Below are 112485 nucleotides of genomic sequence, written 5' to 3' on the forward strand. Positions count from 1 at the left end.
CAAGATCCTGGCCCTGCGCTACTTCGGCGACATGACCCAGACGCAGATCGCCCACGAGGTCGGCATCTCGCAGATGCACGTCTCCCGACTGCTGAGCCGCACCCTCGGCGGACTCAGAGAGGAACTCGCCGAGACCATGGAGACCTGACGGCGACAGGGACCGCCGACCGCATCGCGACGCTTGCCCCGGAGTGCCCGAAGCCATAGCATGAGGTCGGCGATATCCCTTCTGCCGTAAGGAGATCCATGACCCTCCACAGAGTAATCGGAGCGAGGCGACGGGGCCGGTTCGCGATGCTCGGCCTGGCCGCGGCGAGCCTCCTGGCGGTCGCCGCGGTCACCGTCCCGGCCCATGCCGAGAACGCGGACGCCGCGTTCCAGGTCGGCGTCACCCACGAGCGCCTCAGCGCCGACTGGTGGGGCGAGGAGCAGGCCGTGGAGGACGCGCGGGAGATCCTGAGCAGCGTCGGCCCCCTGCAGAACCAGCACCTCATGGGCTTCGGCGCCGAGAACCCCTGGCCCGACCCGGATTCGAGCGCCCGCGAGTGGGGCAGCCTCGACGAGCGCATGGACCTCATCGAAGCGACCGAGGGCGTCCCGGTCATGACCCTCTGCTGCGCGCCCGGCTGGATGACCCCCTCCGGCGAGGACTGGCCCGAGCACTACGAGGCGCCGCAGCCGGAGTTCTACGACGAGTACGCGCAGCTGTCGGCCGAGGCCGCCGCGAAGTACCCGCAGGTCAAGTACTTCCAGGTGTGGAACGAGTTCAAGGGCTTCTGGAACGACGACCTCAACCGGTGGGACTACGAGGGCTACACCGAGCTGTACAACCTGGTGTACGCCGCCGTCAAGGAGGTGCGGCCCGACGCCCTGATCGGCGGGCCGTACGTGTCGCTCAACAGCTTCCAGGACTGCGCCCACGACTGCTCGGACCTCCAGGGCGCCTGGGGCACCGCGGACCAGCGCGACCTCGACGCGATGGAGTACTGGCTCGCGAACGCCGACGGCGCCGAGTTCTTCACCGTCGACGCGTGGTCGTCCACGAACGACGGCTACCACCCGGGGACGGCGGGCACGTACGAGAAGTTCCGCGACGTCACCGAGTGGATCACCGCGCGCACCGACCTGCCGGTGTGGTGGTCGGAGTTCTACGCGCCCGCGTCGGCCGCCGACGAGTCGAGCTCGGTGGCGCTCATGCGCGCCGCGATCGAGGGCATGCGCGACGGCGGCGCCGCGGTGGCGCTGCTGTGGAGTCCCGAGTGCCAGTCGGAGCTGCCGTGCCTGTGGACGCCCACGAGCGAGGAGGGCGGCGGGCAGCCCACCGAGTACGTGCCGCTCATCCAGGAGTTCTCAGCGCGCTAATCGAACACGGACCGGCCCCGCGCTTCCCGGCGCGGGGCCGTTTTCCTTACGGCGCTTCGGCAGCCGCGACGGCGACGGCCACGCCGTCGAGGAGGAGATCGAGGCCGAATGCGAAGTCCTGCTCGCCGGTGTCCTCCCCCGTGTCCTCCAGGAGCCCGCCGCTGAAGAGCGCGGCGGCGTCGGGAAAGCGCTCGGGGTCGACCAGGCGGGCCATCGCGTGCCCGTACTCGCGCTCGGCGGCGGCCTGGTCCAGGCCGGTGCCCTCGCGTCCGCGCGCGAGGGACTGGGCGAGCTGCGCGGCGCTGAGGACGTAGCCGCTGACGATCATGATCGCGCCGACTTTCGCGCCCCAGTCGAGGCGGGTCGGGCGCATCGTGCGGAGCCCGGCGTCGAACCAGTCGATCCCGTTGGGGCCGTTCGGCGGTCCCGAGGGCTGGACCTCCGTGAGCCAGGGATGGGCGTCGAGGACGGCCAGCTGCTCGACCGCCCACAGCCGCAACCGCTCGCGCCACGGGCCGGTGCCCGCGAGGGACGCGGGGACGGGGCCCTGGGCGGCGTCTCGCATGAGGTCGAGGAGCTCGTCCTTGGAGCCGACGTGGCGGTAGAGCGACATCTTGGTCACGTCGAGGGCCTCGGCCACGCGCGGGAGGGTCACGGCCGCAATGCCTTCGCGGTCGGCCAGGGCCACGGCGGCGTCGACGACCGTGCCGACGTCGAGCCGGGCCGGGCGGCCCCGCTTCGCATCAGGTGTGATGCGCCACAGCCGCGCCAGCTCCTGCGGCACGCGCTCCTGGTCCATGGCCTGGCCGACCTCCGTTCTGCTCGCGGGGATGCGGGGGGCCATCATCGCACACCCTATTAGTGTCCCTCATATAGTATCCTTCAGACACTAACTCGATCCACCGAACGAAGGAATCGACATGACCACCCCGACCGCCACCGCCCCGCCCGCGCGGCCCGGCACCGCCCGCGGCCCCGTCCGCCAGGGCGAGCGGGCCCTCGCGCCCGACCTCGCCCGCGGCGCCATGCTCCTGCTCATCGCCCTCGCCAACAGCGCCGGGTACTTCCTCGCCAGCGCCCCCGGCGTCGAGCTGCACCCGCAGGGCTTCGAGCGCGTCTACAACCTCCTCATGGTCGAGCTCGTGCACGCCCGCGCGTTCCCGCTGTTCGCCCTCCTCTTCGGCTACGGCCTGGTGCAGCTCTCGCGCCGCCAGGAGCAGTCCGGGGCTTCGCCGCGGCAGGTGCGGAACGTGCTGCTGCGCCGCGGCGCGGCGCTGTTCCTCTTCGGCGCCGTGCACGGCGTGCTGCTCTACTCCGGGGACTTCCTCGGCGCGTACGGCCTCATCTGCATCCTCTTCACGCTCCTGCTGCTCCAGCGCTCGGAGCGCGTGCACCGCTTCGCGCCCTGGTACCTCGCGGTCGGCGGCGCGTACACGCTCGTCCTCGCGGCGCTGGCCCTCGCGGGCCTGGCGGGCGGCGGCAGCGGCGCGGCGATCCCGGTGTCCCCGTTCCCGTCCGCGACGGCGGCCACGTACCTCTCCTCGCTCGCCGAGCGGGCGGCCGAGTGGCCGGTGCACACGCTGACGGTGCTGCCGATGATCCTCATGGTGTGGGTGGGCGCGTGGGCCGCGCGCCACCGCATCCTCGAAGCGCCGCAGGAGCACCTGGCGCTGCTGCGCACCGTCGCGGTCGGCGGCCTCGCGGCGGCGCTGGCGGGCGGCCTGCCGATGGCGCTGCTGACGGCGGGCGCGATCGACATGGACGAGGCGACGGCCGGGTCGGCGAAGATGCTGTACGAGACGACCGGGTTCTTCGGCGGCCTCGGGTACGCGGCGATCTTCGGGCTGATCGCGTACGCGCTGCGCCGCAAGGAGAAGCAGGGGGTCATCGTCACGGCGGTGTCGTCGCTCGGGCAGCGGTCGCTGACGGGGTACCTGTTCCAGTCGGTGGCGTGGCTGGCGCTGGCGGCGCCGTTCGGGCTGGCGCTCGCGGAGCGCTCCGGGAGTCCGCTGCTGGTGTCGGGGCTGTGCGCGGTCCTGGTGTGGGCGTTGACGGTGGTCGCGGCCGACGTGATGCGAAGGCTGCGGTACCGGGGTCCGGCGGAGATGCTACTGCGGCGGATGGTCTACGCCCGCAAGGCGGGCGAGCGCTGATCGCCCGCCCCTGACGAAGGTCGGGGCCCGCCGGTCGGCAGGCCCCGACCTTCGTCAGGGGCGGCTTCGGTCGTTCGACAGATGCGGGGCCAGTCGCGCCCTCCGTAGCCTCGACCGCGGAGACACCACACGCATCGGAGGCGAGCATGAACACCACGGAATGGATCCGCGGCCACGCCGGGCCCCTCGGGGACCCGGGGCCGATCGTCGCGGCGGCGAAGGCGGCCTCGGTGGTCGGCATCGGCGAGAACACCCGCGAGGCGGCCGAGATCGACCGGTGCCGGGTCGGCATTATTAAAGCGCTGGTCGAGGAGGCGGGGTACCGGATCATCGTGATCCCCGACAGCGCGAACGTCGCCGAGCGGATGGACGCGTACGTGCTCGGGCGGCGCTCGGACCTGGACGAGGTGGTGCGGTCGGGCTGGCTGCCGAACCGCACCGAGTCGACGGCGGAGCTGCTGTCGTGGGTGCGGGCGTTCAACGGGCGCCGGGACGTGTCGCCGGTGCGGTTCGCGGGCAACGGTCCCGCGCAGGCCGAGCCGGAGGACTACGACCGGGTGGTCGCGGCGGTCGACGCCGGGACGGCGGCGGCGCTGCGGGAGCGGTACGAGGTCATCAGGACCGCGCACGACTTCAACGAGCACCTCCAGATCCATCAGGGGGTGCATCCGGGCCGCCCGTTCGCGGAGCTCGCGGGCGAGGCGCTGGAGCTGGTGCGGGCGGCGGCGCCCGGGCAGGGCACCGTGGACCTGGCCGAGCGGATCGTCTCGTTCCATGCGAACTCGGTGGCGGCGAAGCACGACTTCGCGGCGACGTCGAGGGGCATCGCCGAGCGGATCGCGAAGGCGCACGAGGAGTCCGGGCGGAAGGTCGTCTACTTCGACGGCTTCGCACTGACCGGGGTGGTGCCCGATGCGGAGGTCGCGCTGAAGGCGGGCACCCGGTTCGCGACGGCCGGGAGCCTGCTGCGGGAGCGGTTCGGCGACGGGTACGTGTCGGTCCTTCTGGCGTTCGGGCACGGGGTGATCCGCGGCGGCATGCGCATCCCCGAACCGCGAGAGGGCCTGGTGGAGCGGGCGCTGTTCGACAGCGGCGTCGACGGGGCGCTGCTGCCGCTGCGGGAGGACGGCTGGCCGGGCGGCCCGGTGCGGCTGCGGATCATCGCGGGGGTCTACGACCCGGCCGCGGACGGCGATCACTCGATGGAGATCCCGGACCTGGCCGGGGCGGTGGACTATCTGGGGTTCGTCCGGACGATCACGCAGACGCGGCCGCTGCCGGGCGTGGTGGACGGTGTGACCGCCGGAGAAGGGAGGTCGTGACCACTGGGAATGGACTGTCGGATCTGGGAGACCGGAAGGGAGGGAAAGGGTTCGGCCCCGGGATGACAGGGGTCTTGTCCCCCGTGCGAGCTACGCGGAATTGTCAACTTCGCGGGGATTCGGGCGGGCGTGCCGGTCCGTAGCGTTCAGGGCAGCCGCGGCGCCCCCGCCGCGGATCTGCGAAGGAGTGCTCATGAGACTGGTATGGCAGCTCTTGGCGGTCGCGCTGATCGCCTTCCTCGGCGGGCAGGGGCTGAACGCCACCGACGGGAGTCCGTGGCTGCAACTGGCGATCGGCCTGGCGACCGCGGTGGTCGCGGTGGTCGTGTACCGGTGGGTGGTCGCGAAGACCGAGCGGCGCACGGTCGTCGAACTCGGGCGGCCGCGCGCGGTCGGCGGGACGGCGCTGGGGACGCTGCTGGGTGTGGCGATGTTCGGGTTCGTCATCGCGAACATCGCGTTCCTCGGGCACTACACGGTGGACGGCCTCGGGTCGCCCGAGGGCGCGATCGGGCTGGTCGGGTTCATGGCCGCGGCGGCCGTCACTGAGGAGCTGCTGTACCGCGGGGTGCTGCTGCGGATCGTCGAGGGCTGGTTCGGGACGTGGATCGCGCTCGGCTCCACGAGCGTCCTGTTCGGCCTGTCGCACCTGCTCAACCCGAACGCGACCCTGTGGGGCGCCATCGCGATCGCGATCGAGGCGGGCGGGATGCTCGGCGCGGCCTACATCGCCACGCGGCGCCTGTGGCTGCCGATCGGTCTCCACTTCGGATGGAATATCGCGGCCTCGGCGATCTTCAGCACCGAGGTCTCGGGGAACGGGACCCCGCAGGGGCTCCTGGACGCCGCGACCTCCGGCCCGATCGCGATCAGCGGGGGCGACTTCGGCCCCGAGGGCAGCGGGTACGCGGTGTTCGCGGGCACGGTGCTCACCATCGTGTTCCTGTGGATCGCGAAGCGCCGCGGCACCATCGTGCCGACGCGCCGCCGCGACCGCGCCCAGGCCGCCGCCGCTACACTGCCCCGGTGATGCGTTCCCTCCCGGACCGGTGGCGCCGCCTCGACGTCGCGGTCCGGGACCTCCCCCTCGGGCTGCTGCTGGCGGCCCTGTCGTTCCTCCCGGTGCTCCGCGGCCACGAGACGCAGGTCGGCGACCTGCCGGGCCGGCCGCTCGACACGCTCGGGTTCGCGATCCTCGCGCTCGAATGCCTGCCCCTCGCTCTGCGCAGGCGCCTGCCGGGCGTGAGCCTCGGGCTGGTCGCGCTCGGGTTCGTCCTCGCGTCGCTCGGGAGCTACCACACGGTCGCGGGCACGGCCCTGGCGATCGCGCTGCTGAGCGCGGGCGCGCATCTAGAGCGGTTCCGGCGCACCGCGATCGGCGTCCTCACGGTCGTCTACGTGGCCCTGGCGTTCGCGCTCGCGGGGCTCGGGTCGACCGAGGGCGTCGGCGGGTTCGCGACGTTCTACGTGATGCTGGCGGTGACGTGGGGCGTCGGGGCGTGGCTGCGGTCGACGCGGGCGGCCGAGGCCGAGCGGCGCCGCCATGTCGCGGCGGAGACGCGGGCCGCGGAGCGGACGCGGATCGCGCGGGAGCTCCACGACGTGGTCACGCACCACGTGACCGCGATGGTCGTGCAGGCGGAGGCGGCCCGGTACCTCACGGCCGCACCGGAACGCCTCGACCAGGCGCTCGAAGCGGTCGGCGAGACCGGCCGACGCGCCGTCACCGACCTGCGGCACCTCCTCGACCTCCTCGAACCGGGCCGCGGGGCCGAGCCGCGCACGCCGCCCGTGGGCAGGCTCCTCACGCTCGTGGAGCAGACGCGGCAGGCCGGGCAGCCGGTCGAGTTCACCGAGGAGGGCACGCCCGCGGCGTCCACCGGCAGCGCCGACCTCGTCGCGTACCGGATCGTCCAAGAGGGATTGACGAACGCGCTCAAGCACGCCCGCAGCAGCCCGACGCGGGTCCTGGTGCGCCACCGGGACAGCGACATCACGGTGGAGGTGGCGACGGGCCGGTCCGGTTCGGGCCCGGCCGCGCAAGGCTCCGGGCGGGGCCTGGCGGGGCTGCGGGAGCGGGTGGACCTGCTCGGCGGGGACTTCGACGCGGGCGAGACCGAGGGCGGGTTCGCGATCCGGGCGCGCATCCCGGCAAGGGGGGCTTCGTGACCGCGCCGATCCGGGTCCTCGTGTGCGACGACCAGATGCTCATCCGCACCGGCCTGGTCACGATCATCGACGCGCAGCTGGACCTGGCGGTCGCGGGCGAGTGCGGCGACGGGCAGTCCGCTGTGGACCTGGCGCGGCGGCTGCGGCCCGACGTGGTCCTCATGGACGTGCGCATGCCCGTGCTCGACGGCATCGAGGCGACCAGGCTCCTCGCGGGCGCGGCGGTCGAGGACCCGGTCAAGGTCCTCGTGGTGACCACGTTCAACCTCGACGAGTACGTGTACGAGGCCCTGCGTGCGGGCGCGAGCGGATTCCTCCTCAAGGACGCCCCGCCCGCCCAACTGCTGCAAGGCATCCGGACCGTCGCCACTGGCGCGGCCCTCCTCGACCCGGAGGTGACCCGCGCGCTCGTCGGCAGGTACGCGGCCCGCATCCGCCCCGCAGGCGGGCCCGCGGACCTCCCGCTGACTCCGCGCGAGCTGGAGGTGCTGCGGCTCATCGCCGACGGCCGCTCCAACAGCGAGATCGCCGCGGCCCTGGTCATCAGCCCCGAGACGGTGAAGACGTTCGTCTCCCGCATCCTCGCCAAGCTCGGCCTGCGCGACCGCGTGCAGGCCGTGGTCTACGCCTACCGGCACGGCCTCGCCGCCTGAGGCGGCTACCAGCGGATGTGGATCGGGGTCAGCGGCGGCCCTTCGGCGAGGAGGCGGCGCACCAGGTCGGCGAGGCCGCGCGGGAGGATGCGCGCCGGGGCGGCGTCCATGGCGTCGGGGTCGAGCCACGCGTGCGGCGTGGCCGCCGGGGTGCGGGCGGCGTCGGTGCGCAGCAGGAAGAACACGTCGTCGGCGGCGACGAACTCGCCCGTGGCGATCCGCTGCTGGAGGCTGTAGCAGGTGGCGACCGGAGTGCCGAGTTCGCTTGGAGCCGTCTGGAAATCGAGTTCCTCGGCGAGTTCGCGGGCGGCGGCCTCGGCGGGGGTCTCGCCGGGTTCGATCGCGCCGCCGGGAGTGTGGAAGTAGCGGTCGCCGACGTCGCGGATCTTCGCGGGCCGGTCCAGGAGCAGCACGCGGCCGTGGTGGTCGAGGAGCACGGCGCGGGCGGTCTTGCGGCGGATCGTCCTGCGCGCGGTCTCGACGGCCGCGCTGTCGTCCAGGGCGCCGTCTTCCAAGGCGCGGTCCGGTGCGGGTTCGGCCGCGGTCGGTCGCGGCACTTCTGCGATGGTCATGGGACTCAGCGTAAACGCGGTGTCCGACATGCGCTTGTTCGAACCGCGGCGTCCGATTGCGCGGGGTCCGCGACACGCGGCGCGCGGCGGCCCTCGATGGACCGTCCGGCGTAGCCTGTGCTGTCGAGCACCGTCCCGTCCGGAAAGGCCGATCCATGAGCGAGTTCCTGCTGTCGGTGTTCGGCGTCGCGTTCAACACCGCGGCGGTCGCATACGTCGCGACCCGGCTGCTCGACGTGCGGTACACGCTGTGGCGCCTGGTCGTGGTCTCGGTGTGCGGCTACGGCGTCATGCAGTACGGGCTCCTCCCGTCCCTCCTGGCGCCCTTCCGGTTCCGCGAGCCCACCGCGGAGGAGATGCCCGGGACGTTCGCGGTGTGGGTCCTCGCGCTCGTCACCGCGCCCGTGATCGCGATGATCCTGCTGGTGATCTGGGAGGCCGTGATCCCCACGGGCGCGGTGCCGCCCGCGCGCACCTGGTTCAAGGGCCTGCGCACCCGGACGCGGCGCACCCGCCGGTACCTCCAGATCCTCGCCATCGCGGCCCGCCACGGCCTCATCGGACTGCTGCGCGGGCGGCGCCTCTCGGCCCAGGACGCCGAGATGGCGCGGGCGCTGCGGCGCGCGCTCGACGACGCCGGCGTCACGTTCGTGAAGCTCGGGCAGATCCTCTCGACCCGCCGCGACCTCCTTCCGGCCGTGTACATCGCGGAGCTGTCGAAGCTCCAGGACCAGGCCGCGCCGGTCCCCGGGACGAGCGCCGTGCGCCTGGTCGAGGCCGCCGCGGGGGCGCCGATCGGCGAGGTGTTCGCGGAGTTCGACCCCGAACCCGTTGCGGCGGCGTCGATCGCGCAGGTCCACACCGCGGTCCTCCACGGCGGCGAGGCCGTCGTGGTGAAGGTGCGGCGGCCCGGCGCTGACGTCACCGTGGAGCGCGACCTCGACATCATCCGGCGCCTCGCGCGCAGTCTCGACCGCCACACTTCCTGGGGCCGTTCGATGGACGTGCTCGGGCTGGCCGCCGGGTTCGCCGAGGCGCTCCGCGAGGAGGTCGACTTCACCGTGGAGGCCCGCAACCTCGCGCAGGTCGCCGCCGCGCACGACCGGCGGCAGGCGGAGGTGCGGGTGCCGCGGCCCCACGCGGACCTGTCGGACGAGCAGGTGCTCGTCATGGAGCGCCTGCCGGGCGTCCCGCTCGCTTCTGCGTCGCTCGCGGACCGGGGCCTCGACGGGCGCGTGCTGGCCGCCGCGCTGCTGCGGGAGCTGCTCGACGAGATCATGGTCGACGGGATCTTCCACGCCGACCCGCACCCGGGGAACCTCATGCTCCTGGACGACGACCGGATCGGCCTCATCGACTACGGGTCGGTCGGGCGCCTCGACCGGGAGCTGCGCTCCTCGTTCGAGGCGATCCTCCAGGCCGTCGACCGCCAGGACGGGCCCGCGCTCGCCGACGCCCTCGTCGGCGTCTCCAGCCGCCCCGACGAGCTCGACCAGACCGGGTTCGAGCGGGCCCTCGGCTCGTTCATGGCCCGCCACCTCGTGCCCGGCGCGGCCCCCGGCATCCGCATGTTCACCGAGCTGTTCCGCATCATCGCCAAGTACCGCATCGTGATCCCGCCCGAGCTCGCCGCCGTCTTCCGCACGCTCGCCACCCTCGAAGGGTGCCTCACCGCGATCGATCCGGGCTTCGACCTCATCGCCGAGGCCCGCGACGTCGGCCAGCGCTACGCCGAGCGGCGCCTGCGGCCCGCCGCGGTGCAGGACCTCGTCATCGAGGAGGTCCACGACCTGCTCCCGGTGCTGCGGAAGCTCCCCCGCCGGTTCGACCGGCTCCTGGCGTCCGTCGAGTCGGGGCAGCTGTCGGTGAACTTCCGGCTCTTCGCGAAGTCGGAGGACCGCCGCACGGTGACCGCGTGGCTGCACCAGGTGCTCCTGACCGTCCTCGCGGCGGCGTCGGGGGTCATGGCGGTCATGCTGCTGGGCAACGAGTCCGGGCCGATGCTGACCGCGACGTTCACCCTGTTCCAGTTCTTCGGGCTCTCGCTGCTGCTCATCGCGTCGGTGATGGCGCTGCGGGTGCTGGCGGACATCTTCACGAAGCGCTCGGGGCGCGAGTAGGGCGCCGTCGCGGCCGCGCCCGCCGCCACCGGTCGGACCGCGTGCGGCTCAACGCCCTTCGACGTCGAGGATGCCGCGCCGGAAGCCCGCCGCCACCGCCGCGGCCCGGTCGTTCACGCCGAGCTTCGCGTAGAGGTGCAGCAGGTGGGTCTTCACCGTCGCCTCGCTGAGGAACAGCCGCTTCGCGGCCTCCCGGTTCGTGGCGCCGTCGGCGACGAGTTTGAGGATCTCGATCTCCCTGTCGCTCAACGCTTCCTGGGGCGCGCGGACCTGGCTCATCAGCCGCGTCGCCACCGCCGGGGCCAGCACCGCCTCGCCCCGGGCCGCGGCGCGGACGGCCCGCACCAGGTCGTCGCGGCCGGTGTCCTTGAGCAGGTAGCCCGTCGCCCCCGCCTCGATCGCCGGCCGCACGTCCCCCTCGGTGTCGTACGTCGTCAGGACCAGCACCCGGGCGGGCACGCCGGCCTTCGCCAGCTCCCGGATCGCCTCGACCCCGCCCATGACCGGCATCCGCAGGTCCATGAGGATCACGTCCGGTGCCAGGGCCTTCGCCATCGCCACGGCCTCGGCGCCGTTCGCGGCCTCGCCGAGCACGTCGAAGCCCGGTTCGGAGGCGAACACGCCTCGGAAGCCGTCGCGGACGATAGGGTGGTCGTCGGCGATGAGGAGTCGGATGGCGCCGCTCATGCGGTGGTCCCTTCGCGTGCGGTGGCGGGCAGGGTCGCCGAGACGGCCGTCCCCTCGCCCGGGGCCGATTCGATCACGAACTCGCCGCCGAGGCGCTCCACCCGGCGGCGCATCGAGGTGAGGCCGAACCCGCCGGCCTCGGCGACCCGCGCGGGGTCGAACCCGGCGCCGTCGTCGAGCACGTCGAGCGCCACCACTTCGTCTATATAGGACAGCGTGACCGCGGCGCGGCTCGCGTCCGAGTACTTCGCGGCGTTCGCCAGCGCCTCCTGCGCCACCCGCAGCAGCGCGGCCTCGACCTCGGGGTGCAGCGGGCGCACCGTGCCGGTGGCCGCGCACTCGGCCGGGACGCCGTGCAGCTCCGACCACGCCTGGACGACGGCCTCCAGAGCGTCGGGCAGGGCCGCGGCCTCCAACTGCGCGGGCACGACCGCGTGGACGGTCCGGCGCGCCTCGGCCAGGCCCTCGCGGGCCAGCCGCATGGCCTTGCCCGACCGCTCCTCCCAGTCCGCGGGGCGTTTCACCGCTTCCAGCTGCGCGATGATCCCGGTGAAGCCCTGCGCGAGCGTGTCGTGGATCTCCGCGGCGATGCGCTGGCGCTCGTCCATGATCCCGGCCTCGCGGGCCTGGACGAGAAGCTGCGCGTGGAGCCCGGCGTTCTCGGCGAGCGCGGCTTCGAGCCGGTCGACGGTGCGCTTGCGCTCGGCGCTGCGCTCGGCCGTGACGTCCCCGACGAAGCTGAACAGGCCGACCAGGGCCGTGATCGCCGCCGTGAACAGCAGGCAGACCAGGAGCTCGGCAGCGGTGCCGGGCAGCCCGAGGTAGGCCGGGACGCTGACGGCGGCGGTGAGCGCGACTCCGGCGAACCGCTGGTGTCCCTTGAGGAACCGCCACGAGTGCAGGTAGCCGGTGAACCCGAAGAACGCCGTGAACCAGATCGCGCAGGCGCCGAGCGCGGCGATGAAGCCGACCAGGACCGCGATGTAGACCCGGCCGGGGAGGCGGCCCGCGGCGAACCGCACCCAGGCCGCCGCGGCGGCGGCGAGGCCGAGGACGGCGGCCCGGTCGCCGGGCGCCGCGTCCTCGGCGGACCAGTACAGGACCGCGGCGATCACGAGGAGCACGTAGGGCGCCAGGCGCACCTGCGCCTCAAGCCGCCGTTCCCAGCGGTCGAGGCGTCCGGCGTCCGTCATGACTACTCCCAGCGGAAGGCGCGCGCCGCGACGGCGCTGATGACCACGGTGTAGGCGGCGAGCAGGAGGAGGGGCAGGGGGTCGGGGGCCTGGCCCGTCCACGCCAGGCCGAGGCCGGTGCGGAACGCGCCGAGCGGGGTGTACTCGCCGATCCGCGCCAGGCTAGCAGGCATCTGGCCGGCCGGCTGGATGAGTCCGGCCAGATAAGCCATGGGGAAGTAGAGCAGGACGCCGATCCCGTTGGCAGCCCTGCCGGTCGGGGCGAGGGCGGCGATGAGCAGGCCGACGGCGAACATCGCGGCGGTGCCGAGGGCGAACACGAGCGCGACGGGCGCGAACCCGGTCGGCAGCGCCAGGCCGAGCACGCCGCCGGCGACGGCGAGCTGGAGCGCGGTCGCGGCCGCGAGGAGGACCACTTGGAGGAGCATCTGCACGGTGAGAAGGTTCCCGGGCCGCACGGGCGTGGTCGACATGCGGCGCAGGATGCCGCGCTCGCGGTAGGAGGCGAGGGTGGTGGGCAGCAGGTAGAGGCCGATGAGGGCGACGGCGATGGCCATGCCCATGGGCAGCAGGACCGTGTCGGTCGCGTCGGCGGAGGCGCCGAAGACGACGAGGAAGAACAGGGGGATGAGGACGCTGACGAGGGAGCCGGGTTCGCGCACGAGGAGTTTGGTCTCGACGGCGGCGAGTTTCGCGAAGGCGGTCATGGCACTGGTTCCTTTGGGGAGGTTAGCGGTCGAGGGGGCGGCCGGTGAGGGCGATGAAGGCGTCTTCGAGGGAGCGCCGGTCGATGCGCAGGTCGGTGACGAGCACGTGGTTGCGGGCGAGGGCGCCGGTGACTGCGGTGGCGAAGTCGCCGGTGCCGGTCACGGTGAAGCGGTCGCCGTCGCGTTCGGCGCCGGTGACGCCGGGGACGGCGGCGACGATCGCGGCCGGGTCCTCGGCCCCGCTGTGGAGCGTGAACCGCATCTGCTGCGGCCCGCCGGCGCGGTCGACGAGCCCGGCGGGGGTGTCGAGGGCGACCACGGTGCCGCGGTCGATGACGGCGACGCGGTCGCACAGCTCCTCGACCTCGTCCATGTAGTGGCTCACCAGGACCGTGGTGACGCCGCTGTCGCGGACGCGCTTGACGAGTTCCCAGGTGGAGCGCCGCGCCTGCGGGTCGAGGCCCGTGGTGAGCTCGTCGAGGAACGCGACCTCGGGGTTCCCGACGAGGGCGAGCGCGATGAACAGGCGCTGCTTCTGGCCGCCCGAGAGCTTGCCGAACCTGGCGTTCCGCAGCTCGGCGAGGCCCCACTCCTCCATGAGGGCGCGCCAGTCCCTGGGCCGCGTGTAGAAGGAGGCGTAGAGGTCGAGGGCCTCCCAGACCTTGAGGTTGTCGGGGAGCTGGGTCTGCTGGAGCTGGACGCCGATCGCCTCGCGGACGGCCCTGGCGTCGCGGCGGGGGTCGAGGCCGAGGACGCTGACGGTGCCGGCGTCGAAGCGGCGCAGGCCCTCGACGCATTCGACGGTGGTGGTCTTGCCGGCGCCGTTGGGGCCGAGGATGCCGAACACCTCGCCGGGCTCGACGCTGAACGAGATCCCGTCGAGGACGGTGCGTCCGCCGTAGGACTTCCGGAGGCCGGTGACTTCGATGATTGCCATGCCTCAAGCCTCATCGAGGGCGGGCCTCGCGGCATCGACTCGCGGGCCGCTTCCGGCGCGCCGACCTCCGTACCCGGGAATACCCGATCGGTTGATGACGGCGGCCCCTCCCGCGGACGGGAGCGGCCGGCCGGGCGGGGCGTCACCAGTTGTCGTTCTTGACGTCGTGCGGGGCGGGGTCGCCCTTGCCTTGTTCCACGAGCGCCTTGAGGCTCAGGAGGAACACGGCCCACTTGGTGGAGCAGTGGTGCATGAACTCGACGGGCTCGGCCCAGCCCTCGTGCTTGAACAGGAGGACCGCCCAGCCGTCCTCGTCGCGCAGGTCCCAGTGGACGCGGGTGCCGATCCACTCGGGGGTCCCGCCGACCACCTCCCAGATGACCCGCTTGCCGGGCTCGGATTCGATGACGCGCATGTCGAAGCCGCCGTCGGGGAAGCGGAAGGCGATCACGCCCCCGGGCGCGGTGTCGCCGGTGGTGTCCTCGGTCCACCAGCCGCGCAGGCCGTCGATCGTGGCGAGGGCCTCGTAGACGTCGTCGGCGGTGCGGCCTTCGGCGGCGATGCGGTGCAGGATGTCGACCATGGTGTTACTCCTTTTCGGTGCGTTCGGTCTCGGTGTCGGGTTCGCCGGTGCGCTGGATGGTCTCGGCGATGCGCTTGATGCGGTCGAGTCGCGAGTCCCATGCGGAGCCCACGGCGTTGAGCTGGGCGACGGCGCGCGCAAGCTGCGCTTCGTCGACGCGGTAGCGGCGTTCGCGGCCCGCGGCGGCGCCGTGCACCAGGCCGGCCTTGTCGAGGACGGCGAGGTGCTTGGCGACGGCCTGGCGGGTCACCGGGAGCTGCTCGCTGAGGCTGGTGGCGGTGCCGGAGCCCTCGGCGAGGAGCCGGTCGATCATGCGGCGGCGGGTCGGGTCGCCGACCGCCGACCACAGGTCGTCGTCGACGCGGGTGCTCATCGGGCGGCCTTCGCGGCGGCCGCGGGCAGCCGCGGGACGAAGAAGTCCCAGCCCCGGACGTGGGCCGCGTACTCCTCGGCGATGACGGCCTCGGTCCAGCCGCGCTCGCGGAACCCGGTCTCGGTCATGCGCAGGAGCGTCCCGGCGCCGACGGGTTCGAGCTCGAACGTGACGAGGAACGAGTTCCCCTTCGCGGCCTCCTCCCCTTCGGCGTGCGTCCACCGGAACGCGAACATCCGCGGCGGGTCGGCGTCGACCACGGTGAACTGCTCCCACTGGACCGTCCCGTCCGCCTCCCGGAACCCGATCCGCCCGGCCTTGCCGGGGACGGGCTCGTACTGGGCCTCGTCGGGCCACCAGTCCTTCACGTGCTCGGGGTCGCTCACCACCTGGAAGACGACCTCCGGCGCCGCGTCGATCCGGATCTCGCGCTCGATCGTCCCGAATTCCTCGTTCATGTCCCTCTCCTAACGCGCAACCTTTGGTTGCTTTTAAAGTTAGCAGGGATCCGCGCAACGCGCAACGTTTTGTTGCATGTTTTCGGGCGGGATTACTTCCGCGGGTGGTCCGCAGTGCACCAGACCTCGGCGTCGGCGATGAACGCGCTGGACATCGGTCCGTCCTCGTCCACCCGCGGCCCGCCGGGCAGCGGCTCGCCGCCGACGGCGATCACCGCCTCGCGGCACGGGATCCAGACCGTCGAGAGGATATGCGGGACCCCGCCCAGGTCGTAGTCGTCCTTGCGGGTCAGGTACCGCTCGATCGGCCCGGAGATCGCGACCGACACGTCGTCGGCCGCGGCCGTCAGACCCGTGGCGAGGTCGAGGTCGAAGGACACCTCGGCCGTCGTGAACTCCGGCTCCGACCAGGCGATGTCCCCGGTCAACTTGATGTACCGGTTGAACTCCGTCCCCAGCCAGCGCCCCAGCTCCGGGTCGGGCCCGATGATCCGAACCCGGCCGGGCACGGCGAGCACCAGCGCGCGCCCGGGGCCGCGCACCGACCAGTCCACCCGCCACACCGAGGCGTACGCGACCGCCCGCCCGCCCGCCGTCGAACACCGTCGCGCACGGGTTGGCGCCCATGAGAAGCAGGGTCATGGGGCCACGATAGACCGGGCGACCGGCCAGCACGCGCCCGCTTCAGTAGGGTGGCCGTTGTGGCGAATGAATCGATGCGGCAGAACTGGACCGACGGGGCCGCCTGGTGGGTGAAGAACGAGGCGGTGTTCGACGCGGTGTTCGCGCCGGTGACCGCCGCGATCATGGAGCGGGCGCGGCCGGAGGCCTGGCAGCGGGTGCTCGACGTGGGCTGCGGGAGCGGGACGCTGCTGGAGCGGAGCGTCGCGGCCGGGGCTTCGGCTGCGGGCGTTGACATCTCGGAGGGGATGGCCGCGGCGGCGAGGCGGCGCGTGCCCGAAGCGGCCGTGGTCGTCGCCGACGCGCAGACCGCCGACCTCCTCGCCGAACTCCCCGGCGACCCGTTCGACCTGGTCGTCTCCCGGTTCGGGGTCATGTTCTTCGACGACCCCGAGGCCGCGTTCGCGAACATGCGCAAGGCGACCGCGCCCGGCGCGCGGCTCGTGTTCGCGTGCTGGCGGAGCGCGGCCGAGAACCCGATGTTCGGCATGGGGTCGAGCGTCCTCACCGCGCGGCTCGACCCGCCGCCCGGGCCCGAGGAGCCCGGCGCGCCCGGGCCGACCGCGTTCGCCGACCGCGAGCGGCTCGCCGCGATCCTCGAAGACGCCGGATGGGCGCCGCGGATCGAGGCGTTCGACTTCACGGTCGACTACGGCTACAACGGGACCGACGGCGTCGAGGAGCGGCTCACGAGCGTCGAGAGCGGCGGCGTCGGGCGCATGGCCCGCGAGCAGCTGCTCCCCCGCCTCGGCGAGGACGGCTGGGCCGCGCTCCTCGACGAGGTCCGCGCCGAGCTGCGGCGCCACCTCGTGGACGGCGTGCTGCGCTTCCCCGGCGCCGTCTGGCTGGTCGACGCCGCCGACCCCGACTGAACCCGCGATGAGAGCCGAACCCCTTGAGCACCGATAGATCCACGTGGCTCGCCGTCGCGGCCCTCGTCGGCGCGGCCCTGTTCTGGGCCGGGAACTACGTGATCGGCCAGCGCGCCGTCGAGGCGATCGACCCGCTCAGCCTGGTGCTGCTGCGCTGGGCGCTCGCGTTCGCGCCGCTGCTGGTGATCGCGCAGCTCGTGGAGCGGCCGCGCTGGCGGGAGGTCGCGCGGGCGTGGCCGTGGCTGCTCGCGCTGAGCGCCTTCGGGATCGTGGGCTACAACCTGCCGCTGTACGCGGCGCTGGAGCACACCGACGCGTTCAGCGCGTCGCTGGTGAACGCGTTCAATCCGGCGCTCATCACGCTCGCGGCGGCGGTGTTCCTGCGCGAGCGGCTGACGCCGCTGTCGGTGGGCGGGGTGATCATCGCGCTCGCGGGGGTGCTCGTGGTGCTCTCCGACGGGGACCTGGGGTCGCTGTTCCACGGTGGGTTCGGGACCGGCGAGCTGCTCATGCTGGTGGCGATCACGGCGTGGACGGCGTACACGATCCTGGGGCGGCGGGCGCCGCGGCTGCCGCCGGTGACGTCGACGGCCGTGCAGTCGGGGGTCGCGGTGGTCGTGCTGGCGCCGTTCAGCCTCGCGTCGGGCGGGCCGGCATGGCCGGAGACGGGGGCGGCGCTGGGGTCGCTCGTGTTCATCGTGGTGTTCCCGTCGGTGCTGTCGTACCTGCTGTGGAACCATGCGCTGACGGTGGTCCCGCCGGGCCGGGCGGGCGTGTTCCTCAACCTGATCACGGTGTTCACGGCGGTGTTCACGATCCTCGCGGGCGAGCCGTGGACGGCGGCGCAGGTGGTGGGCGGCGCGGTCGTCATCGGCGGCGTGGTGCTCACCAACTGGAAGGCGTTCCGCGGGACCGGGGCGGACCCCGGTCCCGCCGCGGGTCGCTACTCGGGCTCGCCGGGCATCGCGGAGGGGTCGAAGGCGAGGAGCTCCCACGAGTGACCGTCGGGGTCGTCGACGGCGCGGTTGTAGAGCCAGCCCATGTCCTGGGCGGGGCGCGGCTCGGCGCCGCCCGCGGCGAGCGCGGCCTCGACGAGCCGGTCGACCTCCGCTTTGGACTCGACGCTGAGGGCGTTGATGACCTCGACCGGGCCGGAGGCGATCTCGCGCTTGGTGAACCCGGAGAACTGCTCGTGGGTCATGAGCTGCAAGGCGATCGCGTCGCTGAGGACGACCTGCGCGGAGGTCTCGTCGGTGAACTGCGGGTTGAGGGTGCCGCCGAGGGCGAGGTAGAACGCCTTGGACGCTTCGAGGTCGGCGGCGGGGAGGTTGAGGTAGATCTGGGTGAACGCCATGACGGCCTCCTTGACTCGTTTCTGCCGGTCGTTCCGGCCTGATACGAATCTAAGGCCGCACCTGGGCGCCCGTCTTGTACAGAAGCGACAGCATCTCGTCGGGGTCGGGCTTCTGGAGCTGGGTGGCCTTGCGGCCGACGAAGCGGGCCATGGACCGGGCGAGGTGGGGCTGGTCGTGGTAGCCGACGAGGTGGACGACGTCGGATGCGGCAGTGCCCGCCTGGAGGAGCATCGCGGCCTGGCGGGCGCGCTCGATCTGGCGGATCGCGCCCTGGGTGAGGCCGGTGGCGGCGGCGACGCGGCGCTGCACGGACCGGGGCGTGACCAGCAGGGGCGTGTCCCCGGCGAGGACGTCGGCGACGAGCGGGTCGCGCACGAGGAGCCCGGCGCGGACGAGCCGTTCGGCGAAGGTCTCGGCGTTCCCGTAGGCGGGGATCTCCCATTCGGCGCCTTCGAGGACGAACGTGCGGTCGGTGGCGTGCGGGCTGTCGACGCTGGTGTCGACGAGGGCGCCGACGGGGAGGTTTCGCAGGTGGGCGCCGTGGCTGAAGATCATGCCGATGGCGCCGTCCATGCCGCCGCCCATGGGGACGACGGTGGGGCGGGTCTCGGGGCCGCGCACGGACACGCTGGTGACGCCCTCGGCGGTCCACGCGATGAGCTCCCAGTTGGAGTTCGCGACGGACACCATGCGGGCGGGCGCGGGCGCGCCGGGTTCCACCCGGTAGACGCGCTCGACGTACGGGGAGTCCGAGGGCCGGTGTTCGAGCCCGGGGATCGGCGGGTCCTGAGCCACGCCCCCGATGCTACCGGCGTTCGTCAGCTCCCGTTGATGCGCGAGGCGGCGGTCAGGTCGAGGAGCCACTGCGGGACCTCGGAGTCCGGGAAGCCGCCCGCGAGCGCCTCCAGCTCGTCGTGCTCGACGGACCCGCCGCCGCGCTTGAGGAAGCGGGTGCGCACGTACGCCTGGGCGTAGAGGGTGTCGCCGGAGCGGAACGTCTGCTCGATGTAGCCCCAGCGGTCGTCGAAGCCGAGCACGCGGGTGTGGACCTCGAACCGCTGCCACGGCTGGAGGGACTTGCGGTACGTGATCGTCTGCCCGGCGACGACCGGGTACCAGCCCGCGTCCCGCATCTTCTTGAGGAACCCGGCGCGGTGCATGAGGTCGAGGCGGCCCACGTCCATGATCGTCAGGTACCGGCCGTTGGTCATGTGCCCCAAGGGGTCGAGGTCGGTGGGAACGACGCGGAACGGCGTCACGGCGGTGTCCCACAGCCCGATCGGCCCCCGGCGGCGGGCGCGCAGCCACAGGTTCAGCAGCCGGAAGTACAGGTTCACGAGCGCACCGCCGTCGAGAGGAGGACCGATAAGTTACCCGAGGGTAGCAAAGCTAGATCGCACGGTCGCCCCAGGCGGCGGACTCGCCCGCCGGGGCGACGGCCTGCGGGACCTGCCACGGGTTGTCGTCGCGCAGGGCCGGCGGCAGGGCCTCGGCGGGGGCGTTCTGGTAGGCGACGGCGCGCACGAAGCGCTTGATCGCGGCGGTGCCGACGCTGGTGCCGCCGGAGGTGGTGGCGGGCCAGGGGCCGCCGTGCTGCATCGCGGGGGTGACGGCGACGCCGGTGGGCCAGCCGTCGAACAGGACGCGGCCCGCGCGGCGGGCGGCGGTGCGGACGAGGGCGGTGACGTCGTCGCCGTCGGCCCGGTGGACCGCGACGGTGAGCTCCCCTTCGAAGAGGGTGTCGAGCAGTTCGGCGTAGTCGGTGCCTTCCGGGGACTCGACGAGGATCGTCAGGGGGCCGAAGCACTCCCCCAGGAGCGCGTCCGGGTGGGGCCGGAAGTCCGCGAGCGGGACGGCCGCGATCGTGGGCGTGACCCAGCCCTGGCCGTCCTCGTCGACGCGGACCGAGCCGGGGGCGACGAGGCGCACGCCCGCGGCCGAGAGGATCGCCTCGCGGCGGTGGAGGTAGCCGTCGGCGATGCGCGGGTCGAGCATCCGCTGCTCCTCGGCCGCGACGGCGGCCGTGATCTCCTTGTCGAGGCCGTGGTCGGCGGGGAGGAACACCAGGCCGGGCTTGGTGCACAGCTGCCCGGCGGAGCCGCCGACGCTCGCGGCGAGGCCCGCGGCGAACTCGGGGCCGCGCTCGGCGATGGCCGCGGGGGTCGCGAAGACCGGGTTGACGGAGCCGAGCTCGCCGTAGAACGGGATCGGCGCGGGGCGCGCGGCGGCGATGTCGGCGAGGAGGCGGCCCGCGCGCAGCGACCCGGTGAAGGACGCGGCCTTCACCAAGGGGTGCTTCAGCATCGCAGTGCCCTCGTCCTGGCCTTCGATGAGCTGCAAGGTGCCCGCGGGCAGCCCGGCGGCGTCGAGGGCCGCGGCGCCGACCTCGGCGGTGCGGCGCGACAGGCGCGGGTGGCCGGGGTGGGCCTTGACGATGACGGGGTTGCCCGCGGCGAGCGCCGAGGCGGTGTCGCCCCCGGCGACGGAGAACGCGAACGGGAAGTTCCCGGCCGCGAAGTTGAGGACCGGGCCGATCGGCTCGTTGCCGCTGCGCACGTCGGGGCGCGGCCCGAGCGCGAACTCCGGGTCGGCGCGGTCGATCCGCACGTCCAGATACGCGCCGTCCAGGATCGTGTCGGCGAACAGCCGCAGCTGCACGGCGGTGCGCTTGAGCTCGCCGCGCAGGCGGGCCTCGGCGAGCCCGGTCTCCTCCATCGCCAGCGCGATGAGCTCCTCGGCGTTCGCGGTGAGCGCGTCGGCGAAGACCACCAGGGCCTTGGCGCGCACGGCAGGCGGGACGTCGGCGAGCGCGCGGGCGGCCGCGTCGGCGGTCTGGGCGACAGTGTCGATGCTGGTCGTCATCTGCTCTCCTAGAACTGGAATCCGGTCGGGAACGGGTCGGTCGGGTCGAGCATGTACTGGGCCGTGCCGGTGATCCAGGCGCGGCCGGTGACCGTGGGGACCACGGCGGGCCGGTCCCCCACGGTGGTCTCGCGGACGAGCCGCCCGATGAAGCGCGAGCCGATGAACGACTCGTTCACGAAGTCGGTGTCGAGGTCGAGTGCCCCGCGGGCCCACAGTTCAGCCATCCGCGCGGACGTGCCGGTGCCGCAAGGGGACCGGTCGAACCAGCCGGGGTGGATCGCCATGGCGTGGCGCGAGTGCTTCGCGTCGGAGCCGGGGGCGATGAACTCGACGTGGTGGCAGTGGTCGAGGCCCGCGATCTCGGGGTGGAGCGGCGGGGCGGTCGTGTTGATCGCGTCCATGATCGCGAGCCCGGCCTTGAGGATGTCCTGCTGGCGGGCGCGGTCGAAGGGCAGGCCGACGGCGTCGAGGTCGACCATGGCGTAGAAGTTGCCGCCGAAGGCCATCGAGTAGGGGACGGTGCCGTACCCGGGGACCTCGACGGAGGTGTCGAGGGCGTCGACGTAGCTGGGGACGTTCTCGATGGTGACCGAGGCGGCGCGGCCGTCCTCGACGGCGACGCGGGCGGTGACGGGCCCTGCGGGGGTGTCGAGGCGGATCTCCGTGACCGGTTCGGTCACCGCGACCATGCCGGTCTCGACGAGGACGGTGGCGACGCCGATGGTGCCGTGCCCGCACATGGGCAGGCACCCGGAGACCTCGATGTAGACGACGCCCCAGTCGCAGTCGGGGCGGGTGGAGGGCTGGAGGATCGCGCCGCTCATCGCAGCGTGGCCCCGCGGCTCGTTCATGAGGAACAGCCGCAGGTCGTCGAGGTGCTCGATGAAGTGGAGGCGCTTGTCGTTCATGGTGGCGCCGGGGATGACGCCGACGCCGCCGGTGACGACCCTGGTGGGCATGCCCTCGGTGTGGGAGTCGACGGCGCTGATGACGCGGTTCGTTCGCATGTTCGTCCTTCCGCTGGGGCGCCCTGTACGGCAGTCTGCACCGTACAGGGCGCGGGGCGTCACCGCGAGGCGGCGAAGTCCAGGGCGCGGCGGGTGTCGCGCACGACCTGGTCGTGCTGGGCCTTGGAGAGGGGGCCGCGCGGCGGGCGGGTGGCGCCGCCGTACGAGTGCCCGGCGATGTCCATCGACAGCTTGATGGCCTGCACGAACTCGGTCTTGGAGTCCCAGCGGAACACCGGGACGAGGCCCGAGTAGAGGTGGCGGGCCTCCTCGATGCGGCCTTCCTGCACGAGCGTGTAGATCTCGACGGCCTCGGCGGGGAACGCGTTGGGGTACCCGGCGAACCAGCCGGTGGCCCCGACGACGAGGGACTCGAAGAGGAGGTCGTCGGCCCCGGCGATGACGTCGATGCCGCAGCGCTCCTTGATTTCGAGGACGCGGCGCACGTCGGTGGAGAACTCCTTGACCGCGACGACGTTCTCCAGCTCGTAGAGCTCGGCGACGAGGTCGGGGACCAGGTCGACCTTGGTGTCGATCGGGTTGTTGTACATCATGATCGGCAGGCCGACCTCGTTCACCTTGGCGTAGTGCTCCAGGACCTCGCCGCGGTTGGCGCGGTAGATCGTGGGCGGCAGGAGGAGCACGCCGTCGGCGCCGTCCTCCTTCGCGTACTCGGCCCACTGGACGGCCTGGTGCCAGCCGACGCCGTGGACGCCCGCGACGACGAGGCCGCGGTCCCCGACGGTCTCGACGGCAACCTGGACGACCTTGCGCCGCTCCTCGTCGGTGAGCGAGGAGTACTCGCCGAGGGACCCGTTCGGGCCGACGCCGCGGCAGCCGTTGCGCATGAGGAAGTCGCAGTGCTCGGCGAACTTGTCGTAGTCGACGGCGAGGCCGCCCGGCGCCTTCGGGTCCTCCTTGAAGGCGAGGGTGGTGGCGACGATGACGCCCCCGAGGTCGAAGTTCTTGCTAGACATGGGTGTCCTTCCCACAGGTGGTGGCCGGCGCGGCGAGGTCGCCGAGCCTGATGGGCGCGGCCAGGGGCCGCCGGTCGGTGGTGTCCTCGGCGCGGGCGGGGTCTGCGCCGGTGAGCTCCTCCACGGTGCGTCCGCACATGCGTGCCTGGCAGATGCCCAGTCCCGCACGGGAGGTGAGCTTCAGGGAGCGCAGTGAGGCCTGGTCCGTCGCAGCCGCCGCGTCGCGGAGGGGCCCGTAGGCGACCTCTTCGCAGCGGCAGACGACGGTGTCGTCGCGAAGCCACGACGTCCACCCGCGGCGGATGCCGTGGGCGGCGTCGATGCGACGCGCGAAATCGGTGGTGGCGGTGCGCCGCTTCAGGTCCGCGGCGGCGGCGGGGGCTCCGGCGGCGCGGGCCCCGGCGATGCGGCCTTCGACGAGCGCCGCGTCGACGCCGCCGATGCCGGTGATCTCCCCTGCGGCGTAGACGGATTCGACGCTGGTGCGCTGGTCGGCGTCGACGGCGACGAAGCGGTCGGGGCCGATGCGGCACCCGGCGGCGATCGGCAGTTCGAGGCGGGGCGTGAACCCGTGGGAGACGCACACGGCGTCGGCCGCGACAGTCCGTTCCGTACCCGGAATCGGCGACCAGTCGGCGTTCAGGCGGGCGGTGACGACCGCTTCGACGCGGCCGTCGCCGCGGGCCTCGATGACGGCGCGGCCGAGCCGGTACGGGACGCGGCGGCCGAGGTGGTGCGCGGCGTACCCGGCGAGCTCGCCGCCTTTGCGGGCGGCGCCGAGGAGCCGCCAGGGCCGCGGGAGCCAGCCTCTGGCGAGCGCGGCGGGCCGGGCGGCCTCGTAGACGCCGACCACGTGTGCGCCTGCGGCCGTGAGGGACTGGGCGACGGGGAGCAGGAACGGCCCGGCCCCGGCGACGACGGCGCGGCGGCCGACGGCGACGCGCTCGCCTTTCGCGAGGGCCTGGGCGGCCCCGGCGGAGAACACGCCGGGGAGATTCCAGCCGGGGAACGGGAGCGTGCGGTCGTGGGCGCCCGTGGCGAGCACGAGCGCGTCGGGGGCGAACGTGCGGGCCGCGCGGCCGCCCGCGTCGGCGGGGCCGATGAGGACGTGGACGGCGATGCCGTCGACGGTTTCGATGGCCCACACCTGGGCCTCGGTCACCACTTCGACGCCCACGAGGCTGCCGCGGAGGCGGTCGAAGGCGGCCCAGCCGTGGTGGAGGCGGGCCTCGCGCTGCGCGGGCCGCTGCGGAGGCAGATGGCGCCAGTACTGGCCGCCGAGGCCGTCCCCTGAGTCGAGGAGCGTGACGCGGGCGCCCGCGTCGCCCGCGGCGACCGCGGCCGAGAGCCCGGCCGGGCCCGCGCCGATGACGAGGACGTGGGTCATTGCGCCTCCCTTGTGTCGTCTTGTGTCGCAACGGTGTCGCCGTCGTTGGCGCGGCGCAGGCACAGCCGCACGTCGGATTCGCCGTTGACGGTGGCGATGCAGTCGAAGCACACGCCGATCCCGCAGAACACGCCGCGGCGGCGGCCCGCGGTCGTGGTGCGCCACTCGGTGATGCCGTGCGCGAGGAGCACGCCCGCGATCGATTGGCCTTGCAGCCCTTCGATGCTCGTGCCGTCGACGGTGATGCGCAGCGGTTTCGGCTCGTCGGGGCGGATCGGGTCGGTCTCCCAGGGGACGATCGCGCTCATGCGGCGCCTCCCGTCAGGTGGGCGGCCAGCGACGGCCGGGACGGCTGGAACGGGGCCGGGTCGATCGCGGGATCGGCCCCGGTGAGCTGGGCGCACAGGAGGTCGCCGGTGACGCCCGCGAGGCCGATCCCGGCGCCCTCGTGGCCGGTGGCGTACCAGAGCCCGGGGTGGCGGGGGTCCTCGCCGACGACGGGGAGGTGGTCGGGCACGTAGGGGCGGAAGCCGCCGTACGCGCGGATCACGGGCGTGCCCGCGAGGAACGGGAACAGCCGCAGCGCGCGCCCCGCGACCTCGGCGAGCACGTTGACGCGCAGCCGGTCGTCGAAGCCGATCTGCTGGCGGCTCGATCCGATGAGGACGGTCCCGCCGGGGGTGGACTCGACGACGCTGGAGGTCTGGAGGTCGGCGTCCGCCGACTGGGTGGCGCCGAAGTAGTCGCCGTCGTAGACCTTGTGGAACACGCGCTGCGCCATGCGGGCGGTCACCAGGACCATGCCGCGGCGGGGGCGCACCGGCAGGTCCGCGCCGAGGACCGCGGCGACCTCGCCGGACCAGGGCCCGGCCGCGACCACGACCGCCGACGTGCCGATGGTCTCAGACGCGGTGCGCACGCCGGTGATCCGCTCGCCGTCGCGGACGAGGCCCACGACCTCCTGGTGCGCGAGGACCCGGACGCCGGCGCGGCGCGCGGAGGCGAGGAGCGCCTCGGTGGCGACGACGGGCTGGAGCTGCGCGTCCTGCGGGTAGTGGACGGCGGCGGTGATCGCGGGGTTCAGGTGGGGCTCAAGGGAGCGCGCTTCGCCGGGCGTCAGGTGCGCGACCTCGACGCCCGCGGCGGCCTGGCCGTTCGCGAAGGCCCGCAGCGGTTCGGCGCCCTCCTCGGTCGTGGCGACCACGACGCCGCCCTTGCGGTCGTACTCGATGTCGGGGAACCCGGGACCGAGTTCGTCGGCGAGGGAGGCGGCGAGGTGCGGCCAGTGGTCGGCGGCGAGCATCGCGAGGTCGAGCTCCGGGCCGGGGGCCTTGTCGGAGACGAGGAGGTTGCCCTCGCCGCGCGCGCTGGTGGCGCTGGCGGGGGCGCCGCGGTCGACGACGACCACGCTCAGACCGGTGCGCGCCAGCGCGCGTGCGCACGCGGCGCCGACGATGCCGGCGCCGATGACGACGACGTCTGCGTTCACGTTCCCTCCTTGTAATATGTCACATATTTCAACAGTGCCGGGCCGTCCTCTGTACACGACCCTGCACCGGAGTGCCGCCGCCGACAGGCGAACGGCCTAATCCGCCGCGGGTTCCTCCGCCTTGCCCGCCCACCAGCCGACGGCGTGGCCGATGTGCTGGCGCATGAGCTCCGCGCACGCGTCGGCGTCGCCCGCCACGAGGTGGTCGAGGAGCCGGTGGTGCTCGGCCGCGGACACGTCGAGCATGCTCGTCTCCACGAGCGAGACCAGGCCGACCAGGCGGGTGCGGGCCCGCAGCTCGGCGATGGTCTCCACGAGCACCGGGTTGCCGAGGATCGCGGTCAGCTCCAGGTGGAACTTCTGGTCGGCGAGCAGGTACGCGGTGAGGTCGCCCGAGCGGGCGCCCGCGACGATCTCGTCGGCCTGCGTGCGCAGCTCGGCGAGCCGCTCGGTCGGGAACGCGGCGGCCAGGCGCGCCATCGCGGGCGGCTCCAGCAGCAGCCGGATCTCCACGATGTCGTGCAGCAGGTCGTCGCTCACGGCCGTGACCCGGAAGCCCTTGTTGCGCACCGGCTCCACGAACCCGCGCTTCTCCAGGTCGAGGATCGCCTCCCGGACCGGCGTCGCCGACACGGCGAACTGCTCGGCCAGGCGCGGCACCGTCAGGAGCGCCCCGGGCGCGAGCTCGCCGGAGATGATCGCCGTCGACAGGGTCCGCTCCACGCGCGCGCGCAGGCTTTCACCCGGTTCAAGGCGATTGTCAGAGGTCAACATGATGGTTCCGCTCCCCACATGGCGCACTGGCCGCGCCGCCGTGCAGTGTACGCGATGCCGGCGACGATTCCGCTGGTCATGGCCGATCACACTTTCCGGGGATCACGAGGCGCCGCCGCGGCTCCTCGTTCCCGGCGCGGTCGGTCGCGGCGTACTCGATCACCTGCGGCTCGTCGTCGATCGCGCGCGTGAACGCCTCCTGGAACGTGCCCCAGAAGGTGCCGGGACCCTCCCACTGTATGCGCTCCACACCGGACACGCCGTCGTCGGCGTGGAGTGTGATCTCCACGCTCGCACCGAGGTCCTTCACGACGGCCCGCGAGACGGGCGGCGCGGTGTCGACGCTCAGTTCGCGGCTCACGGCGCCGGTGCAGCCTTCGGCGTCGGTCACGCGGGCCTCGACGAGGTGCACGCCTTCCTCCGTGATCGCGACGGGCCCGGTGTACGGGGCCCAGTCGCCGCCGCTGAGGCGCAGTTCGAGCCGGAGGTCGCCGTCGGCGCCGTCGATGTCGAAGCCGCGCAGGCGGATTCGCGGCGCGGTGGTGTACCAGCCGGAGGGCCCGGGCTCGTCCAGGACCTCGATGGCGACCGCGGGCGGGACCGTCCCCGGATCACGGACGACCGGGATGTCGGCGCGGTCGACGGCGCGGGGCGTGCCGGTGGCGCCGTCGAACGCGGCCGCGGCGGCGAGCACGGTCGCGAGTTCGTCGCGGCCCAGGAGCCCTTCGGCGCGGACCCGGGCGGCCGTGTCGGCGGCGCGAGCGAGGAACGCGGCGCGGTCGGCGAAGGACCCTGGGGCCCACAGCTCGTCGAGGAAGGTGGACCCGTCGGCGCGCTGGCGGTTCGGGACGCCGGTCCCGTTGCCGCCGAAGGCGATCTCGGCGTCGGCGGACCGCAGGTACATGTGGTACCTGCCGTCCTCGCCGGACCAGCACGGCTCGAAGGCGATGCCGTCCAGTTCGATCGCGCCGTCGCGGCCGAGTGCGGCGAGGAGTTCGGCGCCGGTGCGGCCGGTGATGAGGCTCCCGTCGAAGGCGCGGCGGCCGTTGAGGGGGAACGCGAGGCCGGTCGTGGCGTCTGACTTGGCGAGCAGGAGCGTCGCGCCGAGGAACAGCGCGCACTGGCGCGGGTCGTCCACAGCGGCTTCGGCGCGCAGCGATACGGGGGTGGTCAAGGCGAGTTCGTCGCCGTCGCGCCAGGCGCGGGTGACGGCGGCGTACTCCCCCGCGGGCGGGGCGTCGAGGCGGTCGCCGTTCAATCGGAGTTCCGGTTCGCCTGCGGCCCAAGCGGGGACGCGGAAGTGCACCGTGCGCTCGGTGCCGTCGCCGGAGCCGGAGAAGCGGAGCGACACGGACTCCCCCAGCGGGAAGCCGGAGCGCTGCGAGACGTGCAGGCCCGCGTCGGCCCAGTCGAGGTCGGCGTCCAGCGCGAGGTTCGCGTAGAGGCCGTCGGGGGCGGCGAGGAAGACCGTGTCCTGGTACTTGACGTGGTTCTCCAGGCCGGTGCCGCCGCAGCAGGTGCCGACGTTGTCGTACTCGCGCAGCGCGCCCGGGTGGACCGGGAACATGTACGTGACCTCGGGGCTCGTGTCGGAGCGGACCGCGCGGCGCGAGCCGAGGATGTGGTTGAGGACTGTGCGCTCGTAGTAGGCCATATAGCGGGGGTCGCGGGTGTGCGCGAAGAGGCGGCGGGCGAGCTTCAGCAGGTTGTAGCTGGCGCAGGTCTCGGCGTTGCGGTGGCCGACGTCGCCCGCGACGGTCTCGGGCGGGCCCCACAGCTCGCTCTCGCCGGTGCCGCCGTGGGCGTATATGCGGCCGGGCACGACCTGGTCCCAGATGCCAAGGGCCGCATCGAGGTAGCGGCGCTCACCGGTCTGCTCGTACTCGTCGACGTAGCCGATGAGCTGCGGCAGGTGCTGGTTGGCGTGCATGTCGGTGAGCACGTCGGTGCGCGAGGCGCCCGCGTCGAGCAGGCGGTCCTGGTCGAAGAACGCCGCGGTCTCCAGGAAGCGCGGCTCCTCGGCGGCGGCGCTGAGCCGGGCCATGGCCTCGTTCATGCCGCCGAACTCGCCCGCGATGTAGAGCGACCACATGCGCTGGCGCCGTTCGGGGTCGAGCCGCGAGAGGCGGCCGTGGACCCAGCGGCCCATTCCGACGGCGAGGCCGAGGGCCTGCCGGTTGCCGACGAGTTCGTAAGTGTCGAGCAGCCCGGCCATGATCTTGTGGCAGGTGTAGTAGGGCGCCCAGATCTCCCCGTACGGCGCGAAGTCCTCCAAGCGGGAGAACTGCCACTCCCCGTAGGCGGCGAGGAAGCCGTAGTGCGAGTACCGGCCCGTGGCGGCCAGCGCGGCCTGAACCTCGCCGAGCCCGGCCACGAACGCGTCCACTTTGGCCCGCAGCGCGGGGTCGTCCTCGCCCGCGGCGGCGATGGCGAGCATCGACAGGAAGTGGCCCGCGTAGTGGCCGCGCAGGAGGTTCGCGGTCTGGGCGTGCTCGCGGCCGGGGTAGTCGTGCTCGCCCCAGGCGTCCTCGTTGGGATGGCCGAAGTCCTCCCAGTTCCCGGGCGGGAGGGCCCCGCGGGTGTCGAGTCCGGCGTTGCGGCGGAAGACCGCGAGGAGGCGGTCCACGGGGTAGGCGCGGGCGAGGTGGAGCAGTTCCGTTCGGGCGCGGGCGAAGACGCTGCCGTCGTGGATGCGGGCGGCGCCGAGGGGGAAGGGCTGCAAGATGGGTGTGGTCACGACTGCTGCGCCTTCGTCCAGGTCTCGATGCCTTCGGCGTCGATGGGGAGGGCCGCGGAGAGCACTTCGGAGCCGGTGTCCGTGACGAGCACGTCGTCTTCGAGGCGCACGCCGATGCCGCGCAGCTCCGGCGGGACGGTGAGGTCGTTGGCGTGGAAGTACAGGCCGGGTTCAACGGTCATGACGACGCCGGGTTCGAGCTCGGCGCCCATGTAGTCCTCGTACTCGGCCTTGGAGCAGTCGTGGACGTCGAGGCCGAGGTGGTGTCCGATGCCGCAGGCGAGGTAGCGGCGGTGCTGCTGGCCCTCCGGGGAGAGCGCCTCGTCCACGGACACCGGGAGGAGGCCCCAGTCGTGAAGGCCGGTGGCGATGACCTCCATTGCGGCGTAGTGGAAGTCGAGGTACTCGATGCCGGGCTTGATCTGGGCGAGCCCGGCGCGGTGGGCCTGCTCCACGAGGTCGTGGACTTCGCGCTGGCGGGGGTTGAAGGTCCCGGAGGCGGGCAGGGTGCGGGTGACGTCGGCGGTGTAGAGGCTGCGGGCCTCGACGCCCATGTCGAGGAGGAGCACCTCGTCGGGCAGGACCGGGCCGTCGCAGCGGACCCAGTGGAGGGTGGGCGCGTGGGGGCCGGAGCCGACGATGGTGGTGTAGCCGGTGCCGTTGCCGAAGGTGCGGGCGTGGCGGTCGAAGGTGCCTTGGAGCCAGCGCTCGCCGAGGCCGTCGGCGATGGCGTGCGGGATCTCGGCGGCGACGGCGGCGAAGCCCGCGACGGTGGCGTCGACGGCTTCGCGGAGCTGCGCGATCTCCCAGTCGTCCTTGACCATCCGCAGTTGCGAGAGGCGGCGGTCGAGGAGCGGGGAGGGTTCGAGGCCGAGCGCGGCGGCCTGGGTCGCGGTGGCGAGGGCTCCGGTGAGGTCGAGGCCGTCGAGGTCGGCCAGCGGTGCGACGGCGAGGCCGAGGGCGTCGGCCCATTCGGGCAGGCCCGGGGAGGCGCCGACCCAGAGTTCGCCGTGGGCGGCGTTCGCGAAGAACCCGGTGTCGCCGGGGCGGAACGGCGGGGGCATGAACAGGCGAGCGTCGTGGCCGCCGGGCCGCGGGGCCATGACGAGGACGGCGCCTTCGATCTGGGCGCCGGTGAGCCACGTGAAGGAGCTGTCGGCGCGGAAGGCGTAGTCGTTGTCGTCGTTGCGGACCGGCGCGGTCCCGGCGGCGACCGCGATCGTCTCGCCGGGCAGGCGGGCGCTGAGGCGGTCGCGGTGGGCCGCGGCCGCTTCGGGTGCGCCGGGGACGGGGGTCGCGGGGACCGGCCCGGTGCCCCAGCCGGTGGCGATGTACTCGGTGAACGCGGGGGTCTCGGTCAGCTTCGGGTAGCGGGTGCCCGCGTACGGCGGCCGTGTCATCGGCGTTCTCCTCCTCGGTCGCGGACCAGGCCGCGCAGGCGGGTGAGGACCCGGCCCGACCCGATGCCGTCGTGCTCGAACTCGTTGGTCACCCACGCCTGGGCGTTGCCGATGCCGCCGAGGGTGTCCAGTTGCAGGCCGGAGTCGACGTACATGTCGTCGAAGTAGACGACCGCGGCGACGGGGACCTCGTTGGCGGCCAGGCGGTCGGGGTCGAAGACGCGGCTCCACTCGCGGCGCTCGGCGAGGGCGTGCACTGCGGGTGCGAAGCCGCGCAGGAGCCGGACCTCCTCGAACATCCACGGGAACGCCATCTCGCCGGTGAACGGGAGCGGGCGCACGTCTTCATTGAACTCGGGGCGGCGGTCGCGCTCGCGCTGCGCGGCCCACGCGGTGGGGCCGTTCGGGCCGTCGCCGTAGATGGACTCCTGGAGGGTCCAGAAGAGCGGGTTCGCGGCGGAGGAGGTGCGGGCGAGGACGTCGGCGAGGAAGCCTTCGGAGAGGCGGCCGTCGCGGATGAACGCGTGCTCCACGAGCCAGTGCATCCGCTCGAAGCCGGGCTTCATGCCGAAGTCGATCCCGAGGGACTGGAAGCGGCGCACGGTGAGCACGTCGCCGTCCGGCAGGAGCACAGGCTCGGCGGCGAGCCGGTCGGCGATGGCCGCAACGGCGTCGGCGTCGTGCGGGTAGCGGCGGTAGTACTCGGCGGTCTTGGCGGCGACGCGGTCGAAGGTGCGGCGGTAGACCTCGTCGGCGCTCATCGGGTTGCCGGGGATGCCGCCGCACACGTACGCGGCGGCGAGCGCCTCGGGCGCGTGCGAAAGGTAGGCGAGGGTGAGCCAGCCGCCGTAGGACTGCGCGAGGGTCGTCCACTTGCGACCGCCGTAGACGTGGGCGCGCACGTGTTCGAGGTCGCGCACGATCGAGTCGGCGCGGAAGCACGCGAGGTAGTCGGCTCCGGCCTCGGCGTCCCCGAGCTCGGCGACGATCTGCGCGTCGAGCGGGGTGCTGCGGCCGGTGCCGCGCTGGTCGACGAGGACCACGCGGTAGTCGTCCAGGGCCTCCTCGATCCAGCCGTCGGCCTTGAGGGGCCGCGGGTTCGCGCCGCCGGGGCCGCCCTGGAGGTAGGTGAGCAGCGGCAGGTCGGCGCCGCGCTTGTCGGGGTCGACGAGTTCGCGCACGAACACCTCGATCGTGCCGCGGGACGGGTCGGCCCAGTCGAGCGGCACGTCCACGTACCGCTCGCTGACCCGCATGCCCGGCATCGAGTACTCCACTGTGGTCATGCTTCCGCCTCCTGTCGCTCCCGCCGCGCCGCCTCGTTGCGGCGCCGTGCGGCGTCCCATTCCGGCCTGATCCTAGGGACGGCCGCGAGGAGCTTGCGCGTGTACGGGTCCTGCGGGTCCTCGAAGACCCGGTCGCGCTCGCCGGACTCGACGATCCGACCCTCGTTCATGACCGCGACGCGGGTCGCGATCTGCCGCACCACCGCCAAGTCGTGCGCGATGAACAGGTAGCTGAAGCCCTCCTCGTCCTGAAGGCGCCGCAGGAGGTTGATGACCTGCGCCTGCACCGACACGTCGAGCGCCGAGACGGCCTCGTCGGCGATGATGAGCCTCGGCGAGACCGCGAGCGCGCGGGCGATGCCGATGCGCTGGGCCTGCCCGCCGGAGAACTGGGCGGGGAAGCGCGCCGAGTGGTCGGGGTTGAGGCCGACGCGCTCCATGAGCGCCTTGGTGAACACCCGCGCACCGCCGGGGACCGGGCGCTTCTGGTAGACGAGCGGGGCGGTGACGATCCGCTCGACGGTGTGCTTCGGGTTCAGGGACGAGTACGGGTCCTGGAAGACCACCTGCACTTCGCCGCGGTACGCGTGGAGGTCCTTCCCGGTGAGGGCGTGGACCTCCCGCCCGGCGAACTCGATGGTCCCGGCGGTGGTGTCGATGAGCCGGGCGATGAGGCGCGCGGTGGTGGACTTCCCGGAGCCCGATTCGCCGACGAGCGCGAGCGTCTCGCCGGTGCGCACTTCGAGGGACACGTCGTCGACGGCGCGGAGCGTCGCGGTGCGGCCCAGGAGGCCGTTGCCGCGGATCGCGAACTCCTTGACGAGGTTGCTCGCGCGGAGCAGGGGTTCGCTCATCGGTCCTCCTCTGACGTGGTGCGCAGCAGCCCGATCTCGTCGTCGATGCGGGGGACGGCGTCGAGGAGCATGCGGGTGTAGTCGGCCTGCGGGTCGCAGAAGACCCGCTCGGCGGTGCCCTGCTCGACGAGGTCGCCCTCGCGCATGACGACGATCTGGTCGGCGACCTCGCTGACGACGGCGAGGTCGTGGGTGATCAGGATGAGCCCGGCGCCGGTGTCGCGGCGGATCTCGGCCAGGAGGTCGAGGATCTGGGCCTGCACGGTGACGTCGAGGGCCGTGGTGGGCTCGTCGGCGATGATGAGGTCGGGCTCCATGCTCAGGGTCATCGCGATCATGACGCGCTGGCGCATGCCGCCGGAGAACTGGTGCGGGTAGTGGTCGACGCGGCGGGCGGCGTCGCGGATGTGGACGCGTTCCATCGCCTCGATCGCCACGTTGCGGGCCTCGCGGCGGGTGACGCCGGTGCGGTGCGAGCGGTAGGCCTCGGCGATCTGGGTGCCCACGGTGTAGTACGGGTTGAGCGAGGACAGCGGGTCCTGGAAGACCATGGCGATGCGGTCGCCGCGGATCGCCTGCATCTCGCGTTCGCGCAGGGTGGTGAGTTCCCTGCCGTCGAGTTCGATGGAGCCGGTGCGCTTGGCGCCCTTGGGGAGCAGGCCCATGATGGCGATGCTCGTCATGGACTTGCCTGAACCGGATTCGCCGACGATGCCGAGGGCGCCGCCGCGCGGCAGGTCGAAGGCGAGGTGCTTGACGACGTCGGTGTGCCCGGCGGCTGTGGTGAAGCCGACGGTGAGGTCGCGGACGCGCAGGAGCGGGTGGCCGGTCATGCCGCGCTCCCCACGCGCACCCGCGGGTCGATCGCGGTGTACAGCAGGTCGACGACCATGTTGCCGACGACGACGAGGAACGCCGCGAGGAGCGTGACGCCCATGATGACGGGCTGGTCGTTCTTGGTGATCGAGTCGGCGGCGAGCTTGCCGACGCCGTTGAGGCCGAACACGGTCTCGGTGATGAGGGCGCCGCCGAGGAGCCCGGCGAAGTCCATGCCGAAGATCGTGACGATCGGCGTGAGGGCCGGGCGCAGCGCGTGGCGCCGCCAGACGAGGCCGGGGCTGAGGCCCTTCGCGCGGGCGGTGCGCACGTAGTTCTCCTGGAGGGTCTCGATGACGTTGGCGCGCGTAAGCCTGGTGTAGACGGCGGCGGCGCCGATGGAGAGCACGATCCAGGGCATGAGGAAGTTCATGAACCACTGGAGCGGGTCCTCGCTGAACGGCACGGCCTGCGGGAACGGGAGCCAGCCGAGCGTGACGACCAGGAGGAACTGGAGCGACAGGGCGAGGACGTAGTTCGGGACGGACATCCCGGTGAGGGTGAGGCCGGTGATGAACCGGTCGGTGAACTTGCCTTCGCGAACAGCGGAGACGAGCCCGGCGGAGACGCCCGCGAGGAGCCACAGCACCGCGGCGCCGATGGCGACCGTGGCCGAGACGGGGAGGCGCTGGAGGATCATGCCGGTGACCGGCTGGCTCGACTGGAACGAGTAGCCGAGGCAGGGCGCGACGCATTCGACGGCGTTCGCGCCCGTCCCGTAGGTGCGGCCGACGAACAGGCCCGACAGGAACGTCCAGAACTGCTGCCAGAACGGCTGGTCGAGGCCGAGGTTCGCGCGGATCTGGTCGATGGCCTCGGGCGTGCAGTTCTTGCCGCAGATCTGCACGGCCGGGTCGGGCGAGAGCACGAAGAAGATCACGTAGGTGAACAGGCACACCAGGAACAGCACGACGGCCATGCCCAGCAGGCGGTTCGCGAGGAAGCGGATCATGAGCGGGCCTCCCCGGACTCGGCGATCTTCTTGATGCGGTCGCCGAGGACGGTGAACGACAGCACCAGCAGGAACAGGAACGCGCCCGGGAACAGGAAGTACGCGGGGTCGACGGCGTACCAGGACACGGAGGAGGCGATCATCTGGCCCCACGAGGGGGTCGGCGGGACGACGCCCACGCCGAGGAACGAGAGGCCGGCCTCGGTGCCGACGTACCCGGGGACCGCGAGCGTGGTCATGACGATGATCGTGGAGGAGAGGTTCGGGAGGATCTCCTTGAAGATGATCTGGGCGCTGGAGGCGCCCGAGGCCTTCGCGGACTCCACGAACTCGCGCTGCTTCAGGGACATGGTCTGGCCGCGGACGATCCGGGCCAGGTAGGGCCAGCCGAAGAACGAGATGACGACGACCAGGAGGGCCTGCCGGTTCTCGGCCGGGAGCGCGGAGAGCACCGCGATCATGAAGATGAGGGCCGGGAAGGCCATCAGGAACTCCATGATCCGGGAGATCACCATGTCGGTGCGCCCGCCGAAGTACCCGGCGATGAGGCCGAAGACGACGCCGAGGGTCGAGGTGAGCGCGGTCGCGAGGAGCGCGATCGTCATCGACACCCTGGCGCCGTAGACGATCCGCGCGAAGATGTCGCGGCCGTTGCCCGGTTCGACGCCGAACCAGTGGTCGGCCCCGATGCCGCCGCCCCACCCGAGCGGGAGCCCGCCGAGGTTCGGGTCCACGGCGGACTGGTCGAACTCCAGGGGGCCGTAGCCGGAGAGCAAGACCTGGAGCGGGGCCGTCAGCGCCATGAGCACGACGACGAGGATGTAGGCGGCGCAGGCGACCGCGGCGCGGTCGCGCATGAAGGCGCGGACGAGGCGGCGCCCTGAGGCGGGCGGCGAGGACGACGCGGGGTCGCCCGTCGCCTCGCCGCCCGCTGCGCCTTCAGCTTCGAGTTCGGTCGGAGTGAAGGTCATCGGTGATCAGCCCGCGGACGGGTCCTTGAGCCCGACGATGGTCAGGTCCGTCATGCTCGTGTTCGGGATGTAGTTGGCGATGTTCTCGCCGGGCAGGAACACGCTCGGCTCCTGGAGCAGCGGCACCATCGGGGCGAGGGCCATGACCTGCTCGTCGAAGTCGCCCCACGCCTCGTTCGCGGCGTCGAGGTCGGTCATCGCGCGGATCTCGTCGATGCGGGCGTTGATCTCCGGGTCGTCGAACAGCCCGATGTTGGTGTTGCCCTTCTCGGTGATGACGCGGCCGTCGACCAGCGGCGGGACCATGGTGGAGGAGCTGGAGGGCCAGTCGGGGCACCAGCCGGTGATCGCGGCGTCGTGCATCTGCGAGGGCGTGCCGATCGTCTCGTAGTACGTGGACGTGTCGATGACGTTGAGCTGCACGTCCACGTTGATCTTCGCGAGCGCCTGCTGGATCGACTCGGCCTGCGCCTGCATGATCGGCTGCGACCGGATGTCGAGGGTGAACGAGAAGCCGTCTTCGAGGCCGACGGACGCGAGAAGCTCCTGCGCCTTCTCCGGGTCGCCGTTGTTGCCTTCGCTCGGGTACAGGTCGAAGTCCTTGTGGCCGTTCACCGCGTCGGGGATGATCGTGGTGGCCGGGAGGGCGAGCTGGTTGCCGCCCGAGGCGGTCTGGAGCGAGGTGCGGTCGATGGCGTAGTTCATCGCCTGGCGCACTTCGAGCTTGTCGAACGGCGCCTCGGTGGTGTCCATGCCCATGTAGGTGACGCAGTACGCCTCGGCGGTCTCGACGCGGTCGGCGAGGTCCGGGGACTGGAGCCGCGCGAGGGTCGCGGGCTGGACCTTCCCGGAGATCGCGTTCTGGTCGGCGCCCTGCCCGGCGATGAGCCGCTCGTCGATCGTGGCCCCGTCGAGGCCGATCTCGAACTGCCACGCGTCGGGGTAGGCCTTGCGCACGTCGTCGGTGTCCGGGTCCCAGTGCTCGTTGCGCACCAGCTTGATGAGGCTGCCGGGCGTGTACGTCTCCAGGGTGTACGGGCCGGAGGCGACGATGTCGTTGATGAACTCGTCGCCCGCGCCCGTGCCGACCGGGAACGGCACCGCGTTCGGCTGCGCCAGGACGCTGTCGAACTCGGGGAACGGCTCGATGAGGTGGAAGACGATGGTCTTCTCGTCGGGGGTCTCGATGCCGGGGTGCTCGCCGGACTGGTACGGGCCCAGGTAGTCCTCGGGGGCCGCGATCGTGTTCTTCAGCCACGGCGAGCCGATGCCGATCTCGGGGTCCCACGCGCGGGAGATGCCGAAGGCGAGCTCGGTGGAGGTGATCGGGTCGCCGTTGTCGAACTTCAGACCGTCTTTGAGGGTGTAGGTCCAGGTGAGGCCGTCTTCGGAGGCGGTGCCGAGGCTCTCGGCCATGTCCGGGACGATCGCGTTGGGGTCCTCGGCGTCGCCCGCGGCCTGCATGGTGAGGCCGCGGTAGACGAGCCGGTAGAACGCGTTGACGCCGCCGTCCCAGCCGCGGGCCGGGTCGAGGTAGGAGAAGTCGGCGTTCTGGAGCATGTGGATGGTGCCGCCGGAGACCGGGTCGTCGCCCGCGGTGCCGGAGGCGTCGTTCTGGCCGCCGGAACAGCCGGTGAGGAGGAGGGCCGCGGCGAGGAGTGCCGCAGGCGCCCTGGTCAGTTTCTTCAGCATGAGGGAAGTCCTTCATTCGTGCGCCGAGCGACGGGCCGCAGACCCGGGGGGCGGGCGTTCACGGAACCGTCTGGCCGAGGCCGCCGTGGCGTCGGTTCGCAGTAACATATCACATATCACATACCACTGACTTGGGCTCGGCACTCGCCTCCGAGCAGGTCGAACGGGAACCCCCTCGCGTTCGCTGTGCTTTTGAAGACCCAGGCAGCTACGGTTGGGCGCCGATGGCAAGCGCTACTCCGCCTTGTTCTGGACCCCACTGTTCCGAAGGAGCACCGTGAACACACCGACCCTCCTGCGCCGCGACGGCGTGGCCCTCGTCCTGGCCGCCGCGGAGGCGGGCCTGCCGCCCGTGCTGCACTGGGGCCGCGACCTCGGGCCGCTCGACGCGGCCGACCTCGCCGCCCTCGACGCCGCGACCGGCCGCCAGACCCGGCCCGGGACCCTCGACGCCGCCTGGCGGGTGCCGCTCGTGCCGCAGGAATCGGACGGCTGGGCCGGGCGCCCGGCCCTCCTCGCCACCCGCGACGGCCGTCCGCTGTTCCCCCGCTGGGACGCGACGGTGGAGCGCACCGGGGACGCGGCGGTCGCGATCACCGCGGTCGACGTGGACGCGGGGCTGACGCTGCGGACCCGCTTGGAGATAGGCGCGGGCGGGCTCGTGCTCCTCGACCACGAGGTGACGAACGACGGCGCGGGCGAGGTGGAGGTGGCGTGGCTCGAAGCCGTGCTGCCCGTGGCGAAGTCGGCCGACCACCTGACCGCGTTCTCGGGCCGGTGGGCCCGGGAGAAGGCCCCGCTGACCACCGAGATGCCGCGCGGCGCCACGGTCCGGGAGTCGCGCCGCGGGCGCGGCGGGCACGACGCGCCATGGGTGACGTTCGCGTCGGCGGGCCTGCCGCGCAACCGGACCGGCGAGGTCTGGGCCGTGCACCTCGGTTGGAGCGCCGACGTGCGCCACCGCACCGACCGGCTCACCGAGCACGGCACCGCCCTCGGTGCCGGGGAACTCGTGCGGCCCGGCGAGATCCGGCTCGCGCAGGGCGGGTCGTACCGGACGCCGACCGCGTACTTCTCCTACGCGGACAACGGGCTCGACGGCGTCGCCGACCGGTTCCACACCTGGATGCGCGCGCGGCCGCAGCACCCGAGGACCGCGCGCCCGCTCGTGCTCAACACCTGGGAGGCGGTCTACTTCGACCACGACCAGGCCCGCCTGGAGCGGCTCGCGCGCCGCGCCGCCGAGGTCGGCGTGGAGCGGTTCGTGCTCGACGACGGCTGGTTCCATCTGCGCCGCAACGACAGGGCCGGGCTCGGCGACTGGGTCGTGGACCCGGCGGCGTGGCCCGAGGGCCTCGAACCGCTCGCGGAGCTGGTGCGCTCGCTCGGCATGCAGTTCGGCCTCTGGTTCGAGCCGGAGATGGTGAACCTCGACTCCGATGTCGCACGCGCGCACCCGGAGTGGATCCTCGCCAACCCGGCGTCGGTGCCCGCGCCGGAGGGCCTGTCGTGGCGGACCCAGTACGTGCTGGACCTGGCGAACCCGGACGTCTTCGAGCACCTCCGCTCGCAGATGTCCGCACTGGTCGAACGGCTCGGCATCGCGTTCATCAAGTGGGACCACAACCGCGACCTCGTGGAGCCGCTGCACGAGGGCGCGCCCGGGACGCACCTCCAGACGCTCGCGGCGTACCGGCTCATCGACCGGCTCAAGGCCGACCACCCGGGCCTGGAGATCGAGTCGTGCTCCTCCGGCGGGGCCCGCACCGACCTGGGCATCCTCCAGCGCACCGACCGCGTGTGGGCCTCGGACTCGAACGACCCGGTCGAGCGCCAGGACATCCAGCGCTGGACCGAGCTCGTGCTCCCGCCGGAGATGATCGGCGCCCACGTCGGCCCCTCCCCCGCGCACTCGTCGGGCCGGGCCACGTCGCTGCCGTACCGGATCGCGACCTCGCTCCAGGGCTCGGCCGGCTTCGAGTGGGACCTCCTGTCCTGCACCGAGGAGGAGACCGCCCGCATCACCGAGTTCGCCGCGCTCTACAAGGAGCTGCGCGGCCTCCTCCACACCGGCTCGGTGGTCCACCCCGACACCCTCGACCCGGCGCTCCGGGTGCGCGGCGTCGTGGCGGCCGACAAGTCGGAGGCGGTCTTCACCGTCGCCACCGTCGCCTCACTTGAGGAGGCGCTGCCCGAGCGGCTGCGCCTCGACGGCCTCGATCCCGCGCGGCGCTACAAGGTCGACGTGCGCAGCGAGATCGGCGAGGCGAAGTGGGGCTGGACCACCCCGCCGTGGCTCGCCGGCGAGCCCCTGACGGTGCCCGGCTCGGTCCTCACCGGCATCGGGCTCCAGCTCCCGGGCCTGTGGCCCGTGCAGGCGTTCCTGATCCACCTGACCGCGGTCTAGACGACGTAGGCGCCCGAGCGGGCGGCGGCCGCGGTGGCGGCCGCCGCCCGCTTCGCCGTGTCCGGGTCGAGCGGGTCGCCGGAGACGAGGAAGCGGTAGTAGAGGGGCGCGGAGAGGGCGCGGATCACCTCGGCGGGGTCGGTGGCGGCGGGGACGTCGCCGCGGGCGGCGGCCGTGGTGACACACGGGGACCACTCGTCGATGCGGACGCGGTAGAAGCGGTGCAGGGCGGCGGCGGCCTCGGGGTCGGAGGCCGCGGCGGCGATGAGGGCCTTGAAGAGCGGGCCCTGCCGGGCGTCGGTGAGCGTGTCGAGGATGAGGTCCGCGAGCGCGGCCAGGTCGCCGTCGAGGGTGCCGGTGTCGGCGCGGGGCTGGGAGGACTCGGCCATCTCGGCGAGCATGTCGGCGACGAGGCCGTGGACGGTGCCCCAGCGGCGGTAGACGGTGGTCTTGCCGACGTCGGCGCGGCGGGCCACCTCGGCGAGGTCGATGCCGCCGATCCCTTTGTCGGCCAAGGCGTCTCCGGCCGCGCGGAGCACCGCTTCGCGGACGCGGGCGGTGCGGCCGCCGGGCCGGGCGGTGCCGGGGGCGCCAGTGGCCTGATTCATAACGGGACTCCAGTTGCGTTAAGTGCGGTTGCTGAGCTAGCTTAGACCTCACGTTAACGGAACTGTAGTTCCTTTAGAAGGGATTCGCCATGGAACACCGCCGCCTCGGCCGCTCCGGCCTCCACGTGCCCGCCCTGTCCTTCGGCGCCGGGACCTTCGGCGGCTCCGGGCCGCTGTTCGGCGCCTGGGGCGACACCGGGGTCGCGCAGGCCCGCCGCATGGTCGACATCGCGTTGGACGCGGGGATGGCCATGTTCGACACCGCCGACGTCTACTCGGACGGCGCATCGGAGGAGGTCCTCGGCGCGGCCCTCAAGGGCCGCAGGGACAGAGCGCTCATCTCCACGAAGGCCGGACTACCTATCGGTGAGGGCGCCAACGAGGCCGGGGCGTCCCGGGTCCACCTGACGCGGGCCGTCGAGGCCGCGCTGCGGCGCCTCGACACCGACTACATCGACCTGTTCCAGCTGCACGCATTCGACGCCCGCACCCCGGTGGAGGAGACCCTCGCGGTCCTCGACGACCTCGTGCGGGACGGGAAGATCCGGTATGTCGGCGCCTCGAACTACGCCGGATGGCAGCTCATGAAGACCCTCGACGCCGCCGACCGGGACCGGCGGCCCCGCTTTGCGGCGCACCAGGTCTACTACTCGCTCGTCGGCCGCGACTACGAGTGGGAGCTCATGCCGCTGGGCCTGGACCAGGGCGTCGGGGCGCTCGTGTGGAGCCCGCTCGGTTGGGGGCGGCTCACCGGGAGGATCAGGCGCGGGCAGCCCGTGCCCGAGGGCAGCCGCCTGCATCAGACCGCGCAGTTCGGGCCGCCCGTGGAGGACGCGCACCTCTACGGCATCGTCGACGTGCTCGACGAGATCAGCGCCGAGACCGGGAAGACGGTGCCGCAGATCGCGATCAACTGGCTCCTGCGCCGCCCCACCGTCGCGTCGGTGATCGTCGGCGCCCGCGACGAGGAGCAGCTGCGGCAGAACCTCGGCGCGGTCGGGTGGGAGCTCGACGCCGGGCAGGTCGCCCGGCTCGACGAGGCCAGCGCGAAGACCGCCCCATACCCGTACTACCCGTACGAGCGCCAGGAGGGCTTCGCGCGGCTGAACCCGCCCGTGGTGTGAGCGGCAGGGGCCCGGTCCCCATTGGACCGGGCCCCTGCCGGCTACGGGAGGTTCGCGATCACGAAGGGCGCGTGGCCGTGCAGGTAGTCGTCCCAGCCTCCAGTGAGGGGGGCGCCGGAGGACAGCAGGTTGGTGGAGTCGGGGCCGACGTCCAGTTTCCATGCGGTCCAGGAGATCTTGTTCGCGGACATCCAGTCGACCCAGCGCTGCGCCTCGTCGAGGCAGACGCGGCCGTCGAGGCCGCCGTCGGCGGCGCTGGCGCCCCATTCGGTGACGAACAGGGCCAGGCCCGCGTCGATCGCGGCGTCGGCCTTGTCGCGGTTCCACTGGGCGTGCGTGCACGAGTAGAAGTGGAGCGTGTACATGAGGTTGGCGCCCGACACCGGGCTCTGGGCGGCGACGTCGACGTCCTGCGACCAGGTCGGGGTGCCGAGCACGATGAGGTTGTCGGGGTCCTGCGCGCGGATCGCGGCGACGACGGCCTCGTGGTACGGCTTGACCGTGCCGGTCCAGGAGACCTGCTCGGGCTCGTTGTAGGGCTCCCAGATGATGTTCGGGAGGTGCCCGTAGCGGTCGGCGAGGTCGGCGAAGAACGCGACGGCCTCGGCCTGGTGCTGGTGCGCCTGGTGCGCGTGGAAGTCGACGATCACGTAGACGCCGGCCTCGGCGGCGTTCTGGATGACCTTCTCCACTTCGGTCTTCCAGCCCTGCGGGTCGTCGAGGTACGCGCCTTCGGGCTCGACGCCCATGGCGACGCGGAAGACCTCGATGTTCCAGTTGTCGCGCATCCACTCCAGGGCCTGGAGGTTCTGGGCGTACGGCTGGGTCTGCCAGTGGAGCCACATGCTGGAGACGCCGCGGAGCTGGATCTGCGCGCCGCTCTCGTCGCACATGCCCGCACCGCAGACGTGGAGCTCGCCGTGCTCCTCGACGGGGGTGCCCGCGGGGGCCGGGTCGGTCGGTTCGGGGTCGGTGGGCTCGGGTTCGGTGGTCTGCTCGCCGCTGCCGTCGCCGCAGGCGACGCCGTCGACCTTCACGTTGCTGATCTCGCCTGAGCCGCCGCTGGCGGTGAAGCCGAAGACCTCCCGGGTCTGCCCCGCGGCGATCGCGCCGTTCCATCCCGCGTCGGAAGCGGTGAAGTGCCTGCCGCTCAGGGATTGGCCGGAGACGTTCCAGGCGCTGATGCCGGAGACAGCGCCGGTGAAGTCCCATTCCACGGTCCAGCCGTCGAGCGCTTCGCCCGCGGTGATGCTCACGTTGGCCTGGAAGCCCGTGCCCCAGTCGTTGACGATGTCGTATTCGACGTCGCATCCCGCTGCGGCGCTGGCGTTCTGGGCGGCCGCTACGGTGAGCGCGCTCGCGCTCAGTGCGGCGGTGACCGCGGCGAGGATCGCCGCCGTCCGTCGTCTTCGCGTCTTCATATGCCGGTCCTTGGGTTCGAGGAGCGGGAGCGCGGTAGCGCTCCCAATAAGCATATTGAAGTTTGCCAATCTATTACCGCGGCGTCAAGCCTCGCCGCGCTCCCGGGCCGCGACGACGCCCGCGAGGGCCGCGGCCGTGCGGGCGACCGTGGCATCCGGGTCCGCGGCGAGGGGCCGGAGCAGGTCGAGCGCGAGGCCCGGCGGGAGCTCGGCGAGGGCCTGGACCAGGCGCAGCCGCGCCGCGGGCGCGGCAGAGGCGAGGGCGTCGGCGAGGTCGTAGGCGATGGCCGCGGCGGGCCCGGGGTCGGCGGCGAGCGCGCCGAGGACTTCGGCGGCGTCGACGTCGTTGGCGCCCTTGACGATCATGTCGACGAGGACCGGGATCGCGGCGGCGCTCCCCCGGACGCCGAGCGCGAGGGCGGCGCGGGCGCGCACCGCGGTGTCCACATCGTCCAGGACGGTGTCGAGCGCCGTGGAGGACTCGTCGCCGGGGATCTCGGCGAGGGCCGTGGCGGCGCGCAGCCGCACGGCGGCGTCCGGCGATGCCAGGCCGGGGACGAGGCTCGCGACGACGCCGCTGTCAGCGCGGGCGAGGGCCCACTGGAGGGCCCCGGCGACGTGCGGGTCCGCTTCCGCGAGCACGGCTTCGACGAGCAGGGCGGGGGGCAGTTCGGCTTCGAGTGCGGCCTGCTGGCGGCGGGCCGCGCTCGCGGAGCCGAGGCCGCGGAGCAGCTCCACGATGCGGAGCACGTCCTCCCAGCCTTCGGGGTCGGAGGCGTCGACGGCCTTGAGCCGCTTGAGGAGTTCACGCTCGCGGGCGAGGCGCTCCTCGGCGGCGGCGGTGAGGTCGGCGATGAGCGCGGCGGGCGCGAACCCCGGGTCGTCGAGGACCGCGCCGATCTGGCGCAGCGACAGGCCCAGGGTCCGCAGGCTCTCCACGTGGAAGATCCGCCGGATGTCGGCGTCGGCGTACTCGCGGTAGCCCCCGGTGGTGCGGCCGGTCGGCCGCACCAGGCCGAGACTGTCGTAGTGCCGGAGCATCCTGGTGGAGACGCCGGAGCGGCGCGCGACCTCGCCGATGAGCATTACGCCCCCGGTTCCCGGCCGCCGAGCGCGGCGAGCCGCTTCGCGGCGTCCACGGCGGGCTCGAACGCGGCGTCGGGGTCGCGCAGGAGCCGCTCCGTCGCCGCCGCGTGGGCCGCCACGACCGGGTCCTCGTTCGCCATGGCGTCCTTGAGGACCGGCTCGGCGTGCTCGCCGAGGGCCGCGAGGGCGCGGCTCAGGCTGCGCTGCACTTCCCGCCCACCGCGCCCGAACTGGGCGGCGAGTTCTTCGGCGAGCGCGCGCTCCCCGCCGTCGGGAACGAGGACCACGGCCGCGCGCCAGGCGGCGCGGGCGGCCTCGTCGTCCCCGTCGCGCAGCAGGTCCCGCGTGATCGCGGGCCAGGCGCGCGCGTCGCCGACCTTCGACAGCGTGTGCAGCGCCTGGGCGCGGGCCTGCGCGTTCGGCGATGCGAGCTCGGCGAGCAGCAGCGGGACAACGGCGTCGGCGGGCAGCCGGGTCAGCGCCCACGTGAGCATGTCGCGGACGTAGAAGTCCGGCTCGACCGCGCACCGCGCGATCAGGGCCTCGGCCAGCGCCGGGTCGGGCTCGGTGCCCGCGGCGAGGGCGGCCTTGAGCCGCACCGAGGCGTCGCGGGCGGCGAGCGCGCCGGTGAGCGTGCGTGTCGTGTCCATGGGGACCACCTCCGCCGTCAAGTGAAGACCTTGCCATCGTGTCAATGTCAAGCGGTTCGCGGGGGAATTCGCGGCGGACCGATGAGTCCGGGGCGCGCACGCGGTCATAGAGGGAGACACTGAATCGAGAGAGGACCGCATCATGAGCCTGCCGCCCGCGCCCCCCGGTGGTTTCCGGACCTTCCTGCACGTGCTGGTCAACACGGCCGTTGCGAACGTGACCACGAGCTTCCTGTGGTTCGGGCTGACGTTCTGGATCTACGTGGAGACGCGGAACGTGATCGCCTCCGCCGTGGTCGCCGCCTCGTACATGATCTTCGTGTCGCTGTTCGGCATGTTCTTCGGCACGCTCGTGGACCGCTTCCAGAAGAAGGCCGTGATGCTGTGGGCGACCCTCGCGGCGCTCGCGGTGTTCGTCCTCGACGCGGCGTTCTTCTTCGCGGTGGGCGAGGAGCGGATGCGGGACCTGTCGCTGCCGTGGTTCTGGATCTTCACGGTGGTGATGCTCGCGGGCGCGGTCGTGGAGCAGCTGCGCGGGATCGCGCTGTCGACGACGGTGACGCTGCTGGTCCCGGCGGACCGGCACGCGAACGCGAACGGCCTGGTCGGGACCGTCCAGGGCGTGGCGATGCTGGTGACGAGCGTGTTCAGCGGCCTGGCGATCGGGTTCCTGGGCATGGGCTGGACGATGATCATCGGCATCGCCGCGCTCGCGCTGACGCTGCTGCACCTGGTGCCGCTGGCGATCCCCGAGGAACGGAAGGCCGAGAGCGAGGCGCCGGGTTCACTGGTGGACCTGCGCGGCGGCTGGCTCGCGGTGCGGGCGGTGCCGGGCCTGGTGGCGCTGGTGCTGTTCACGACGTTGAACAACCTGTTCGGCGGGGTCGCGATGGCGGTCATGGACCCGTACGGGATCGACATGTTCGGCGTCGAGGGCTGGGGTATCTGGTTCGCGGTGGCGTCGACGGGGTTCATCGCGGGCGGCGCGGTCGTCGCCAAGCGGGGCATCGGGAGCAACCCGATCCGCACGATCCTGCTCGTGGTGATCGCGCTGGGCCTGGCGGGCGCGGTGTCGGCGGTGCGGGAGCTGGGGTGGCTGTTCATCCTGGGCGTGTGGCTGTTCATGGCGCTGATCCCGGCCGCGGAGGCCGCGGAGCAGACGGTGATCCAGCGGGTGGTGCCGTTCGAGAAGCAGGGCCGGGTGTTCGGGTTCGCGATGACGTTCGAGGCCGCGGCCGCACCGGTGACGGCCCTGGTGATCGCGCCGGTCGCGGAGCTGCTGGTGATCCCGTACATGCGGACCGACGAGGGGCGGCGGCAGTGGGAGTGGCTGCTGGGGACCGGGGAGTCGCGGGGCATCGCGCTGATCCTGCTCCTCGGCGGCCTCGTCTGCGCGGCGCTCGCGGTCCTCGCGATGCTCGCGCCGCAGTACCGGCAGCTGAGCGCGAAATACCGTGCGGCCGTTGAGGAGTCGCAGGCCGAGGAGCCGGAGCAGGTCGCCGCCTGACCCTGCTGCTAGATTTCCCGCCGTGACGAAGGTGATGATGGGGCCGCTGTACCTGGCGGGGTTCACCACGGCGTTCGGCGCGCACGGCATCGCCTCCGTGCTCGGGGCCGAGTCGGACGACATCGGCCTCACGCTCCTGGGCCTCGGCGCGGTCCTGGCGCTGTACGACGTCGCGGAAGTGATCTTGAAGCCGGTCTTCGGGGCGCTGTCGGACCGGATCGGCGCGAAACCGGTGATCGTCGGCGGACTCGCGGCGTTCGTGCTCGCTTCGCTCGCGGCCCTGATCGATCCGACGCCGCTCGTGTTCGCCGTCGCCAGGCTCGGGCAGGGCGCGGCGGCCTCGGCGTTCTCCCCCGCCTCGTCGGCGGCGGTCGCGCGCCTCGCGGGCCGCGAACGGCTCGGCCGGTACTTCGGGCGGTACGGCGCGTGGAAGAGCCTCGGATACGTGCTCGGCCCGCTCATCGGCGTGGGCCTGACGCACCTGTTCGGCATCGAGGCGGTCTATGTGGCCCTCGCGGTGCTCGCGGCCGTCGCCGCGGTCTGGACGCTCGCGTCGCTGCCCGCCCTGCCGGTCGTACCCCGACCCCGATATACCCTTGCCGACCTGGTCAGACAGACCACCGAGCGGGGCTTCCTCGTGCCGACCGCGCTGCTCGCGACCACCACGGCGGTGCTCGGCGTGGCGGTCGGGTTCCTGCCGCTCCTCGCGGTCCGGCTCGACCTGCCCGCGCTCACGGGCGCGGCGGCCGTCGCGGTGCTGGCGCTGGCGTCGACGGCGGTGCAGCCGCTCGTGGGGCGGCTGCGCGACGCGGACCGGATCGCCGACCGCACCGGGACCTCGGCCGGGCTCGCGCTGGCGGCGGTCGCGCTGGGGCTCATCGCGGTTGCGCCGCACTGGTCGACGCTGCTCGGGTCGGCGGTGCTGCTGGGCGTCACCGTGGGGTCGGTCACGCCGCTGGCGTTCGCGCACCTCGCGGCGGCAACGCCCGAGGAGCGCATGGGCCGCACCATGGGCAACGCCGAACTCGGCCGCGAACTCGGCGACGCGGGCGGCCCACTGCTCGTCGGCGCGATAGCCACGGCCGCAACGCTTCCGGTGGCGCTGGGCGCATTGGCGGCGCTGAGTCTCGCCTCGGCGGGGCTGGCCCGGTTCGGCCTCGTGCGGCGCCGGCCGGTCGGCTGACGCTCAGGAGCGGGCGAGGGCTTCGACCGCGTCCGCCACCTCGTCGAGACCGGCCGCTCGGGAGGCCTTGACGAGGACGACGTCACCCGGGGCGAGGCGGTCGCGGAGCCAGTCGGCGGCGCTCCCGTTGTCCGGCAAGGCGACCGCGCCCTTCCCCGCGCCCTCGGCGAGGAGGCGGGCCTCCGCTCCTACCGCGACCACGATGTCGGCCCGGGCGGCCGCATACGCGCCGATGCGGCGGTGCTCGGCGTCGGCGACCGAACCGAGTTCGGCCATCTCCCCCAGGACCGCGATGCGCCGACCGCCCTCGATCACCGCCAGCGAGTCGAGCGCCGCCAGACACGAATCGGGGTTGGCGTTGTAGGAGTCGTTGAGGAGCACCACGCCGTTGCCGAGTTCGCGCAGTTCCATGCGCCACTTGGAGAGCGAGGCGGTCGCCAGCGCCTTCGCGGCCGCGTCCAGCGGCACGCCCGCCGCGAGTCCCGCAGCAGCCGCCGCGGCGGCGTTGAGCGCCTGGTGGGCGCCCGTGACCGGGAGCGCGACCCGGGCCGTCCCCTCCGCGATCCGCAGCGCGAAGGTCGGGCGGCCGAGGCGGTCCAGGGCCAGGTCCGCGACGCGCACATCGGCTTCCCGCTCGCGGCCGAAGGTGAGCACCGGCCCGTCGGTGAGGGCGCGCATCGCGGCGACGCGCGGGTCGTCGGCGTTGAGGACCGCCGTGCCGCCCGGGGCGAGTCCCTGCACGAGTTCGCCTTTCGCCTTCGCGATGGCGTCGCGGGTCTTCATGTAGCTCAGGTGCGCCTGGCCGACGTTCAGCACCACGCCGATGTCGGGCGAGGCGAGCGTCGCGAGGTCGGCGATGTCGCCGCGCCGCCGCGCGCCCATCTCCAGGACCAGGTGGCGGGTGCCGGCGTCGGCGCGGAGCATCGTGATCGGGGTGCCGAGCTCGTTGTTCAGCGACCCGGCGGTGGCGACCGTGGGCGCGGCGCTGCCGAGCACCGCCGCGATGAGGTCCTTGGTGCCCGTCTTCCCTTGGGAGCCGGTCACTCCCGTGACGGTGAGGCCGCCGTGCAGGAGCGCCACCACATGGGCGGCCAGGGCCTGGAGCGCGTCCTGCGCGTCGCCGACGACCACCGTGGGCAGCACGGTCGGGCGCGAGCCGAGCACGGCGACGGCGCCCGCGTCGCCGGCCTGGGCGGCGAAGTCGTGGCCGTCGGCCTGGTCGCCCGCGAAGGCGACGAAGAGGCCGCCGGGGGCGGCGTCGCGGCCGTCGAGGACGGCCGGGCCGGTGACCCTGACGGCGGGGTCGCCCGCGACGGTCCCGCCGGTGATCGCGGCGATGTCGCCGAGGTCGAGCGGGATCATGCGGCGGCTCCGGTGCGGTTCGGTGTCATGCGGGGAAGTCAAGGCCGCGGGAGGTATCGCGGGCGTATGGAAATCCGCATACGCCCTGACAACACGGACGGGTCGAGACTCCTCGCCATGACCGAAAGCGAACCCGCCCGCATCGCCGTCTTCGGGTGCGGTCCGGACGAGGCCGACGCGTTCCGCGCCCTGGCCGACCGGATCGACCCGGTGCTCACCGACGCGCCCGTCACGGAGGCCAACGTCGCGCTGGCGTCCGGGGCCCGGTGCATCAGCATCGGGCACAAGACCCGCGTGTCGAGCGCGACGCTGCTCGCGCTCAAGCGCGCCGGCGTCGAGTACATCTCCACCAGGAGCGTCGGCTGCAACCACGTGAACGTGAAGTACGCCGAGAGCATCGGCATCACCGTCGAGAATGTCGCGTACTCGCCCGACAGCATCGCCGACTACACGCTGATGCTCATGCTCATGGTGCTGCGCAACGCCAGGTCGACGGTGCTGCGCGCCGACGTCCACGACTACCGGCTGTACGAGGAGCGCGGCCGGGAGCTGCGGGACCTCACGGTAGGCGTGGTCGGGACGGGGCGGATCGGCGCGGCGGTGCTCGACCGGCTGCGCGGGTTCGGGTGCCGGGTGATCGCGTTCGACAAGCGGCCCAAGGCCGACGCGGAGTACCTGCCGCTGGACCGGCTGCTGCGCGAGAGCGACGTGGTCACGCTGCACACGCCCCTGAACGCGGGCACGCACCACCTCCTCGACCGCGGCCGCATCCACCGGCTCAAGCCCGGCGCGGTCGTCGTCAACACCGGGCGGGGCCCGCTCATCGACACCGAGGCGCTGGTCCCGGCCCTGGAGGCCGGGCGGCTCGGCGGCGCGGCGCTCGACGTCATCGAGGGCGAGGAGGGCGTGTTCTACGCCGACCGGCGGGACCGGCTCGTCGGGAACAACGCGCTGGAGCGGCTCCAGAAGCTGCCGAACGTGATCATCAGCCCGCACACCGCGTACTACACCGACCGGGCGCTGCGCGACACCGTGGAGCACTCGGTCGCGGGCTGCCTTCGCTACGAGGAGAAGAGGAATCAGCATGGCTAGGCTCAGGATCGCCGTCCTGTTCGGCGGTGCTTCGGAGGAGCACCCCGTGTCGGTGAAGTCGGCGCGGGAGGTCGCGAAGCACCTCGACACCGCGAAGTACGAGCCGCTGTACGTCGGGATCACCGAGGGCGGCGAGTGGCGGCTCTGCGAAGGGCCCGAAGGGGACTGGGAGCGGGACTCGCGCCCGGCGGTGCTCTCGCCCGACCGCGGCGTCCACGGGCTGCTGGTACTGGACCACGGGAAGTACGAGGAGGTCCGGCTCGACGCGGTCGTGCCGGTCCTGCACGGCCGGTACGGCGAGGACGGCTCGGTCCAGGGGCTCCTGGAGCTGTCGGGGATTCCCTACGCGGGCTGCGACATCGCGGGTTCGGCGCTGTGCATCGACAAGTCGCTGACGTACCTGGTGGCGCGCAGCGCCGGGATCGCGGTGCCGGAGTTCCGGATCGTCGCCGAGGGCGAGGAGCCCGACCCGGCGTCGCTGAGGTACCCGGTGTTCGTGAAGCCCGCCAGGTCGGGGTCCTCGTTCGGGGTGAGCAAGGTGTCCGGCCCGGAGGAGCTGGCCGGCGCGATGGCGGAGGCGCGGCGGTACGACGCGAAGGTCCTCGTGGAAGAGGCCGTGGACGGCGCGGAGATCGGGTGTGCGATCCTGGGCAGCGGCCCGGACCTGGTCGCGGGCGAGGTGGACCGGATCGCCCTGACGCACGGGTTCTTCCGGATCCACCAGGAGGAACGGCCCGAGACCGGCTCGGACAACTCGGTGGCGATCGTCCCGGCCGACATCCCGGCCGCGTCGCGGACGCTCGTCCAGGAGACCGCGAAGGCCGCGTACCGGGCCCTTGGCTGCAAAGGACTGTCGCGAGTGGACATGTTCCTCACGGAGGACGGCGGGGTCGTCCTCAACGAGGTGAACACCCTGCCGGGCATGACCTCCTACAGCCGCTATCCGCGGATGATGGCGGCGTCGGGGCTGGACATGGGGGCGGTGCTCGACCGGATGATCGCCCTGGCGCTGACGGGAACGGGGCGTTGAGGGACGGCTTCGTCTTCGTCGACGAGGCGCTCCCGGGCGTCCGCTGGGACGCCGTGTACGCCGGGCCGCGCAACTTCACGGGGCGGCCGGTCGAGGGGTACCTCGCGGACCGGATCGCCGGGACCGTGGAGCTGTGCGCCGCGCTGGAGCGGGTCCAGGAGAAGGCGGCTTCGCTCGGCTTCGGCCTGCACCTGTGGGACGCGTACCGGCCGCAGCGCGCCGTGGACGCGTTCCTGCGCTGGGCCGAGGAGCCCGAGGACGGCGCGGCGAAGGCGCGGCACTACCCGAACATCGGGCGGCACGAGATGGTGGCGCGCGGCTACGTGGCGCCCCGCTCGGGCCACAGCCGCGGGTCCACCGTGGACCTGACGTTCTTCCGCCTGGACACCGGTGGGCTCGTGCCGATGGGCGGCGGACACGACCTCATGGACCCGGTCTCGCACCACGGCGCCGAGGGCGTGGCGGAGGTCGAAGCGGCGAACCGCCGGGACCTCAGATCGGTCATGGAGTCGTGCGGGTTCCAGGCGTATCCGTGGGAGTGGTGGCACTACACGCTGCGGGACGAGCCGTACCCCGACACGTACTTCGACTTCCCGATCGAGGAGGGGCCGTGCTGATCCGCAAGGCGCGCAAGGAGGACGCCGCGGCGCTCGCGGTCCTGCTCGGGCAGCTCGGCTACCCGCAGGACGAGGCGTCGGCGGCGGCCCGGATCGCGCAGTGGGACGCCGACGATTCCGGGGCGGTCCTGGTGGCCGATGACGGGGAGGTACTCGGCGTGATCGCCGTGCACGTCGCGCCGTTCTTCGAGCGCGAGGGCTCCTGGGGCCGGATCGTGGCGCTCGTCGTCGCCGAGGAGGCCCGCGGGCGCGGGGTCGGGGCGCGGCTCGTCGCGGCCGCGGAAGACTTCGCCGCCGCGCGCGGGTGCGTCCGGATGGAGGTCACCAGCAGCGACCGCCGGACCGGCGCGCACCGCTTCTACGAGGGCCGCGGGTACGAGAGCCAGGCCGGGCGGTCGTCGCGGTTCCTACGGCCGCTCGGCGGGTAGGCGGACCGTGGCCGCGAGCCCCCCGCCCGCACGGGGGGCGAGCGTCAGCGAGCCGTCGTGGGCGCGGGCGATGCTGTCGGCGATCGCCAGGCCCAGGCCGATGCCCACGTGGTCGGTGCGGGTGCGCCCGCTCCCCCGCTGGAACCGCTCGGTGAGCGTCGCGACCAGTTGCGGCGCGAGGACCCTGCCGGTGTTCTCGACGGTGAGGTACGCGTCCCCGGCGTCGACGCCCGTGGCGACGCGGACCTCCCCGCCCTCCGGCAGGTTGTGGACGATCGCGTTGTGCAGCAGGTTCACCGCGAGCTGGAGCAGCAGCGAGTAGGAGCCGCTCGCGGGCGCGGCGTCGCCGGCGACCTCGACGGACACGCCGCGGCGCTCGGCGAGCTCCAGCAGCGACTCCGCGGCCTCCTCGGCGGCGAGCGAGAGGTCCACGTGCTCCTTCGCGAAGGCCCGCTGGTCGGAGCGGCTGAGCAGCAGCAGAGCCTCGGTGAGGTCGATCGCGCGGGCGTTCATCAGGTGCAGGCGCTCGATGAGCTCGCCCGGGTCGCGGGACGGGTCGGAGCGGGCCACTTCGAGCATCGTCTGCGTGATCGCCAGCGGCGTGCGCAGCTCGTGGGAGGCGTTGGCGGCGAACCGCTGCTGCTCGGCGACGTGCGATTCGAGCTGCGCGAGCATCGAGTCGAAGGAGTCGGCGAGCTCGCGGAACTCGTCCTGGCGGCCGGGCAGGCGGATGCGGTGGCCCAGCGCGCCGCCCGCGGCCTCGCGGGTCGCCTCGGTGATGCGGGTGAGCGGCGCGAGCATCCGCCCGGCGAGGAACCAGCCGCCGCCGAGGCCGAGCAGCAGCAGGAACACCAGGGACGCGAGGGCCTTCGGCGCGAACGCCCGCCACAGGTCGAGCCGCCCGGGGATGAACAGGCCCGGCCCGATGGTCCCGTCGGGGCCCCTGTCGCCGCGCAGGGTGATCGCCTCCATCGGCACGTACCGCAGCAGGAACAGCCACACGATCGCCAGCAGCAGCGAGCCCGCGACCACCAGGAACAGGGCGTAGGAGATGGTAAGTCGCAGGCGGACCGACAGGCCTGGCCTCCTATCCACGGCCGGGCTCCTCGATCCGGTAGCCGACCCCGGCCACGGTGGCGATGACCCACGGCTCGCCGAGGCGCTTGCGCAGCGCCGAGACGGTGATGCGCACGGCGTTGGTGAACGGGTCGGCGTGCTCGTCCCACGCCTTCTCCAGCAGCTCCTCGGCGCTGACCACGCCGCCCTCGGCGGCCACAAGCACTTCGAGGACCGCGAACTGCTTGCGGGTGAGCGCCACGTACTTCCCGTCGCGGTAGACCTCGCGGCGGAACGGGTCGACGCGCAGGCCCGCCAGCTCGCGCACGGGCGGGCGGTGGTGGGCGCGCCGGCGGTCCAGGGCCCGCAGCCGCAGCACCAGCTCCCGGAACTCGAACGGCTTCGTCAGGTAGTCGTCGGTGCCGAGTTCGAACCCGGACGCCTTGTCGTCCAAGCGGTCCGCGGCGGTGAGCATGAGGATGCCCATGCCGGTGCCCGAGGCGACGATCTCGCGGGCGACCTCGTCCCCGGAGGGCCCGGGGATGTCGCGGTCGAGGACCGCGATGTCGTAGGAGTTGACGCTCAGCAGCTCCAGGGCCGTGTCGCCGTCCCCGGCGATGTCGGCCGCTATGGCCTCCAGGCGGAGGCCGTCGCGGATCGCCTCCGCGAGCAGGGGTTCGTCCTCGACGATCAGTACGCGCATAAGGAACACGATGCTACGGGCCCGCACCTATCGCCCGCATATCGAAAAGCGCATACGGCCCCATAACCGCGCAGTCCGTTCACTGGTGGGCATGACCCACTCGACGATCTCGCCCGCGCGCCGGGCCCTGGGCGCCCCGCACGGCGCCGTCCCCGCCGGGACCACCGTCTTCGACGACGTCCCGGCCGTGGCGAACCTCGACCCGGACCTCCTCGCGGCCCTGCGCCGCGCCGCCGCGGCCGCCGCGGGCGACGGCGTGGTCTTCCAGGTCAACGGCGGCTGGCGCTCCCCCGCTTACCAGGAGGAGCTGCTCAGCGAGGCCGTGGCCGAGCACGGCTCGGCGGAGGCGGCGGCCCGCTGGGTGTCCACGCCCGAGACGTCAGCGCACGTCGCGGGCCGCGCGATCGACCTCGGCCGGGACGCCCGCGCCTGGCTCTCGCTCTACGGGGCCGCCTACGGGCTGTGCCAGATCTACCGCAACGAGCCGTGGCATTTCGAGCTGCGGCCCGACGCGGTCGTGCACGGCCCGCCGCCGATGTACCCGGACCCGTCGCACGACCCGCGCACGCGCCGCGGGTGAGGATCAGGCCCGGCGCGACAGGAGCGCGAACCCGGCCGCGGCGGCGACCGCGAGGGCCGCGCAGGTCCACAGCGCGCCGTCCGTGCCGGTCGCGTCGACCAGGGTGGCGACGATCGGGATGCCCGCGGCCGTGCCGATGTAGCGCATCGTGTTGTTGACGCCCGAGCCCATGCCGCCGCGGTCGGCGGGCACGGAGTCGATGCTCAGGCGCGTCAGCGCCGGGTTCGCGGCGCCGTAGCCCGCGCCCGCGACGAGGAGCGCGGGCGCGGCGTGCCACCAGGACCAGCCGTCGGACAGGCCGGTCAGCAGGGCCGAGCCCGCGCCCGCGACGACCAGCGCGAGGACGAGGAGCATCGCGGGCGTCAGGTTGAACCGCTTGACCTGCAAGGAGACCACGAACGCGGCCGTGGACCAGAGCGCGACGACCACGGCCGTCTCGACGGAGCCGAGGACCGCGTCCGACTGGTACACCGTCGGCAGGTAGCTCATCATGCTGATGACCGCGATCCCCGTGGCGAGCGCGCCGAGCGAGGCGATGAGGAACGCCGGGCGAGCGAACAGGCCCGGGTCGAGCATGGGCTCGCGGGCGCGGAGCTGCACGGCGATGAACGCGGCGGAGCAGACCGCGGCGGCGGCGAGGAGCGCGATGACGACCGGGTCGGACCAGTCCTGGCGGCCGAGGGTGAGGCCGGACATGAGCGCGGCGACACCGAGGCCGAGCGTGACGGTGCCCGCGATGTCGGCGCGCCGCGGGTGCTCGGCGCGGGACTCGGGGAGGACGAGGCGCCCGGCGACCGCGAGGGCCGCCGCGGCGGCGGCGTACAGCCAGTAGGGGCCGTTCCAGCCGAGCGCGGCGTCGAGCCCGGCGGCGAGGACCGCTCCGGCGCCGACGCCGAGGCCCATCATGGCGCCGTAGACGGCGGTGGCGCGGCGGCGCTCGTCGGGGCCGGTGAAGACGGCGCCCATGATGCCGAGGCTGGCGGTGAGGAGGGCGGCGCTGGCGGCGCCCTGGATGACGCGCGCGGTGGCGAAGACCGCGGTGTTCGGGGCGAGAGCCGCCAAGAGGACCGCGGCGGCGAAGAGCCAGGCGCCCGCGGTGAGGACGCGGCGGCGGCCGTGGTTGTCGGCGAGGTTCCCGGAGGTGAGGAGGGGGACGGCGAGGCCGAGGGAGATGGCGTTGATGATCCAGGTCTGGCCTGTCTCGCCCGCGTGGAGGTGGGCGGCGGTCTGCGGGGCGAGGATCAGGGGCGTCGAGTAGTTGAGGATGACCAGCAGCGGCGCCGCGCAGAGGAGGGCGAGGACCGTGCCGGTCCTGGTGGTCGGGCGGGTCGGGGCGAGGGTCGCCGTCATGGATGCTCCTAGGTTCGGTCAATGAACTCACCGGAGCCTAGCACTGTTGGTTCAGTGAACGAACCGGGGTACGATGCGGTCATGGCACTCGGCAAGGACTACCTGGGGCAGGACTGCTCGCTGTCCCGCTCGCTCGAACTGCTCGGCGAGCGCTGGACCCTGCTCGTGGTCCAGAACGCGATCTACGGGGTGCGCCGCTTCAGCGACTTCCAAGTGCGCCTGGACATCCCGAAGGCCGTCCTGTCGGACCGGCTCGCGCGCCTGACCGAGGGCGGGGTCCTGGAGAAGCGCCCCTACCAGGCGTCCCCGCCGCGGTACGAGTACGTGCCGACCGACGCGGGCGTGGAGCTGTGGCCGGTGGTGTACCAGCTGGGGGTGTGGGGCTACAAGCACATCGGCGGCGAGCCGCCGCGCCTGTTCCGGCACGCCGAGTGCGGGGCCGGGCTGCTGCCGTCGACCGAGTGCCCGCAGTGCGGGCCGGTCCACCCGAGGGACGTGGAGATGTATCCGGGCCCGGGGCCGAAGCGCACCGACCGCGTGAGCCAGGCGATGAACCGTCCCAGGCGCCTCCTCGAACCGCTCGTGCTCGAACCTCAGGCGTAGCGGGCGGCCAGCGCGGCGGCCCGGTCGCGGAGGGCTTCGCGGAGCGAAGCGGGGGCGAGGGCCTCGGCGTCGGGTCCGAGGCCCCACAGGGCCCATTCGGCATGGCGCGCATCCTGGAAGGCCACTTCGAGGCGGAGCCGTCCGTCGGGGTCGGGGATCTCGGTGAGGACGGCGACCGCGCTGTCGAGGAGTTCTTCGCGGCGGGCGGGGTCGACGCGGACGAGGACGTGCAGCCGGTCGTCGGCGAGGAAGCGGGCGGCCCGCTCGCGCCAGATGCGGTCGAGGTCGACGCGGTCGGGCCGTTCGGCGGGCTCGTCGAGCGCTTCGGCGGCCTTGACGCGGGAGAGGCGGTAGGTGCGGTCGGCGCCGGAGCGGGTGGCGAGCAGGTAGGCCTTGCCGCGCACGGTGACCAGGCCGATGGGGTCGACGGTGCGCCGCTTCGGGTCCTGTCCGGCGGCGGCGTAGTCGATGCGGAGCCGCTTCCCGGCGAGCACGGCGCGGCGGACGGTGTCGAGGACGGCGGGGGGCACGTCGTCGGTGGCGGCGCGGCGCGAGAGCAGGTCGGTGCCGGGTTCGAGGAGGAACCGCTGCGCGGCGTCGTTCGCGTCGGCGCGGTGGGGTTCGGGGAGGGCGTCGACCACTTTGCGCAGGCCGGAGGCGAGGGCCGGGCCGAGGCCGAACGGGCCCGCGGTGAGCAGCGCGAGGGCCTCGTCGCGGGTGAGGCCGGTGAGCTCGGTGCGGAAGCCCGGGAGGAGCGAGAAGCCGCCGTGGCGGCCGCGTTCGGCGTAGACGGGGACGCCCGCGGCGGAGAGGGCCTCGATGTCGCGCAGGACGGTGCGGGTGGAGACCTCCAGTTCGGCGGCGATGGCGTCGGCGGTGAGGCGGCCGCGCTGGCGCAGGAGGAGGACCAGGGAGACGAGTCGGTCGGCGCGCATCGCGACATCCTACTGGAATACCTGACACAGGGTGTCGTGTATTCCTGGGAGGCTCCTTGTCGCGGCGCCGAACGGCGGCGCCGATCCGATGAATGGAGTGCTGTGGCAATGGAACGGACCGCGGTGAACCCGGTGGAGTGGTCGCTGGAGCTGGGCTTCAACCAGGGCGAGCTGGTGTCGGGGCAGACCCGGACGCTGTACTGCGCGGGGCAGACCTCGACGGGGAAGGACGGGCGGCCGGAGCACGAGGGCGACATGGCCGCGCAGCTGGCGCTGAGCCTGGACAACCTGGAGGCGGTGCTCGCCGGGGCGGGGATGTCGCTGCCGGACCTGGTGCGGCTCAACGTGTACACGACCGATGTGGACGAGCTGCTGCGGCACTACGGGGTGCTGGCGGGGCGGCTCGCCGCCGCCGGGGCCGCGCCCGCGTCGACGCTCCTCGGAGTGGTGCGCCTGGCCGCGCCGGGCCTGATGGTGGAGCTGGAGGGGACCGCGGCCGCCTAGGGGGTGCGGGGCGGTACAGCAGTCTGTACCTGCGTTTCACCAGGTGAGGGCATTGGGCGCGACGGCGTTCCGCCGTACCGTCGTAGCCATGGACACGACATCTGGAGGAGCCATGAACGACTTCCGCACCGCCCCGCCCCGGGCCGCCGTCAGCCACGACAAGATCGTCAACCGGGCGCTGTGGGCCGGGTTCATCGGAGGGGCCGTGCTGAACGCGTTCATCCAGATGATCGGCCTGGCGCTGCTCGCCATCCCGTTCGGGGTGCTCGCGCTCGCCAGCGGCGTCGGATTGATCGTGCGCGCCGTCGTGCGGCCCAAGCAGCGGTAGACCGCCGGTTGGCTCGCGCGCCACGATCCGATCCCCAACAGGAGGCGCGCGAGCCAAGGCGGTCGGCGGATCGCCGGGCGGCCTGGAAGGGGGCCGCCCGACGGAGCCGACATCTACTGTGTACACCGCCACGGCCGGGGAGGACCCGGGGCGGTGTACCGCTTTCTTCGGCACGCGACAGCGGACGTGCGCGAATTCGACTGGACCACAAGCGATTCGTTGTCGCGAAAGTCTCTTGCAGACCCCGAGGGTTGTACAAGTACAGAGTACGTGATTCAATTGCATCGTTCACGTACGGGGTACGTGCTCCACGTGGACAGGAGGCCGGACCGGTCGTTCGGCCGTGCCCGACGTTCTCCGGCACCGGCGGTGCGCGCACCGAAAGCCGCCGGTGCCGGGCCCGACGCCGTGGGCCCGACCCACTGGCCTGGGCCGGGCCCACGGCCCCGGACCTACGGCTCCAGACCCCTGAGGATGATGCGCAGCCCCGCGCGGAACCGGGCCAGCGCGTCCGATTCGGCTGCGGCGGCGCCGATCTCAGCGAGGCGCGGGAAGCGCTCGGGATCGGGGGCGGCTGCGTCCGGCTCGGACTCCTGGGCCGGCTCGGGCCGGGGCGACGCCAGCTCGACCTGCGCAAACCCGGAGACGTAGCCCGAGACGACGCGGAACGCCACGAGCAGGTCGGTCCCGCGGTAGCCGCCGCGGTGCAGCGCGGCGAGCATCGCCTCCGAGGGCGTCAGCGCCGACTCGTGGAGGGCGCCGCGCGCGAGCATGAGCGGGATGGCGTTCGGGTGGTCGCGGACGGTGAGCAGCACGCCCTCGGCGACGGCCGCGACGGCGTCGCGCCAGTCGCCGCTCTCGGGCTCCTCCCAGGTGGACTGGGCCATGACGGCCTCCGTGACGAGTGCTTCGAGGCCGGTGCGGCCGTCGACGTAGTTGTAGATGGTCATCGCGCCCGTGCCCAGTTCGGCGGCGAGACTGCGCATCGTCAGGCCCGCCAGGCCCCGTTCGTCGACTATGGACAGCGCGGTGGCCTGCAACCGCTCTCTCGTGAACTTTCTGGGCGCGGGCAATACTGCTCTCCTCGTTCGGGCACCACATGGCGTCGGATGATGGGAAGACGCCATTGGAAAGGTACCGAACGGTTGTGACAGGAGTGCGCGCTCGTCCCGATCGGGAACGCGCGGAAGCCGCCCGGCGTCGTCGGCGGGCGGCCATCGCTACGGGGCTATTCGCGCACGGCGCTTCTCGTGATCATGCCCCCGTAGGCGGAGCTCATCGGCGGACAGCTCACGTACGACGGGACGTTGGAGACGGTCTGCCAGACGGAGGGGTAGCGGGTGAACGCCGGCCCGCCGTCCTCAGGCCGACAGTCCACGCTCGCGCGCCACGACCCGCCGTTGGCGTGCGAGCAGATGCCCACCCAGCCTTGGTTGTACTTGTAGTGGGTGCATCCGGTCGGCAGGGACTGGATGGTCACGTCGCCCGCGGTCGCCTCGACGGCGGCAGGAGCCGCGACAGGGGCCGCGGCGGCGCCCTGGATGCCGCTGAGCAGACCGGCCGCCATCGCGATCGAGGCGAGCAGGCCGAACAAGGTCCTCTTCATATGACTCGTTCCTCTCGTTACCCGCGGGAGTGGTCGATCGCGGACTTCCAGATGCCCGCGTACTGCGCGCTGGAGCTGCCCGGGCAGTAGGCGTAGGACCAGCCGTACCGGCGCCACGCGCCGTCGGCCTCGTAGACCTCGCCGGCATTGTCCTTGCACGTGACGGAGGCGGCGTAGGACCCGCCGTTGGCGTGGTCGCACTTGGCGACCGCACCCCAGGGCTTCTGCACTTGGTAGGTGCATCCGGTCGGCCAGTCCATGATCGAGACGTCCTGGGCCGCGGCGGGGGCCGCGGAACCGATGGCGAGGAGGCCGGCGGTCGCCGTGCCGATCAACGCGGCCGTCACGGCCCGTCGGAGGCGAGTTCTGAGCATCGCGCTTCACCTGCTTTCTGCGTTGTGCACCGATGTGCTTCGGTGATCCGCTTCACATCATGCGGAACGCGTGTGGTGATAATGTGGCGGTGCTGTGGTGCGCGCAGACAGATTCGACCCTGTTCGGTTGGCGCGGAAGGACTTTCGCATCGACCACATGGGTCGTGGAGACACGACCGGCGGAGGTCGGCATGGCTGCGACGACGGTGCGGTTCCGAGTGCTGGGGCCGATGGAACTAGTGGTGGACGGACGGTCGGCCACGCCGGCGGGCTTCAAGCCGCGCGCGCTTCTGGCGCTGCTGCTGGTCGGCGCGAACCGCATGTGCGAGCGGGACTGGCTGATCGACCAGCTCTGGGCGGGGCGGCCGCCGAACGGCGCCCCGGCCACGTTGCGCGCGTACGTGTATCAGATCCGCAAAAGACTGCTCCGACTCGGCGTCGGCGCGGTCCTGCACTCCCGCGACGGCGGATACCTGCTGGAGGCCGCCGCCGGGACGGTCGACGCGCTCCGCTTCGAGGCGCTGTCCGCACAGGGGCGCGCCGCGCTGCGGGGCGGCGCACTGGAGGAAGCGGTCACGGCGTTCCGGGAGGGTCTGGCCCTATGGCGGGGTACGGCGTTCACGGGAATCGACGTGCCCGCGGTGCGGGACCGTGCGCGGCAGCTCGACGAGCTCCGTCTGGAAGCGACCGAGCAGTGCCTCGGCGCGGAACTCGACACGGGCGCGGCTGTCGCCGTGTCCGAACTGGAGCACTTGGCGGCCGCGCACCCGCTGCGCGAGGGCCTGTGGCGGCTGCTCATGCTGGCCCTGTACCGGACCGGACGGCAGGGCGAGGCGCTGGAGGCGTTCCGGCGCCTGCACCGGCTGCTGGACACCGAGCTCGGGGTCAAGCCGTCACCGGAGGTCGAGCTGCTGCACCGGCGGATCCTGGACTCCGACCCCGGGCTCCAGCGCCCCGCTCCCGCGACCGCTCCCGCGGCGGTGACCGTGCGGACGCTGCCGCGCCAGCTGCCCGCCGCCCCTGCGCACTTCACCGGGCGCGAAGCGCAACTGTACGAACTGAACGGACTGCTGGAGGCGGGGACCGCCGCGGTGGCGGCGGTGACGGGGACCGCCGGGGTCGGCAAGACCTCCTTCGCCCTCCACTGGGCGCACCAGGTGTCCGACCGCTTCCCCGACGGCCAGCTGTACGTCAACCTGCGCGGCTTCGACCCGGTCGGGCAGCCCGTCGCGCCCGGCGAGGCGGTCCGGGCGCTCCTGAGCGCGCTCGGCACCGCGCCCGAGGCCGTCCCCGGCGACCTTGACGCGCAGATCGGCCTCTACCGGAGCCTGGTGGCGGACAAGCGGATCCTGCTCGTCCTCGACAACGCCCGGGACGCCGCGCAGGTGCGCCCGCTCCTGCCCGGCGGGCGCGGCACGGCCGCGGTCGTCACCAGCCGCGACAAGCTCTCCGGGCTCGTCGCCCAAGGGGCGCGGCCGATCGGGCTGCGTCCGCTCGGCAGCGCGGAGGCCGGGCTGTTCCTGGAGCGGCGGCTGCGCAGGCGCCGCACCGCGGCCGAGCCGGAGGCGGCCGCACAGATCGCGGACCTGTGCACCGGGCTCCCGCTGGCGCTCGCGGTGGTCACCGCCCGCGCCGCCGGGAACCCGCACTTCGCGCTCGCGGCGCTCGCCGCGGAGCTGCGGGAGGCCGCGCGCCGCCTCGACGCGCTCGCCGACCCCGACCCGGCCGCCGACGTGCGAGCCGTCTTCTCGTGGTCCTACCGGGCCCTCTCCCCCGGCGCCGCAAGGATGTTCCGTCTCCTGGGGACGCATCCGGGACCGGACTTCACCGCCGCCGCGGCGGCCTCGCTCGCGGGAACCAGTGCGGCCCAAGCGCAGCGTCTCCTCACCGAGCTGGCCCATGCGACCCTCGTGTTCGAGGCGTCCCCGGGCCGGTTCGCCTTCCACGACCTGCTCCGCGCCTATGCCGCCGAACTCGCCGAAGCGGACGGCGAACGGGAGGAGGCGGTGCTGCGGATCCTCGACCACTACCTCCACACCGCCGCCGCGGGGCTGCGACTGATCAACCCGATCCAGGACCGGGTCGCGACCGCGCCCGCCCGCCCCGGCACCGCGCCGGAGGCGCTGGAGGACGGCAGGGCCGCGATGGCCTGGTTCGCCGCCGAGCACGCCGTGCTCCTCGCCGCGGTCGAGCACGCCGCGGCCTCCGGACACGACGGCCACTGCTGGCGGTTGGCATGGACCGTCTCCGACTACCTCCACCGCAGCGGGCACTGGCACGACCTCGAAGCGTGCTGGGAGCGCGTCTACGCGTTCGTCGAGCCCCTCGGCGACCACGGGGTCCTCTCGCGGGTGCAGCGCCGCCTCGCGTTCGCCCACACGCTCCTCGACCACTTCGAGGAGGCCGATGAACTCCTCGACCGGGCGCTGGAACGGTGCCGCAGGCCCGGATACGAGATCGATGAGGGCCACGTGCACCAGCTGCGCGGCTACGTGTGGCGCAGGCAGGGCCGCGGCGACGCCGCCCTGGAATGCAACCGCCGCGCGCTCGAACTGTACCGGTCGGCCGGGCACCTCGGAGGCGAGGCGATCGCGCTCAACTCGATCGGCTGGCACCTTGCCACGGTCGACGAGGAGTACGAGGAGGCGCTGGCCGACTGCGAGGCGGCACTGAAACTCGCGGAGTCCGCGGGCGACCTCGCCGGGCAGGCCGCGGCGCGGGACAGCCTCGGGTACATATACCGCAAGCTGGACCGGTACGAGGAGGCCCTCGCCCACCACCGCCGCTCGGTGGACCTCAACCGCGAGGCCGGACTGCGGTCCGGGGAGGCCGCCGCGCTCACCGGCCTCGGCGAGGTGCTCCTGGAGACCGGCGACCGCGGCGGCGCGCGGAAGGCGTGGGCACAAGCACTCGCGGTGTTCGAGGACCTCGGCCACCCGGAAGCGGAGCGGATCCGCGGGCGGCTCGCCGAGCTCGGCTAGCCGCAGGGGGCCGGATCGGCCGAGCGGCCCCGGCCGCACGCGGACCCGCCCGTCCGCACTGCGAGCGGGCCGTGCCGCGACGGGCCCCGGCCCCACCACGGGCCCCGTACATACGTTCCCGTCACATCAGGGCACCGCCCGCCGGGAACGAGGTTAGCCTCTCCTAATATCGGCTGGTGCCCGTCGCCCTCTCTGTCCCCCGGCCCGCCGCCACCGCCCGCGGCCGGGCCGCCGTGTGCGCTGCGGCGGCGGTCCTGTTGGGGCTCATCGTGATCGCCTCGCTCGCGTTCGGCGCGCGCGACCTCTCCCCCGCCGAGGTGTGGGACGGCCTCACCCGCGCCGATCCGATCGCGGCCTCGGTCGTGTGGGACCAGCGCGTGCCGCGGACCCTCGTGGGCCTGCTCGCCGGGGCCGGGCTCGCGGTCGCCGGGGTCCTCATGCAGACCCTCACGCGCAACCCGCTCGCCGACCCGCGGATCTTCGGCGTCGCCGCCGGGGCGAGCCTCGGCGTGGTGCTCGGCATGAGCGTCCTCGGACTCACCGGCATGGGCCAGTACGTGTGGCTCGGCATCGCCGGAGCCCTGGTCGCCGGGGTCGTCGGGTACGCCGTCGCGACCCTCGCGACCCGCGCCGCCGGCGGCGGGACCGCCACGTACGCGCTCACCGGGGCCGCGATCGACGCGAGCCTCTCCGCGGTCGTGTACGCCGTCCTCGCCACGAACGTGCAGTCCTTCGACCGGTACCGGTTCTGGGCCGTCGGGTCGCTCGCCGGCCGCGGCGCCGACATCGCGATCGGCATGGCGCCGTTCCTCATCGCCGGGCTCCTCCTCGCGTTCCTCGCCGCACGCGGGCTCGACGGCCTGCAACTGGGCGCCGAGACCGCCGCCGGGCTCGGCCACCGCGTCGGCCTCGTGCGCGGGACCGCCGCGGTCACCGTCGCGCTCCTCACCGGCGCGGCCGTCGCCGCCGCGGGCCCGGTCGGGTTCATCGGCCTCGCGATCCCGCACCTCGCGCGCTGGGCCGTGGGCGCGGGCCACCGGCCGCAGCTCGCGCTGAGCCTCCTCCTCGGGCCCGCGATGCTCCTCGCCGCCGACGTCATCGGCCGCGTCATCGTGCCCGGAGAAGTCCCCGCCGGGATCATCTGCGCATGTCTGGGCGCGCCGCTGCTCATCGCGCTCGTGCGGCGCGCGAGGACGGTGCACGCGTGAGCAAGGTGCAGCTCCCCGGGCGGTCCGTCGTCCGCGTCGGCAACCGCTCCGTGACGTGGCACCGGCGCAGCGCGCTCATGGGCGTGCTCCTGCTGGCCGTGCTCGCCGGGGCCGTGGTCGTCTCACTGTGCCTGGGCCACACGTACATCACGTTCGCCGACGTGTGGGCGACCCTCACCGGGACCACCGGCTACGACCGCACGGTGGAGGTCCTGCGCCTGCCGCGCACCGTCCTCGCCGTCGCCGCCGGGGCCGCGCTCGCGCTCGGCGGCGCGCTCATCCAGTCCGTGGCCCGCAACCCCCTCGCGAGTCCCGACATCGTCGGCGTCACCGCCGGGGCCGGGCTCGCCGCGACCGCCGCGCTCACGTTCGGGCTCGGGTACGCGCTCCTCGCGCCGGCCGCGCTCGCGGGCGGGCTCGCCGCCGCCGTCCTCGTGCTGCTCGTGGCCGCCCGCGGCTCCCTCGCGGCGCCGCGGTTCGTCCTCGCGGGCGTCGCCGTCGCCGTGCTCCTCAAGTCCGGCATCCAGATCCTGCTGATCTCGGCCGACGCCATCGACGCCCAGCGCGCCCAGATCTGGCTCATCGGCACCCTCGGCGGCCGCGGCTGGACCGAGGCCGCGTTCCTCGGCGTCTTCCTCGCCGCCGCGCTGCCCGCGCTCGTATGGGCGCAGCGGGCGCTCGACACCACCGACCTCGACGACCCCACGGCCACCGGCATCGGCGTGCGCGTCACCGGCCAGCGCATCGGTCTCGCCGTCCTCGGCGTCGCGCTCGCCTCCGCGGCCGTGTCGCAGGTCGGCGCCGTCGAGTTCGTGGCCCTCGCCGCCCCGCAGATCGCGCGGCGCGTCGCCCGCACCCCGCGCCCGCCGCTGCTGGGCTCGGCCCTCACCGGCGCGATCCTGCTCGTCCTCGCGGACTGGCTGGGCCGCACCGCGTTCGGCGACTACCAGATGCCCGCCGGGGTGCTCACCGCCGCGCTCGGCGGCCTCTACCTGCTGTACCTCCTCCTGACGAAGGGAACCCGAAATGAGAAGACGACTGGCCGCCTCCGCCTTGGCAGCCGCCTGCGCGCTCGCGCTGGCCGCGTGCGGCACCTCCGACCCGGCCGCTGAGCGGAACGACGCCGAGGGCGAGACCCGCACCATCGAGCACGCCATGGGGACCACCGAGGTCCCCGCGGACCCGCAGCGGGTCGTCGTCCTCGACACGGACAAGATCGACACGGCGCTGTCGCTGGGGATCACGCCGGTCGGCGCGGCCCGCGCGAGCGAGTCCGAGCTGCCGACCTACCTCGGGGACCTCTCCGGCGTCACCGTCGTCGGCACCAGCGCCGAACCGGACCTGGAGGCGATCGAGCAGCTGAAGCCCGACCTGATCCTCGGCTCGAAGTTCCGGCAGGAGGCGTTCTACGACGAGCTCGACGCCATCGCGCCCACCGTGTTCACCGAGCTGGTCGGCCTGACGTGGAAGGAGAACTTCCTCCTCGACGGCGAAGCGCTCGGCAAGCAGGACGAGGCCGAGCGGCTCCTCGCGGACTACGAGGCCCGCGCGGGCGAGTTCGGCGGGTCGCTTGAGGAGGCCATCGCAACCGAGGTGAGCATCGTGCGGTTCATGCCCGACCAGATCCGCGTGTACGGCCCCGACTCGTTCTCCGGCATCGTCCTCGGCGACGTCGGCCTGGCCCGCCCTGAACTCCAGCAGCTGAACGGGGCCGAGGACCGGCGCTTCGCCGAAGTGTCGGCCGAGGAGGTCGACACGCTGGGCGGCGACGTGGTCTTCTACTGCGCGTACGGCGACGACGGCGACGCGCAGCTCGCCGAGTACACCGGCGGCGCGCTGTGGCAGTCGATCCCCGCCGTGCAGGAGGGGAACGCGCACGAGGTCGACGACGAGGTGTGGATGACCGGCATCGGCGTCACCGCCGCGGGGATGATCCTCGACGATCTGGAGACGTACCTCGGCGCGTGACTCCCGGGATCGTGCCGCCCGGGGCACGCGGCGGCGGATCGCTGGCGAACGGGGCTTAAGGTTCACATCGCAAGCAACCGACGCTTACGAGATTGGCAGTATCATGAGCGACTTCTCCATCGACTCCGCAGGCGACGACTCGTACTCGACCGACGAGTACGAGACCGAGTCGACGGACACCTACTCCGCCGACGACTCGACGTCGTACTCCGAGGACACCTACTCGGACGACGTGTACACCGCGACCGCCGACACCGACATGGACGGCGACGGCGTGCTCGAATCGGTCTCGTACGACAACGACGGCGACGGCTTCAACGAGACCGTCGAGTCCGACACGGACGACAATGGCTGGGTCGACACGGTCTACACCGACGCCGACGCCGACGGCTACTCCGAGACGCTCCTCGTCGACACCGACAACGACACCTTCCTCGACACGTACGCCACCGACACCGACCTCGACGGCTACGTCGACACGCTGGAGTCCGACACCGACGGCGACATGGTCATCGACACCGTCGCCACGGACACCGACGGCGACGGCACCTTCGAGACCGTCGAGTCGGTATAAACCAACCACTCCGGACACGATCGGCGCGGCACCCCTTCAGTGCCGCGCCGATCGTCGTGTTCAGACCCGGGAGGCGTCCTCGGTGAGGACGTCGGCGATCATCCGGTGGCCCTGGGCCTCGAAGTCGGCGTCGCCGACGAGGTGCGCCCAGCAGGCGGTGCCGATCGCGGAGCGCACGCGCTGGCGCAGCCACGCGCCGGGCTCGCGCGGGTCCGCGCCGTAGCCGGAGACGAACGCCTCCTCGGCGCCGGGGTGGAGCCGGAACTCCTTGACGGCCAGGCGCTCGAAGTCCTCGGCCGCGGGGCGGAGGTCGGTGCGGCCGAAGTCGATCACGCGGAGCACGCCGCGGTCGAGGAGCCAGTTGCGGGTCTGCCAGTCGCCGTGGGACGGCGCGCAGACGGCTCCGGCGGCGGGCCAGGAGCGGACCAGCGCCGCCAGATGCGCGGCGGTCTCGGGCGCGATCCGGTGGGGGCGTTCGAGCCAGGCGAGGGCCTTCGCGTTCATGCGGGCCTCGTAGCCGGGGTCGTCGACGGCGGCCTGGTCGTGGAACTCGCGGAGCAGCGCCCCGGCCTGCTCGTAGACGGCGGGGTCCGCGGCCGCGGGCGTGTCCTTGACGAGCGTCCCGGGAAGGAACTCGGTCACCAGGATCTTCGCGTCCGTGTCGGCGTGGAGCATCCGGGCGGCCCGGCCGCGGCGCACCCACGGCCCGGTCCACTCGCGGTGCGCGCGAATCTCACGCTCGATCGACACGTCGGAGGCGCCGCCCGCCTTGACCACTACCGTGCGGCCGCCCGAGCGGACGCGCAGGACCGCGGTCTCGACGAGGCCCCACCCCATGTCGGCCTCGACGGCGGCGCCGGGGAGCCAGGTCCCGACCAGGTCGCGCTGGCGCTCGGAGAGCGCGTTCAGGGCTTCGGTCACCGGGCCCAGCCTAGTGTCGGGTCACTCGGGCGGGGTGGCGGGGAAGCGGCTCGGCTTGTCGTCGGGCTTGTCGCTGAAGCGGTCCAGGTGCGGGGCGAGCTCGTCGGTGAGGAGCAGGTCGGTGCGGGTCTGGCCGTCGCGGTAGGCGGCGCGGCCGACCATGTGGGCGGCGACGGGCGCGGTGGCGAGCTGGAAGACCGCGATGAGGACCATCGTGGTGATGTCGACGACGGTGGCGATGCGGATCGCGCAGCCTGTGAGCATGAGCAGCAGCCCGAGGACCTGCGGTTTCGCGGCGGCGTGCATGCGGCTCAACAGGTCGGGGAAGCGCAGCAGGGCCACGCCCGCGGCGAGGCTGAGGAGGGCCCCGGTGACCATGAGGACCGCGGCGACCGCGTCGAGGACGCCTTGGAGGGTCATGAGTCCTGCTCCCGGCTGACGAAGCGGGCCACGGCGACCGAGCCGGTGATGCCCAGGAGGGACACCACCACGAGCACCGGCAGGGCCGTGGGGTCGCGGCTGAACGCGGCCTCGGCGAGGATCGCGGTGGCGGTGATCGCCAGGAGCACGTCCGTGGCGACGATCCGGTCCAGTGTGGTGGGTCCGCGGACGATGCGGACCAGAGTCATCGCGCATGCGGCGGTGAGCAGCACGGCGATGGCGACGGCGGCGTAGGTCATGCCGGGCGCTCCTCGCGGTCGGTGGGCACGGGCGCCTCGACCAGGCGCAGCTCCGCGTCGGATCCGATGGCGCGCACCAGCCGCGCCTCCAGTTGCAGGACCTCGGCGCGCAGGCGCTCCAGGTGCGCGGCGTCGCGGACCCCGAGCATGTGGATGTACAGGGTCCCCGTCTGGTGGTCGGCCTCGGCGATGAGGCTGCCGGGCACCAGCGAGACGGCTTCGGCGACGAGCGTCATGTTCAGGTCGGACTTGACGCGCAGCTCGACGGCGACGATCGCGCTCCGCGGCTCGCCGCGCCGGAACGCCAGGAACGCGACCTGGAAGCTCGCCACGGTGAGGTCGAAGAAGAAGCGCGCGAAGAACTTCACCACCGCGACGGGCCGCAGCCGCCCGCCGAACTTCACCGGCGGCAGCGGGAACACGACGAGGAGCGCCACGGCGATCACCGCGCCGGTGATCGTGTTCAGCCACGTGAACGCGCCCCACAGGAGGTTCCACACCAGGACCAGGCCGATGACGGCGATGGCCCTGCTGCGCAGGCGCTCGCGCTTGGTCAGCGCACTCGGTCGCTGGGGGCTCATGGGGCACCGTCCGGGAAGACCGCCTCGATGTACGGCGTGCGGGTGATGAGGTCGGCCGCGGCCTCGGAGGTCACCGCGAACAGCGGCCCGGCCACGACGGTGAGCGCGACGCTGAACGCCACCAGCGCGATCGTCGGCGCGACCATGAGCTTCGGCAGCATCGCCCCGCCGTCGAAATCGGCGTCGTCGCGCGGCATGTCCGGGTGCGGCGTGCGCCAGAACGCGAGGTTCCACACCCGCCCGATCGCGTACAGCGTCAGGAGGCTCGTGAGGACCCCGCCCGCGACGACCGCCCACACGAGCGGGCCGGAGGCGTCGACGCCCGCCTGGAGCAGCCCGAGCTTCCCGAGGTAGCCCGAGAACGGCGGGATGCCGGCGAGGTTGAGCGCGGGGATGAAGAACAGGACGGCCAGGACCGGCGCGATCTTCCCGAGCCCGCCGAGCCGTTCGAGCGCCGTGGAGCCGCCGCGGCGCTCGACGAGCCCCGCGGCGAGGAACAGGGTCGTCTGGATCGTGATGTGGTGCGCGATGTAGAAGATCGCGGCGCTCAGCCCCGCTTCGGTCGCGAGGGCCACGCCGAACAGCATGTACCCGATGTGGCTGATGAGCGTGAACGACAGGAGCCGCTTGATGTCCGACTGCGCGACGGCGCCGAGGATGCCGATCACCATGGTGAGCAGGGAGATCACGAGGAGGACGTCGCCGATGCGCCCGTCGGGGAACAGGAGCGTCTCGGTGCGGATGATCGCGTACACGCCGACTTTGGTGAGGAGCCCGGCGAAGACGGCGGTGACGGGCGCGGGCGCGGTCGGGTACGAGTCGGGCAGCCACGCGCCGAGCGGGAACACCGCGGCCTTGATGCCGAACGCCAGCAGCAGCATCCCTTGGAGGAGCAGCCGCAGGTTGTCGGGCAGTTCGTCGAAGCGCCCGGCGAGCTGGGCCATGTTGAGCGTCCCGGTGGCGCCGTAGACGAGGCCGAGGGCGCTCAGGAAGATCACCGAGGACAGGAGGCTGACGACGACGTACGTGGTGCCCGCGCGGATGCGGTTCTCGGTGCTGCCCAGGGTGAGGAGCACGTAGGAGGCGACGAGGAGGATCTCGAAGCCGACGTACAGGTTGAACAGGTCGCCCGAGAGGAACGCGTTCGTGACGCCGGCGGTCAGCGCCAGATACGTGGGGTGGTAGACCGACATCGGCGTCTCCTCGTCGCCGTCGGCCGAGCCCTGCCCGATCGAGTAGACGAGGACGCACAGCGTGACCGCGGTGGAGACCACGAGCATGAGGGCGGCGAGCTTGTCGGCGATGAGGACGATCCCCAGCGGCGGCGGCCAGCCGCCGACCGCGACCACCTGCGGGCCCTCGGTCACGGTGAGCGCCAGCAGCATCGAGGAGACCGCGAGGGTCGCGACGAGCGCGGTGAGGCTCACGGTGCGCTGGATCGCGGGCCGCCGGGCCATCATGAGCGTCAGCGCGGCCCCGAGCAGCGGGATGACGACCGGGAGCGGGACGAGGAAGGTCATCGGCCCTCCTTCCCCGGGGCGCAGTGGTACACCGGGTGCGGGAGGCCGTCGTCGCCGTTCTCCTTGGCGTCGGGGCCCTCGTCGCGTTCGGCGAGGTCGATGATGCGGCGGTCCTCGGCGTCGTCCTGGACCTCGTCGTGGCCGAGGAGCTGCTGGCTGCGGTAGGCGAGCGCGAGCAGGAACGCGGTGATGCCGAGCGTGATGACGATGGCGGTGAGGATCATCGCCTGCGGCAGCGGGTCGCTCATGCCGTCCTCGGGGGTCTCGCCGACGATCGGCGGCGTGCCGAACTCCGAGCCGGTGAGGATGAGGACGTTGACGCCGTTGCCGACGAGCACGACCCCGATGAGCACGCGGGTGAGCGTGCGCTCCAGCAGGAGCGTGACGCCCGCGCCGATGAGGACGCCGACGACGACCACGTAGACCAGGTTCGGGATCATGCGGGCTCCTTCTCGGGCGCGAGCGCCGGGGAGGGGTCTGCGGACTCGCCGTGGCGGTCGATCTCCGCGCCGAGGCTGCGGAGGATGTCGAGCACCAGGCCGACGACGACGAGGTAGACGCCGATGTCGAAGAACGTTGAGGTGACGAAGTGGACGTGGCCGACGACGGGGAGCTCGAAGTCGAGGATCGCGCTCTGGAGGACCGTGCCGCCGAAGGCGAACGAGGCGGCGCCGGTGCCGACCGCGACGAGCAGGCCGGTGCCGAGGAGGCGCCCGGCGTCGACGGGCGCGGCGGCGTTCAGCTCGGCGCGTCCGCCCGCGAGGTACCGGAACATGAGCGCGAGCCCGGCGACGAGGCCGCCCGCGAAGCCGCCGCCGGGGTGGTTGTGGCCGGTGAAGAGCAGGTAGATCGAGAACAGGACGATCGTGTGGAACAGCAGCCGGGTGACGACCTGGAGGATGACCGCCTGGTGGCTGCCGCTGGTCTCGGGCCGGGCGAGCCACTTGACCTGCTCGCCGGTCTTCGGCGGCGCGGGCCGGGAGCCGCCGCGGCGGATGAGGAGCCGCTCGCGGCCGAAGATGAGGCTCGCGACGCCGGTGGCGGCCACGAGCAGGACCGCGATCTCGCCCATGGTGTCCCAGGCGCGGATGTCGACGAGGATGACGTTCACGATGTTGTGCCCGCCGCCGTAAGTGACGGCGGGGTCGGGGAATTGCTCCGAGATGGGGGCGGCGGTGCGGCCGGAGACGGCGACGAACGCCATCGCGGCGGCCACCACGCCGACGGCGACGCCGATGCCGACCCTGAAGCGCCGCACCAGTTTCAGGGGCCGCTCGGAGAAGCGGGCGGGCAGGCGGCGCAGGACCAGCACGAACATGACGATCGTGACGGTCTCGACGAGGAACTGGGTCAGGGCCAGGTCGGGGGCGCCGTGGAAGACGAACAGCATGGCGACGCCGTAGCCGGAGACGCCGGTGAGGATCATCGCGGTGAAGCGGCGCCGGGCCAGCGCGGCGGCGATGGCGGCGGTGACGATGACGGCGCCTGCGACGAGTTGCAGCGGCGTGTCGTACAGGCGGATCGCGTGCGGCCAGGGGCCGTCGAAGACGAGGAGGCCGCCCGCGAAGGCGACGAGGGACACGAGGATCACGCCGAGGTAGAACGGCAGCGAGCCGCGCTGGGTGCGGCCGGTGAGTTCGACTGCGGCGCGGTCGACGCCGCCGAGGGCCTGCTTGTAGACGGTGCCGGAGGCGAGCGGGAGCTTCACGGAGCGCCAGGCGCTGGTGCGGTGCGTCGCGAAGTGGACGCCGATGCCGGTGAGGATCGCCAGGAGCGACAGGCCGAGTGCCGGGGTGAAGCCGTGCCAGAGGGCCAGGTGGTAGACGTGCCCGGTGTGCGGGTAGCGGTCGGCGTACGGGGAGAGGAGCCCGTCGGCGGCGGGGGCGAGGAAGCCCGCGGCGAGGCCCGCGGTTGCAAGGAGCATCGGCGCGGCGAGGAAGCCGGGTCCGGCGGGGGCGGCGTCGGTCTCGGCGGTGTCGGGTTTGCGGGCGAAGGCGCCCCACAGGAACCGCAGGCCGTAGGCGACGGTGAGGGCGGCGCCCGCGACGAGGACGGCGAGCATGGCGCGGTCCCAGGGGCCGCCGTTCCAGAACGCGGCGAGCATGGCCTCTTTGGCGACGAAGCCGAGGGTGGGCGGGAGGCCGATCATGGAGGCGACGGCGACGACGGCGGTGGCGGCGAGGAGGGGCCTGCGGTCGCCGAGCCCTGAGAGCGAGTAGATCTCGCGGGTGCCGGCGGTCTTGTCGATGATGCCGACGACGAGGAACAGCGCGGCTTTGAACATGGCGTGCCCGGCGAGGAGCGCGGCCCCGGCGAGCGCGGTGTCGTACGTGCCGGTGCCGAGGACGATCGCGATCATGCCGAGCTGGCTGACGGTGCCGTAGGCGAGCATGAGCTTGAGGTCGGTCTGGCGCAGGGCGGTCCATCCTCCGAAGAGGAAGGTGAGGGCGCCGCAGGCCCAGATCGCCTGCCGCCAGGGCAGGTCGGCGGCGAACGCGGGGGTGAGCATGCCGATGAGGAAGACGCCCGCCTTGACCATGGCGGCGGCGTGGAGGTAGGCGCTGACGGGGGTGGGGGCGGCCATGGCGCTGGGGAGCCAGAAGCTGAAGGGGAAGACCGCGGATTTGGAGAGGGCGCCGAGGAGGATGAGGACGAGCGCGGCGACGAGGTAGGCGCCGCTCGGCAGGTCGGCGACCACTTCGGACAGGCGGTAGGTCCCGGCGTGCTGGCCGAGCATGATGAAGCCGACGAGCATGGCGAGCCCGCCGAGGGTGGTGACGAGGAGGGCCTGCATGGCGGCCCAGCGGCTGGCGCTGCGGGCGGGGTCGTGGCCGATGAGGAGGTAGGAGAAGACCGAGGTCAGCTCCCAGAAGACGTAGAGCAGGAGCAGGTCGTCGGCGACGACGAGGCCGAACATGGCTCCGGCGAAGGCGACGAAGACGGCGGCGAAGCGGCCGAGTCCTTCCTCAGTGGAGGTGAAGTAGTGGGCGCTGTAGGCGAGGACGAGGGTGCCGACGCCGCTGACCAGGAGGACCATGATCCACGGGAAGGCGGTCATGCGGAACGCGAGTTCCTGGTCGAGTTCGGGCACCCAGGGGCGGGTCTCGGTGAGGGCGCCGCCGAGGCGCATGACGCCCGCGTGCGTGAGGGCCCAGACGAAGGTCGCCGCGGGCGCGGCGGCGACGGCGTAGAGGGCGCGGGGGCCCAGCATTCGGACGAGGGCGGGCGCGGCGATCGCCGCGATGGCGTGGCAGGCGAGTAGGACTAGCAAACGACCCCCGGGAAGATTCAGTTGGCCCGACCCTATCCGCTCGGGAGCGGCGGACGCCAAATTCGGCGCGCAGGAAATCGGATTGTCTACAGGGTCCGGCGCGGGGAGCTGTGCGTCCGTCCGAAAGGCGCGCAATAACATGCGCGCTCATCGCGTTCTGTGCGCGTCTTCGCGCACGTGCGTGACGCCCGTCTCCCCGCGCCCTGTGTCACTCCGCGGCGCGGATCACGACGACCGGGCAGTCGGCGTTGGTGACGCAGTGGAGGCTCACGGACCCCAGGAGCGTCCCCTTGATGCCGCCCTGTCCGCGGCTGCCGACCACGAGGAGGCCGGCGGTCTTCGACTGCTCGATGAGGACCTTCGCCGGGTGCCCGAGGGCCGCGGTGCGCTCCACGACGAGGTCCTCGCGCCCGTCGAGCGCCGCGTCGACCGACTCGTTCAGGGCGCGCTCGGCGGTCTCGGTGAAGCTCTCCCCCGGGACGGCCTCGACGGCGGTGCCGTAGACGACCGGGGGCTGCCAGCCGTACACGGCCGCGACGGCGGCCCCGGTCTTCTCGGCGTACCGCAGCGCCCAGGCCAGCGCCTCCATCGACACCGGCGATCCGTCGACGCCGACCACCACTCGCTCGGTCTGTTCCATCCGGCCTCCTTCGGTCGCTTCGGGCCTTCCGGGTTCAGGCCCTCGGGCCCACAGGGTATGCGAGAGGTCAGTGTTGCGTGGAGGGACGCCAGCCGAGGCGCGGGGCGAGTTCTGTGGCGGTGTCGGTGAGGAGCCGCACGTGCTCGTCGAAGTCGGGGACGCCGGGGACGAAGCTGACGAGCAGGTCGGTGGCGTGCTCCAGGGCCGGGTCGGCGGCGAGGTCGGCCGCGAGGCCCTCGGCCGGGCCGAGGAGGGTGCGGTCGCCTTCGAGGTAGTCGGCGACCGAGAGGCCGCCGACGTCGCGCTTGGCGGCGAACCACTCCTGCCAGCGCCGCACCCCGGGGGTCACGAGGCGCACGGCCTCGTCGCGGTCGGGGTGCGGGTAGACGGCGCGGGAGACCTGGACGCGCGGCGGCGCGGCCGAGGACCAGGCGGCGCGGTAGGCGCTGATCGTGTCGGCTTGGTGCGCTTGGGCTTCGAGGAGGGTGCCGCCGCGCCAGGCGGTGGCGCGGGAGAGCTGGAGCCCGTCGCCCGCTTTCGCGGCGGCGGCAGCACTGGCGAAGGCGACGGCGGGGTCGCTGGAGGTGGCCTGCCACAGGCGGGCCCGCACGCCGGTGCCGGGCGGGTGGAGGACTTCGCCGAGGCCGTTGAGGGCCTTGCCGTCGAGCACGTCGTGGAGGTGCTTCACGGCGGTGTCGAAGAGGCGGTGGCGTTCGGCGAGGTCGCGGCCGAAGGCCTCCCAGGCGCCGGGGAACGGCCCGGAGCCGACGCCGAGTTCGAGCCGCCCGCCGCTGAGCGCGTCCACTGTGGCCGCGTCCTCGGCGACCCGGAGGGGGTCTTCGAGCGGGAGCACGAGCACGCCGGTGCCGAGGCGGATGCGGCTCGTGTGCTGGGCGATCGCGGCGAGCACGACCAGGGGCGCGGAGACGTGCTCGTTGCCCTGCCGGAAGTGCCGCTGGATCACCCAGCCCGAGTCGTAGCCGAGGGCCTCGGCCGCCTGGAACAGCCCGATCGCGTCCCGGTAGGCGGCCGCGGGGTCCTGGTCGGCGTCGAGGTGGAGGAGGAAGCCGAGGCGCTCGACCATGCTCAGCCCCGGGCCCGGCGCAGCGCGGACGGCTGGAGCGACGGGGTGTCGCGGCCCGTGTCGCGTTCGAGGAAGTGCGTGCCGGGGGCGACGATCGCGTCGATCCGGTCCAGGACCTCGTCGCTCAAGGTCACGTCGGCGGCCTTGAGGTAGGCGTCGAGGTGCTCCTGGGTTCGCGGGCCGATGATGACGCTGGATATCGCGGGGTGGCCCAGCGCGAAGGCGATCGCGAGGTCCACGAGGGTGAGGCCGTGGTCCTCGGCGAGGGTCGCGAGCGCGTCGGCGGCCGCGAGCTTGCGCTCGTTCTGCGGGGCGTCGACGTCGAAGCGGCCGGGGATGAGCCCGGCCCGCGCGGACTCGGGCTGCGGGCCGCCGACCCGGTACTTCCCGGAGAGCCAGCCCGCGGCGAGGGGTCCGTAGGAGATGACGCCGACGCCGTACTTCTGGACGACGGGGAAGACCTCCCGTTCGACCGTGCGGATGAGCAGGGAGTACGGGAGCTGCTCGCTGTGCGGGGCGATGAGGCCGTGCTTCTCGGCGAGCCAGTGGGCCTCCACGAGCTGGTGCGCGGGGAACACGGAGGTCCCGTAGTAGCGGATCTTCCCGGCTCGGATGAGGTCGTTCAGGGTCTGGAGGGTCTCCAGGAGGTCGGTGTGCGGATCGGGCCGGTGGGCCTGGTACAGGTCGATCCGGTCGGTGCCGAGGCGGCGGAGGCTGTCCTCGACGGCCTGGGTGATCCAGCGGCGCGAGTTGCCCTTGTGGAGCGGGTTGTCGCCGATCTGGCCGTGGAACTTGGTGGCGAGGAACAGGTCGTCGCGGCGGTCCTTGATCGCCTTGCCGACGACCTCTTCGGAGCGGCCCTGGGTGTAGACGTCGGCGGTGTCGACCGCGTTGATCCCGGCGTCGAGCGCGGCGTGGATGATGCGGATGCTCTCCGCCTCCTCCTGGGCGCCGCCGAAGTTCATGGCGCCCAAAGTGAGCGGAGTGAGCGGGACGCCGGTGCGGCCGAGCGTGCGGGTGGCTTCGAGGGTCATGTGCAGAGGTCCTTTCAGGATTTCAGAAGAGCCCGGTCGTGGGCGGTTCCTCGCCGGTGATGCGATAGGCGCCGGCGACGGCGGCCTTCCACTGGCGCGGGTTGTGGTTGGCCACGGTGCGGGCGTTGCGCCAGTGCCGGTCGAAGCCGAGCGAGCGGTTGGTGATCGAGCCGCCCGCGACGTCGAAGACGAGTTCGGCGGCCTTCAGTGCGGACTCGATCGCGATGACGCCGGTCTGGGCCACGGTGACCGAGGCTTCGGCCCCGGCGGCGCGGGCCTCGGCGCCGGTGAGGTGCCGGGTGGCCTCGATCGATTCCGCCGCGAGCAGGACCACGGACCGGGCGGCGTGGGCGCGGGCCGCGATCTGGCCGACGGTCTCGCGCACGTACGGGTCCTCGCTGGAGACCGCGGCACTGGAGTGCTTGATGGGGCGGGCCTTCTCGCGCGCGAACCACGCGGCGTCGTCCAGTGCGGCGGCGGCGATCCCGGCTTCGACGGCCGCGAGGTACAGCTGCGCGAACGCGCCGAGCCACGGGATCTCCAACTGCGAGTTGTCGCGGGCGACCACCTCGTCGGCGGCCAGGCGCACGGCGTGGAGGCGGGTGGTGCCGCTGGCGGTGAGGCGCTGGCCGACGGCGTCGAAGTCGTCGAGGCGCTCGACGCCGGTGCGGTCGACCGGGACGGTGAAGCCGTACACGGTGCCGTCCTCGCCCTTCGCGGACCCGGTGAACCAGTCCGCGTAGAGGCCGCCCGTGGAGTAGTACTTCTCGCCGTCGACCACCCAGCCGTCACGGTTGTCGGAGGCGCTGTCGCGGTGGAGGAGGGTGTTGACGGAGCCGCTGGCGCCGCCGGAGCGCTCGTTCGCGGTGCCCGCGAACAGGTGCCCGTCGCGCAGGCGGGCGAGCGTGACGGCCCGGTGCGGGAGATCGCGGCGGGAGGCGACCTGGTTGGCGGTCAGGAAGCTCGACCGGAGCGCCTGGGCCACATTGGAGTCGGCGCGGGCGATGGCGATGACGAGGTCGGCCACGTCGCGGACGGTCCCGCCCGCGCCGCCGTCGGCGGCGGCGATCCCGGTGAGGGTGATGCGCTCGGCCGCAAGGGCTTTCACCTCCTCGAAGGCGTACTGGCGTTCGCGCTCGCGTTCGGCGGCCCCTTCGCGGAGCCGGTCGAGCACGGGCGCGACGGCGGCGCGGATGCCCGCCACCGTGTATTCGGCGGTGTTGTCGGAGGTCATGCGATCGCCGTCCTTTCAATCTGCGGGGCGGATTCGGTCACGACGCCACCGCTTCGCGGAGGCCGAAGGCGGCCCGCAGGGTCGGGTGCTCGGCCGGGTCGACCAGGAGCGGGACCAGCTCCCGCAAGACCGCCGACACCGCTTCGAGGTCCCCGGCGGGGACGAGCTCGAAACCGTCGAGGCGGTCGGCACCGGCCCAGGAGCGCAGGTCCGCGGCTAGGCCGGTGGCGTCGGTCAGGTCGGCGATCGGGACGCGGCCGACGAGCGCGGCCTCCGAGCGCGGCAGGCCCGCGGCGCGGAGCGCATCGGCAAGGGCCGCATCGGCTCCGGGCGATTCCGCGCGGTCCACGACGATGGCGTCGGCGCGTTCGGCGGCGGTGACGAAGCCGAGTCCGGCGAGGTCGGCGACGAGCACCGGGCGGCCCTGCACCGATGAGGGGCCGTCGATGGGGCCCGCGACCTTGTACAGCGGGCCGTCGTGGCCGATCGGGCGGATCAGCTCGTCGTCCACGAACAGCGCCGCCTCCTGGTCCCCGATGAGGGCCTCGCACGGGAACGACTCCCACAGCCGCGCCAGCACCGCCGCGTATTCGCGCCAGCGCTCCGCCGGATGCGCGTTGGCCGGGCCCGAGACCTCGTCGCCCGCACCGGGAACGAGCACCGCGCCGAAGCGGCCGTCCGTGGCGCGGTCGAGCGACAGGAGCCGCCGGGCCGCGTTGTACGGCGCGTTGCCGGTGGTCGCCAGCTCCGGGACGAACGGGATGCGGTGCGCCCCTGCCAGATACGCAGCGGCCACAGTGGGCTCGATCGCGCCGGGCTCGTCGCGGAGCCGGATCGCGGCGACGCCGGTCTGCTCGGCGAGCGCGGCGATGGCGCCCGCGTCGGCGAGGGTCAGGCCGGTCTCGCCGACCGCGAGGGAGAGTTGGACGAACGTGCTCATGCTGCCTCCAAGGCGGGGACGGGGCCGGCCGCGGCGGGGGCCGCGGGCAGGCCGAGGCCGAGGTGCGAGCGCAGGGTCGAGCCCTCGTACTCGCGGCGGAACAGGCCGCGCCGTTGCAGCTCGGGGACCACGTGGTCGGCGAAGTCGTCGAGGCCGGAGGGGAGCACGTCGGGCATGACGTTGAACCCGTCGGCCGCGCCGGAGCGGAACCACAGCTCGATGTCGTCGGCGACCTGCTCCGGCGTGCCGGTGACGATCCGGTGCCCGAAGCCGCCGCCGAGCTTGCGCAGGAGCTGGCGCAGCGTCGGGCGCTCGCGCTCCACGATGCCGCGGACCATGCGGTAGAAGGTCTGCGAGCCGCCGGCCTCGTCGGGGTCGAGGAGCCGGTCGAGCGGGAACGGCTCGTCGTCGTCCAGCTCGCCGACGTCGAACCCGACCTGGCCCGAGAGGCGCCCGCGCGCGTACACGTCGGGCAGCAGGTCGTCCAGGAGTTCCCTGCGGGCCTTCGCTTCCACCTCGGTCGAGCCGATCACGGTGGAGAGTCCGGGGAGGACGACGATGCCGTCGGGGCTGCGGCCGTGGGCGGCGGCGCCCGCGCGCAGCTCGGCGCGGAACGCCTTGGCGTGGTCGAGGTCCTGGTCCGCGGAGAACACCACTTCGGCGACGCGGGCCGCGAGGCGGCGGCCGTCGCTGGAGCCGCCCGCCTGGACCACCACGGGGCGGCCCTGCGGCGACACGAGGGAGGTCCGGGCGGCCCAGGAGGCCGCGGCGTGCTCGGTGAACGCGGCGGCGCGCTGGTAGCGGTAGGCGTGGGCCTGCTCGGCGTTGCGGCCGAAGTTGCGGGCCGCGACGGGCCCGGCCGTGGTCACCACGTTCCAGCCGAACCGGCCGCCCGAGACGTAGTCGAGGTCGCCGAGGCGCCGCGCCAGCTCATCGGGGTCGTTGTAGGACGACGAGAGGGTGCCGATGAGGCCGATCCGCTCGGTCTGCGCGGCGATCCGCGCGAGCACGGTGGACGGTTCGAGGTTGTTGCCCGCGCGGTGGCGGATCGCCGGGTCCAGGAGCGGCCCGTCGGCGAGGAACACCGCGTCGAGTTTCGCGGCCTCGGCTTTCTTCGCGATCGAGGTGTAGTGGTCGATCGTGTAGCTGGCGAGGGGGTCGGTGCCCGGGAGCCGCCACGAGCCGCCGAAGACGCCCGCGTTGAGAATGTTCACGTTGAGGTGCAGTTGATCTGGCATGTTCGGCTCCTTATCGGACGGTTGCGGGCCTGGTGCCGGGGACCGCGGCGAGGAGTTCGCGGGTGTAGTCCGCCTCGGGGGCGGCGAGCACGGCCGCGGCGGGGCCGGACTCGACGACGGCGCCTTCGCGCATCACCGTCACGTCGTCGGCGATGAGGCGGACCACCCCGAGGTCGTGGGTGACGAACACGTACGCGAGCCCGAACTCCCCCTGGAGGTCCACGAGCAGCCGCAGGATCTGCGCCTGCACCGACACGTCGAGGGCGCTCACGGCTTCGTCGAGGACGAGCACGTCAGGGTTCGGCGCGAGCGCCCGCGCGATGGCGACGCGCTGGCGCTGGCCGCCGGAGAGTTCGGCGGGCAGGCGGCCGAGGTGGGATTCGTCGAGGGCTACCGCTTCGAGGAGCTGCACCACGCGGGCCCGGCGGTCGCCGGGGATCTGCAAGGCGCGCAGGGGTTCGGCGATGATCCGCTCGACGGTGAAGCGCGGGTCGAGGGAGGTGAACGGGTTCTGGAACACGAACTGGAGGTCGCGGCGGACTTCGCGGAGGGCCTTGTGGCCCAGGCCGGTGAGCTCGCGGTCGCCGAGGTGGACGGTGCCGGGTTCGGGGGTGCGGTCGGGGGCGTCGAAGCCGACGAGGATGCGCGCGAGCGTGGACTTGCCGGCGCCGGACTCGCCGACGATCGCGTGGGTGGTCCCGCGGCGCACGGCGAGGTCGACGCCGTCGAGGGCGCGCAGTTCGCGGCGTCCGCGCCCGCGCAGGCGGTAGGTCTTGGCGATGCCTTTGGCGCGCAGGACGATCGAGTCGTCCTCGGGGCGGGTCCCGGTGGCGGGTTCGAGGCGGCCGGTGTGGCGCGAGGGGGCCGCGTCGAGAAGGCGGCGCGTGTACGGGTCGGCGGCGTCCTCGATGATGCGCGCGGTCGGGCCCTCTTCCACGATCAGACCGCCCTGCATGACGGCGATCCGGTCGGACCGGTCGAGCGCGACGCCGAGGTCGTGCGTGACCAGGAGGATGCCGATGCCGAGTTCTTCGCGGAGTGAAGCGAGGTGGTCGAGGATGCGGCGCTGCACGGTGACGTCGAGGGCGCTCGTGGGCTCGTCGGCGAGGATGAGCTTCGGCTTGCCCGCCAAGGCGATCGCGATGAGCGCCCGCTGCTTCATGCCGCCCGACAGCTCGTGCGGGTACTGGGCGAAGACGCGTTCGGCGTCGGCGAGCCCGGCGGTGCGCAGGCTCTCCAGGGCCGCGTCGCGCCACGCGGCGGCGTCGCGGCGCTTCGTCTCATTGAACTTGACCGCTTCGATGACCTGCTGCCCGATCTTCTTGACCGGGTTGAGCGAGGTGTTCGGGTCCTGCGGGATGAAGCCGACGTAGTTGCCGCGCACGAGGGCCATGCGGCGGTCGCTCCAGCCGGTGACGTCCACATCGGAGTACTGGACGGTGCCGGAGCTCTGGCGGGCCGCGGGCGGCAGGAGCCCGAGCGCGGCCTGCACGAGGGTGGTCTTGCCGGAGCCGGACTCGCCCACGAGGGACACGAACTCCCCCGGTTCGACATGGAGGGACGCGTCGCGGACGGCGGGCGTCCAGCGCCGCCCGGCGCGGTACTCGACCGTGAGGTTCCGGAGGCGCAGCAGCGGGTCGGTCATCGTCGCGGGTCCTTCCTGAGCGAGGTGGAGATGCGGTGCGCGGCGATCACGACGAGCGCGAGCGCGGTGCCGGGCAGGATCGAGATCCACGGGTGGACCGCCACGTAGTCGCGGCCCTCGGCGACCAGGAGGCCCCATTCGGGCTCGGGCGGCGGGGAGCCGTAGCCGAGGAACCCGAGCGAGGCCACGGCGAGGACGGCGGTGCCGACCTCCAAGGCCGCCAAGGCGATCACGGAGCTGAGCGAGTTGGGCACGACGTGTCTGGCGAGCACGGCGAGGCGGCCCGCGCCCGCGCCGTACGCGGCCTTCACGTAGTCCTGGCCGACGACGGCGAGCACTTCGGAGCGCATGACGCGCGCGAACGACGCGATCGAGGAGATGCCGACCGCGAGCGCGATGTTGTTGGCGCTGTAGCCGAGGACGGAGACCACGACCATGGCGAGCAGGAGGCTCGGGATGGCGAGGAAGACGTCCACGACGCGCATGATCGCGTTGTCCCAGAGCCTCCCGAAGTACCCGGCGACCAGGCCGATCACGGTGCCGATGCCGAAGGCGACGACGACGGCGAGGAGCGTCGCGGTGAGCGTGGTGCGGGCGCCGTAGACGCAGCGGGCGTACAGGTCGCGGCCGAGCCGGTCGGTGCCGAACCAGTGGTCGGCGCTCGGGGGCGCGAAGCTCGCGGTCGGGTCGCCGGTGTAGGGGCTGAAGCTGGTGAAGAGCTGCGGGAGCAGGGCCCAGCCGATCGCGAGGGCCACGACGACCCAGGCGGCGACGAGCACGGGTTGGCGGAGGAGGTCGCGGGTGGCGCGGGGCGCGGTGAGCACGGTCATCGAGCCTCCAAAGCGAGCGTGGCCCGCAGGCGCGGGTCCAGCAGCGGGTAGACGAGGTCGACGGCGAGGTTGATGAACGCGAAGCTCGCGGCCACGAGGACCACGATCCCCTGCACGAGCGGCACGTCGAGGGTGTTGATCGCGGTCTGCGTGAGCCGTCCGACGCCTTCGCGGGCGAACACGGTCTCGGTGATGACCGATCCGGCGATGAGGTTCCCGAAGGTGATGCCGGTGATGGTGAGCGCGGGCAGGCTGGCGTTGCGGAAGACGTCGCCGGTGACGATCTGCTCCCGGGTGGCGCCCTTGGCGCGGCTGGTGGTGACGTACCCGGATTCGAGCTCGGCGGTGAAGCGGCGCACCAGGAGCTGCGCGATGGGCCCGGAGACGGGGACCGCGAGCGTCACGAGCGGCAGGACCAGGCTCGCGGGGCCGTCGGAGCCGAACGCGGGGAACCAGCCGAGCTTGAACGCGAACACCTGGAGCAGCAGGATGCCGGAGAGGAACACCGGGACCGAGACGGCGGCCGAGGGGAGCGATTCGACGAGGTTGCGCAGCCAGGGCCGCCGCGTGGAGGTCGCGGTCAGGGCGATGCCGTAGGCGATGAGCGCGGCGAGCGCGAGGGCCCCGGCGGAGAGCAGGAGCGTGTTCGGGAGGACGCCGAGGACGGCTTCGGTGACGGGCTTGCCGGACTGGACGGAGTTGCCGAAGTCCCCGGCGAGGGCGCGGCCGAGGCGCTCGAAGTACTGGACGAGCACGGGTTCGTCGAAGCCGTAGTTGGCGGCGACCTGCTCGCGCACCTCGGGCGGGATGGTGTTGAGTTCGGCGGGGTCGAACAGGAGGTCCTCGGGGTTCGCGGGGAGCACGAACAGCAGGACGAACGTGAGGGTGAACGCGGCCCAGACCACGAAGAGGGCCCGGCCGGTCTTCAGTGCGGCGTACCGGAGCACGGTGGTTCCTTTCCGGACGGTCGCGGCGGCCGGGGGCCCGGCCGCCGCGGCGCGTCACTCGGACTTCCAGGCGTCCACGAAGTGGTTGCGGGACTGGGCGTCGAAGACGATCCCGTGGACGTATGGCGCCTGGGCGATCACCTGGGACGGGTTGTAGACCGGGCTGACGAGGGCGTACTGCTCCAGCAGGAGGTCCTGCGCGGCCTTCGCGTATTCGTCGCGGAGGTCCGGGTCGAGCGTGGTCTCCAGCTTCCCGAGGACCTCCGAGACCTGGCCGGCGTCGATGCCGGGCGAGTCGGCGGTGATGTAGGAGGCGTTGCCGAGCGCGGGGCTGTAGACGAGGTTGAGGACAGCCGGGTCGTTGCGGGACCGGTTGGCGGCCACCACGTTCCAGTCGGTGGCGGCGGAGGCGAACGCGGCCGTGTAGTCCGGGATGGGGACGACGGTGAGCTGGAGGTCGATGCCGATGGCCTGGAGGTCCTGCTGGATCGACTCGTACGCGGGCTTGTTCACGACGAGGTTGTTGATTCCCAGGAGCTTCACTTCGAGGCGCTTGCCGTCCTTGGTGCGGATGCCGTCGTCGCCGGGGGTCCAGCCGGCCTCGTCGAGCAGGCGCGCGGCCTCGTCGGGGTCGTAGCGGAGCACGGAGTCCGAGTAGTCGGCGTGGCCCTGGACGGAGGGCGCGAGCACGGAGTCGGCGATCGAGTAGTTGTCGGTGAGGACGGTCTGCTCGACGGCCTCGCGGTTCCAGCCCAGTTGGATCGCCTTGCGCACGTTGACGTCGTTCGTGGGGAACAGCGAGGAGTTCAGGTTGAAGAAGATCGCGGTCCCGGAGACGCCGCGGCTGATGATGTCGAAGCCCTGGTCGGCGAGGGGCTGCTCGTCGGTGGTGCCGACGTCGAGGGTCGCGTCGAGTTCGCCGGAGACGAGCGAGCCGGTGCGCACGCTGGCTTCGGGGATGGTGTTGAAGACGACCCGGTCGAGGTAGGCCTCGCCGTCGTGGCCGAGCGCGGGCGGGGCCCAGTCGTAGCCCTCGCGCTTGACGAGCACGGTCTTGACCTGCTCTTCCCAGGACTCGTAGACGAACGGGCCGGTGCCGATGATCTTGAGCGGGTCGGTGCGCTCCTCGGCGCTCAGCGCGAGCGTGGAGAGCGAGAGGAACCCGGGCTGGGCGTTCGCGGTGAAGGAGCTGGCCTGGAGGAAGCTCGCGAGCGGCTGCTCGAAGCGGATGACGGCCGTGTACGGGTCGGGCGTGAGGGTCTCGATGTACCCGGGGAGGAGCTGGGCGCCGTTCGGGTTGATGCCCAGGGCCTCGTCGCCGTGCACGTACTGGTCGAAGTTGGCCTTGACGACCTCGGAGTCGAAGGGCGTGCCGTCGGAGAAGGTGACGTCGTCGCGGAGGTGGAACGTGAACTCGGTGAGGTCGTCGTTGTACTCCCAGGACTCGGCGAGCCACGGCGTGATCTCGCCGGTGTCGGGGTCCTGCCAGGTGAGCTTGTCGGTGATGTTGTTGCCGATGGTGGATTCGGCGTAGTTGGTGCCCCACTGCGGGTCGGGGCTGCGCTGGTAGTCGATGAGCGCGAATTCGAGGGTGCCGCCGGTTATGGGGGCACTGTCGGGAGTGACGTTGTCAGCGGCGGTGTCGTCGCCGGAGGCGCGGGTGGCTCCGAGCCACGCGATCCCGGCGACGAGGACGAGGGCCGCGGCCCCTGCGATCCAGGGCCATTTGGGTCTGGGCTTCTCGGCGGCGGCGATGGTCTGGCTGAGTTCGGAAATGGGAGTGCTCCAGTGGGCTCGGTGCCGGGGATGGGTTCTGGCTGGTCGGGGCGGTCAGCGCCGACAGAGCGCACCGGCGATGTGCGCGAGGTCGATCTCGCGGCGTGAGTACAGGAGCGTCGTTCGCATATACTCGACCTTACCGATAGGATTAGTCGAGAATCAAGGGTGAGTTGCGCCATAGGCGGCCGAGCGCGCCGCGAGGAGCGCCGCCAGCCCGTCGACGGCGGCCGGGAGCCGCGCGGCCTTCCGGCGCAGCAGCCACATCGCGACCGGGGTCCGGTCGTCCTTGATGGGCCGCACGGTGATGAGGCCCCCGCGGGCGAGCGGGTCGCCGTGGACGGAGTAGTCGGGCAGGATCGTCGCGCCCAGGCCCTCGGCGACGAGCATCTTCCCCATCTCCGCGCCGTCCACGCTGTGCCACACCGCGGGCAGGCGGGAGCCGAAGAGCCGCATGGCGAACCGGTGCATGACGTAGCCCGCGCGCATCCCCACGAAGGTCTCCCCGCGCAGGTCCTCGGCGCTCACCTCCGCCTGCGCGGCGAGTGGGTGCGCGCCGGGAAGGACCGCCACGGGCCGGCCCCGTTTGAGTTCGGCCCCTCGGAGGTTCGCGGGGAAGGCGGGGTCGCCGAGGACGTTCACGAGGCCGAGGTCCAGGGAGCCGTCGGCGAGCCCGGCCTCGATCTCGTCCTGCTGGAGGGCGCGCACCTCGACGCGGGCACCGGGGCGGCCCAGCCGGAAGTCGCGGATCGCCGGGAGCAGGAGGCTCGCGGTGCCCGCGTTGACGGTGCCGACGCGGATCGCGCGGGCCGCAGTGGTCGCGGCCGCGGACTGGAGCCGGTCCACGGCGTCGAGCACGCCGACCATGTGCTCCAGGAGCTCCTTGCCGCGCAAGGTGATCCGCGCGCCGTCGCGGCGGCGCTCCAGGAGCGTGACGCCGAGTTCGCGCTCCAGCTTGCTCACGGCCTCGCTCAGCGCTGGCTGCGAGACGTGCAGGTGCTCGCTCGCGCGCCGCAGCGACCCGTGCCGCGCCACCGCCGCCACGTACTCCAGTTGTTCGATGCGCATGCGCCGCCCGCCTCCGGTCTTCGGTGCGGCCGATGGGGTTCAAGGCCGAACCGATGGTCGAGAGCTGTTCCTTCGAATCATTTCCTAGTAACTTGATAGGAAAAGACTACTCCGTGGAAGGGGTTCAGCACAATGACGAACGGACAGGACGCGCCCGGCTGGTCGACGCGGCCGACGACGCCCGAAGGATGGGTCGAGCGCGCCAGGGAGGTCGCCGCGCGGCTCGCGGTCGACGCCGTGGCCCGCGACCGCGAGGGCGCGACTCCCTACGCGGAGGTCGAGCTGCTCAAGGACGCCGGGCTCGTCCCGCTCCTCGCCCCCGCCGAGTACGGCGGCGGCGGGCAGGACTGGACCACCGCGTACCGCGTGATCCGGGCCGTGGCCGCGGGCGACGGGTCCATCGGGCAGCTCCTCGGCTACCACTACCTGTGGGCCTGGGCCGCAAGGCTGGTCGGCACCCCCGCGCAGATCGAGGCCGTCGAGCGCCAGGCCGCCGAGGAGGGCTGGTTCTTCGGCGGAGCCGTCAACCCCCGCGACGACGACCTCGTCATCCGCGAGGAGGGCGGCGAGCTGGTCTTCAACGGCCGCAAGACGTTCTCCACCGGCGGGAAGGTCTCCGACGTCACCGTGCTCGAAGGGGTCCTGGAGGGCACCGACAAGCACGTCTTCGCGATCGTGCCGACCGACCAGGACGGGATCGTGTTCGCCGGGGACTGGGACAACCTCGGCCAGCGCCTCACCGAGTCCGGCTCGGCGGTCATCGAGGACGTGCGCGTGCCGTGGGCGGCCGCCGCCGGGTACGTCGCCCGCGCCGACGGGTACGAGTTCGTGCCGCGCACCTACAACACGCTGAACGTGCCGCTGATCCAGCTGGTGTTCACCAACTTCTACCTGGGGATCGCGCAGGGCGCGCTGGAGACGGCCGCCGCGTACACGCGCGAGAAGACCCGGGCGTGGCCGTACGCGGCGGACCGGAAGGAGCGCGGCGTCGACGAGTTCTACGTGCAGGAGGCGTACGGGGACCTCCAGTCGAAGCTGTGGGCCGCGGAGGCGCTCGCGGAGCGGGCCGCCGGGCTCATCGAATCGATCAATGCGCACGCCGACAACGTGACGCCCGAGGAGCGCGGCGAGGCCGCGGTGGTCATCGCCGCGGCGAAGCAGACCGCGATCGACGCGGGGCTGGAGATCGGCACGCGGATCTTCGAGGTGACGGGCGCGCGGGCGAGCGCGAACGCGGTGGGCCTGGACGTGTTCTGGCGCAACATCAGGACCCATTCGCTGCACGACCCGGTGGCGCACAAGCGGGCCGAGGTGGGCCGGTACGCGCTGACGGGCGAGCTGCCCGCGCCGACCTGGTACACGTGACCGTCCATTGACGACCGAATCCGATCCCCATTTCTGGAGCCGCACATGAGCACACCGTCAACCGAGCCGCTGCAATTCGCGTACTGGGTCCCGAACGTCTCGGGGGGCCTGGTGGTGTCGAAGATCGAGCAGCGCACCGACTGGAGCTACGAGTACAACGTGAAGCTCGCCCGCCTCGCCGAGGAGTCGGGGTTCGAGTACGCGCTCTCGCAGGTCCGCTACATCGCCTCGTACGGGGCGGCGTACCAGCACGAGTCCACGTCGTTCAGCCTCGCGCTGCTGCTGGCGACGCAGCGGCTCAAGGTCATCGCCGCGGTCCACCCGGGGCTGTGGCATCCGGGGGTCCTCGCGAAGTGGATCGCCACCGCCGACCGGCTGTCGGGCGGGAGGGCGGCGGTGAACGTCGTCTCGGGCTGGTTCAAGGACGAGTTCACGAAGCTCGGCGAGCCGTGGCTGGAGCACGGCGAGCGGTACCGGCGCTCCGAGGAGTTCATCCGGTACCTCAAGGAGATCTGGACGAGCGAGCACGCCGAGTTGAACGGCGACTTCTACCGGCTGCACGACTTCGACCTGAAGCCCAAGCCCGTCGCGGCCGAGGGCAGGCCGCACCCGGAGGTGTTCCAGGGCGGCAACTCCGTCGACGCGCGCGGCATGGCCGGGCGGGTCTCGGACTGGTACTTCGCGAACGGGAACTCCCCCGAGGGCGTGGAGGCGCAGATCCGGGACGTGCGGGAGGTGGCCGCGGTCCACGGGCGCACGGTCCGCTTCGGCGTCAACGGGTTCCTCATCGCCCGCGACACCGAGGCCGAGGCGCGGGCGGTCCTGCGGGAGATCGTCGACAAGGCCGACAGGGAGGCCGTCGAGGGCTTCGGGGCGGCCGTGAAGCAGGCCGGGCAGTCCACAGGCGACGGCCAGGGCATGTGGCAGGACTCCGGGTTCGAGGACCTCGTGCAGTACAACGACGGGTTCCGCACCGGCCTGATCGGCACGCCCGAGCAGATCGCGCACCGGATCATCGAGTACAAGCGGCGCGGCGCGAACCTGCTGCTGCTCGGGTTCCTGCACTACCTGGAGGACGTGGAGTACTTCGGGCGGCACGTGCTGCCGATCGTGCGGGAGCTCGAAGCGGCGGAACTGGAGCGGGTGCCGTGAGCGACCCCGTCTGTACCGTCCTCGACGCCGCGGCCGCGCTCGGCGCGGCGTCGGGGCTCGCCGGCGAGTTCGCGGCGGGCGCCGCCGAGCGCGACGCCCGCCGGACCCTCCCGTACGCCGAGGTCGACCGGCTCGCGGCCTCGGGGCTCCTCGCGATCACCGTGCCGCGGGAGCACGGCGGCGCGGACCTGCCGACGTCGGTGGTCGCGGAGGTGTTCCGGCGCCTGGCCGCGGGCGACCCGAACATCGCGCAGATCCCCCACAGCCACTTCGTGTACGTGAACCAGCTGCGGTTGCGGGGCGACGGGGCGCAGCAGCGGCGCCTGTTCGCGGAAGTACTGCGCGGCAAGCGGTTCGGGAACGCGCAGACCGAGTTCGGGACGAAGCACGTGCGCGACCACCGGACCGCGCTGACCCCGGACGGGGAGGGCCGGTGGCGGCTCAACGGCACGAAGTTCTACTGCACGGGCGCGCTGTTCGCCGACTGGATCCCGGTGCTCGCGCACCTGGGGATCGACGGGCCGATGCACGTGGCGTGGGTGCGCCGCGACGCCCAGGGCGTCGAAGTCGTGGACGACTGGGACGGCATCGGGCAGCGGACCACCGCGAGCGGCACGGTGCGGCTCCAGAACGTCGCGGTCACCGACGAGTGGATCACCCCCTACGCGTCCACCTTTGAAGGGCCGCAGACGTACGGGGCGTTCGCGCAGGTCCTGCACGCGGCGATCGACGCCGGGATCGGCAGGGCCGCACTGGAGGAGGCCGCGGAGTTCGTGCGCACGAAGTCGCGGCCGTACCCGGACGCGGGCGTCGAGCGGGCCGCGGACGACCCGCTGACAGTGCGCGCGTTCGGGGAGATGGAGCTGGCGCTGCGCGGCGCCGAGGCGCTGCTGAAGGAGGCGGCGTCCGCTGTGGACGAGGCGAACGCGGACCTGACGGAGGAGTCCGCGGCGCGGGCGTCGCTGGCGGTCGCGGCGGCGCGGGCGGCAACCGCGAAGGCCGCGGTGGACACCGCGAGCCGGGTGTTCGAGGTCGCCGGGACGCGCAGCGCGCTGGCGGGACTGAACCTGGACCGGCACTGGCGCAACGCCCGCGTCCACACCCTGCACGACCCGGCGGCGTGGAAGGTCCAGCACCTGGGCCGGTGGGCCCTCGACGGGGCGCCGCCGCCGCGCCACGGCCAACTGTGAGGAGAGAAGCGTTGAGCGCGTTGCAGTTCCACTGGTTCCTGCCGACGAACGGCGGGGACGGACGGCAGGTCGTGGACGGCGGCCACGGGGTCGGGGCGGGGGCGTCGGCGCGGCCCGCGTCGGTGTCGTACCTGGGCCAGGTCGCGCGGGCGGCCGAGGACAACGGGTTCGCGGCGGCGCTGACGCCGACGGGCGCGTGGTGCGAGGACGCCTGGGTGTCCACGGCGATGCTCTCGCAGGTGTCGGCGCGGCTGAAGTTCCTCGTCGCGTTCCGACCCGGGATCGTCTCGCCGTACCTGGCCGCGCAGATGGCGGGCACGTTCCAGCATCTGACGGGCGGGCGGCTGCTCCTCAACGTCGTCACCGGCGGCGAATCGCACGAGCAGCGCATGTACGGCGACTTCGAGGACAAGGACGCCCGCTACGAGCGGTGCGGGGAGTTCCTGCACATCGTGCGGCGCCTGTGGGCCGGGGAGACCGTCGATTTCGAGGGGAAGCACCTGCGGGTCGAGGGCGCGCGGCTCGCGCAGCTCCCCGATCCGGTGCCGGACGTCTACTTCGGAGGGTCCTCGCCCGCGGCCGGGCTCGTCGCGGCCGAGCACGCGGACGTGTACCTGACCTGGGGCGAACCGCCCGCGGCCGTCGCGGAGAAGGTGCGCTGGATCAGGGGGCTCGCGGGCGGGCGGCCGATCCGGTTCGGGCTGCGCGTCCACGTCATCAACCGCGACACGTCGGAGGAGGCGTGGGCCGAGGCGGACCGGCTGCTCGCCGGGATCGGCGAGGACGACATCGCGCGCGTCCAGGCGGGCCTGCGGCGCTCGGAGTCCGAGGGCCAGCGCCGGATGCTCGACCTCAACGGCGGCAGCAAGTCCGGCCTGGAGATCCATCCCGGGCTGTGGGCCGGGATCGGGCTGGTGCGCGGCGGGGCGGGGACGGCGCTGGTCGGCTCGCACACCGAGGTCGCGGACCTCATCGAGGAGTACCGGAAGGTCGGGATCGAGGAGTTCGTGCTCTCGGCCTACCCGCATCTGGAGGGCGCGTACTGGTTCGGCGAAGGCGTCCTGCCGGAGCTGGGGCGGCGCGGCCTGTGGTCGCATCCGGCGCCGCCGCGCGCCCGGGCCGCGGCCGTCCCGTTCGCGAGCTGAATCGACCCCCTAGGAGGCACCCATGTCCCTGACCACCAACCAGGACCTCGACCCGCGACGGCTGCGGGAGGCGTTCGGCGCCTTCCCGACCGGGGTGGTGGCCGTGGCCGCCGCCGTGGACGGGCGGGTGACCGGCCTGGCGGCATCCTCATTCACGTCGGTGAGCCTGGACCCGCCGCTCGTGTCGTTCTCGATCGCGACGTCCTCGAAGACCTGGCCGGACCTGCGCCGGGCCCGGCACCTGGGCCTGACGGTGCTCGCCGACCACCACGGGGCGGTATGCCGCCAGCTCGCCGGGGACCCGGCGACCCGGTTCGCGGGGCTCGCGGTGAGCGCCACGGAGGACGGCGCGGTGACCCTCGACGACGGCCTGGCGCGCTTCGACTGCTCCGTGTACCGGGAGGTCGAGGCGGGCGACCACGTGATCGTGCTGCTGCGGCTCCACGCCGTGGAGCACTCGGACACGACGGGGCCGCTGGTGTTCCACCGCAGCGGGTTCCGCAGCCTGGCGAACTGAGGCGTGGACGGCCGTACACACCTAGTGTACGGTCGTCCGCATGACCGACCACTTCGCCGGGGACGACCGGACGATGCGCGAGCGGATGCTCGCCGGGGACTTCTACCTCGCCGACGACCCCGAGCTGGAGGCGCTCATGGCGCGCGCCGCGGTGCTCGCCGAGCGGTACCGGGCCGATTTCACCGAGGACTACGAGGCGGCGCGGAAGCACCTGGAGGAACTCCTCGGGGAGCTGGGCGAGGGCGTGTTCATCCGGCCGCCGCTGTACGTCGACTACGGGTCGAACATACGGATCGGGGCGCGGTCGTTCGCGAACCACGGGCTCGTCGCGCTCGACGTGGCGCCCATCGTCATCGGCGAGGACGTGCAGATCGGCCCGAACGTGCAGCTGCTGACCCCGACGCACCCGGTCGAGCCGGGCCCGCGGCGCGACAAGCTGGAGGCGGCGAAGCCGATCACCATCGACGACAACGTGTGGATCGGCGGCGGCGCGATCGTCTGCCCCGGCGTCCGCATCGGCGAGAACACGGTGGTGGGCGCGGGCGCGGTGGTCGTGAAGGACCTGCCCGCGAACGTCGTCGCCGTCGGCAACCCCGCCAAGGTGATCCGGACGATCGGTGGGTGAGCCGCGGCCGCGGCGCCGCGACCCCGACCGGCGCGAGCGGATCATCGCCGCGTGCCTCGACGTGATCGCCGAGGCGGGCGTCGCGGGCACCTCGCACCGGAAGGTCGCCGCGGCCGCCGACGTGCCGCTCGGGTCGATGACCTACCACTTCAGCGGGATGGACGAGCTGCTGCGCGAGGCGTTCACGCGGTTCGCGACCGGCGTCAGCGACGGGTTCGAGGCGGCCATGGCCGCGGCCGACGGGCCGGAGGAGGCCGAGGCGGCCGTGGTCGCGATCATCACCGACAGCGTGTTCGGCTCCCAGCGCGACCTGGTCCTCACCCACGAGCTGTACACGCTCGCCGCCCGCGAACCCGCATACCGGGCCCTCACCAACGCGTGGATGGCCCGGTCCCGCGCGGCCCTCGAACGCCACTTCGACCCCGCCACGGCCCGGATGGTCGACGCCCTCATCGAGGGGCTGACCATCCACCGCGCGCTCGACACCGAGCCCCGCGACCCGGGTATCGTCGCCGAAGCCGTCCGGCGGATCACCCGTCCCCGCTGAAGCTGGAGCCCCCGATGGAGAGCATCACCAAGAACCGCCAGACCCCGGACGCCCTGCGCGCCATGATCGCCCGCGCCTACGGGCCCGAGCAGGTCCCGGACGGGGACGGCTTCGCCGAAGAGCTGGGGCACGGCTGGTTCAACGTCGCGTACCGGCTGCGCCTGCGCGACGGGTCGCAGGTCGTCCTCAAGATCGCGCCGCCGCCGGGCGTCGAGGTCATGACGTACGAGCGCGGCGCGATGGACATCGAGCTGGCCTCGCTCGCGCTCATCCGCGAGCACACCGACGTGCCGGTCCCGGACGTGCACTTCGCCGACGCGAGCCTGGAGCTGTGCGACGCCCCGTACTTCTTCATGCCGTTCGTGGAGGGCGAGAACCTCGGGATCATCGCCGAGACGCTGAGCGGGGAGGAGCAGGAGCGGTACTGGGTGCGGCTCGGCGAGGCGACCGCGAAGCTCAACGCGATCAAGGGCACCGGGTTCGGGCCGCTCCTGGACCCGCGGTTCGGCACGTGGCGCGAGGCGTTCACCGCGATGTTCGGGAACGCCCTCGCCGACGGCGAGCGGCGCGGCGTCGACCTCGGGCACGGCTACGACTACCTGCGGGTCCTCCTTGCGCGCCATGCCGACAGCCTCGACGAGGTGACCGAGCCGCGGTTCTGCGAATGGGACCTGTGGCCCAGCAACGCCATGGTCGCGGACGGGCGGATCGTCTGCGTCATCGACCACGAGCGGGCGTTCTGGGGCGACCCGCTCATGGAGGCCGGGTTCTGCGGGGCCGAGCTGCCCGCGATCTCCGACGCGGAGTCCTTCGCGCGCGGCTGGGGCCGCGGCCCCTTGACCGGGACCGAGCGCATCCGGCGCCGCCTCTACGGGCTGTACCTGCTGCTCGTCATGGTCGTCGAGACCGACTACCGCGGGCACACCGACACGAAGCAGTACGACTGGGCCCGAGCGGAACTCGACGGGCTCGTCGCCCGGTTCGAGGCGTGAGCACCCGGACGGAGGGCGTCGGGGCGCTGGCCGACGCCCCCGTCGGCCGGCTCCTGTGGCGCGGCACCGCGCAGGCGACGATGTCCGTGGGGATCTACGGGATCTACGCGCTCACCAACGCCGCGTTCGTCGCCCACGGCGTGGGCCCGACCGCGATGGGCGCGGTCAACCTCGTCGCGCCCGTGCTCCTCGTCCTCAGCGCCCTGTCGACCACGGTCGGCGCGGGCGGTGCGTCGCTGGTGTCGCGGGCCCTCGGCGCCGGGGACGCGGCCGGCGCGGCGCGCGCGGCAGGGAACGCGTTCACGCTGTTCTGGACCGGCGCCCTCGCGATGACCGTGGTCGGCCTGGCGTGCCTCGAACCGCTGCTCACCGCGCTCGGGGCCGAAGGGGGGATGCGCGGGTACGCCCGCGACTACGCCGTCGTCATCCTCGCCACGACGCTCGTCGGGACCGGGTTCTCCAGCCTCATGCGAGCCGAAGGGCGCCTTCGGTTCGCGACGATGCAGTGGGTCGTGCCGGTCCTCGTCCAGATCGTCCTGGACCCGGTCCTCATCTACGGGTTCGACATGGGCGTGCGCGGCGCGGCGCTCGGCACCGCGGGCGGGCAGGCCGTCTCGGCCGCGATGGCCCTGTGGTTCTTCTTCTGGCAGCGCGAGCGGCCCTACCGCGTGCGCGCCGCCCACCTGCTCCCCCACTGGCCGACGCTCCGGGCGCTCCTGGGGGTCGGCTCGCCGTCGATGCTCGCCGGGCTCGGCGCCACGGCGCTGGCGCTCCTGGTGAACAACCTCCTCGTCACCGCCGCCGCGGTCACCGCGTACGCCGTCGCCGCGCGCGTCCAGGTCTTCGCGGTCATGCCGCAGCAGGGCATCAGCATGGGCATGCAGCCGATCGCCGGGTTCAACACCGGCCGCGACCGGCCCGACCGGGTCCGGCGCACCCGCGTCCTCGCCCTGCGCACCACCGCGGCCTACAGCGCCGCCGCTGCCGCGCTCACCGCGGCCCTGGCCGGGCCGATCACCACCGCGCTCCTCGGGTCCCCGTCGGCGGACGCCGCGACCGCCTTGCGGCTCATCGCGATCGGCATCGCCGCCTCCGGCGTGCCGCTCCTGGTCTCCGCGTACTTCCAGGCCGTGGGCGCGCCCCTGCCGTCGTACCTCATCTCGATCGGCACGCTCCTCGCCCTCAAGATCCCCGCCGTCCTCGCCTTCAGCGCCGCGGGCCCGACGGGCGTGTGGACCGGCCTCGCGGTCGGCGACCTCGCCGCCGCGGCGGCCGCGCTGGTCCTGCTGCGGGTGTTCGCGGTTGTACGCCCCGCGCGGGCCGTACCTCCCGCGATGTAGGGCGATTGACGACTCGGGGGCGATACCGGGCGGCGAGCGCGGCGGCAGACTGGCCCGCGTGAAACTGGTCTTCCTCGGGTGGACGCGCTTCGTCGTGATCCTCCTCGTCCTCCAAATCGGACTCGCCGGGTGGGGCGCCGTCTCCACGGGCGGCGAGCGCATCGAGCGGTTCATCGTCCACGCGGGCAACGGCGGCATGCTCATGTTCTGGCTCCTGATCTCCACGGTCCTGGCCCTCATCGCCCGCCCCGGCCTCAAGGCCGTGCTGCTGACCGCGTTGTCCACCTTCATGATCTGGATGCAGGGCGCGCTCGCGTACGGCTTCGGCACCGACGGGGTCCCGGGCGGCGTCGGCATCGCCCTCCATGCGACGAACGGCCTCGGCGTCCTCGTCATCCAGCTCGCGGTCGCGCGGCTCGCGAAGCGCGCGGTCGACGCCAAGCGCGCCGAGAAGGCCCTCGCGAAGGCGGTGCCCGCATGAACCGGCCCTTCGCGATCCTCCTGCGCGCCTGGATGATCCTGCTCCTGGCGCTCCTGGTCGTGCAGTTCGCGCTGGCCGGGTTCGGCGTCGGCTACGGCGGCGGCATCGGCCCCGGCTTCGAGCTGCACTTCCGCAACGGCGACGCGCTGCTGTACCTGTACGCGGTCGCGGTGGTCCTCGCGCTCGCCGCGCGCCTCGGCGCGAAACCGGTGTGGCTCACCGCACTGGGCACGTTCCTGGTCCTCCTCCAGCACGGCATGGCCCTGGTCAACGTGCCGGGGACGCTCTGGGGCCAGTCGCTGTTCCTGGTCCACGCGCTCAACGGGCTCGCACTCATCCTGCTGACGTTCGGGATCGGGCGAGTCGTGAAGGGCCGCATGCGAAGCGGCGCGCCGGTGAGCGGCTGAAAGGGCGCTCTCCGCGGGCCGAGACCCGCGGAGAGCGCTCTCTCTTGTCAGCAGCGGCAGATGACGATGCCCGCATCGAAGGCCGCGTTGCGGTCCCGCGGCTCCTCGCCGTGGCCCCAGCCGTCGGTGTGCGCCTTCTCGTGCGCGCCCACGCGGTCCCAGTCGTTCTGGCCCGCGCCCCAGCGCTCCATCTCGCACTTGTCGTAGACGATGTACCAGTCGCCCTCGGACCACCAGGTGGCGTAGGCGAGGACGTTGTCGTAGCAGTCGCCGCCGTAGTAGGTCGGCACGTTCCCGTCGAGGTCCGGCGGGTAGGTGTGCCCCTTGTCGCCGTGGTTGAGCGCGCCGAGGTCCGCTTCAGCGGCGGCCTCCTGCTGCTCGGGCGTGGGGTCGGTGATGACGCTCAGCGTCAGGACGTTGCCGGGGTGCTCGTGCTCGTGCTCCTCGGCGGCGGGCGCCGGGGCGTCCAGCGCCAGCGTGAACATCAAGGCCAGCGTCCCGGCGGCGGCGAAGAGGGTCTTCAGGGGCATAGGCGCTCCTTCGGGGGAGGGTGGAATTTCATTAAGGTTTGCATACAGATACAGACCTGTCAATGAATCTCGTCCCTTTTTGCCCTGGTTCGCGACTTGCTACCGCTCGGCTTCGGACCCCTCGGAAGCAGCGCCCTCGGCAGCCGGGCCGGGCGGCGGGACGGTCTGCGCCCACTCGGCCCAGTCCGCAAGGGCCTCATAGAGTCTGATCCCGGCCTCGATGGTCATGCGCATGGACTTGACGGACGGCGCGTCGCCGTAGTCGCCGCGGTCCTTCGCCGCCGCGTACTCGCGGAACCCGGCCGCCGCGGCCCGGTAGAACGCCGCCTCCGACGCGAGGTGCTCCCCCAGGTCCTCGGGGTCCATGAGCCAGTAGAAGAGCGAACGGAGCAGGGCTTCGAGCCGGGCGGTGTGGTCGACGGGCTCCTCGGTGAGCCAGCGCCGCACCTCGGCGAGGCCCTCGGGGGTGATCGCGTAGACCTTGCGGCCCCGCGGGCCCTCGCTGTCGACGGCGATGAGCCCGGCGTCGGCGAGCTTGCCGAGTTCGCCGTAGATCTGCGGATGCTTTGCGGGCCAGATCATCTGAAGCTGCTTCTCGAAGCGCTGCGTGAGGTCGTACCCGCTCGCGGGGGAATCGGCGAGCAGCCCGAGCAGGGCGTACCGCAACGACATCGCTGTCCTCCTGACGTCGGCCCCGGCCCTCGGAGCTCGGATGAGTCTAGCCGCCGGCCCGGGAGGCGGGTTGACGCCCGAACATTCGACATGTAGTTTTGTACACGTCATAGTTTACATGTTCCTGCTTACTTCTGGAGCGATCATGAACGACACCCCTGCGGTCCTGCTGACCGGCGCGAACGGCGGCATCGGCACTCCGGCCGCGCTCGAACTGGCCCGCCGCGGCTTCCTCGTCTACGCGGGCATGCGCCGCACCGGCCACGGCGCCTTCGACGGCGCCGACGGCATCCGCGAAGTGGCGCTCGACGTCGCCGACCCCGGCTCGGTGGCCGCCGCGGTCGAGCGGATCGCGGCCGAGCACGGCTCGCTGCACGCGGTCGTCAACAACGCGGGCGTCATCGTGCAGGGCCCGCTCGAACTCGTCCCCGACGAGGAGCTGCACCGCCAGTTCGCCGTCAACGTCTTCGGCCCGGTCCGCGTCGTCAAGGCCGCGCTGCCGCTCCTGCGCGCGGGCCGGGGCCGGATCGTGAACGTGGGCGCGCCGACCGCGTACCTGCCGATGCCGATGAACGGCCCGATCTCCGCGAGCAAGGCCGCCCTGCACTCGCTGACCGCGTCGATGCGCGGCGAGCTGGCCGCTTGGGGCATCCCCACCTCGGTCGTGGTCCCCGGACTGGTCGACACCCAGGTCTTCGTCAAGGCCGCCGAGGCCCAGCGCGCCGCATCGGTCCCGCCGGAGCGCCAGGCGCTCTACCGGAACCACCTTGCGGCGGTGGAGAAGGCGGGCGCGAACCAGAAGCCGGAGCCGACGACCGGCACCGTCCGGGCCATCGCCGCCGCGGTCACCGACCGCCACCCGAAGGCCGAGTACTTCAGCAGCCCCAACGCCCGCATCCTGTCCAAAGTGCTCCCGCGCCTCCCGCGGCCGATGCGCGAGGCGGCGATCCTCGGCGCGATCGGCCTGCGCGGCATCACCGCCCCCGCGGCCGATCTGGTGCGCTGACGCGACGAGAACGAGGCCGGGCATCGCCCGGCCTCGGCGCGCTTCGCCGGGTTTACACGGACTCAGTAATATGTTACATATTACTGACATCGCTCAACCCCCATCAGACTCGGAGCGTGACAAGTGAAGACCCGCAATGCAAGTGCGCGCAGCGCAGTGATCGCGACCCTGGCGCTCGCCGCACTCCTCATCGGCGCGAGCCCGGCGCTCGCCGAGACCCCGGCGGTCGTCGAGGTCGGGGCGGACGGGACCGTCGCGGCCGACCCGTCGTTCGACGGCCCGCAGATCACCGAGGTCCGCGTCATCAACGAAGGGAGGTTCCTGGAGGTCTACTGGGACCGCTATGTGGACGAAGAGGCCGTCGTCAGCCCCGACAACCTGACGCTCACCAACGGCGGCACCGAGATCGCCCTCAAGGCGAAGCCCGCCGCCGGGACCACCGACACGATCTTCTTCGACAGGGACAACCGGCAGATCGCCGGGACCGACGCGAACAGCATGGCCCGCCTGCCGGAGGACCTGCACCTCGCCAGCATCGCCTACACCGGGGCCATCGACCCCGACCAGCCCTTGACGCTCACCGTCACCGGCTCGAACATCGAAGACGCCCAAGGCAGGCCCGCTGCCGACGCCGTCTACTCCGGCGTCCCGATGCTCGACTACTACACCCAGGAGCGGACCACCGCCACTGGCATCACCGTCAAGGCCGCCCCGCGCGTCGACCCGGCCACGCTGGACCTGGCCGCCGCACAAGTCGACGTGCAGCTCGCCAGGGGCGGCAACGGGATCGCCGAGACCATGGCCGACTTCGGGTGCTCGCTCGCGGTCTACGCCGCCCGCGAGAACGCCTACCTCGTGCCCGAGCACCGCGGCGGATACAACCCGGAGTCCTACGACGTCGAGGGCTTCGGCGGCAGCACCTGGAACGGCTGCGTCTCTTCGATCTCCGAGCGGAACGTGCTGCGCACCAGGGGGAACGACAACCCGTTCCTGAACACCGCCTATCCGAACGAGAACATCCTCGTCCACGAGTTCGGCCACGCCGTGCGCCTCGTCGGCATCGAGACCCAGGCCGACGAGTCCCTCTCGGACGAGCTGTACGCCGTCTACGAGCACGCGTACAACACCGGCCTGTGGCCCAACACGTACGCGATCTCCAACATCGACGAGTACTTCGCCACGCTCTCCTCGGTCTGGTTCGACGCCATGGCCGAGAAGCCCGACTGGTCCGACGGCGTGCGCAGCCCCATCAACACCAGGGCGGAGCTCCAGGCGTACGACCCGACGGCCTACGCGTTCTTCGCGAAGGTCTACCCCGCGGACCTCATCCTCCCGGCCCCGTGGGACGTCCCGGGCCCCGACGACTACCACGGCGACTACACCGAGGTACCGCAGCTGCCCGAGCGCGTGGCCGCCGAGGACGTCGACTTCCGCACCGACACCTTCCGGATCGCCACCGACAGCCTGGGCACCGAGTACCAGATCGACCAGTACGCGGGCGACGCCGAGCACCCCGAGCGCGACGTCGTCGTGTGGGCGAAGTGGGGCGACGGCGTCTGGAAGCTCGACCGCAAGCACGGCCGGTACACGATCAGCGCCGCGGACGGCAGCGGCGTCCTGTCGGCGGTGTCCGACACCGAGGTCGCGTACCTCGGCGTCGAACCCGACAAGCACGACCCGGCGCAGTGGTGGGAGTTCACCGCCGCCGCGGCCACCGAGTCGAACCCGTTCGACGGCGTGCTCGTCAACGCCGCCAACGGACTCGCGCTCACCCTCGACGGCCGCGCCGGGTCCGGGACGTCCCTGACGCTCACCGACCCGGGCGACGGCACGCGGTGGATCCTGGAGGACACCACCCGGACCGAAGCGCAGGGCACGGCCGCGTACCTCGTCCCCGACTGCGCGCGCTGACCGGAAACGACGGAGTTCGGCGCGGCTATGCTGCGGCCATGCCGAACTCCTCGTACCTGTGCGCGACCGACCTCAAGTCGCTCTACCCGTCCACCACCGACGCGTCCTTCACGCCGGAGACCGACGTCGTCGCCTACGACGTGCGCTGCGTGCCGCTCCTGTGGCTCGCCATGTTCCGCCCCGCCGACCTGGTCACCCAGTCGATCCTCATCGAGGCCGATCCCGACGCCGAGTACTTCGAGTTCGGCCCGGACGGCGACCTCGTGCCCGTCGAGGCCGACGAGGAGGAGCAGGACGAGATCGTGGAGGCCACCGCGCCGCTCACGACGAAGGATCGGGCGCTCGCGCAGCTCGACGCGGCCGTCCCGGTCCTCAACCGGCTCTTCGCCTCCGAAGGGCCGCTGGACGGGCACGCGGCCATGCTCCGTAAGGCGGTCGCCGCCGCGCCCGGCACCCACATCACCGTCGAACTCGACGAGATCGAGGGCCTGTGGGAGCCGGGGACCTTCCAGCCCGCGCTGCGCGAAGCGCTCGCGGCCCTGGACGGCGCGGCCGGCCCGGAGGCCGGCCGCGCGCGTCTCATCGAGCTCGCGCAGCTGCGCGCGGGTCGGCCGTTCCCGCCCGCGCGGCTGCTGCTTGACGGCACCGAAGGAGTCGAGGACGACGACTACTGGAACTTCGTGAGACTCCTCGGCGCGAACTTCCACGCCGAGGTCCCTTGGGAGCCTTCGAACTAGGCGTCAGCAGCAGCGCGCTCGCGGGTGCTCGTCACCGCGGTCGGTGCGCCAGCGCTCGAACTCGCGCCGCGGCATGGCCGGGACGCCCGGGTGGGCGAGCCGGTGCCGCTCCACGTAGCGGTCGTAGGCGGTCTCGCCGGTGAGCTCCCGCAGGTACCACCGGACGAGACCGAGCAGGCGGCGCACCGTCACGGCCGGTCCTCGGCCGTGCCGGACTCCTCAGCGGACGACACGCGTCCGGCGGGGACGAGGAGCTTCGACTCGACGTACGGCGCCTCCGTCGACGGCAGCGGCTCGGTCGCCCGCACCGCGCGCCAGCAGATCCAGGCCGCGTTGAGGATGACGATCACCACCAGCAGCGCGAAGAACGCCGCGAGCACGCCGTCCACCGTGGAGTTCGTGACGACCGTGCGCATCTGGTCGAGGTCCTTCGCCGGGGCGAGGACGTCGCCTTGGGCCAGCGCGTCGGCGTACCGCTCGCGCTGCGCGAAGAACCCGATCCGCGGGTCCTCGGAGAAGACCTTCTGCCAGCTCGCCGTCAGCGTGACGACGGCGACCCAGGCGAGCGGCACCGCCGTCACCCACGCCCATTTGAGGCGACCGCTCTTGACGAGCACGGTGGTGGCGACGGTGAGCGCGATGGCGGCGAGCAGCTGGTTCGCGATGCCGAACAGCGGGAACAGCTGGTTGATGCCGCCGAGCGGGTCGTTGACCCCGGCGTAGAGGAAGTAGCCCCACGCGAGGACGACGACGGCGCTGGTCGCCCAGATGCCCGGCTTCCAGGAGACCCGGCCGAGGGGCTTCCAGACGTTGCCGAGGGTGTCCTGGAGCATGAAGCGGCCCACGCGGGTTCCGGCGTCCACGGTGGTGAGGATGAACAGCGCCTCGAACATGATGGCGAAGTGGTACCAGAAGGCCTTGAGCCCGTCGCCGCCGAAGACCGAGGAGAGGATCTCCGACATGCCGACGGCGAGCGTCGGGGCGCCGCCGGTGCGGGCGACCAGGGACTCCTCCCCCACCGCGTCGGCGGCGGCTTGGAGGTCCTGCGGGCTGATGGTGAAGCCGAGGTTGGCGACGGCCGTCGAGGCGGACTCCACTGTGGTGCCGAGGACGCCGGCGGGGGCGTTCATGGCGTAGTAGAGGCCCGGGTCGAGGATGCACGCGGCGATGAGGGCCATGACGGCGACGAACGACTCCATGAGCATGGCGCCGTAGCCGATCATGCGGACCTGCGACTCCTTCTGGATCATCTTCGGCGTGGTGCCGGAGGCGATGAGCGAGTGGAAGCCGGACAGCGCGCCGCAGGCGATCGTGATGAACACGAACGGGAACAGCTTGCCGGAGAACACCGGTCCGGTGCCGTCCAGGGCGAAGTCGGTGATCGCCTCGGTCTGGAGGACCGGGGCGACGATGAGGACGCCGACGGCGAGGAGCCCGATCGTGCCGATCTTCATGAACGTGGACAGGTAGTCGCGGGGCGCCAGGAGCATCCACACCGGGAGCACCGCGGCGACGAAGCCGTAGATCACGAGGCAGAACACGAGGGTCTGCGGGCTGAGCGTGAACGCGTCGGCCCACGAGGAGGCCTGGACCCAGCCGCCCGCGATGATCGCGAGGACGAGCAGGGCGACGCCGATGAGGCTCGTCTCCAGGACTCTGCCGGGTCTGAGCGTGCGCATGTAGAAGCCCATGAGGAGCGCGATCGGGATGGTCATCGCGATCGAGAATGTGCCCCACGGGGACGCGGCGAGGGCGTTGACGACGACGAGCGCGAGCACCGCGAGCAGGATGATCATGATCGAGAAGACGCCGACGAGGGCGGCGGCGCCGCCGATCGGGCCGATCTCGTCTCGGGCGAGCTGGCCGAGGCTCCTGCCGTTGCGGCGCATGGAGATGAAGAGGACGACCATGTCCTGGACGCATCCGGCGAAGATGGCGCCGATGATGATCCACATGGTGCTGGGCAGGTAGCCCATCTGCGCGGCGAGGACGGGGCCGACCAGGGGCCCGGCGCCCGCGACGGCGGCGAAGTGGTGGCCGAGGAGCACGCGGCGGTCGGTGGGCTGGAAGTCCACGCCGTCGTCGAGGCGCTCGGCGGGCGTGGCGCGGGTGTCGTCGACCTGCAGGACGCGGTTGGCGATGAAGCGGGCGTAGAAGCGGTAGCCGATGGCGTAGGAGCCGAGGGCCGCGATGACGAGCCAGAATGCGGAGACCTCTTCGCCGCGGATCAGGGCGATGACGGCCCAGGCGATGGCCGCGGCGACGGAGATCGCCGTCCATATGAGGATGGAACGCCAGCTGGGCCGGGATCTGGTGCTGTCGGGGGTGGTCATGTCGTCCTCCGGAGGTTCGGCCGCGGGGGCCGGGAGCAGGGCAGGAGCCGGGCGTCGCGCGGCGGGCCGCCGCACGGTGCCGGAAAGGCACTGTCAGGTAGGTAAATGCCTCGATTTCTATTCGCGGTTGTGTGTGCTGCGTCTCGCGGGTGCCGCCGCTTCGGTATTGGTTTACCAGTATTTCGTCCGGATTTCCAGTGATCGCGCGTCGGACGCGCCGCGTCGTCCTGCCGATCGCGCGGAGCCGCCGCGTGTACGTTTCGTGTACCGCCCGTGTACATCCCGTTCCCTACGCTGATCGAGGCCGCGTCGCCCCCTCGACCGGCCGGAAGGGAATGTCCGATGTCGATACCCTCTATCAGGCGGCTGAGCGTCAAGGCGGTGTGCCTGTCCGCCGCGGTCGTCACGACCGTGGCCGTCACGGCCGGGGTCGCCTGGGCGGCGTACACCGACAACATGTACCCCACCCAGTACGAGCAGTCGGGGTGCTTCAGCGAGAGCGGCCCCGACGGCCAGGTCTCGTGCCAGACCGACAATGCGACCCTCACGTACTACATGGACGGCGCCGGCACCAACATGCTGGAGACCGAGGACCGGAACGTCGTCATCAGCGTGATGAACACCGTCTACGGCCCCACCGACTTCTCCGTCTCCCTCGACACGAGCCCGGAGTTCTCGGGCAGCGCCGAGACCGACATCGTCTACGAGGAGAGCGCCGTCGGCATGTCCGAGAGCGCCGACGGCGTCACCTTCTGCAACAACGCCGCGTCCACCCTCAAATGCGACCAGCAGTACATCCGCATCCGCGGGGGCGGCCACTACGTGAAGGGCCTGACCTGCCACGAGACCGGCCACGCCGTGGGCCTGCTCCACGGCAACAAGTCGTCACCGATGCGGTCCAACACCGACGAGCAGCTCGGGTGCATGGAGACACCGACCAGCGACGAGGAAGGGCTCCAGGCCAACAATATCGAGAACATCAACGCCACGTACTGAGGAGGACCCGTGCGCATCAGAACCCGTATCGCAGCAGCGGTCGGCGCCGTCGCGGCCGCCTCCGCAGCCGGCATCGCCGTCGCGGCCATGGCCGCACCCGCATCGGACCGCACCGCACCCGAACCCGAGGAAGTCCTGCTGGCGCAGGGCAGCGACCACCTCCCGAGCGTCACCGCCGCCGACTGGGTCACCTACGCCGACCACGTGATCGTCGTCGAAGCCGTCTCCGAGGAGGTGATCGAGCCCGACGCCGAAGCGCTCGAACGCGGCGAGGGCCTCATCGGCCGCACCGTCTCGCTCACGGTCGAGGACGTCCTGTGGTCGCGCGAGGGCGCCCCGCAGGCGGCCCCCGAGACCTGGGAGTACTCGGCGCTCGGGTGGCACTTCAACGCCGAGTCCGAGGAGCCGATCGAGATGGCGCTCGACGGCTTCCCGCGCGTCGAGGTGGGCCACCGGTACGTGATGGCCATCCGCTGGGAGGAGGCCGTCTGCACCGAGGGCGGCGACCACCGCCCGGCCCAGTGGCGCGGCCTCGGCGAAGGATCGGAGATCCCCTTCGACGACGGCACGATCGGCAACGGCGAGTCCGAAGGGACCGTCAAGGACGCCGCGGCCTTCGCCGCCGACGCCGACGTCCACGTCGACGAAGGCGTCGAGGAGATCCTGGCCGGCGAGGGCGCCGACGAGCTGGTCGCGGCCCTGGAGGACGCGAAGCCCGACGAAGCCGCGCTGTCAGAGGTGCAGGCGCTCACCGCCGCGAACTCCTGCGATTGACCGAACCGCCTGCCGCCGAACCGAATCCGTAGTAGAACGGCTGCTCGGCCGTGCGCGCCCGGTCCCCCGCCGCGGGGGCCGGGCGCGCGTGTCCGCCTGCGCCCGAAGCTGGATATAGTGGCCGCTGCCCCTTTCGGACTCGACCCCCAGCAGACCCTGGAGCCGAGTGCGGGGAGCCGCCGCGGCCGCCGGGCGCGCGGCGAGGACACGCCCCCGCACGGACCACGGGGGCTCGATCCCGGTGAGGCTGTTGCGGTATGCGCTTCTCGGTACTCGGTCCGCTCCGGGTCGAGACCGGCGGGCGGACGGTCGCCCTCGGCGGTCCGCGCCAGCGCGCCGTGCTCGCGGCGCTCCTGACCGCCCCCGGCGAATCCGTCAGCCGCACCCGCATCATGGACCTCGTCTGGGACGACCCGACCCCGTCGGCGGCGGTGAACCTCCGCGGCTACGTCTCGAAACTCCGTGCGGCCCTGCACGACCCGGCGGACCCCGAGCCGCGCATCGTGTGGGATCAGGGCCTGCGGCTGCGGGTCGCGCCCGGCGAGCTCGACATGTGGGAGTTCGACCGGCACACCGCCGCGGCGCACCGGCTGCGCGACGAAGGGCGGCTCGCCGAGGCCGCCGAGGCGTACCGGGCCGCGCTCGCGCTCGTGCGCGCCGACCCGTTCCAGGACGTCGAGGGCAGCACCAGGTTCGAGGAGGTGCGGACGCCGCTGCGAGAGCGCCGCGACCTCGCGTTCGAGCGGTACGTCGCCACGGGGCTCGAACTCGGGCGCCACGCCGAGCTGGTGGGCGAGCTGCGCGCATGGCATGCGCGCCAGCCGCTCTGGGAGCACCTCGCGGCGCAGCTCATGCTCGCGCTGTTCCGCTCCGGCAGGCGCAGCGAGGCGCTCGCGGTCTTCCAGGAGACCAGCGAGACCCTGGTGGACGAGCTCGGGACCGGGCCCGACCGCGAACTGCGGCAGATGCACCGGCGCATCCTCGCCGACGACCCCGGGCTCCAGGCGGCCACCCGCGGGCCCCGCGTCCCGGTGCCGCGGCAGCTCCCCGCCGCGTCGGCGCACTTCACCGGGCGCGCAACGGAACTGGCCGCATTGGACGGCCTGCTCGGGGACAGCGGCGAAGCGGTCGCGGTCCTGTCCGGGCCGGGCGGGATCGGCAAGACCGCGCTGGCACTCCACTGGGCCCAGCGCGTCGCCGAGAAGTTCCCCGACGGGCAGATCCACCTCGACCTGCGCGGCTTCGACCCCGCCGCCGCACCCCTCGCCGCGGGCGAGGCGCTGCGGACGGTCCTCGACGCGCACGGCGTCCCCGCCGAGCACCTCCCCGACGACACCGACGCCCGGTCCGCGCTGCTGCGCAGCGTCCTCGCCGACAAGCGCGTGCTCATGGTCCTCGACAACGCCCGCGACGCCGCGCAGGTGCGGCCGCTCCTGCCCGGCACCGCCGACAGCCTCGTCCTCGTCACCAGCCGCAACCGCCTTTCTGCGCTCACCGCCAACGGCGCCAGGCCCCTCCACCTGCCGGTCTTGGACGCCGCCGACGCCGAGCGGTTCCTGCGCCAGCGGCTGCGCGACCGGCGGCCCGCCGCCGAACCGGAGGCGCTCGGCCAGATCATCGCCTCCTGCGCCGGACTGCCGCTGGCGCTCGCGGTCGCCGCCGCGCGGGCCGTCAACGATCCGGCGTTTCCCCTTGCGGCCCTTGCCGAGGAGCTGCGGCCCGCCGAGCACCGGCTCGACGCGCTCGCCGACCCGGACGGGAGCACCGACCTCCGCACCGTCTTCGCCTGCTCCTACCGCGACCTCACTCCCGCAGGGGCGCGGCTCTTCCGGCTCCTCAGCGTCCATCCCGGACCGACGATCCCGCTCGCCGACGCGGCGGCCGTCGCGGGCGAGGCCCCGCGCGAGACCCGCCGCCTGCTCGCCGAGCTGACCCGCGCGAACCTTCTGGGCGAGCCCGTGCCCGGCCGCTACGGCTTCCACGACCTCACCCGCGCCTACGCCGCCGAGCTCGCCGGAGCCGAAGGCCGCGACGCCGTCCACCGGCTCCTCGACCGCCTCCTGCACACCGCCCACGCCGCGAACCACCTCATCGACCCCAACCGCGACCCGCTCCCCCTCGCCCCCGCGCTCGACGCGGCCGCCGTCGGCGCGTTCGCCGACGCCGAGGAGGCCATGGACTGGTTCCACACCGAGGCCGCGACGCTCACGGCCGCAGTCGGACTCGCCGCCGACCACGGCTTCGACCGGCACTGCTGGCAGCTCTCCTGGACCATGCGCGACTACCTCGACCGCGGGCGCTGGCACGACCAGGCCGCCGTCTTCGGCACCGCGATCGAGGCCGCGCGCAGGCTCGGCGACGGCCCCGCCCAGATCAAGACCGGCCGCCTGCGCGCCGAAGCCCTGAGCTGCCTCGCCCGCCATGCCGAGGCCGGGGCGCTCCTCGACCGGACGCTGGCGCTGTGCCGCGAGCGCGGCGACCTCGTGGAGCAGGCGCACACGTTCTACGTGCGCGCCCGCGTGGAGCACCGGCAGGGCCGGTTCGCCGCGGCCGTCGAGTGCAGCATGCGGGCGCTCGACCTGTACGGCCAGGTCGGCCACGACATCGGCAAGGCCAACGCCCTCAACGCGATCGGCTGGAACCACACGCTCTCGGGCGACCACGCCGGGGCGATCGGCTACTGCCGACGGGCGCTGGACCTCATGCGCGCCACCGGCGACCGCCACGGCCAGGCCGCGACCCTCGACAGCCTCGGGCACGCCCTCCGCGGGCTCGGGCGCCACGCCGAGGCCGTGGCGCACTTCAACGCCGCGCTCGACCTGTACCGCGGGCTCGGCAACAGCCACGAGGAGGCGTCCACGATCCTCAAGCTCGCCGACACCCACCACGCGACCGGCGACCGCGCCGCGGCCCGCCGCACCTGGGAGCGCGCCCTCGCGATCCTCGACGAGTTGAACCACCCCGACGCCCGCACCGTGCGCGAGAAGATCGCGTCGCTCGACCGCTGAGCGCCGGGCGGCCCTTGGGACTGGTGTCCGAAACCAGGTCGCTCCGGGTGCGGGGCGGGTGGCATGATCGGCGGGTGCTGCTGACGATCACGACCACCGCGAGGCCCGCGACCGACCTGGGCCGGCTGCTGCGCAAGCACCCCGACCGGGTGCAGTCGTTCGAGCAGACCTTCGGGACCGCGTGGGTGTGCTATCCGGAGGCGGGCGAGGAGCGGTGCACGGCCGCGCTCCTGCTCGAAGTGGACGCCGCGCGCCTGGCGCGGTCGCACGCGCGCGCCTCGGGCGACGCGACCCTCAAGCAGTACGTGAACGACCGGCCCTACGCGGCCTCGTCGCTGCTGGCCGTGGCGCTCGGGAAGGTCTTCTCCACCGCCCGGACCGGCGTCAGCGAGGAGCGGCCCGAGCTGGCCGCCGCCGCGATGCCGCTGGAGATCGCGCTGCCCGCCGTCCCGTGCACGGGCGGGCCGCGGCTCGTGCGGGACCTGTTCGAGCCCCTCGGCTGGGAGGTGCAGGCCGAGGCGGTGCCGCTGCCGGGGTTCGACGCGGACTCGCGGCACGTGAGCGTGCGCCTGCGCGGCGAGGTGCGTCTCTCGGACGCGTTGAGCCACTTGTACGTGCTGCTGCCGGTCCTCGACGACGCGAAGCACTACTGGGTCGACATCGGCGAGGTCGACAAGCTCGTGCGCTCCGGCGGCGAGTGGCTCGCCGCGCACCCGCTGCGCGGCCTCATCGCCGGCCGGTATCTCGCGCACCGGAAGTCGTACGAGCGGGCGGCGTTCGCCCGGCTCGAAGAGGTCGCGGAGGCCGTGGAGTCCGATGCGGACATCGCCGAGGACGCGGACACCGCTGAGCAGTCACTCCCGCTGCACCGCATCAGGATCGGCGCCGTCATGGACGCGCTCGCCGCGTCCGGCGCCGCCTCGGTGCTCGACCTGGGGTGCGGTTCCGGGAAGCTCCTCGCCGCGCTCCTGGACGATCCGCGGTACACCCGGATCACCGGCGCGGACGTCTCGTCCCGCGCGCTCGGCATGGCGGAGCGGGCGCTGCGGCTCGACCGGATGGGCGAGCGGCAGCGTCAGCGCCTCCAGCTCATCCAAGGCTCGGTCGTCTACCGCGACAAGCGGTTCGCCGGGTTCGACGCGGCGGTCCTCATGGAGGTGATCGAGCACCTCGACCCCGGGCGGCTGCCCGCGATGGAGCGGGTCGTGTTCGGCGACGCCCGGCCGCGGACCGTCATCGTGACGACGCCGAACGCCGAGTTCAACGCCCGGTACGGCCTGGGCGCGCACGAGATGCGGCACGCCGACCACCGCTTCGAATGGGAACGGGACCGCTTCGCCGCATGGGCCGAGGGAGTCGCGGCCCGGTACGGCTACCGGGTCCGGATCGAGGGGGTCGGCACCGTCGACCCCGAAGCGGGGAGTCCGACGCAGATGGGAGTGTTCGACCGTGACTGACGCGACCGTGACCGAGCCGCAGACGATCAGCGTCCCCGAACTGTCCCTTGTCGTCCTCATCGGCGTCTCCGGGTCCGGGAAGTCGACGTTCGCCGCGACGCATTTCAAACCCACGCAGGTGATCTCGTCGGACTACTGCCGGGGCCTCGTCGCCGACGACGAGACCGACCAGGCCGCGACGGCCGAGGCGTTCAAGCTGCTCCACCACATCGTGGGGACGCGGCTGCGGCTCGGGCTGCTCACCGTCGTGGACGCCACGAACGTGCAGGAGCGCGCCCGAACCGAACTGGTCGAGCTGGCGCGGTCGCACCACGTCCTCGTGGACGCGATCGTCCTCGACGTCGAGCCGTCGGTGGCCGTGGAGCGCAACGCCGCCCGGCCGGACCGGGACTTCGGCGAGTCCGTCGTGCGCCGCCACCACCGCGACCTCAAGCGCAGCCTCAAGCACCTGAAGAAGGAGGGGTTCCGGCGCGTCCACCACCTCGCCGGGGCCGAGGCCGTCGCCGCCGCGCGGGTCGTCACCGAGAAGTCCTGGAACGACCGCAAGGAGGAGACCGGCCCGTTCGACCTGATCGGCGACGTGCACGGCTGCCGCGCCGAACTCGAAGCGCTGCTTGGGGACCTGGGCTGGACGATCGAGCGCGACGGGCAGGGCCGTGCCGTGGGCGCCGCGCACCCGGAGGGCCGCAAGGCGGTGTTCGTGGGCGACCTGGTCGACCGCGGGCCCGACACGCCGGGTGTGCTGCGCCTGGTCATGGGCATGGTGAAGGCCGGGACGGCGCTGTGCGTGCAGGGCAACCACGAGCACAAGCTCGTGCGGGCCCTGAACGGCCGCAAGGTGAAGGCGACGCACGGCCTGGCCGAGTCCCTCGAACAGCTCGGCGCCGAGGACGAGGCGTTCCGCGAGGAGGCCCGCGCCTTCATGGACGGGCTGCGGGCGCACCTGCTGCTCGACGGCGGGAGCCTCGTCGTCGCGCACGCGGGTCTGAAAGAGGAGTTCCACGGCCGCGCCTCGGGGGCGGTGCGCTCGTTCGCGCTGTACGGCGACACCACCGGGGAGACCGACGAGTACGGGCTGCCGGTGCGCCTGCCGTGGGCCGAGGAGTACCGCGGCGCGGCCGCGGTCGTCTACGGCCACACCCCCACCGTCGATCCCCAGTGGATCAACAACACGATCTGCCTCGACACCGGCTGCTGCTTCGGCGGGAAGCTCACCGCGCTGCGCTACCCCGAGCGCGAACTGGTCGCCGTCGACGCCGAGCGCGAGTGGTACGAGCCCGTCCGGCCCCTCGCCCCCGTTGCGGCCGAACGGGATGCGGCGACGCTCGACATCACCGACGTGGCCGGCGACCGGCACCTGGAGACCGGGCTCGTGGGCACGGTGAAGGTGCGGGCCGAGAACGCGGCGGCGGCACTGGAGGTCATGAGCCGCTTCGCGGACGACCCGCGGCGCCTGCTGTACCTGCCGCCGACCATGGCGCCCGTCGACGCCTCCGACACGGACGGCTACCTGGAGCACCCGGCGCAGGCGTTCGCGCAGTACCGCGGGCGCGCCGAGCGGGTGGTGTGCCAGGAGAAGCACATGGGGTCGCGGGCCGTCGCGCTCGTGTGCCGCGACCCTGAGACCGCGAAGCGGCGCTTCGGCCTCGACGCGGCGCCGTGGGGCGCGCTCCTGACGCGGACCGGCCGGGCGTTCTTCGAGGACGAGGCGCTCACGACCGGCGTGCTCGACCGCGTCGCGGCCGCCGCTGCCGCGGCGGGTCTGTGGGAGCGGCTCGACACCGACTGGATGCTCCTCGACTGCGAGCTGCTCCCCTGGTCGGCGAAGGCCCGGGACCTCATCGAGGACCAGTTCGCGGGCGTCGCGGCCGCGGGCCTCGCCGCGCTCCCGGCCGCTGCGGCGGTGCTGGAGGCCGCGGCGGCGCGGGGACTGGACGTGGCCGGCCTCGCCGCGCGGACCGATTCGCGGCGTTCCAATATGGAGGCGTTCGCGGAGGTGTACCAGCGGTACTGCTGGCCCACTGAGGGTCTCGACGGGGTGCGGCTCGCGCCGTTCCAGGTCCTCGCCACGGAGGGCCGCAACCGCGCCGACCACCGGCACGACCGGCACCTGGAGTGGATCGACGCGCTCACCGCCGCCGACGGCTCGGGGCTGCTGCTGGAGACGCGGCGGCGGTTCGTCGCACTCGGCACCGCCGACGAGGACGAGGCGACCCGGTGGTGGATCGACCTGTGCGCCGACGGCGGTGAAGGCATGGTCGTCAAGCCGGTCCTGGAGGACCGCCCGAAACTGCAACCGGGCCTGAAGGTCCGCGGCCGGGAGTACCTGCGGATCATCTACGGCGCCGACTACACCGAGCCCGAGCGGCTCGTCGCGCTGCGCCAGCGCCGCTTGCAGCACAAGCGGTCCCAGGCGCTGCGCGAGTACGCCCTCGGCGTCGAGGCGCTCGACCTGACCGCCGAGAACGCTCCACTGTGGCAGATCCACCAGTACGTGTTCGCGGTGCTGGCCCTGGAATCCGAGCCGGTGGACCCGCGGCTGTGAACGGAGACGACATGACCGCCGGTCTTGACGCTGTTGCTCGCGCCAACGAGATCCTGCGGACTGAGGCGGGCTCGGGCGTCCACGGGCTCGCCATCGCCGGGGTCAGCGACCATGACGAGAACGGCGTGTTCATCGAGCCCGCCGAGCACGTCATGGGCCTGGCCGGGCCCCTGGACCACTACACGCGGCGCGACCGCCCCGAGGGCCACCGGTCCCAGGCCGGGGACCGCGAATGCACCCTGTACTCGCTGCGGAAGTTCCTGCGCCTCGCCGTCGCGGGCAACCCGAACCTGCTGCTGGTCCTCTACGCGCCCAAGGAGTCCGTGTTCCGCTCGACGCCACTCGGCGACGAGCTGCGCGCCCTCGGCCCGGCGTTCCTCTCCCAGCAGGCGGCGCGCCGGACCGTCGGGTACCTCGACGGCCAGGTCGCGATGCTCCTGGGCCGCGGCCGTCAGAAGGACATGCCGAAGCGGCCCGAACTCGTCGCGGCCCACGGCTACGACACGAAGTTCGCGTCCCACGCCCTCCGGCTCGGCCTCCAGGGCCTGGAGATGACCGAGCACGCCCGCCTGACCCTGCCGATGCCCGCTGAGCAGC

109 protein-coding genes (1 of these 109 only partly in view) are annotated in these 112485 nt (G+C 72.7%); 47 read left to right on the top strand and 62 right to left on the bottom strand.

The features are described from left to right. Positions 1 to 148, top strand: a 148-nt coding sequence (locus tag B0I28_RS22900) for a sigma factor-like helix-turn-helix DNA-binding protein (RefSeq protein ID WP_342761239.1), incomplete at its 5' end; no start/stop codon positions are given. A 98-nt stretch (positions 149 to 246) separates the two neighbouring features. Continuing rightward, a complete protein-coding gene (locus tag B0I28_RS22905) occupies positions 247 to 1362 on the top strand; it encodes a glycoside hydrolase family protein (protein ID WP_146148209.1) in 1116 nt (371 codons plus the stop codon). Positions 1363 to 1408: 46 nt separating this feature from the next. On the opposite strand, the gene B0I28_RS22910 is transcribed toward B0I28_RS22905, so the two are convergent. After that, the gene (locus B0I28_RS22910) at positions 1409 to 2206 is read right to left on the bottom strand and encodes a TetR/AcrR family transcriptional regulator (RefSeq protein ID WP_219926939.1); all 798 of its coding nucleotides are present in this window, start codon (positions 2204 to 2206) and stop codon (positions 1409 to 1411) included. Positions 2207 to 2282: 76 nt separating this feature from the next. Between B0I28_RS22910 and B0I28_RS22915 the strand changes: the two genes are divergently transcribed. The 5 genes from B0I28_RS22915 (at position 2283) to B0I28_RS22935 (ending at position 7659) form a co-directional block, all read left to right on the top strand. Then, on the top strand, positions 2283 to 3515 hold the full coding sequence (locus tag B0I28_RS22915; RefSeq protein ID WP_106366191.1) for a DUF418 domain-containing protein: 1233 nt from the start codon (positions 2283 to 2285) through the stop codon (positions 3513 to 3515). A 146-nt stretch (positions 3516 to 3661) separates the two neighbouring features. Further along, the gene (locus tag B0I28_RS22920) at positions 3662 to 4837 is read left to right on the top strand and encodes an erythromycin esterase family protein (protein ID WP_106366192.1); all 1176 of its coding nucleotides are present in this window, start codon (positions 3662 to 3664) and stop codon (positions 4835 to 4837) included. A gap of 193 nt (positions 4838 to 5030) precedes the next feature. After that, the gene (locus tag B0I28_RS22925; RefSeq protein WP_106366193.1) at positions 5031 to 5867 is read left to right on the top strand and encodes a CPBP family intramembrane glutamic endopeptidase; all 837 of its coding nucleotides are present in this window, start codon (positions 5031 to 5033) and stop codon (positions 5865 to 5867) included. Then, the gene (locus B0I28_RS22930; RefSeq protein WP_106366194.1) at positions 5867 to 7006 is read left to right on the top strand and encodes a sensor histidine kinase; all 1140 of its coding nucleotides are present in this window, start codon (positions 5867 to 5869) and stop codon (positions 7004 to 7006) included. The genes B0I28_RS22925 and B0I28_RS22930 overlap by 1 nt, the downstream gene beginning before the upstream one ends. After that, positions 7003 to 7659 carry a response regulator gene (locus tag B0I28_RS22935; RefSeq protein ID WP_106366195.1) on the top strand — a complete coding sequence of 219 codons (657 nt, stop codon included), beginning with the start codon at positions 7003 to 7005 and terminating at the stop codon, positions 7657 to 7659. Before B0I28_RS22930 ends, B0I28_RS22935 begins: the two co-directional genes overlap by 4 nt. A gap of 5 nt (positions 7660 to 7664) precedes the next feature. Here B0I28_RS22935 and B0I28_RS22940 read toward each other — a convergent pair whose 3' ends face one another. Beyond that, positions 7665 to 8231, bottom strand: a complete 567-nt coding sequence (locus tag B0I28_RS22940) for an NUDIX domain-containing protein (protein ID WP_106366196.1) — start codon at positions 8229 to 8231, stop codon at positions 7665 to 7667. A gap of 155 nt (positions 8232 to 8386) precedes the next feature. Between B0I28_RS22940 and B0I28_RS22945 the strand changes: the two genes are divergently transcribed. After that, positions 8387 to 10351, top strand: coding sequence for an ABC1 kinase family protein (locus tag B0I28_RS22945; RefSeq protein ID WP_106366197.1), 1965 nt, complete (start codon positions 8387 to 8389; stop codon positions 10349 to 10351). 48 nt (positions 10352 to 10399) lie between these two features. Here B0I28_RS22945 and B0I28_RS22950 read toward each other — a convergent pair whose 3' ends face one another. From B0I28_RS22950 to B0I28_RS22985, 8 genes are all read right to left on the bottom strand, one after another. Further along, entirely contained in the window at positions 10400 to 11038 is a 639-nt protein-coding gene (locus B0I28_RS22950; protein ID WP_106366198.1) for a response regulator, read from the bottom strand. After that, positions 11035 to 12231 (bottom strand): sensor histidine kinase, encoded by a 1197-nt coding sequence (locus B0I28_RS22955; RefSeq protein ID WP_106366199.1) that lies wholly within the window; start codon positions 12229 to 12231, stop codon positions 11035 to 11037. The genes B0I28_RS22950 and B0I28_RS22955 overlap by 4 nt, the downstream gene beginning before the upstream one ends. Before the next feature lie 2 nt (positions 12232 to 12233). Further along, positions 12234 to 12938, bottom strand: a complete 705-nt coding sequence (locus tag B0I28_RS22960) for an ABC transporter permease (protein WP_106366200.1) — start codon at positions 12936 to 12938, stop codon at positions 12234 to 12236. Between the two features lie 22 nt (positions 12939 to 12960). Beyond that, entirely contained in the window at positions 12961 to 13875 is a 915-nt protein-coding gene (locus B0I28_RS22965) for an ABC transporter ATP-binding protein (protein ID WP_106366201.1), read from the bottom strand. Positions 13876 to 14017: 142 nt separating this feature from the next. Further along, on the bottom strand, positions 14018 to 14458 hold the full coding sequence (locus B0I28_RS22970; RefSeq protein ID WP_106366202.1) for an SRPBCC family protein: 441 nt from the start codon (positions 14456 to 14458) through the stop codon (positions 14018 to 14020). A 4-nt stretch (positions 14459 to 14462) separates the two neighbouring features. Next, positions 14463 to 14831, bottom strand: a complete 369-nt coding sequence (locus tag B0I28_RS22975; RefSeq protein ID WP_106366203.1) for an ArsR/SmtB family transcription factor — start codon at positions 14829 to 14831, stop codon at positions 14463 to 14465. Next, positions 14828 to 15289 (bottom strand): SRPBCC domain-containing protein, encoded by a 462-nt coding sequence (locus B0I28_RS22980; protein WP_106366204.1) that lies wholly within the window; start codon positions 15287 to 15289, stop codon positions 14828 to 14830. The genes B0I28_RS22975 and B0I28_RS22980 overlap by 4 nt, the downstream gene beginning before the upstream one ends. 92 nt (positions 15290 to 15381) lie before the next feature. Further along, complete coding sequence (locus B0I28_RS22985; protein ID WP_106366205.1) at positions 15382 to 15843, bottom strand: hypothetical protein; 462 nt, start codon at positions 15841 to 15843, stop codon at positions 15382 to 15384. Between the two features lie 147 nt (positions 15844 to 15990). On the opposite strand from B0I28_RS22985, the gene B0I28_RS22990 reads away from it, so the two are divergent. After that, positions 15991 to 16842 (top strand): class I SAM-dependent methyltransferase, encoded by an 852-nt coding sequence (locus B0I28_RS22990; RefSeq protein WP_219926940.1) that lies wholly within the window; start codon positions 15991 to 15993, stop codon positions 16840 to 16842. 23 nt (positions 16843 to 16865) lie between these two features. Continuing rightward, on the top strand, positions 16866 to 17843 hold the full coding sequence (locus tag B0I28_RS22995; RefSeq protein WP_106366207.1) for a DMT family transporter: 978 nt from the start codon (positions 16866 to 16868) through the stop codon (positions 17841 to 17843). Here B0I28_RS22995 and B0I28_RS23000 read toward each other — a convergent pair. From B0I28_RS23000 to B0I28_RS23085, 18 genes are all read right to left on the bottom strand, one after another. Continuing rightward, complete coding sequence (locus B0I28_RS23000; RefSeq protein ID WP_106366208.1) at positions 17786 to 18196, bottom strand: VOC family protein; 411 nt, start codon at positions 18194 to 18196, stop codon at positions 17786 to 17788. The genes B0I28_RS22995 and B0I28_RS23000 overlap by 58 nt on opposite strands. A 49-nt stretch (positions 18197 to 18245) precedes the next feature. Continuing rightward, a complete protein-coding gene (locus tag B0I28_RS23005; RefSeq protein ID WP_219926941.1) occupies positions 18246 to 18992 on the bottom strand; it encodes a helix-turn-helix domain-containing protein in 747 nt (248 codons plus the stop codon). Positions 18993 to 19015: 23 nt separating this feature from the next. Continuing rightward, on the bottom strand, positions 19016 to 19534 hold the full coding sequence (locus B0I28_RS23010) for an acyl-CoA thioesterase (RefSeq protein ID WP_106366209.1): 519 nt from the start codon (positions 19532 to 19534) through the stop codon (positions 19016 to 19018). Positions 19535 to 19586: 52 nt separating this feature from the next. Next, positions 19587 to 21059 (bottom strand): aldehyde dehydrogenase (NADP(+)), encoded by a 1473-nt coding sequence (locus B0I28_RS23015; protein WP_106366210.1) that lies wholly within the window; start codon positions 21057 to 21059, stop codon positions 19587 to 19589. Between the two features lie 8 nt (positions 21060 to 21067). Next, on the bottom strand, positions 21068 to 22069 hold the full coding sequence (locus tag B0I28_RS23020; protein ID WP_106366211.1) for a proline racemase family protein: 1002 nt from the start codon (positions 22067 to 22069) through the stop codon (positions 21068 to 21070). 59 nt (positions 22070 to 22128) lie between these two features. Next, entirely contained in the window at positions 22129 to 23046 is a 918-nt protein-coding gene (locus B0I28_RS23025) for a dihydrodipicolinate synthase family protein (protein WP_106366212.1), read from the bottom strand. Next, positions 23039 to 24433 (bottom strand): FAD-dependent oxidoreductase, encoded by a 1395-nt coding sequence (locus B0I28_RS23030; protein ID WP_106366213.1) that lies wholly within the window; start codon positions 24431 to 24433, stop codon positions 23039 to 23041. Before B0I28_RS23030 ends, B0I28_RS23025 begins: the two co-directional genes overlap by 8 nt. Beyond that, entirely contained in the window at positions 24430 to 24741 is a 312-nt protein-coding gene (locus B0I28_RS23035; protein ID WP_106366214.1) for a (2Fe-2S)-binding protein, read from the bottom strand. The genes B0I28_RS23030 and B0I28_RS23035 overlap by 4 nt, the downstream gene beginning before the upstream one ends. Further along, complete coding sequence (locus B0I28_RS23040; protein ID WP_106366215.1) at positions 24738 to 25922, bottom strand: NAD(P)/FAD-dependent oxidoreductase; 1185 nt, start codon at positions 25920 to 25922, stop codon at positions 24738 to 24740. Before B0I28_RS23040 ends, B0I28_RS23035 begins: the two co-directional genes overlap by 4 nt. A 96-nt stretch (positions 25923 to 26018) precedes the next feature. Next, positions 26019 to 26645: a GntR family transcriptional regulator gene (locus B0I28_RS23045; RefSeq protein WP_245889080.1), complete on the bottom strand. Its 627-nt coding sequence runs from the start codon at positions 26643 to 26645 to the stop codon at positions 26019 to 26021. Positions 26646 to 26772: 127 nt separating this feature from the next. Next, on the bottom strand, positions 26773 to 29433 hold the full coding sequence (locus tag B0I28_RS23050; RefSeq protein ID WP_106366217.1) for a beta-L-arabinofuranosidase domain-containing protein: 2661 nt from the start codon (positions 29431 to 29433) through the stop codon (positions 26773 to 26775). Beyond that, entirely contained in the window at positions 29430 to 30833 is a 1404-nt protein-coding gene (locus B0I28_RS23055) for an aminopeptidase P family protein (protein WP_106366218.1), read from the bottom strand. The genes B0I28_RS23050 and B0I28_RS23055 overlap by 4 nt, the downstream gene beginning before the upstream one ends. Continuing rightward, positions 30830 to 32119 (bottom strand): alpha/beta fold hydrolase, encoded by a 1290-nt coding sequence (locus tag B0I28_RS23060; RefSeq protein ID WP_219926942.1) that lies wholly within the window; start codon positions 32117 to 32119, stop codon positions 30830 to 30832. The genes B0I28_RS23055 and B0I28_RS23060 overlap by 4 nt, the downstream gene beginning before the upstream one ends. Next, positions 32116 to 32973, bottom strand: a complete 858-nt coding sequence (locus B0I28_RS23065; protein WP_106366220.1) for an ATP-binding cassette domain-containing protein — start codon at positions 32971 to 32973, stop codon at positions 32116 to 32118. The genes B0I28_RS23060 and B0I28_RS23065 overlap by 4 nt, the downstream gene beginning before the upstream one ends. Next, on the bottom strand, positions 32970 to 33806 hold the full coding sequence (locus B0I28_RS23070) for an ATP-binding cassette domain-containing protein (RefSeq protein ID WP_106366221.1): 837 nt from the start codon (positions 33804 to 33806) through the stop codon (positions 32970 to 32972). Before B0I28_RS23070 ends, B0I28_RS23065 begins: the two co-directional genes overlap by 4 nt. Further along, a complete protein-coding gene (locus B0I28_RS23075; protein ID WP_106366222.1) occupies positions 33803 to 34801 on the bottom strand; it encodes an ABC transporter permease in 999 nt (332 codons plus the stop codon). Before B0I28_RS23075 ends, B0I28_RS23070 begins: the two co-directional genes overlap by 4 nt. Continuing rightward, positions 34798 to 35772, bottom strand: a complete 975-nt coding sequence (locus B0I28_RS23080) for an ABC transporter permease (protein WP_106366223.1) — start codon at positions 35770 to 35772, stop codon at positions 34798 to 34800. The genes B0I28_RS23075 and B0I28_RS23080 overlap by 4 nt, the downstream gene beginning before the upstream one ends. Before the next feature lie 6 nt (positions 35773 to 35778). Beyond that, a complete protein-coding gene (locus B0I28_RS23085; RefSeq protein ID WP_106366224.1) occupies positions 35779 to 37464 on the bottom strand; it encodes an ABC transporter substrate-binding protein in 1686 nt (561 codons plus the stop codon). A gap of 277 nt (positions 37465 to 37741) precedes the next feature. On the opposite strand from B0I28_RS23085, the gene B0I28_RS23090 reads away from it, so the two are divergent. Further along, positions 37742 to 39871 (top strand): alpha-galactosidase, encoded by a 2130-nt coding sequence (locus B0I28_RS23090; protein ID WP_106366225.1) that lies wholly within the window; start codon positions 37742 to 37744, stop codon positions 39869 to 39871. On the opposite strand, the gene B0I28_RS23095 is transcribed toward B0I28_RS23090, so the two are convergent. After that, on the bottom strand, positions 39868 to 40479 hold the full coding sequence (locus tag B0I28_RS23095; RefSeq protein WP_106366226.1) for a TetR/AcrR family transcriptional regulator: 612 nt from the start codon (positions 40477 to 40479) through the stop codon (positions 39868 to 39870). The two genes, B0I28_RS23090 and B0I28_RS23095, sit on opposite strands and share 4 nt — an antisense overlap. 89 nt (positions 40480 to 40568) lie before the next feature. Here B0I28_RS23095 and B0I28_RS23100 point away from each other — a divergent pair, with 89 nt between their 5' ends. After that, the gene (locus B0I28_RS23100; protein ID WP_106366227.1) at positions 40569 to 41603 is read left to right on the top strand and encodes an aldo/keto reductase; all 1035 of its coding nucleotides are present in this window, start codon (positions 40569 to 40571) and stop codon (positions 41601 to 41603) included. Between the two features lie 41 nt (positions 41604 to 41644). Here the strand turns inward: B0I28_RS23100 and B0I28_RS23105 are convergent, their stop codons facing one another. The 3 genes from B0I28_RS23105 to B0I28_RS23115 form a co-directional block, all read right to left on the bottom strand. Beyond that, a complete protein-coding gene (locus tag B0I28_RS23105) occupies positions 41645 to 43024 on the bottom strand; it encodes a cellulase family glycosylhydrolase (RefSeq protein ID WP_181245918.1) in 1380 nt (459 codons plus the stop codon). 84 nt (positions 43025 to 43108) lie between these two features. Continuing rightward, positions 43109 to 44110, bottom strand: a complete 1002-nt coding sequence (locus B0I28_RS23110; RefSeq protein WP_106366229.1) for a MerR family transcriptional regulator — start codon at positions 44108 to 44110, stop codon at positions 43109 to 43111. Next, a complete protein-coding gene (locus B0I28_RS23115; protein ID WP_106366230.1) occupies positions 44110 to 44760 on the bottom strand; it encodes a HEAT repeat domain-containing protein in 651 nt (216 codons plus the stop codon). The genes B0I28_RS23110 and B0I28_RS23115 overlap by 1 nt, the downstream gene beginning before the upstream one ends. Positions 44761 to 44902: 142 nt before the next feature. On the opposite strand from B0I28_RS23115, the gene B0I28_RS23120 reads away from it, so the two are divergent. Continuing rightward, on the top strand, positions 44903 to 46267 hold the full coding sequence (locus B0I28_RS23120; protein ID WP_106366231.1) for an MFS transporter: 1365 nt from the start codon (positions 44903 to 44905) through the stop codon (positions 46265 to 46267). 34 nt (positions 46268 to 46301) lie between these two features. Continuing rightward, positions 46302 to 47450, top strand: a complete 1149-nt coding sequence (locus B0I28_RS23125) for an MFS transporter (protein ID WP_106366232.1) — start codon at positions 46302 to 46304, stop codon at positions 47448 to 47450. Positions 47451 to 47453: 3 nt separating this feature from the next. On the opposite strand, the gene B0I28_RS23130 is transcribed toward B0I28_RS23125, so the two are convergent. Continuing rightward, positions 47454 to 48812, bottom strand: a complete 1359-nt coding sequence (locus tag B0I28_RS23130; RefSeq protein WP_106366233.1) for a UDP-N-acetylmuramoyl-tripeptide--D-alanyl-D-alanine ligase — start codon at positions 48810 to 48812, stop codon at positions 47454 to 47456. A gap of 117 nt (positions 48813 to 48929) precedes the next feature. On the opposite strand from B0I28_RS23130, the gene B0I28_RS23135 reads away from it, so the two are divergent. Genes B0I28_RS23135 through B0I28_RS23150 form a run of 4 tightly spaced genes read left to right on the top strand, consistent with a single transcriptional unit; the run spans position 48930 to position 51979 of the window. Beyond that, a complete protein-coding gene (locus tag B0I28_RS23135) occupies positions 48930 to 49904 on the top strand; it encodes an NAD(P)-dependent oxidoreductase (RefSeq protein WP_106366234.1) in 975 nt (324 codons plus the stop codon). Further along, complete coding sequence (gene vanA / locus B0I28_RS23140) at positions 49897 to 50934, top strand: D-alanine--(R)-lactate ligase (protein WP_106366235.1); 1038 nt, start codon at positions 49897 to 49899, stop codon at positions 50932 to 50934. Before B0I28_RS23135 ends, vanA begins: the two co-directional genes overlap by 8 nt. Continuing rightward, positions 50931 to 51551 (top strand): D-Ala-D-Ala dipeptidase VanX, encoded by a 621-nt coding sequence (gene vanX / locus B0I28_RS23145; RefSeq protein WP_106366236.1) that lies wholly within the window; start codon positions 50931 to 50933, stop codon positions 51549 to 51551. The genes vanA and vanX overlap by 4 nt, the downstream gene beginning before the upstream one ends. Next, on the top strand, positions 51545 to 51979 hold the full coding sequence (locus tag B0I28_RS23150; protein WP_106366237.1) for a GNAT family N-acetyltransferase: 435 nt from the start codon (positions 51545 to 51547) through the stop codon (positions 51977 to 51979). Before vanX ends, B0I28_RS23150 begins: the two co-directional genes overlap by 7 nt. On the opposite strand, the gene B0I28_RS23155 is transcribed toward B0I28_RS23150, so the two are convergent. Next, positions 51959 to 53074: a sensor histidine kinase gene (locus tag B0I28_RS23155; protein WP_106366238.1), complete on the bottom strand. Its 1116-nt coding sequence runs from the start codon at positions 53072 to 53074 to the stop codon at positions 51959 to 51961. The two genes, B0I28_RS23150 and B0I28_RS23155, sit on opposite strands and share 21 nt — an antisense overlap. Next, positions 53067 to 53738, bottom strand: a complete 672-nt coding sequence (locus B0I28_RS23160) for a response regulator transcription factor (protein WP_106366239.1) — start codon at positions 53736 to 53738, stop codon at positions 53067 to 53069. Before B0I28_RS23160 ends, B0I28_RS23155 begins: the two co-directional genes overlap by 8 nt. A gap of 91 nt (positions 53739 to 53829) precedes the next feature. On the opposite strand from B0I28_RS23160, the gene B0I28_RS23165 reads away from it, so the two are divergent. After that, complete coding sequence (locus tag B0I28_RS23165) at positions 53830 to 54318, top strand: D-alanyl-D-alanine carboxypeptidase family protein (protein WP_245889081.1); 489 nt, start codon at positions 53830 to 53832, stop codon at positions 54316 to 54318. A gap of 3 nt (positions 54319 to 54321) precedes the next feature. Here B0I28_RS23165 and B0I28_RS23170 read toward each other — a convergent pair whose 3' ends face one another. Next, the gene (locus B0I28_RS23170; protein ID WP_106366241.1) at positions 54322 to 55668 is read right to left on the bottom strand and encodes an MFS transporter; all 1347 of its coding nucleotides are present in this window, start codon (positions 55666 to 55668) and stop codon (positions 54322 to 54324) included. An 81-nt stretch (positions 55669 to 55749) separates the two neighbouring features. Between B0I28_RS23170 and B0I28_RS23175 the strand changes: the two genes are divergently transcribed. Next, positions 55750 to 56271 (top strand): winged helix-turn-helix transcriptional regulator, encoded by a 522-nt coding sequence (locus tag B0I28_RS23175; RefSeq protein ID WP_106366337.1) that lies wholly within the window; start codon positions 55750 to 55752, stop codon positions 56269 to 56271. Here B0I28_RS23175 and B0I28_RS23180 read toward each other — a convergent pair. Then, positions 56262 to 57206 (bottom strand): helix-turn-helix transcriptional regulator, encoded by a 945-nt coding sequence (locus B0I28_RS23180; RefSeq protein ID WP_106366242.1) that lies wholly within the window; start codon positions 57204 to 57206, stop codon positions 56262 to 56264. The two genes, B0I28_RS23175 and B0I28_RS23180, sit on opposite strands and share 10 nt — an antisense overlap. A gap of 108 nt (positions 57207 to 57314) precedes the next feature. Between B0I28_RS23180 and B0I28_RS23185 the strand changes: the two genes are divergently transcribed. Together B0I28_RS23185 and B0I28_RS23190 are read left to right on the top strand one after the other, a co-directional pair. Then, the gene (locus B0I28_RS23185; protein ID WP_106366243.1) at positions 57315 to 57710 is read left to right on the top strand and encodes a RidA family protein; all 396 of its coding nucleotides are present in this window, start codon (positions 57315 to 57317) and stop codon (positions 57708 to 57710) included. An 88-nt stretch (positions 57711 to 57798) separates the two neighbouring features. Next, positions 57799 to 58038, top strand: coding sequence for a hypothetical protein (locus B0I28_RS23190; RefSeq protein WP_146148210.1), 240 nt, complete (start codon positions 57799 to 57801; stop codon positions 58036 to 58038). A 452-nt stretch (positions 58039 to 58490) separates the two neighbouring features. Here B0I28_RS23190 and B0I28_RS23195 read toward each other — a convergent pair whose 3' ends face one another. From B0I28_RS23195 to B0I28_RS23205, 3 genes are all read right to left on the bottom strand, one after another. After that, a complete protein-coding gene (locus B0I28_RS23195) occupies positions 58491 to 59111 on the bottom strand; it encodes a TetR/AcrR family transcriptional regulator (RefSeq protein ID WP_106366245.1) in 621 nt (206 codons plus the stop codon). 155 nt (positions 59112 to 59266) lie between these two features. After that, entirely contained in the window at positions 59267 to 59644 is a 378-nt protein-coding gene (locus tag B0I28_RS23200; RefSeq protein WP_106366246.1) for a hypothetical protein, read from the bottom strand. Positions 59645 to 59661: 17 nt separating this feature from the next. Then, on the bottom strand, positions 59662 to 60018 hold the full coding sequence (locus tag B0I28_RS23205) for a hypothetical protein (RefSeq protein ID WP_146148211.1): 357 nt from the start codon (positions 60016 to 60018) through the stop codon (positions 59662 to 59664). Positions 60019 to 60260: 242 nt separating this feature from the next. Between B0I28_RS23205 and B0I28_RS23210 the strand changes: the two genes are divergently transcribed. The 5 genes from B0I28_RS23210 to B0I28_RS27460 all read left to right on the top strand — a co-directional run bounded on the left by B0I28_RS23210 (position 60261) and on the right by B0I28_RS27460 (position 66749). Then, complete coding sequence (locus B0I28_RS23210; RefSeq protein ID WP_181245919.1) at positions 60261 to 62999, top strand: AfsR/SARP family transcriptional regulator; 2739 nt, start codon at positions 60261 to 60263, stop codon at positions 62997 to 62999. Between the two features lie 176 nt (positions 63000 to 63175). After that, positions 63176 to 64207, top strand: a complete 1032-nt coding sequence (locus tag B0I28_RS23215; protein WP_181245920.1) for a FecCD family ABC transporter permease — start codon at positions 63176 to 63178, stop codon at positions 64205 to 64207. After that, positions 64204 to 65319, top strand: coding sequence for a FecCD family ABC transporter permease (locus B0I28_RS23220; protein WP_245889082.1), 1116 nt, complete (start codon positions 64204 to 64206; stop codon positions 65317 to 65319). Before B0I28_RS23215 ends, B0I28_RS23220 begins: the two co-directional genes overlap by 4 nt. Further along, complete coding sequence (locus tag B0I28_RS23225) at positions 65234 to 66175, top strand: ABC transporter substrate-binding protein (protein ID WP_106366251.1); 942 nt, start codon at positions 65234 to 65236, stop codon at positions 66173 to 66175. Before B0I28_RS23220 ends, B0I28_RS23225 begins: the two co-directional genes overlap by 86 nt. A 103-nt stretch (positions 66176 to 66278) precedes the next feature. Beyond that, positions 66279 to 66749, top strand: coding sequence for a hypothetical protein (locus B0I28_RS27460; RefSeq protein WP_106366252.1), 471 nt, complete (start codon positions 66279 to 66281; stop codon positions 66747 to 66749). Between the two features lie 60 nt (positions 66750 to 66809). Here the strand turns inward: B0I28_RS27460 and B0I28_RS23235 are convergent, their stop codons facing one another. From B0I28_RS23235 to B0I28_RS23320, 18 genes are all read right to left on the bottom strand, one after another. Further along, entirely contained in the window at positions 66810 to 67670 is an 861-nt protein-coding gene (locus tag B0I28_RS23235) for an aminoglycoside phosphotransferase family protein (RefSeq protein WP_106366253.1), read from the bottom strand. A 21-nt stretch (positions 67671 to 67691) separates the two neighbouring features. Beyond that, positions 67692 to 68090 carry a monovalent cation/H(+) antiporter subunit G gene (gene mnhG, locus B0I28_RS23240; protein ID WP_106366254.1) on the bottom strand — a complete coding sequence of 133 codons (399 nt, stop codon included), beginning with the start codon at positions 68088 to 68090 and terminating at the stop codon, positions 67692 to 67694. Then, positions 68087 to 68350: an MrpF/PhaF family protein gene (locus B0I28_RS23245; RefSeq protein ID WP_106366255.1), complete on the bottom strand. Its 264-nt coding sequence runs from the start codon at positions 68348 to 68350 to the stop codon at positions 68087 to 68089. The genes mnhG and B0I28_RS23245 overlap by 4 nt, the downstream gene beginning before the upstream one ends. Beyond that, on the bottom strand, positions 68347 to 68931 hold the full coding sequence (locus B0I28_RS23250) for a Na+/H+ antiporter subunit E (protein WP_106366256.1): 585 nt from the start codon (positions 68929 to 68931) through the stop codon (positions 68347 to 68349). Before B0I28_RS23250 ends, B0I28_RS23245 begins: the two co-directional genes overlap by 4 nt. Continuing rightward, the gene (locus tag B0I28_RS23255; protein ID WP_106366257.1) at positions 68928 to 70451 is read right to left on the bottom strand and encodes a Na+/H+ antiporter subunit D; all 1524 of its coding nucleotides are present in this window, start codon (positions 70449 to 70451) and stop codon (positions 68928 to 68930) included. The genes B0I28_RS23250 and B0I28_RS23255 overlap by 4 nt, the downstream gene beginning before the upstream one ends. Beyond that, complete coding sequence (locus B0I28_RS23260; protein ID WP_106366258.1) at positions 70448 to 70891, bottom strand: Na(+)/H(+) antiporter subunit C; 444 nt, start codon at positions 70889 to 70891, stop codon at positions 70448 to 70450. The genes B0I28_RS23255 and B0I28_RS23260 overlap by 4 nt, the downstream gene beginning before the upstream one ends. Then, entirely contained in the window at positions 70888 to 73722 is a 2835-nt protein-coding gene (locus tag B0I28_RS23265) for a Na+/H+ antiporter subunit A (protein WP_106366259.1), read from the bottom strand. The genes B0I28_RS23260 and B0I28_RS23265 overlap by 4 nt, the downstream gene beginning before the upstream one ends. A gap of 208 nt (positions 73723 to 73930) precedes the next feature. After that, positions 73931 to 74362: a universal stress protein gene (locus B0I28_RS23270; RefSeq protein WP_106366260.1), complete on the bottom strand. Its 432-nt coding sequence runs from the start codon at positions 74360 to 74362 to the stop codon at positions 73931 to 73933. Between the two features lie 67 nt (positions 74363 to 74429). Then, positions 74430 to 75446, bottom strand: a complete 1017-nt coding sequence (locus B0I28_RS23275; RefSeq protein ID WP_106366261.1) for an LLM class flavin-dependent oxidoreductase — start codon at positions 75444 to 75446, stop codon at positions 74430 to 74432. A 2-nt stretch (positions 75447 to 75448) separates the two neighbouring features. Continuing rightward, on the bottom strand, positions 75449 to 76480 hold the full coding sequence (locus tag B0I28_RS23280) for an aldo/keto reductase (protein ID WP_106366262.1): 1032 nt from the start codon (positions 76478 to 76480) through the stop codon (positions 75449 to 75451). A 22-nt stretch (positions 76481 to 76502) separates the two neighbouring features. Next, positions 76503 to 77714 (bottom strand): acyl-CoA dehydrogenase family protein, encoded by a 1212-nt coding sequence (locus tag B0I28_RS23285; protein WP_106366263.1) that lies wholly within the window; start codon positions 77712 to 77714, stop codon positions 76503 to 76505. 37 nt (positions 77715 to 77751) lie between these two features. Next, positions 77752 to 78654 (bottom strand): LLM class flavin-dependent oxidoreductase, encoded by a 903-nt coding sequence (locus tag B0I28_RS23290; protein ID WP_106366264.1) that lies wholly within the window; start codon positions 78652 to 78654, stop codon positions 77752 to 77754. Further along, positions 78651 to 79892 (bottom strand): LLM class flavin-dependent oxidoreductase, encoded by a 1242-nt coding sequence (locus tag B0I28_RS23295; protein WP_106366265.1) that lies wholly within the window; start codon positions 79890 to 79892, stop codon positions 78651 to 78653. Before B0I28_RS23295 ends, B0I28_RS23290 begins: the two co-directional genes overlap by 4 nt. Before the next feature lie 10 nt (positions 79893 to 79902). Next, a complete protein-coding gene (locus B0I28_RS23300) occupies positions 79903 to 81537 on the bottom strand; it encodes a dipeptide ABC transporter ATP-binding protein (protein ID WP_106366266.1) in 1635 nt (544 codons plus the stop codon). Continuing rightward, positions 81534 to 82367, bottom strand: a complete 834-nt coding sequence (locus B0I28_RS23305; protein WP_106366267.1) for an ABC transporter permease — start codon at positions 82365 to 82367, stop codon at positions 81534 to 81536. The genes B0I28_RS23300 and B0I28_RS23305 overlap by 4 nt, the downstream gene beginning before the upstream one ends. Continuing rightward, entirely contained in the window at positions 82364 to 83314 is a 951-nt protein-coding gene (locus B0I28_RS23310) for an ABC transporter permease (RefSeq protein ID WP_106366268.1), read from the bottom strand. The genes B0I28_RS23305 and B0I28_RS23310 overlap by 4 nt, the downstream gene beginning before the upstream one ends. Before the next feature lie 54 nt (positions 83315 to 83368). Next, positions 83369 to 85090: an ABC transporter substrate-binding protein gene (locus B0I28_RS23315; protein ID WP_106366269.1), complete on the bottom strand. Its 1722-nt coding sequence runs from the start codon at positions 85088 to 85090 to the stop codon at positions 83369 to 83371. Between the two features lie 162 nt (positions 85091 to 85252). Next, positions 85253 to 86158 (bottom strand): LysR family transcriptional regulator, encoded by a 906-nt coding sequence (locus tag B0I28_RS23320; RefSeq protein WP_106366270.1) that lies wholly within the window; start codon positions 86156 to 86158, stop codon positions 85253 to 85255. Between the two features lie 132 nt (positions 86159 to 86290). Here B0I28_RS23320 and B0I28_RS23325 point away from each other — a divergent pair, with 132 nt between their 5' ends. From B0I28_RS23325 to B0I28_RS23375, 11 genes are read left to right on the top strand one after another with little or no spacing between them, the layout of a single operon-like run. Beyond that, positions 86291 to 87523 (top strand): acyl-CoA dehydrogenase family protein, encoded by a 1233-nt coding sequence (locus B0I28_RS23325; RefSeq protein ID WP_106366271.1) that lies wholly within the window; start codon positions 86291 to 86293, stop codon positions 87521 to 87523. Between the two features lie 45 nt (positions 87524 to 87568). Next, positions 87569 to 88675: a dimethylsulfone monooxygenase SfnG gene (sfnG, locus tag B0I28_RS23330; RefSeq protein ID WP_106366272.1), complete on the top strand. Its 1107-nt coding sequence runs from the start codon at positions 87569 to 87571 to the stop codon at positions 88673 to 88675. Beyond that, positions 88672 to 89865, top strand: a complete 1194-nt coding sequence (locus tag B0I28_RS23335) for an SfnB family sulfur acquisition oxidoreductase (RefSeq protein WP_106366273.1) — start codon at positions 88672 to 88674, stop codon at positions 89863 to 89865. Before sfnG ends, B0I28_RS23335 begins: the two co-directional genes overlap by 4 nt. 11 nt (positions 89866 to 89876) lie before the next feature. After that, the gene (locus B0I28_RS23340) at positions 89877 to 91010 is read left to right on the top strand and encodes an LLM class flavin-dependent oxidoreductase (RefSeq protein ID WP_219926945.1); all 1134 of its coding nucleotides are present in this window, start codon (positions 89877 to 89879) and stop codon (positions 91008 to 91010) included. A 22-nt stretch (positions 91011 to 91032) separates the two neighbouring features. Further along, complete coding sequence (locus tag B0I28_RS23345) at positions 91033 to 91527, top strand: flavin reductase family protein (RefSeq protein ID WP_106366275.1); 495 nt, start codon at positions 91033 to 91035, stop codon at positions 91525 to 91527. A 40-nt stretch (positions 91528 to 91567) separates the two neighbouring features. Beyond that, positions 91568 to 92152, top strand: coding sequence for a sugar O-acetyltransferase (locus B0I28_RS28375; protein WP_106366276.1), 585 nt, complete (start codon positions 91568 to 91570; stop codon positions 92150 to 92152). Next, positions 92145 to 92699, top strand: a complete 555-nt coding sequence (locus tag B0I28_RS23355; RefSeq protein ID WP_106366277.1) for a TetR/AcrR family transcriptional regulator — start codon at positions 92145 to 92147, stop codon at positions 92697 to 92699. The genes B0I28_RS28375 and B0I28_RS23355 overlap by 8 nt, the downstream gene beginning before the upstream one ends. A 14-nt stretch (positions 92700 to 92713) precedes the next feature. Continuing rightward, complete coding sequence (locus tag B0I28_RS23360) at positions 92714 to 93691, top strand: phosphotransferase family protein (protein ID WP_106366278.1); 978 nt, start codon at positions 92714 to 92716, stop codon at positions 93689 to 93691. Continuing rightward, positions 93688 to 95031: an MATE family efflux transporter gene (locus tag B0I28_RS23365; RefSeq protein WP_219926946.1), complete on the top strand. Its 1344-nt coding sequence runs from the start codon at positions 93688 to 93690 to the stop codon at positions 95029 to 95031. Before B0I28_RS23360 ends, B0I28_RS23365 begins: the two co-directional genes overlap by 4 nt. A gap of 58 nt (positions 95032 to 95089) precedes the next feature. Continuing rightward, complete coding sequence (locus tag B0I28_RS23370; protein WP_106366279.1) at positions 95090 to 95512, top strand: hypothetical protein; 423 nt, start codon at positions 95090 to 95092, stop codon at positions 95510 to 95512. After that, positions 95509 to 95919: a hypothetical protein gene (locus B0I28_RS23375; protein ID WP_106366280.1), complete on the top strand. Its 411-nt coding sequence runs from the start codon at positions 95509 to 95511 to the stop codon at positions 95917 to 95919. The genes B0I28_RS23370 and B0I28_RS23375 overlap by 4 nt, the downstream gene beginning before the upstream one ends. A gap of 47 nt (positions 95920 to 95966) precedes the next feature. Here B0I28_RS23375 and B0I28_RS23380 read toward each other — a convergent pair whose 3' ends face one another. Both B0I28_RS23380 and B0I28_RS23385 read right to left on the bottom strand, forming a co-directional pair. Continuing rightward, positions 95967 to 96449, bottom strand: coding sequence for a hypothetical protein (locus tag B0I28_RS23380; protein ID WP_106366281.1), 483 nt, complete (start codon positions 96447 to 96449; stop codon positions 95967 to 95969). 99 nt (positions 96450 to 96548) lie between these two features. After that, the gene (locus B0I28_RS23385) at positions 96549 to 97121 is read right to left on the bottom strand and encodes a PadR family transcriptional regulator (protein WP_106366282.1); all 573 of its coding nucleotides are present in this window, start codon (positions 97119 to 97121) and stop codon (positions 96549 to 96551) included. Positions 97122 to 97266: 145 nt separating this feature from the next. On the opposite strand from B0I28_RS23385, the gene B0I28_RS23390 reads away from it, so the two are divergent. The 3 genes from B0I28_RS23390 to B0I28_RS23400 all read left to right on the top strand — a co-directional run bounded on the left by B0I28_RS23390 (position 97267) and on the right by B0I28_RS23400 (position 100775). Then, on the top strand, positions 97267 to 98127 hold the full coding sequence (locus tag B0I28_RS23390) for an SDR family NAD(P)-dependent oxidoreductase (RefSeq protein WP_106366283.1): 861 nt from the start codon (positions 97267 to 97269) through the stop codon (positions 98125 to 98127). A 156-nt stretch (positions 98128 to 98283) separates the two neighbouring features. Then, positions 98284 to 100038: a hypothetical protein gene (locus tag B0I28_RS23395; protein ID WP_106366284.1), complete on the top strand. Its 1755-nt coding sequence runs from the start codon at positions 98284 to 98286 to the stop codon at positions 100036 to 100038. Positions 100039 to 100076: 38 nt separating this feature from the next. Further along, positions 100077 to 100775: a hypothetical protein gene (locus B0I28_RS23400; protein WP_106366285.1), complete on the top strand. Its 699-nt coding sequence runs from the start codon at positions 100077 to 100079 to the stop codon at positions 100773 to 100775. A 3-nt stretch (positions 100776 to 100778) separates the two neighbouring features. Here the strand turns inward: B0I28_RS23400 and B0I28_RS23405 are convergent, their stop codons facing one another. Further along, entirely contained in the window at positions 100779 to 100967 is a 189-nt protein-coding gene (locus tag B0I28_RS23405) for a YbdD/YjiX family protein (RefSeq protein WP_106366286.1), read from the bottom strand. Beyond that, positions 100964 to 103108 (bottom strand): carbon starvation CstA family protein, encoded by a 2145-nt coding sequence (locus tag B0I28_RS23410; RefSeq protein ID WP_106366287.1) that lies wholly within the window; start codon positions 103106 to 103108, stop codon positions 100964 to 100966. Before B0I28_RS23410 ends, B0I28_RS23405 begins: the two co-directional genes overlap by 4 nt. Before the next feature lie 342 nt (positions 103109 to 103450). Between B0I28_RS23410 and B0I28_RS23415 the strand changes: the two genes are divergently transcribed. The 6 genes from B0I28_RS23415 to B0I28_RS23440 form a co-directional block, all read left to right on the top strand. Further along, positions 103451 to 104104, top strand: a complete 654-nt coding sequence (locus tag B0I28_RS23415) for a zinc metalloprotease (RefSeq protein WP_219926947.1) — start codon at positions 103451 to 103453, stop codon at positions 104102 to 104104. Positions 104105 to 104113: 9 nt separating this feature from the next. Beyond that, positions 104114 to 104878, top strand: coding sequence for a hypothetical protein (locus tag B0I28_RS23420; protein WP_106366288.1), 765 nt, complete (start codon positions 104114 to 104116; stop codon positions 104876 to 104878). A 257-nt stretch (positions 104879 to 105135) separates the two neighbouring features. Further along, entirely contained in the window at positions 105136 to 107886 is a 2751-nt protein-coding gene (locus B0I28_RS23425; protein ID WP_106366289.1) for an AfsR/SARP family transcriptional regulator, read from the top strand. Positions 107887 to 107960: 74 nt separating this feature from the next. Further along, complete coding sequence (locus tag B0I28_RS23430; protein ID WP_106366290.1) at positions 107961 to 109343, top strand: 3' terminal RNA ribose 2'-O-methyltransferase Hen1; 1383 nt, start codon at positions 107961 to 107963, stop codon at positions 109341 to 109343. Then, a complete protein-coding gene (locus tag B0I28_RS23435) occupies positions 109336 to 111888 on the top strand; it encodes a polynucleotide kinase-phosphatase (protein ID WP_245889083.1) in 2553 nt (850 codons plus the stop codon). The genes B0I28_RS23430 and B0I28_RS23435 overlap by 8 nt, the downstream gene beginning before the upstream one ends. An 11-nt stretch (positions 111889 to 111899) precedes the next feature. After that, positions 111900 to 112485, top strand: partial view of a nucleotidyltransferase domain-containing protein gene (locus tag B0I28_RS23440; RefSeq protein ID WP_106366291.1) — the 5' portion only. 215 nt of this gene lie beyond the right edge of the window; the window shows 586 of its 801 coding nt (coding positions 1–586); it begins with the start codon at positions 111900 to 111902; its stop codon lies off the right edge, out of view.

Source organism: Glycomyces artemisiae, from assembly GCF_003002955.1.
Taxonomy (GTDB): domain Bacteria; phylum Actinomycetota; class Actinomycetes; order Mycobacteriales; family Micromonosporaceae; genus Glycomyces; species Glycomyces artemisiae.

Bases quoted from the DNA above. Each gene is read 5' to 3' on its own strand.
- B0I28_RS22905 (WP_146148209.1), top strand. From the start codon at position 247: ATGACCCTCCACAGAGTAATCGGAGCGAGGCGACGGGGCCGGTTCGCG.
- B0I28_RS22910 (WP_219926939.1), bottom strand. From the start codon at position 2,206: ATGGCCCCCCGCATCCCCGCGAGCAGAACGGAGGTCGGCCAGGCCATG.
- B0I28_RS22915 (WP_106366191.1), top strand. From the start codon at position 2,283: ATGACCACCCCGACCGCCACCGCCCCGCCCGCGCGGCCCGGCACCGCC.
- B0I28_RS22920 (WP_106366192.1), top strand. From the start codon at position 3,662: ATGAACACCACGGAATGGATCCGCGGCCACGCCGGGCCCCTCGGGGAC.
- B0I28_RS22925 (WP_106366193.1), top strand. From the start codon at position 5,031: ATGAGACTGGTATGGCAGCTCTTGGCGGTCGCGCTGATCGCCTTCCTC.
- B0I28_RS22930 (WP_106366194.1), top strand. From the start codon at position 5,867: ATGCGTTCCCTCCCGGACCGGTGGCGCCGCCTCGACGTCGCGGTCCGG.
- B0I28_RS22940 (WP_106366196.1), bottom strand. From the start codon at position 8,231: ATGACCATCGCAGAAGTGCCGCGACCGACCGCGGCCGAACCCGCACCG.
- B0I28_RS22945 (WP_106366197.1), top strand. From the start codon at position 8,387: ATGAGCGAGTTCCTGCTGTCGGTGTTCGGCGTCGCGTTCAACACCGCG.
- B0I28_RS22950 (WP_106366198.1), bottom strand. From the start codon at position 11,038: ATGAGCGGCGCCATCCGACTCCTCATCGCCGACGACCACCCTATCGTC.
- B0I28_RS22955 (WP_106366199.1), bottom strand. From the start codon at position 12,231: ATGACGGACGCCGGACGCCTCGACCGCTGGGAACGGCGGCTTGAGGCG.
- B0I28_RS22960 (WP_106366200.1), bottom strand. From the start codon at position 12,938: ATGACCGCCTTCGCGAAACTCGCCGCCGTCGAGACCAAACTCCTCGTG.
- B0I28_RS22965 (WP_106366201.1), bottom strand. From the start codon at position 13,875: ATGGCAATCATCGAAGTCACCGGCCTCCGGAAGTCCTACGGCGGACGC.
- B0I28_RS22970 (WP_106366202.1), bottom strand. From the start codon at position 14,458: ATGGTCGACATCCTGCACCGCATCGCCGCCGAAGGCCGCACCGCCGAC.
- B0I28_RS22975 (WP_106366203.1), bottom strand. From the start codon at position 14,831: ATGAGCACCCGCGTCGACGACGACCTGTGGTCGGCGGTCGGCGACCCG.
- B0I28_RS22980 (WP_106366204.1), bottom strand. From the start codon at position 15,289: ATGAACGAGGAATTCGGGACGATCGAGCGCGAGATCCGGATCGACGCG.
- B0I28_RS23000 (WP_106366208.1), bottom strand. From the start codon at position 18,196: ATGGCGTTCACCCAGATCTACCTCAACCTCCCCGCCGCCGACCTCGAA.
- B0I28_RS23015 (WP_106366210.1), bottom strand. From the start codon at position 21,059: ATGACGACCAGCATCGACACTGTCGCCCAGACCGCCGACGCGGCCGCC.
- B0I28_RS23020 (WP_106366211.1), bottom strand. From the start codon at position 22,069: ATGCGAACGAACCGCGTCATCAGCGCCGTCGACTCCCACACCGAGGGC.
- B0I28_RS23025 (WP_106366212.1), bottom strand. From the start codon at position 23,046: ATGTCTAGCAAGAACTTCGACCTCGGGGGCGTCATCGTCGCCACCACC.
- B0I28_RS23030 (WP_106366213.1), bottom strand. From the start codon at position 24,433: ATGACCCACGTCCTCGTCATCGGCGCGGGCCCGGCCGGGCTCTCGGCC.
- B0I28_RS23035 (WP_106366214.1), bottom strand. From the start codon at position 24,741: ATGAGCGCGATCGTCCCCTGGGAGACCGACCCGATCCGCCCCGACGAG.
- B0I28_RS23055 (WP_106366218.1), bottom strand. From the start codon at position 30,833: ATGACACGGCCGCCGTACGCGGGCACCCGCTACCCGAAGCTGACCGAG.
- B0I28_RS23060 (WP_219926942.1), bottom strand. From the start codon at position 32,119: ATGACCACAGTGGAGTACTCGATGCCGGGCATGCGGGTCAGCGAGCGG.
- B0I28_RS23065 (WP_106366220.1), bottom strand. From the start codon at position 32,973: ATGAGCGAACCCCTGCTCCGCGCGAGCAACCTCGTCAAGGAGTTCGCG.
- B0I28_RS23070 (WP_106366221.1), bottom strand. From the start codon at position 33,806: ATGACCGGCCACCCGCTCCTGCGCGTCCGCGACCTCACCGTCGGCTTC.
- B0I28_RS23075 (WP_106366222.1), bottom strand. From the start codon at position 34,801: ATGATCCGCTTCCTCGCGAACCGCCTGCTGGGCATGGCCGTCGTGCTG.
- B0I28_RS23080 (WP_106366223.1), bottom strand. From the start codon at position 35,772: ATGACCTTCACTCCGACCGAACTCGAAGCTGAAGGCGCAGCGGGCGGC.
- B0I28_RS23085 (WP_106366224.1), bottom strand. From the start codon at position 37,464: ATGCTGAAGAAACTGACCAGGGCGCCTGCGGCACTCCTCGCCGCGGCC.
- B0I28_RS23095 (WP_106366226.1), bottom strand. From the start codon at position 40,479: ATGAATCAGGCCACTGGCGCCCCCGGCACCGCCCGGCCCGGCGGCCGC.
- B0I28_RS23100 (WP_106366227.1), top strand. From the start codon at position 40,569: ATGGAACACCGCCGCCTCGGCCGCTCCGGCCTCCACGTGCCCGCCCTG.
- B0I28_RS23105 (WP_181245918.1), bottom strand. From the start codon at position 43,024: ATGAAGACGCGAAGACGACGGACGGCGGCGATCCTCGCCGCGGTCACC.
- B0I28_RS23110 (WP_106366229.1), bottom strand. From the start codon at position 44,110: ATGCTCATCGGCGAGGTCGCGCGCCGCTCCGGCGTCTCCACCAGGATG.
- B0I28_RS23115 (WP_106366230.1), bottom strand. From the start codon at position 44,760: ATGGACACGACACGCACGCTCACCGGCGCGCTCGCCGCCCGCGACGCC.
- B0I28_RS23120 (WP_106366231.1), top strand. From the start codon at position 44,903: ATGAGCCTGCCGCCCGCGCCCCCCGGTGGTTTCCGGACCTTCCTGCAC.
- B0I28_RS23125 (WP_106366232.1), top strand. From the start codon at position 46,302: ATGATGGGGCCGCTGTACCTGGCGGGGTTCACCACGGCGTTCGGCGCG.
- B0I28_RS23130 (WP_106366233.1), bottom strand. From the start codon at position 48,812: ATGATCCCGCTCGACCTCGGCGACATCGCCGCGATCACCGGCGGGACC.
- B0I28_RS23135 (WP_106366234.1), top strand. From the start codon at position 48,930: ATGACCGAAAGCGAACCCGCCCGCATCGCCGTCTTCGGGTGCGGTCCG.
- vanA (WP_106366235.1), top strand. From the start codon at position 49,897: ATGGCTAGGCTCAGGATCGCCGTCCTGTTCGGCGGTGCTTCGGAGGAG.
- B0I28_RS23160 (WP_106366239.1), bottom strand. From the start codon at position 53,738: ATGCGCGTACTGATCGTCGAGGACGAACCCCTGCTCGCGGAGGCGATC.
- B0I28_RS23165 (WP_245889081.1), top strand. From the start codon at position 53,830: ATGACCCACTCGACGATCTCGCCCGCGCGCCGGGCCCTGGGCGCCCCG.
- B0I28_RS23170 (WP_106366241.1), bottom strand. From the start codon at position 55,668: ATGACGGCGACCCTCGCCCCGACCCGCCCGACCACCAGGACCGGCACG.
- B0I28_RS23175 (WP_106366337.1), top strand. From the start codon at position 55,750: ATGGCACTCGGCAAGGACTACCTGGGGCAGGACTGCTCGCTGTCCCGC.
- B0I28_RS23180 (WP_106366242.1), bottom strand. From the start codon at position 57,206: ATGCGCGCCGACCGACTCGTCTCCCTGGTCCTCCTCCTGCGCCAGCGC.
- B0I28_RS23185 (WP_106366243.1), top strand. From the start codon at position 57,315: ATGGAACGGACCGCGGTGAACCCGGTGGAGTGGTCGCTGGAGCTGGGC.
- B0I28_RS23190 (WP_146148210.1), top strand. From the start codon at position 57,799: ATGGACACGACATCTGGAGGAGCCATGAACGACTTCCGCACCGCCCCG.
- B0I28_RS23200 (WP_106366246.1), bottom strand. From the start codon at position 59,644: ATGAAGAGGACCTTGTTCGGCCTGCTCGCCTCGATCGCGATGGCGGCC.
- B0I28_RS23205 (WP_146148211.1), bottom strand. From the start codon at position 60,018: ATGCTCAGAACTCGCCTCCGACGGGCCGTGACGGCCGCGTTGATCGGC.
- B0I28_RS23225 (WP_106366251.1), top strand. From the start codon at position 65,234: ATGAGAAGACGACTGGCCGCCTCCGCCTTGGCAGCCGCCTGCGCGCTC.
- B0I28_RS27460 (WP_106366252.1), top strand. From the start codon at position 66,279: ATGAGCGACTTCTCCATCGACTCCGCAGGCGACGACTCGTACTCGACC.
- mnhG (WP_106366254.1), bottom strand. From the start codon at position 68,090: ATGACCCTCCAAGGCGTCCTCGACGCGGTCGCCGCGGTCCTCATGGTC.
- B0I28_RS23245 (WP_106366255.1), bottom strand. From the start codon at position 68,350: ATGACCTACGCCGCCGTCGCCATCGCCGTGCTGCTCACCGCCGCATGC.
- B0I28_RS23250 (WP_106366256.1), bottom strand. From the start codon at position 68,931: ATGAGCCCCCAGCGACCGAGTGCGCTGACCAAGCGCGAGCGCCTGCGC.
- B0I28_RS23255 (WP_106366257.1), bottom strand. From the start codon at position 70,451: ATGACCTTCCTCGTCCCGCTCCCGGTCGTCATCCCGCTGCTCGGGGCC.
- B0I28_RS23260 (WP_106366258.1), bottom strand. From the start codon at position 70,891: ATGATCCCGAACCTGGTCTACGTGGTCGTCGTCGGCGTCCTCATCGGC.
- B0I28_RS23270 (WP_106366260.1), bottom strand. From the start codon at position 74,362: ATGGAACAGACCGAGCGAGTGGTGGTCGGCGTCGACGGATCGCCGGTG.
- B0I28_RS23275 (WP_106366261.1), bottom strand. From the start codon at position 75,446: ATGGTCGAGCGCCTCGGCTTCCTCCTCCACCTCGACGCCGACCAGGAC.
- B0I28_RS23280 (WP_106366262.1), bottom strand. From the start codon at position 76,480: ATGACCCTCGAAGCCACCCGCACGCTCGGCCGCACCGGCGTCCCGCTC.
- B0I28_RS23285 (WP_106366263.1), bottom strand. From the start codon at position 77,714: ATGACCTCCGACAACACCGCCGAATACACGGTGGCGGGCATCCGCGCC.
- B0I28_RS23290 (WP_106366264.1), bottom strand. From the start codon at position 78,654: ATGAGCACGTTCGTCCAACTCTCCCTCGCGGTCGGCGAGACCGGCCTG.
- B0I28_RS23295 (WP_106366265.1), bottom strand. From the start codon at position 79,892: ATGCCAGATCAACTGCACCTCAACGTGAACATTCTCAACGCGGGCGTC.
- B0I28_RS23300 (WP_106366266.1), bottom strand. From the start codon at position 81,537: ATGACCGACCCGCTGCTGCGCCTCCGGAACCTCACGGTCGAGTACCGC.
- B0I28_RS23305 (WP_106366267.1), bottom strand. From the start codon at position 82,367: ATGACCGTGCTCACCGCGCCCCGCGCCACCCGCGACCTCCTCCGCCAA.
- B0I28_RS23320 (WP_106366270.1), bottom strand. From the start codon at position 86,158: ATGCGCATCGAACAACTGGAGTACGTGGCGGCGGTGGCGCGGCACGGG.
- B0I28_RS23325 (WP_106366271.1), top strand. From the start codon at position 86,291: ATGACGAACGGACAGGACGCGCCCGGCTGGTCGACGCGGCCGACGACG.
- sfnG (WP_106366272.1), top strand. From the start codon at position 87,569: ATGAGCACACCGTCAACCGAGCCGCTGCAATTCGCGTACTGGGTCCCG.
- B0I28_RS23345 (WP_106366275.1), top strand. From the start codon at position 91,033: ATGTCCCTGACCACCAACCAGGACCTCGACCCGCGACGGCTGCGGGAG.
- B0I28_RS28375 (WP_106366276.1), top strand. From the start codon at position 91,568: ATGACCGACCACTTCGCCGGGGACGACCGGACGATGCGCGAGCGGATG.
- B0I28_RS23360 (WP_106366278.1), top strand. From the start codon at position 92,714: ATGGAGAGCATCACCAAGAACCGCCAGACCCCGGACGCCCTGCGCGCC.
- B0I28_RS23375 (WP_106366280.1), top strand. From the start codon at position 95,509: ATGAACCGGCCCTTCGCGATCCTCCTGCGCGCCTGGATGATCCTGCTC.
- B0I28_RS23380 (WP_106366281.1), bottom strand. From the start codon at position 96,449: ATGCCCCTGAAGACCCTCTTCGCCGCCGCCGGGACGCTGGCCTTGATG.
- B0I28_RS23385 (WP_106366282.1), bottom strand. From the start codon at position 97,121: ATGTCGTTGCGGTACGCCCTGCTCGGGCTGCTCGCCGATTCCCCCGCG.
- B0I28_RS23390 (WP_106366283.1), top strand. From the start codon at position 97,267: ATGAACGACACCCCTGCGGTCCTGCTGACCGGCGCGAACGGCGGCATC.
- B0I28_RS23400 (WP_106366285.1), top strand. From the start codon at position 100,077: ATGCCGAACTCCTCGTACCTGTGCGCGACCGACCTCAAGTCGCTCTAC.
- B0I28_RS23410 (WP_106366287.1), bottom strand. From the start codon at position 103,108: ATGACCACCCCCGACAGCACCAGATCCCGGCCCAGCTGGCGTTCCATC.
- B0I28_RS23415 (WP_219926947.1), top strand. From the start codon at position 103,451: ATGTCGATACCCTCTATCAGGCGGCTGAGCGTCAAGGCGGTGTGCCTG.
- B0I28_RS23425 (WP_106366289.1), top strand. From the start codon at position 105,136: ATGCGCTTCTCGGTACTCGGTCCGCTCCGGGTCGAGACCGGCGGGCGG.